General features: G+C 72.1%; 108 protein-coding genes, 7 tRNA genes and 1 pseudogene (2 of these 116 running past the window's edge). 28 read left to right on the top strand and 88 right to left on the bottom strand.

Translation table 11 applies throughout. The features are described 5' to 3' along the window. The 9 genes in view from IF02_RS0116305 to IF02_RS0116265 are tightly spaced (at most 47 nt apart) and all read right to left on the bottom strand, a layout consistent with a single transcriptional unit that may run on beyond the window. On the bottom strand, positions 1 to 1470 hold the 5' portion of the coding sequence (locus IF02_RS0116305) for an AGE family epimerase/isomerase (protein ID WP_030157515.1). Its footprint begins 360 nt before the window's first position; 1470 of the gene's 1830 nt are visible here — the first part of the coding sequence; its start codon is at positions 1468 to 1470; its stop codon lies off the left edge, out of view. 1 nt (position 1471) lies between these two features. Further along, the gene (locus IF02_RS0116300; RefSeq protein WP_030157514.1) at positions 1472 to 1918 is read right to left on the bottom strand and encodes a VOC family protein; all 447 of its coding nucleotides are present in this window, start codon (positions 1916 to 1918) and stop codon (positions 1472 to 1474) included. Beyond that, positions 1918 to 2529 carry a DJ-1/PfpI family protein gene (locus IF02_RS0116295; RefSeq protein WP_030157513.1) on the bottom strand — a complete coding sequence of 204 codons (612 nt, stop codon included), beginning with the start codon at positions 2527 to 2529 and terminating at the stop codon, positions 1918 to 1920. The genes IF02_RS0116300 and IF02_RS0116295 overlap by 1 nt, the downstream gene beginning before the upstream one ends. Continuing rightward, positions 2522 to 4135: a GMC family oxidoreductase gene (locus tag IF02_RS0116290; protein ID WP_030157512.1), complete on the bottom strand. Its 1614-nt coding sequence runs from the start codon at positions 4133 to 4135 to the stop codon at positions 2522 to 2524. Before IF02_RS0116290 ends, IF02_RS0116295 begins: the two co-directional genes overlap by 8 nt. A 13-nt stretch (positions 4136 to 4148) precedes the next feature. After that, a complete protein-coding gene (locus tag IF02_RS0116285; protein WP_030157511.1) occupies positions 4149 to 4529 on the bottom strand; it encodes a nuclear transport factor 2 family protein in 381 nt (126 codons plus the stop codon). Between the two features lie 13 nt (positions 4530 to 4542). Next, a complete protein-coding gene (locus IF02_RS0116280; protein ID WP_030157510.1) occupies positions 4543 to 4998 on the bottom strand; it encodes a nuclear transport factor 2 family protein in 456 nt (151 codons plus the stop codon). Between the two features lie 47 nt (positions 4999 to 5045). Further along, entirely contained in the window at positions 5046 to 5477 is a 432-nt protein-coding gene (locus IF02_RS34815; protein ID WP_030157508.1) for a nuclear transport factor 2 family protein, read from the bottom strand. A gap of 40 nt (positions 5478 to 5517) precedes the next feature. Next, positions 5518 to 7161, bottom strand: coding sequence for a thiamine pyrophosphate-binding protein (locus tag IF02_RS0116270; RefSeq protein ID WP_030157506.1), 1644 nt, complete (start codon positions 7159 to 7161; stop codon positions 5518 to 5520). Between the two features lie 8 nt (positions 7162 to 7169). Further along, a complete protein-coding gene (locus IF02_RS0116265; protein ID WP_030157505.1) occupies positions 7170 to 7994 on the bottom strand; it encodes a type 1 glutamine amidotransferase domain-containing protein in 825 nt (274 codons plus the stop codon). Positions 7995 to 8261: 267 nt separating this feature from the next. Between IF02_RS0116265 and IF02_RS0116260 the strand changes: the two genes are divergently transcribed. The 5 genes from IF02_RS0116260 (at position 8262) to IF02_RS36095 (ending at position 11729) form a co-directional block, all read left to right on the top strand. Then, positions 8262 to 8534 carry a UBP-type zinc finger domain-containing protein gene (locus tag IF02_RS0116260; protein ID WP_030157503.1) on the top strand — a complete coding sequence of 91 codons (273 nt, stop codon included), beginning with the start codon at positions 8262 to 8264 and terminating at the stop codon, positions 8532 to 8534. Next, positions 8531 to 10252, top strand: coding sequence for an FAD-dependent oxidoreductase (locus IF02_RS0116255; protein ID WP_078622118.1), 1722 nt, complete (start codon positions 8531 to 8533; stop codon positions 10250 to 10252). The genes IF02_RS0116260 and IF02_RS0116255 overlap by 4 nt, the downstream gene beginning before the upstream one ends. Positions 10253 to 10306: 54 nt before the next feature. Next, positions 10307 to 10834 (top strand): hypothetical protein, encoded by a 528-nt coding sequence (locus tag IF02_RS0116250; protein WP_030157500.1) that lies wholly within the window; start codon positions 10307 to 10309, stop codon positions 10832 to 10834. Positions 10835 to 10917: 83 nt separating this feature from the next. Then, entirely contained in the window at positions 10918 to 11253 is a 336-nt protein-coding gene (locus tag IF02_RS36100; RefSeq protein WP_030157498.1) for a putative quinol monooxygenase, read from the top strand. Continuing rightward, positions 11250 to 11729, top strand: a complete 480-nt coding sequence (locus IF02_RS36095) for a group II truncated hemoglobin (protein ID WP_030157496.1) — start codon at positions 11250 to 11252, stop codon at positions 11727 to 11729. Before IF02_RS36100 ends, IF02_RS36095 begins: the two co-directional genes overlap by 4 nt. Here the strand turns inward: IF02_RS36095 and IF02_RS0116235 are convergent. From IF02_RS0116235 to fmt, 8 genes are all read right to left on the bottom strand, one after another. Beyond that, complete coding sequence (locus tag IF02_RS0116235) at positions 11726 to 12133, bottom strand: barstar family protein (protein ID WP_051696245.1); 408 nt, start codon at positions 12131 to 12133, stop codon at positions 11726 to 11728. The two genes, IF02_RS36095 and IF02_RS0116235, sit on opposite strands and share 4 nt — an antisense overlap. Then, complete coding sequence (locus IF02_RS0116230; RefSeq protein WP_030157493.1) at positions 12130 to 12588, bottom strand: ribonuclease domain-containing protein; 459 nt, start codon at positions 12586 to 12588, stop codon at positions 12130 to 12132. Before IF02_RS0116230 ends, IF02_RS0116235 begins: the two co-directional genes overlap by 4 nt. A gap of 70 nt (positions 12589 to 12658) precedes the next feature. Further along, positions 12659 to 12880 carry a CarD family transcriptional regulator gene (locus IF02_RS0116225; protein WP_030157491.1) on the bottom strand — a complete coding sequence of 74 codons (222 nt, stop codon included), beginning with the start codon at positions 12878 to 12880 and terminating at the stop codon, positions 12659 to 12661. Between the two features lie 190 nt (positions 12881 to 13070). Next, on the bottom strand, positions 13071 to 14084 hold the full coding sequence (locus IF02_RS0116220) for a sugar-binding transcriptional regulator (RefSeq protein ID WP_030157489.1): 1014 nt from the start codon (positions 14082 to 14084) through the stop codon (positions 13071 to 13073). A gap of 124 nt (positions 14085 to 14208) precedes the next feature. Continuing rightward, positions 14209 to 14895, bottom strand: coding sequence for a ribulose-phosphate 3-epimerase (gene rpe, locus IF02_RS0116215; RefSeq protein WP_030157487.1), 687 nt, complete (start codon positions 14893 to 14895; stop codon positions 14209 to 14211). A 102-nt stretch (positions 14896 to 14997) separates the two neighbouring features. Further along, positions 14998 to 15864: an alpha/beta fold hydrolase gene (locus tag IF02_RS0116210; protein WP_030157486.1), complete on the bottom strand. Its 867-nt coding sequence runs from the start codon at positions 15862 to 15864 to the stop codon at positions 14998 to 15000. A 13-nt stretch (positions 15865 to 15877) separates the two neighbouring features. Further along, a complete protein-coding gene (locus IF02_RS0116205; protein ID WP_030157484.1) occupies positions 15878 to 17338 on the bottom strand; it encodes an RsmB/NOP family class I SAM-dependent RNA methyltransferase in 1461 nt (486 codons plus the stop codon). Positions 17339 to 17466: 128 nt separating this feature from the next. Continuing rightward, positions 17467 to 18411, bottom strand: a complete 945-nt coding sequence (gene fmt, locus IF02_RS0116200; RefSeq protein WP_030157482.1) for a methionyl-tRNA formyltransferase — start codon at positions 18409 to 18411, stop codon at positions 17467 to 17469. 334 nt (positions 18412 to 18745) lie between these two features. Here fmt and IF02_RS0116195 point away from each other — a divergent pair, with 334 nt between their 5' ends. Then, positions 18746 to 19267, top strand: coding sequence for a hypothetical protein (locus IF02_RS0116195; RefSeq protein WP_030157480.1), 522 nt, complete (start codon positions 18746 to 18748; stop codon positions 19265 to 19267). A 287-nt stretch (positions 19268 to 19554) separates the two neighbouring features. Here IF02_RS0116195 and IF02_RS0116190 read toward each other — a convergent pair whose 3' ends face one another. The 14 genes from IF02_RS0116190 to pyrR form a co-directional block, all read right to left on the bottom strand. Next, a complete protein-coding gene (locus tag IF02_RS0116190) occupies positions 19555 to 21687 on the bottom strand; it encodes a primosomal protein N' (protein ID WP_030157478.1) in 2133 nt (710 codons plus the stop codon). 87 nt (positions 21688 to 21774) lie between these two features. Next, positions 21775 to 22983: a methionine adenosyltransferase gene (gene metK / locus IF02_RS0116185; RefSeq protein ID WP_030157476.1), complete on the bottom strand. Its 1209-nt coding sequence runs from the start codon at positions 22981 to 22983 to the stop codon at positions 21775 to 21777. A gap of 197 nt (positions 22984 to 23180) precedes the next feature. Beyond that, positions 23181 to 24410: a bifunctional phosphopantothenoylcysteine decarboxylase/phosphopantothenate--cysteine ligase CoaBC gene (gene coaBC / locus IF02_RS0116180; protein ID WP_030157474.1), complete on the bottom strand. Its 1230-nt coding sequence runs from the start codon at positions 24408 to 24410 to the stop codon at positions 23181 to 23183. A 100-nt stretch (positions 24411 to 24510) separates the two neighbouring features. Beyond that, positions 24511 to 24783 (bottom strand): DNA-directed RNA polymerase subunit omega, encoded by a 273-nt coding sequence (rpoZ, locus tag IF02_RS0116175; protein ID WP_004948662.1) that lies wholly within the window; start codon positions 24781 to 24783, stop codon positions 24511 to 24513. A gap of 63 nt (positions 24784 to 24846) precedes the next feature. Then, entirely contained in the window at positions 24847 to 25410 is a 564-nt protein-coding gene (gene gmk, locus IF02_RS0116170; RefSeq protein ID WP_030157469.1) for a guanylate kinase, read from the bottom strand. Positions 25411 to 25471: 61 nt separating this feature from the next. After that, positions 25472 to 25795, bottom strand: a complete 324-nt coding sequence (locus IF02_RS0116165) for an integration host factor (RefSeq protein WP_008740406.1) — start codon at positions 25793 to 25795, stop codon at positions 25472 to 25474. 301 nt (positions 25796 to 26096) lie between these two features. Continuing rightward, positions 26097 to 26930, bottom strand: coding sequence for an orotidine-5'-phosphate decarboxylase (gene pyrF / locus IF02_RS0116160; protein ID WP_030157466.1), 834 nt, complete (start codon positions 26928 to 26930; stop codon positions 26097 to 26099). A gap of 23 nt (positions 26931 to 26953) precedes the next feature. Further along, positions 26954 to 28063, bottom strand: coding sequence for a quinone-dependent dihydroorotate dehydrogenase (locus tag IF02_RS0116155; RefSeq protein ID WP_030157464.1), 1110 nt, complete (start codon positions 28061 to 28063; stop codon positions 26954 to 26956). An 83-nt stretch (positions 28064 to 28146) separates the two neighbouring features. Further along, positions 28147 to 31455, bottom strand: a complete 3309-nt coding sequence (gene carB, locus IF02_RS0116150) for a carbamoyl-phosphate synthase large subunit (RefSeq protein ID WP_030157463.1) — start codon at positions 31453 to 31455, stop codon at positions 28147 to 28149. After that, positions 31448 to 32617 carry a glutamine-hydrolyzing carbamoyl-phosphate synthase small subunit gene (gene carA, locus IF02_RS0116145; RefSeq protein WP_030157462.1) on the bottom strand — a complete coding sequence of 390 codons (1170 nt, stop codon included), beginning with the start codon at positions 32615 to 32617 and terminating at the stop codon, positions 31448 to 31450. Before carA ends, carB begins: the two co-directional genes overlap by 8 nt. Next, the gene (locus IF02_RS0116140) at positions 32614 to 33195 is read right to left on the bottom strand and encodes a hypothetical protein (RefSeq protein WP_030157461.1); all 582 of its coding nucleotides are present in this window, start codon (positions 33193 to 33195) and stop codon (positions 32614 to 32616) included. The genes carA and IF02_RS0116140 overlap by 4 nt, the downstream gene beginning before the upstream one ends. After that, positions 33192 to 34478 (bottom strand): dihydroorotase, encoded by a 1287-nt coding sequence (locus IF02_RS0116135; RefSeq protein WP_030157460.1) that lies wholly within the window; start codon positions 34476 to 34478, stop codon positions 33192 to 33194. Before IF02_RS0116135 ends, IF02_RS0116140 begins: the two co-directional genes overlap by 4 nt. 2 nt (positions 34479 to 34480) lie before the next feature. Beyond that, positions 34481 to 35470, bottom strand: coding sequence for an aspartate carbamoyltransferase catalytic subunit (locus tag IF02_RS0116130; protein ID WP_030157459.1), 990 nt, complete (start codon positions 35468 to 35470; stop codon positions 34481 to 34483). A gap of 144 nt (positions 35471 to 35614) precedes the next feature. Further along, positions 35615 to 36187 carry a bifunctional pyr operon transcriptional regulator/uracil phosphoribosyltransferase PyrR gene (gene pyrR / locus IF02_RS0116125; RefSeq protein ID WP_030157457.1) on the bottom strand — a complete coding sequence of 191 codons (573 nt, stop codon included), beginning with the start codon at positions 36185 to 36187 and terminating at the stop codon, positions 35615 to 35617. Positions 36188 to 36427: 240 nt separating this feature from the next. Here pyrR and bldD point away from each other — a divergent pair, with 240 nt between their 5' ends. Continuing rightward, complete coding sequence (bldD, locus tag IF02_RS0116120) at positions 36428 to 36928, top strand: transcriptional regulator BldD (RefSeq protein ID WP_007263032.1); 501 nt, start codon at positions 36428 to 36430, stop codon at positions 36926 to 36928. Positions 36929 to 37151: 223 nt separating this feature from the next. Here the strand turns inward: bldD and nusB are convergent, their stop codons facing one another. From nusB to rpsD, 17 genes are all read right to left on the bottom strand, one after another. Further along, positions 37152 to 37583, bottom strand: coding sequence for a transcription antitermination factor NusB (nusB, locus tag IF02_RS0116115; protein WP_030157452.1), 432 nt, complete (start codon positions 37581 to 37583; stop codon positions 37152 to 37154). Positions 37584 to 37585: 2 nt separating this feature from the next. Further along, on the bottom strand, positions 37586 to 38152 hold the full coding sequence (gene efp, locus IF02_RS0116110; protein ID WP_030157450.1) for an elongation factor P: 567 nt from the start codon (positions 38150 to 38152) through the stop codon (positions 37586 to 37588). Between the two features lie 59 nt (positions 38153 to 38211). Further along, a complete protein-coding gene (locus IF02_RS0116105; protein WP_030157448.1) occupies positions 38212 to 39321 on the bottom strand; it encodes an aminopeptidase P family protein in 1110 nt (369 codons plus the stop codon). Positions 39322 to 39443: 122 nt separating this feature from the next. Continuing rightward, positions 39444 to 41831, bottom strand: a complete 2388-nt coding sequence (locus IF02_RS0116100) for an ATP-binding cassette domain-containing protein (protein ID WP_030157446.1) — start codon at positions 41829 to 41831, stop codon at positions 39444 to 39446. A gap of 61 nt (positions 41832 to 41892) precedes the next feature. Further along, positions 41893 to 42249 carry a VOC family protein gene (locus IF02_RS0116095; RefSeq protein WP_030157444.1) on the bottom strand — a complete coding sequence of 119 codons (357 nt, stop codon included), beginning with the start codon at positions 42247 to 42249 and terminating at the stop codon, positions 41893 to 41895. A gap of 83 nt (positions 42250 to 42332) precedes the next feature. Further along, a complete protein-coding gene (locus IF02_RS0116090; protein WP_030157441.1) occupies positions 42333 to 43142 on the bottom strand; it encodes an AAA family ATPase in 810 nt (269 codons plus the stop codon). 80 nt (positions 43143 to 43222) lie between these two features. Then, the gene (aroQ, locus tag IF02_RS0116085) at positions 43223 to 43663 is read right to left on the bottom strand and encodes a type II 3-dehydroquinate dehydratase (RefSeq protein ID WP_030157440.1); all 441 of its coding nucleotides are present in this window, start codon (positions 43661 to 43663) and stop codon (positions 43223 to 43225) included. Further along, positions 43660 to 44751: a 3-dehydroquinate synthase gene (gene aroB / locus IF02_RS0116080; protein ID WP_030157438.1), complete on the bottom strand. Its 1092-nt coding sequence runs from the start codon at positions 44749 to 44751 to the stop codon at positions 43660 to 43662. Before aroB ends, aroQ begins: the two co-directional genes overlap by 4 nt. Further along, on the bottom strand, positions 44748 to 45266 hold the full coding sequence (locus IF02_RS0116075) for a shikimate kinase (RefSeq protein WP_030157436.1): 519 nt from the start codon (positions 45264 to 45266) through the stop codon (positions 44748 to 44750). Before IF02_RS0116075 ends, aroB begins: the two co-directional genes overlap by 4 nt. Then, the gene (gene aroC / locus IF02_RS0116070; RefSeq protein WP_030157434.1) at positions 45263 to 46447 is read right to left on the bottom strand and encodes a chorismate synthase; all 1185 of its coding nucleotides are present in this window, start codon (positions 46445 to 46447) and stop codon (positions 45263 to 45265) included. The genes IF02_RS0116075 and aroC overlap by 4 nt, the downstream gene beginning before the upstream one ends. A gap of 227 nt (positions 46448 to 46674) precedes the next feature. Beyond that, positions 46675 to 47496, bottom strand: coding sequence for a shikimate dehydrogenase (locus IF02_RS0116065; RefSeq protein WP_030157432.1), 822 nt, complete (start codon positions 47494 to 47496; stop codon positions 46675 to 46677). Beyond that, positions 47493 to 49211 (bottom strand): endolytic transglycosylase MltG, encoded by a 1719-nt coding sequence (gene mltG / locus IF02_RS0116060; RefSeq protein ID WP_324603767.1) that lies wholly within the window; start codon positions 49209 to 49211, stop codon positions 47493 to 47495. The genes IF02_RS0116065 and mltG overlap by 4 nt, the downstream gene beginning before the upstream one ends. 182 nt (positions 49212 to 49393) lie before the next feature. Next, entirely contained in the window at positions 49394 to 49864 is a 471-nt protein-coding gene (gene ruvX, locus IF02_RS0116055) for a Holliday junction resolvase RuvX (protein ID WP_030157428.1), read from the bottom strand. A 2-nt stretch (positions 49865 to 49866) separates the two neighbouring features. Next, positions 49867 to 52551, bottom strand: coding sequence for an alanine--tRNA ligase (gene alaS / locus IF02_RS0116050; RefSeq protein ID WP_030157426.1), 2685 nt, complete (start codon positions 52549 to 52551; stop codon positions 49867 to 49869). Continuing rightward, positions 52551 to 52892 (bottom strand): DUF6167 family protein, encoded by a 342-nt coding sequence (locus tag IF02_RS0116045; RefSeq protein WP_030157424.1) that lies wholly within the window; start codon positions 52890 to 52892, stop codon positions 52551 to 52553. Before IF02_RS0116045 ends, alaS begins: the two co-directional genes overlap by 1 nt. Positions 52893 to 52900: 8 nt before the next feature. Further along, complete coding sequence (locus IF02_RS0116040; protein ID WP_078622116.1) at positions 52901 to 53332, bottom strand: DUF948 domain-containing protein; 432 nt, start codon at positions 53330 to 53332, stop codon at positions 52901 to 52903. A 170-nt stretch (positions 53333 to 53502) separates the two neighbouring features. Continuing rightward, a complete protein-coding gene (rpsD, locus tag IF02_RS0116035) occupies positions 53503 to 54114 on the bottom strand; it encodes a 30S ribosomal protein S4 (protein WP_030026606.1) in 612 nt (203 codons plus the stop codon). A gap of 235 nt (positions 54115 to 54349) precedes the next feature. Here rpsD and IF02_RS32430 point away from each other — a divergent pair, with 235 nt between their 5' ends. Then, complete coding sequence (locus IF02_RS32430; RefSeq protein WP_078622115.1) at positions 54350 to 55060, top strand: DUF2470 domain-containing protein; 711 nt, start codon at positions 54350 to 54352, stop codon at positions 55058 to 55060. 369 nt (positions 55061 to 55429) lie between these two features. On the opposite strand, the gene IF02_RS0116025 is transcribed toward IF02_RS32430, so the two are convergent. Together IF02_RS0116025 and IF02_RS0116020 are read right to left on the bottom strand one after the other, a co-directional pair. Beyond that, positions 55430 to 56782, bottom strand: a complete 1353-nt coding sequence (locus IF02_RS0116025) for a replication-associated recombination protein A (protein WP_030157417.1) — start codon at positions 56780 to 56782, stop codon at positions 55430 to 55432. A gap of 41 nt (positions 56783 to 56823) precedes the next feature. Beyond that, positions 56824 to 57438, bottom strand: coding sequence for a vitamin K epoxide reductase family protein (locus IF02_RS0116020; protein WP_030157415.1), 615 nt, complete (start codon positions 57436 to 57438; stop codon positions 56824 to 56826). A 137-nt stretch (positions 57439 to 57575) separates the two neighbouring features. On the opposite strand from IF02_RS0116020, the gene IF02_RS0116015 reads away from it, so the two are divergent. Genes IF02_RS0116015 through IF02_RS0116000 form a run of 4 tightly spaced genes read left to right on the top strand, consistent with a single transcriptional unit; the run spans position 57576 to position 61150 of the window. Further along, positions 57576 to 58457, top strand: a complete 882-nt coding sequence (locus IF02_RS0116015; RefSeq protein ID WP_051696243.1) for an ABC transporter ATP-binding protein — start codon at positions 57576 to 57578, stop codon at positions 58455 to 58457. Continuing rightward, positions 58454 to 59311, top strand: coding sequence for an ABC transporter permease (locus IF02_RS0116010; protein WP_030157411.1), 858 nt, complete (start codon positions 58454 to 58456; stop codon positions 59309 to 59311). The genes IF02_RS0116015 and IF02_RS0116010 overlap by 4 nt, the downstream gene beginning before the upstream one ends. Continuing rightward, positions 59269 to 60507, top strand: coding sequence for a sensor histidine kinase (locus IF02_RS0116005; protein ID WP_030157408.1), 1239 nt, complete (start codon positions 59269 to 59271; stop codon positions 60505 to 60507). Before IF02_RS0116010 ends, IF02_RS0116005 begins: the two co-directional genes overlap by 43 nt. Positions 60508 to 60520: 13 nt before the next feature. Further along, positions 60521 to 61150, top strand: a complete 630-nt coding sequence (locus IF02_RS0116000; RefSeq protein ID WP_030157406.1) for a response regulator — start codon at positions 60521 to 60523, stop codon at positions 61148 to 61150. A 27-nt stretch (positions 61151 to 61177) separates the two neighbouring features. On the opposite strand, the gene hisS is transcribed toward IF02_RS0116000, so the two are convergent. Next, entirely contained in the window at positions 61178 to 62437 is a 1260-nt protein-coding gene (gene hisS / locus IF02_RS0115995; protein ID WP_030157404.1) for a histidine--tRNA ligase, read from the bottom strand. Positions 62438 to 62447: 10 nt separating this feature from the next. Then, entirely contained in the window at positions 62448 to 63158 is a 711-nt protein-coding gene (locus tag IF02_RS0115990; RefSeq protein ID WP_030157402.1) for an MBL fold metallo-hydrolase, read from the bottom strand. A 163-nt stretch (positions 63159 to 63321) separates the two neighbouring features. Here IF02_RS0115990 and IF02_RS0115985 point away from each other — a divergent pair, with 163 nt between their 5' ends. Further along, complete coding sequence (locus tag IF02_RS0115985) at positions 63322 to 64104, top strand: peptidylprolyl isomerase (RefSeq protein WP_030157400.1); 783 nt, start codon at positions 63322 to 63324, stop codon at positions 64102 to 64104. Between the two features lie 190 nt (positions 64105 to 64294). Further along, positions 64295 to 65524 (top strand): DUF349 domain-containing protein, encoded by a 1230-nt coding sequence (locus IF02_RS0115980; RefSeq protein WP_030157398.1) that lies wholly within the window; start codon positions 64295 to 64297, stop codon positions 65522 to 65524. 93 nt (positions 65525 to 65617) lie between these two features. On the opposite strand, the gene IF02_RS0115975 is transcribed toward IF02_RS0115980, so the two are convergent. From IF02_RS0115975 to pgsA, 15 genes and pseudogenes are all read right to left on the bottom strand, one after another. Further along, complete coding sequence (locus IF02_RS0115975) at positions 65618 to 68071, bottom strand: RelA/SpoT family protein (RefSeq protein ID WP_030157396.1); 2454 nt, start codon at positions 68069 to 68071, stop codon at positions 65618 to 65620. Between the two features lie 197 nt (positions 68072 to 68268). Next, complete coding sequence (locus IF02_RS0115970) at positions 68269 to 68811, bottom strand: adenine phosphoribosyltransferase (protein ID WP_420708161.1); 543 nt, start codon at positions 68809 to 68811, stop codon at positions 68269 to 68271. Positions 68812 to 68816: 5 nt separating this feature from the next. After that, the gene (gene secF, locus IF02_RS0115965) at positions 68817 to 69875 is read right to left on the bottom strand and encodes a protein translocase subunit SecF (protein ID WP_030157392.1); all 1059 of its coding nucleotides are present in this window, start codon (positions 69873 to 69875) and stop codon (positions 68817 to 68819) included. A 3-nt stretch (positions 69876 to 69878) separates the two neighbouring features. Then, the gene (secD, locus tag IF02_RS0115960; RefSeq protein WP_078622113.1) at positions 69879 to 71672 is read right to left on the bottom strand and encodes a protein translocase subunit SecD; all 1794 of its coding nucleotides are present in this window, start codon (positions 71670 to 71672) and stop codon (positions 69879 to 69881) included. 153 nt (positions 71673 to 71825) lie between these two features. Beyond that, entirely contained in the window at positions 71826 to 72344 is a 519-nt protein-coding gene (gene yajC, locus IF02_RS0115955; protein WP_030157388.1) for a preprotein translocase subunit YajC, read from the bottom strand. Positions 72345 to 72508: 164 nt separating this feature from the next. Continuing rightward, positions 72509 to 73570 carry a Holliday junction branch migration DNA helicase RuvB gene (ruvB, locus tag IF02_RS0115950; protein ID WP_030157386.1) on the bottom strand — a complete coding sequence of 354 codons (1062 nt, stop codon included), beginning with the start codon at positions 73568 to 73570 and terminating at the stop codon, positions 72509 to 72511. A gap of 66 nt (positions 73571 to 73636) precedes the next feature. After that, complete coding sequence (gene ruvA / locus IF02_RS0115945; protein WP_030157384.1) at positions 73637 to 74257, bottom strand: Holliday junction branch migration protein RuvA; 621 nt, start codon at positions 74255 to 74257, stop codon at positions 73637 to 73639. Beyond that, positions 74254 to 74622, bottom strand: a pseudogene (locus IF02_RS0115940) (crossover junction endodeoxyribonuclease RuvC); the annotation flags it as partial. The pseudogene IF02_RS0115940 and the gene ruvA, both read right to left, overlap by 4 nt. Positions 74623 to 74779: 157 nt before the next feature. After that, on the bottom strand, positions 74780 to 75532 hold the full coding sequence (locus tag IF02_RS0115935; RefSeq protein WP_030157380.1) for a YebC/PmpR family DNA-binding transcriptional regulator: 753 nt from the start codon (positions 75530 to 75532) through the stop codon (positions 74780 to 74782). 57 nt (positions 75533 to 75589) lie between these two features. After that, positions 75590 to 76180: a pyridoxal 5'-phosphate synthase glutaminase subunit PdxT gene (gene pdxT, locus IF02_RS0115930; RefSeq protein ID WP_030157379.1), complete on the bottom strand. Its 591-nt coding sequence runs from the start codon at positions 76178 to 76180 to the stop codon at positions 75590 to 75592. An 8-nt stretch (positions 76181 to 76188) separates the two neighbouring features. Beyond that, positions 76189 to 77106, bottom strand: coding sequence for a pyridoxal 5'-phosphate synthase lyase subunit PdxS (gene pdxS, locus IF02_RS0115925; RefSeq protein ID WP_030157377.1), 918 nt, complete (start codon positions 77104 to 77106; stop codon positions 76189 to 76191). Between the two features lie 183 nt (positions 77107 to 77289). Further along, positions 77290 to 77829 (bottom strand): membrane protein, encoded by a 540-nt coding sequence (locus IF02_RS0115920; protein ID WP_030157376.1) that lies wholly within the window; start codon positions 77827 to 77829, stop codon positions 77290 to 77292. Between the two features lie 43 nt (positions 77830 to 77872). Beyond that, the gene (locus IF02_RS0115915) at positions 77873 to 79036 is read right to left on the bottom strand and encodes a glycosyltransferase family 4 protein (RefSeq protein ID WP_030157374.1); all 1164 of its coding nucleotides are present in this window, start codon (positions 79034 to 79036) and stop codon (positions 77873 to 77875) included. Continuing rightward, a complete protein-coding gene (locus IF02_RS0115910) occupies positions 79036 to 79941 on the bottom strand; it encodes a phosphatidylinositol mannoside acyltransferase (RefSeq protein ID WP_030157372.1) in 906 nt (301 codons plus the stop codon). The genes IF02_RS0115915 and IF02_RS0115910 overlap by 1 nt, the downstream gene beginning before the upstream one ends. Then, a complete protein-coding gene (pgsA, locus tag IF02_RS0115905; RefSeq protein ID WP_030157370.1) occupies positions 79941 to 80606 on the bottom strand; it encodes a phosphatidylinositol phosphate synthase in 666 nt (221 codons plus the stop codon). The genes IF02_RS0115910 and pgsA overlap by 1 nt, the downstream gene beginning before the upstream one ends. A 243-nt stretch (positions 80607 to 80849) precedes the next feature. Here pgsA and IF02_RS0115900 point away from each other — a divergent pair, with 243 nt between their 5' ends. Then, positions 80850 to 83045 (top strand): elongation factor G-like protein EF-G2, encoded by a 2196-nt coding sequence (locus IF02_RS0115900; RefSeq protein ID WP_030157368.1) that lies wholly within the window; start codon positions 80850 to 80852, stop codon positions 83043 to 83045. A gap of 138 nt (positions 83046 to 83183) precedes the next feature. Beyond that, positions 83184 to 84851, top strand: coding sequence for a hypothetical protein (locus tag IF02_RS0115895; protein WP_030157366.1), 1668 nt, complete (start codon positions 83184 to 83186; stop codon positions 84849 to 84851). An 81-nt stretch (positions 84852 to 84932) separates the two neighbouring features. Here the strand turns inward: IF02_RS0115895 and IF02_RS0115890 are convergent, their stop codons facing one another. Beyond that, positions 84933 to 85493 carry an HIT family protein gene (locus tag IF02_RS0115890; RefSeq protein ID WP_030157364.1) on the bottom strand — a complete coding sequence of 187 codons (561 nt, stop codon included), beginning with the start codon at positions 85491 to 85493 and terminating at the stop codon, positions 84933 to 84935. A gap of 67 nt (positions 85494 to 85560) precedes the next feature. Between IF02_RS0115890 and IF02_RS0115885 the strand changes: the two genes are divergently transcribed. Continuing rightward, complete coding sequence (locus IF02_RS0115885; protein ID WP_030157363.1) at positions 85561 to 86250, top strand: potassium channel family protein; 690 nt, start codon at positions 85561 to 85563, stop codon at positions 86248 to 86250. A 15-nt stretch (positions 86251 to 86265) separates the two neighbouring features. On the opposite strand, the gene thrS is transcribed toward IF02_RS0115885, so the two are convergent. The 3 genes from thrS to IF02_RS0115870 all read right to left on the bottom strand — a co-directional run bounded on the left by thrS (position 86266) and on the right by IF02_RS0115870 (position 90258). Next, positions 86266 to 88242, bottom strand: coding sequence for a threonine--tRNA ligase (gene thrS, locus IF02_RS0115880; protein ID WP_030157361.1), 1977 nt, complete (start codon positions 88240 to 88242; stop codon positions 86266 to 86268). A 166-nt stretch (positions 88243 to 88408) separates the two neighbouring features. Beyond that, a complete protein-coding gene (locus tag IF02_RS0115875; protein ID WP_234318216.1) occupies positions 88409 to 89668 on the bottom strand; it encodes a hypothetical protein in 1260 nt (419 codons plus the stop codon). Beyond that, complete coding sequence (locus IF02_RS0115870) at positions 89668 to 90258, bottom strand: DUF4365 domain-containing protein (RefSeq protein WP_030157357.1); 591 nt, start codon at positions 90256 to 90258, stop codon at positions 89668 to 89670. Before IF02_RS0115870 ends, IF02_RS0115875 begins: the two co-directional genes overlap by 1 nt. A gap of 231 nt (positions 90259 to 90489) precedes the next feature. Between IF02_RS0115870 and IF02_RS0115865 the strand changes: the two genes are divergently transcribed. Continuing rightward, on the top strand, positions 90490 to 91215 hold the full coding sequence (locus IF02_RS0115865; protein ID WP_030157355.1) for a 3'-5' exonuclease: 726 nt from the start codon (positions 90490 to 90492) through the stop codon (positions 91213 to 91215). Between the two features lie 85 nt (positions 91216 to 91300). Here the strand turns inward: IF02_RS0115865 and IF02_RS0115860 are convergent. Then, positions 91301 to 91372, bottom strand: a tRNA-Val gene (locus IF02_RS0115860). Positions 91373 to 91411: 39 nt separating this feature from the next. Next, positions 91412 to 91972, bottom strand: a complete 561-nt coding sequence (locus IF02_RS0115855; RefSeq protein WP_030157353.1) for an SRPBCC family protein — start codon at positions 91970 to 91972, stop codon at positions 91412 to 91414. 152 nt (positions 91973 to 92124) lie between these two features. Between IF02_RS0115855 and IF02_RS0115850 the strand changes: the two genes are divergently transcribed. Continuing rightward, positions 92125 to 94491: an SCO7613 C-terminal domain-containing membrane protein gene (locus IF02_RS0115850; RefSeq protein ID WP_030157351.1), complete on the top strand. Its 2367-nt coding sequence runs from the start codon at positions 92125 to 92127 to the stop codon at positions 94489 to 94491. A 64-nt stretch (positions 94492 to 94555) separates the two neighbouring features. On the opposite strand, the gene IF02_RS0115845 is transcribed toward IF02_RS0115850, so the two are convergent. Next, a tRNA-Val gene (locus IF02_RS0115845) sits at positions 94556 to 94627 on the bottom strand. A 46-nt stretch (positions 94628 to 94673) separates the two neighbouring features. Further along, positions 94674 to 95156 (bottom strand): TIGR02611 family protein, encoded by a 483-nt coding sequence (locus tag IF02_RS0115840; RefSeq protein ID WP_030157349.1) that lies wholly within the window; start codon positions 95154 to 95156, stop codon positions 94674 to 94676. Between the two features lie 177 nt (positions 95157 to 95333). Between IF02_RS0115840 and IF02_RS0115835 the strand changes: the two genes are divergently transcribed. Next, positions 95334 to 95747 carry an SsgA family sporulation/cell division regulator gene (locus tag IF02_RS0115835; protein WP_030011909.1) on the top strand — a complete coding sequence of 138 codons (414 nt, stop codon included), beginning with the start codon at positions 95334 to 95336 and terminating at the stop codon, positions 95745 to 95747. 289 nt (positions 95748 to 96036) lie between these two features. Then, the gene (locus IF02_RS0115830) at positions 96037 to 96627 is read left to right on the top strand and encodes a CGNR zinc finger domain-containing protein (RefSeq protein WP_030157346.1); all 591 of its coding nucleotides are present in this window, start codon (positions 96037 to 96039) and stop codon (positions 96625 to 96627) included. A 42-nt stretch (positions 96628 to 96669) separates the two neighbouring features. Here the strand turns inward: IF02_RS0115830 and IF02_RS0115825 are convergent, their stop codons facing one another. Both IF02_RS0115825 and IF02_RS0115820 read right to left on the bottom strand, forming a co-directional pair. Then, positions 96670 to 96849, bottom strand: coding sequence for a hypothetical protein (locus IF02_RS0115825; RefSeq protein WP_030157343.1), 180 nt, complete (start codon positions 96847 to 96849; stop codon positions 96670 to 96672). Between the two features lie 108 nt (positions 96850 to 96957). After that, positions 96958 to 97428 (bottom strand): hypothetical protein, encoded by a 471-nt coding sequence (locus IF02_RS0115820; protein WP_030157342.1) that lies wholly within the window; start codon positions 97426 to 97428, stop codon positions 96958 to 96960. Between the two features lie 227 nt (positions 97429 to 97655). On the opposite strand from IF02_RS0115820, the gene IF02_RS0115815 reads away from it, so the two are divergent. Beyond that, positions 97656 to 98156 carry a DsbA family protein gene (locus IF02_RS0115815; RefSeq protein ID WP_030157340.1) on the top strand — a complete coding sequence of 167 codons (501 nt, stop codon included), beginning with the start codon at positions 97656 to 97658 and terminating at the stop codon, positions 98154 to 98156. On the opposite strand, the gene IF02_RS0115810 is transcribed toward IF02_RS0115815, so the two are convergent. The 3 genes from IF02_RS0115810 to IF02_RS0115800 all read right to left on the bottom strand — a co-directional run bounded on the left by IF02_RS0115810 (position 98153) and on the right by IF02_RS0115800 (position 101004). Beyond that, positions 98153 to 98977 carry a GNAT family N-acetyltransferase gene (locus IF02_RS0115810; RefSeq protein WP_030157338.1) on the bottom strand — a complete coding sequence of 275 codons (825 nt, stop codon included), beginning with the start codon at positions 98975 to 98977 and terminating at the stop codon, positions 98153 to 98155. The two genes, IF02_RS0115815 and IF02_RS0115810, sit on opposite strands and share 4 nt — an antisense overlap. Before the next feature lie 130 nt (positions 98978 to 99107). Further along, positions 99108 to 99932 (bottom strand): aminotransferase class IV, encoded by an 825-nt coding sequence (locus tag IF02_RS0115805; protein ID WP_030157336.1) that lies wholly within the window; start codon positions 99930 to 99932, stop codon positions 99108 to 99110. Positions 99933 to 99948: 16 nt separating this feature from the next. Continuing rightward, the gene (locus IF02_RS0115800) at positions 99949 to 101004 is read right to left on the bottom strand and encodes a chorismate-binding protein (protein ID WP_030157334.1); all 1056 of its coding nucleotides are present in this window, start codon (positions 101002 to 101004) and stop codon (positions 99949 to 99951) included. A 180-nt stretch (positions 101005 to 101184) separates the two neighbouring features. Between IF02_RS0115800 and IF02_RS0115795 the strand changes: the two genes are divergently transcribed. The 5 genes from IF02_RS0115795 to IF02_RS0115775 all read left to right on the top strand — a co-directional run bounded on the left by IF02_RS0115795 (position 101185) and on the right by IF02_RS0115775 (position 101659). Continuing rightward, positions 101185 to 101257, top strand: a tRNA-Gly gene (locus tag IF02_RS0115795). 40 nt (positions 101258 to 101297) lie between these two features. After that, a tRNA-Cys gene (locus IF02_RS0115790) sits at positions 101298 to 101371 on the top strand. A 1-nt stretch (position 101372) separates the two neighbouring features. Further along, positions 101373 to 101444, top strand: a tRNA-Val gene (locus IF02_RS0115785). A 19-nt stretch (positions 101445 to 101463) separates the two neighbouring features. Beyond that, positions 101464 to 101535: transfer RNA gene (locus IF02_RS0115780), tRNA-Val, on the top strand. 49 nt (positions 101536 to 101584) lie between these two features. Further along, positions 101585 to 101659 (top strand) — tRNA-Val (locus tag IF02_RS0115775). 89 nt (positions 101660 to 101748) lie between these two features. Here the strand turns inward: IF02_RS0115775 and IF02_RS0115770 are convergent. The 3 genes from IF02_RS0115770 to IF02_RS0115760 form a co-directional block, all read right to left on the bottom strand. After that, complete coding sequence (locus IF02_RS0115770) at positions 101749 to 102054, bottom strand: zf-TFIIB domain-containing protein (RefSeq protein WP_030157333.1); 306 nt, start codon at positions 102052 to 102054, stop codon at positions 101749 to 101751. A 65-nt stretch (positions 102055 to 102119) separates the two neighbouring features. Continuing rightward, on the bottom strand, positions 102120 to 103214 hold the full coding sequence (locus IF02_RS0115765; RefSeq protein WP_037836368.1) for a phosphotransferase: 1095 nt from the start codon (positions 103212 to 103214) through the stop codon (positions 102120 to 102122). 231 nt (positions 103215 to 103445) lie between these two features. Beyond that, positions 103446 to 103631 (bottom strand): hypothetical protein, encoded by a 186-nt coding sequence (locus tag IF02_RS0115760; RefSeq protein WP_030157329.1) that lies wholly within the window; start codon positions 103629 to 103631, stop codon positions 103446 to 103448. A 556-nt stretch (positions 103632 to 104187) separates the two neighbouring features. Between IF02_RS0115760 and IF02_RS0115755 the strand changes: the two genes are divergently transcribed. Further along, on the top strand, positions 104188 to 105447 hold the full coding sequence (locus IF02_RS0115755; protein ID WP_420708157.1) for a serine/threonine-protein kinase: 1260 nt from the start codon (positions 104188 to 104190) through the stop codon (positions 105445 to 105447). A gap of 7 nt (positions 105448 to 105454) precedes the next feature. On the opposite strand, the gene IF02_RS0115750 is transcribed toward IF02_RS0115755, so the two are convergent. The 5 genes from IF02_RS0115750 to IF02_RS0115730 all read right to left on the bottom strand — a co-directional run. Continuing rightward, entirely contained in the window at positions 105455 to 106312 is an 858-nt protein-coding gene (locus IF02_RS0115750; RefSeq protein ID WP_030157325.1) for a TrmH family RNA methyltransferase, read from the bottom strand. A gap of 58 nt (positions 106313 to 106370) precedes the next feature. Then, positions 106371 to 107591: a uroporphyrinogen-III C-methyltransferase gene (gene cobA, locus IF02_RS0115745; protein ID WP_030157323.1), complete on the bottom strand. Its 1221-nt coding sequence runs from the start codon at positions 107589 to 107591 to the stop codon at positions 106371 to 106373. 233 nt (positions 107592 to 107824) lie between these two features. Further along, a complete protein-coding gene (gene cobT, locus IF02_RS0115740; RefSeq protein WP_030157321.1) occupies positions 107825 to 111103 on the bottom strand; it encodes a nicotinate-nucleotide--dimethylbenzimidazole phosphoribosyltransferase in 3279 nt (1092 codons plus the stop codon). Positions 111104 to 111353: 250 nt separating this feature from the next. Beyond that, positions 111354 to 112589, bottom strand: a complete 1236-nt coding sequence (gene cbiE / locus IF02_RS0115735) for a precorrin-6y C5,15-methyltransferase (decarboxylating) subunit CbiE (RefSeq protein ID WP_030157319.1) — start codon at positions 112587 to 112589, stop codon at positions 111354 to 111356. A 104-nt stretch (positions 112590 to 112693) separates the two neighbouring features. Next, positions 112694 to 112861, bottom strand: partial view of a GNAT family N-acetyltransferase gene (locus tag IF02_RS0115730; protein WP_037836405.1) — the 3' portion only. Its footprint extends 534 nt past the window's final position; only the last 168 of its 702 coding nucleotides appear in the window; its start codon lies off the right edge, out of view — the gene reads right to left on this strand; its stop codon occupies positions 112694 to 112696.

Genomic DNA, 112861 nt, shown 5'->3' with positions numbered 1-112861 from the left:
GACGGCTCCCTCGTCGTGGTCGAGGAAGAACGTGTTGTAGAAGGCCTCCGCCTGCCGGGCCTCGCGCAGGAAGGCGTCGCCGCCGACCGTGCCGTTCAGGATGAGGTAGGCGAGGATCGCCTGCTCCTGCTGCCACCAGGCCTTGCGGTCGTGCCAGGCGAAACGATACGTCTCCTGGCCGTCCTTGCTGACGGACTTGACCCGCTCGACGACGTCGTACCAGCCGCCGCGCTGCACGTCGCTGCCGACCGCCGGCATGATCTCGCCGATCTTCTTGGCGAGGTCCTCGTACGCCGGCTTGGCCTTCAGCGAGTTCATCCGCATCAGGTTCCAGGCGATCTTCAGGTTGTGCCCGACGACCGCGCGGTTCTGCTGCCAGCTGTGGGCGGTGTCGTGCGACCAGTCGCGGAAGAAGCGCTCCTGGACGAAGGGGCTGTTCTTGTAGTCCGGGAACTTGTCCGCGATGGTGTCGAAGGTGTACTCGAGGAAGTCGGCGTACTTCTGGTCGCCCGTCGCCAGGTAGAGGTTGATCAGGTACGCGGGCGCGTGGTCGCCGACCGAGTTCCAGTTCTTGCGCTCGGCGTTCTCGCCGAGGGACTCGTGGTCCGCGCTGAACAGGATCGGGTCGATGTGCGAGTAGTAGCCGCCCTGCTCCGGGTCGAAGAAGAACTTGTCGAACAGCCGGATGGTGGCGTCCGCGTCGTTCTTGATCCGGATGTCACCGGTGACCCGGTAGGTCTGGATGGGGCCGGCCAGCGCGTAGATCTGCTCGTACATCGGGATCGCGTCGTAGTCGTCGGAGAACTCCGAGGTGAACAGCTTGCGCTCGCTGTCCCCGTCGACGCTGATGCCGTGGTACCAGAAGACCACGTCCTCCTCGCTGTCCACGACCCGCATGTGCTTGCGCAGGTACTCGGTGCCGCGCTCGGCGACCTCCAGGTACTCGTCCTTGCCGGTCAGCAGGTAGGCCGAGGCCATGCCGTAGACCAGGCGGGAGATCGTGTCGGTCTCCTGGACGTGGCTGGCGGTCTTGTCGCCGCCGAGCCGGATCTCGGTGCGGTACTCGGTGAAGTCCACCGGCCCGTCGCCGAACTGCGCCCGCTTGTAGAAGTCGGCCAGCGACTCGATCTGCTTGACCCACCAGCTGGGCTCCTCGAACCGGTAGTCCTCGGCGCCGCGGCCCAGGAACACCAGGCGCTTGGCGTCGAAACGCCCGCCGCGCTCCGGGTAGTGGACGCCGTAGACGAAGAGGAACCGGCCCGGGGAGAGCATCTCGTCGATGTGCCCGGAGGCGTCGATGTACGGCTCGTCCAGGTTGCGGACCAGCTCGGCGCTCGGGTCCCCGGCCAGGGAGACGTCGAACTCGCGCCCGTCCGAGGTCTTCAGCCGCAGCACGCGGGACTCGGAGTCGAAGCGGCCGACGTAGCCCGCGATGGTGTCGGAGAAGGAGAAGCTCACGGCGTCCGCCATGTCATGCACCGTCCTTGTCGTGTGAGCGGTCGTCCTCGAATCCCTGGCTGACCTCGACGATCACCCCGTCGGGATCGCGGACCCACACGGTCCGCCAGCCGCAGATGAAGTCGTCGAAGTCCAGCGGCCCCAGGGTCACTTCGGCCGCGTCGCCCAGCTCGGCCAGGAACGCGTCCACGCTGTCGGTCTGGAAGGCCAGGTGGCGCATCCGGCCCGGGGCCTGCGGACCGTCGTCCTGCGCCGGGCGGGCCGCGGGGGTGCCGGCCGCGAAGAGCTCCAGGTACGCGTCCCCCTTGCGCAGGAACACGATCCGCGCCTCCCCGAGGTCGACCACCCGGGCCCGGGTGAAGCCGAAGTACCGGGTGTAGAACTCCTCGGTCGTCTTCTGGTCCGTGCAGTTCAGGCCCACGTGCGACCAGACCATCTCGCGCTCCGCGGGTCCGGGCATCAGGCGCTCCCCCGGCCCCGCCCCGCCGCGATCAGCTCGATGATCCGGCGGGCGAAGAGGTGGTGGTGGGCGCCGGTGCGGCCGGTGACCAGGTCGCCGTCGACCACCACGTCCTCGTTCACGTACTCGGCGCCCATGTTCCGGACGTCGCCGATGAGGTTGTTGTGGCAGACCACCTTGCGGCCCCGGATCTTGTCCGGGATCGAGGCGGCCAGCCACATGCCGTGGCAGATGATCCCCTTGAGGACGGTCGGCTCCTCGAAGGCCCGGCGCAGCAGCTCCGTGGCCGGGGCCAGCACGTCCACGTCCTCGGTGTAGCGCAGCCGGTCGGCCACCATGCCCGAGGGCACGATGATCGCCGCGTACCGGCGCAGCTCTTCGTCGCTCAGCCCCTCCAGGGACTTGTCGGCGGTGAACGGCGCCCGGTACTCGTGCCCGGAGAAGGTGATGGAGTCGTTGCCCCACAGCCGGGTCAGGAAGTCGACCTCGGCGCCCTCCTCGGCGAACCGGCGGCCGTAGTAGAAGATCTCCGGCTCGTAGAAGTCGCTCTCGACCAGGACCGCGATCCGGGTCCCGCTCAGCGCACCCTCGCGCAGTACGGCGTCAGGCACGGGAGGTCCCCCTCAGGAAGTCCGCCGCGCGTTCGGCGATCATCGCGATGGCGGTGTGGCAGTTGCCCGACGGGACGGCGGGCATCACGCTGGCGTCGACGACGCGCAGGTTGCGTACGCCGTGCACCCGCAGCTCGGGGTCGACGACGGAGAGGTCGTCGATGCCCATGCGGCAGGAGCCGGCCTGGTGGTGGTAGCTCTCCGACTTCTGCTTCGCGAAGGTCCGCAGGTCCTCGTCGGAGACGAAGCCGGGACCGGGCTGGAGTTCCTGCTTGTACCAGGGCGAGAAGGCCGAGGTCGCGAAGATCTCCCGGGCCAGCTTGATGCCCTGCACCATCCGCTCCAGGTCCCACCGGTCGCCCAGGTAGTTCGGGTTGATCAGCGGGTGGGCCAGCGGATCGGCGCTCGCGAGCCGGATCCAGCCGCGCGAGACGGGGCGTACGACACCGGGAAGGATGCTCACCGTGTCCGGGTGGTCCTTGCCGACGATCACGTCGAACGGCACGTGGACGAAGGCGATCTGCAGGTCGGGCGCGGGCAGGCCGGGCCGGGACGAGAGGAACAGAGCGCTCTCCGACAGGTTCTGCGCCGGGGGCGGGAGTTCCTGGGTGACCTCGGCCATCAGCCCGGTCAGGACGTGGTTGTGGAAGTTCTCGCCGACCCCGGGCAGCGCCGCGACCGTCTCGATGCCGTGCTCGCGCAGCTGCCCGGGGTCGCCGATGCCGGAGAGCAGCAGCAGCTTCGGGGACTCGATCGCCCCGGCGGCCACGATCACCTCGCGGCGGGCCCGTACGGAGTGCGGTCCGGGCGCGGCGGCCGTGCTGTGCGCATCGCGCACGGTCCGGCCGGGGAAATCGGCGGGCGGTGCGAGCTGCGTGTACTCGACTCCCGTGCAGGTGTCGCCGTCGAAGAGCAGACGCGTGCTCTGGGCGCTGGTGCGCAGCGTCAGGTTGGAACGGTCCAGCGCCGGCTCCAGGTAGGCGGCGAGGGTGCCCTGGCGGCGCCCGTCGGCCACGTCGATGTGGTGCCAGCCGGTGCCGAAGAGCCCGCGCCGGGGCCCGTCGGTGTTGAAGTCGGCGATCTCCTGGTGGCCGAGCTCGACGGCCGCGTCGATGAAGGCGCGGGAGACCGGGTTGGGGCCGTGCTGCCCGGCGTTGGTGATGCGCTGCGGGCCGCGGGTGCCGGTGGTGGGCGCGGTGGCGTCCTCCTGGCCCTCCAGGAGGGCGAAGTACGGCAGGACGTCCTCGTACCCCCAGCCGGCGGCGCCCTGGTAGGTCCAGTTGTCGAAGTCCGAGGCGTGGCCCCGGATGTGCATCATGATGTACAGGTTGCTGCTGCCGCCGGGGGCCTTGCCGCGCGGTTCGTACGTACGCCGGCCGTCGAGCCCGGGCTGCGGGACGCTGGTGTAGCCCCAGTCGACGGGCCCGCCGAGCAGCTTGTACCAGGAGGACGGGTCGTCCACCTCGGGCGGGATCCGGTTGCCGCCCGCCTCCAGGACCAGGACGGAGACGTCCGGGTCCTCGGAGAGCCGGTTCGCGAGGACGCTGCCCGCGGTGCCGGATCCCACGATGACGTAGTCGTACTCTTCTCTCTCGGCGATCGCCACGAGTCGGCCTCCCTCAGCCCTGGTTCAGCACCTGGAAGGGGACGGTGTCGTGGTAGTTCGCCATGTAGGCGATCTTTCCGTCCACGATCCGGAAGAAGTTCATGACCTCGGCCTCGATCGCCTCGCCGGAGGCGCTGACGGCGCTGAGGTGGGAGACGGCCGCGGCCTTCTCCCCGTCGACGAGGAAGTGCACGGGCTCGTTCCGGAAGACGCGGTACATCGTCCCCATGCCCTTCATCATCGAGCGCAGGAGCTCCAGGCCCTCGATGTGTCCGGCGAGCTGCTCGTCCATGACCTGGTCGTCGGCGAACAGGTCGCACCAGCGGTCCCAGTCCCCCGCGTTGGCGTACTCGTAGTACTTCTCAAGGATCTGTCGTGCGTCCACAGCGCTCATCGCGCTCCTCCCCCTATCGGTCCCGGCGGGTTCCGTCGGGCGCGAACGGCGCCCAGAACTGGCTGAAGGCGGTCGCCGAGTCCCCGAAGAGCCCGTCGCGGCCCTCGATGATCCGGCCGTCCCGCCACCGCATGAAGTGGAAGACGGGGTAGTCCATGCGCTCGTACGGGGACTGGCTCGCCCGGTCCGCGCCGTCGCGCACGGCGACGTTGCGGCAGACGTCGGCGCTGCAGTCCTCGCCGACGAGGACCGCCTGGATGTCCATCCGGAAGGTGCCGCCGGTGAGCTTGTGGGTCTGCCCCATCAGCTCCAGGAAGGCGTCCAGGCTCTCGTACCAGCCGGCCAGCGGGTGGCTGCCCGGCACCAGCCAGCGCAGGTCCTCGGAGTAGTACTCGAGGATGCGGGCCCGGTCGCCGGAGCCGAGGGCGGCGTACGCCGCCTCGACCCGCTCCCGTGTCACTTCGGTCATCGTCGCTTCTCCTTCGCCTTCGCCTGCGTCCGCGTCCGCGCCCGCGCTCAGAGCGAGCCGGAACCGGGCATCGGGGCCAGGTCGTTGACGGTGTACTGCTTGATCAGCGGTCCGTCGGGACCGGCCACCACCGTCCAGGTCTGGTCGGCGTCGAAGCCGAGCCACTCGCTGCGGGCGGCCGGCGGGTCCCAGATCTTGGCCTGCCAGTTGACCAGGACCCGGACGATGGCCCGGTCGCCCTCGATGACGGGCTCCACCTTCGTGACGGTGTGGACCTCGTCGAAGAAGCGGTGGGTGACCGCCTCGTACCAGCGGCCGAAGCCCTGGTGTCCGAGGAAGGTGTCCTCGGGGACCTTGAACTCCAGGTCCCCCGTGATGAGGGGGAGCACCTGGTCCAGCGGAAGGTGCTGGTCCAGGGCCACGTACCAGTTCTCCGCGAAGGTGCGGATCGCGTCCTCGGTCAGCCGCTCGGCGGGCATGCGGTCTCCTCCTGTCCGTGGTGGTGTGTGCTGTGCGGTGTCAGATCTGTACGTCGACCAGGAACGGTCCGGGGTGGTCGAGCATCCGGGCCACGGCGGCGACCGCCTCGTCCGGCTTCTCCACCCGCATCCCCTCGGCGCCGAGCGCCCGCGCCAGCCCGGCGAAGTCGATCTCGGGGTGGGAGAGGTCGAAGGAGCCGGGGAACCCGTGCTCCGGGATGTCCCGCTCCCGCCAGTACTGGGCGATGTTGTCGTCCAGCAGCCGGTACTTGCGGTTGTTGCAGACCACGAACTTGGCGTCGATGCCGTGCCGGACCGCGGTCCACAGCGCCTGGTACGTGTACATCGACCCTCCGTCGCCCGCGAAGCCGACGACCAGGCGGTCGGGACGGGCCAGCTTGGCGCCGACCGCCCCCGGGAAGCCCACCCCGAGCGAACCGCCCCGGGTGAGGTGGTAGTCGCCGGGGCGCTCCGCCGGCAGGTACCGGGTGACCAGCGGCGAGGTGGTCAGCGCCTCGTCGAAGACGATCAGGTCCCCGCCGGTGCGCTCGGCCAGGGTCCGCAGGAAGACGGCCATCGGCGTGCCGTCCTGCTCGGTGTCCCCGCTCCTGGCGGACAGCGCGCGCTCCCGGGTGCGGGCGTCGAGCCGGGCGGCCGCGGCCGCCCGCCTCTGCGGGCTCAGCCGGCGCTCCAGTACGCCTGCCAGCGCGCGCAGGGCCTGTTTCGGGTCGGCGGCCAGCCCCAGGTCCACCGGGTGGTTCTTGGCGATCTCGTACGCGTTCAGGTCGATGTGGACGACCTTGGCGCCGGCCCGGAAGGGGTTCTCCAGCTCGGGGAACACCTCCGGGAAGACGTAGGTGCCGACGATCAGCACCCCGTCCGCGCCGGCGACGAGCTCCTTGCTGTGCGGGCCGAACATGTGGCCGGTCTGGCCGCGGCGCAGCGGGTGCGAGGCCGCGATGTTCACCTCGGAGGAGTCGACCTCGTACACGTCGGCGCCCAGCAGCTCGGCGACGGCGGCGAGTTCGCGCTGGGCCCCGGAGAGCGAGACCCCGTCCCCGACGAGGATCACGGGCCGCTCCGCGGAGGCGAGCAGCTCGGCCGCCCGCCCCACCGAGGCCGGCGAGGGCGCCACGTCCGTGAGCGGCACCGCGGCGGGCAGGACGGGCTCGGAGTTCAGCTCGTCCAGCACGTCCATCGGCAGCGCCACGAAGACCGGGCCGCGCGGCGGGGTCAGGGCGATCTTGACCGCCCGCCGGATGGTGCGCAGTACGGAGTGGCGGTCGGTGACCCGGGTCGCGTACTTCGTCACCGGCTTCGCCATCGCCACCAGGTCGGACGCCATCTGCGCGTCCATGGCGTCGTAGCGGACCCCGGCGTCGCCGGCGACCACGACGAGCGGGGTGTGGCCGCGCAACGACTGGTAGAGCATCCCGATGCCGTTGCCCAGCCCCACCCCGGAGTGCAGCTGGAGCAGGGCGGCGCCGCCGGTGGCCCGGGCGTAGCCGTCGGCGATGCCGGCGGCCACGGTCTCCTGGAGGGCGAGGACGTAGTGGAAGTCCTCCGCCGCGTCCACCGCGTCGAGGAATCCCTGTTCCACCGTCCCCGGATTTCCGAACATCACATTCAGGCCGTCGGCCTTGAACTGCTCGATCAGCCTTTCCCGTCCGGGAGTGGCTTCCATGATTCCCCCTACCACCCGTAACGGGTGAGACCGTCCTCCAGGACTTCCACGATCTTCTGCCCCGTCAGATATGAATCAGGGGTGGAACGGCCGGTCACGAACGGGTAGTCGACGATCACCGAAAGCGGGTGGCCGAAATTCCCGTGATACGCGCCGCGCGGCCCGGTGGCATCGCGCAGGATGTACTCCAGCGGGTACGGCGGCGGGCCCATGTTGAAGTCGGTGCCGAGGAATCCGGTGCCGTCCTTGTAGTCGTACTCCTTGCAGTGGCCCGTCACGTGCTTGCCCCAGATGATGCTCTTGCGGTCGCCCCAGTCGCGGGCGAAGGCCAGGCAGGCCACGCCGTAGCACTCGGCGGCCACGACCTTGCCGGCGTTCTTGAAGGCCAGGATCAGCGCGTGGACGCGCTCGTTGTTGGCGAGGTCGACGATGGGGCCGCTGCCGCCGACGATGAGGAGCGCGTCGTAGCCGGCGATGTCGGCCTCCAGCTTCTCCAGATCGCGGTGGTACTGCTCCAGCTTGCGCAGGTAGCCCTCGTCGCTCGTGTACGGGCGCTCGGGCGCCCACGCCTCGATGTCGAGCGGCGTGTCCAGCCGGCTCGACTGCTCGAACTCCCGCCCCAGCCGGGCGTTCTCCTCGGTGGTGACCGAGCGTCCCAGTGGAGGGTCGATGAAGTTCGCGTCGAGGCTCGGCGGAAGAGCGTGCGGACGCTTTCCGGTCGGCGTGGCGAATACGACTTCGTAGCCCTGCTCGTCGAACTTCGAAACGGGGCCTATCAGTTCTTCGGCCCAGTAACCGTGTTCGGAGACAATGACCAGAATCTTTCTGCTCACGGATTCCTCCAGGCGCCGCCTGTTGTCGTTGGCCTGACCCACACTGCTTGCGCCCGAGGGCTGCGTCAAAGTGCCCGTATGCGACTTCATGAGGTGGGAGGGCAGGTCGCAGGGGCACCTCAGGTAGTCGCTTCCGGACGTCATGAAGTAGCCGCAGGACTTCATGACCTCGGCCGAATCGCTGAACCATTACGGGGGCACCGCCCTATGGTCTGGACGCGCCGTGAATCAGGGGTGCGCGATGGATCGAGGAGAGGGACGGGGACGATGACGACGGACCTGTTGTGCACACACATCGATCAGATGCGTCCGGTGGAACCAGGCACCGAGGGCTGCGAGGAGTGCCTCGCCCTCGGCGACAGCTGGGTGCACCTGAGGATGTGCCTCAGCTGCGGGCACGTCGGATGCTGCGACTCCTCCAAGAACCGCCACGCCACCAGGCACTACCGCACCAGCGAGCACCCCATCGCCGCCTCGCACGAGCCCGGCGAGGCCTGGGCCTGGTGCTACGCCGACAAGCTGATGCTGGACGCGGCGTGAGCGCGGCCCCGGAGAGCGCCACCGCCCCCGCCACGGCGGCCGCGGCCGAGCGCGCCGAGAGCAGGAAGCCCGTCATCCTGGCCGTGGACGACGATCCGCAGGTGCTGCGCGCCGTCCGCCGCGACCTGCGCAGCGCGTACGGCGACCGCTACCGGGTGCTCGGCGCCTCCTCCGCCGCCGACGCCCTCAAGATCCTGGACTCCCTCGACGAGCGCGGCCACGACCCGGCGCTGTTCCTCGTGGACCAGCGGATGCCCGACGTGACCGGCGTCGAGTTCCTCCTGGAGGCCGTCAGCCGCTTCCCGGACGCCCGCCGCGTGCTGCTCACGGCGTACGCGGAGACGGACGCGGCGATCACCGCCATCAACCGGGTGCGGCTCGACTACTACCTGCTCAAGCCGTGGGACCCGCCGCACGAGCGGCTCTTCCCGGTCCTGGACGACCTGCTCTCCGACTGGCTGGCCACCTACCGCCCCGCGTACGACGGCATCATCGTCGCCGGACACCTCGTCTCCCCCGGCACGCACGCCGTCCGGGACTTCTTCACCCGCAACGGCCAGCCGTTCCGCTTCCTGAACGTGGAGCGGGATCCCGAGGCGCTGACCCTGATCGCCGCCCAGCCCGACGCGGCGCTGCCCCTCGTACGGTTCCCGGATGGGGCAGTGCTCTCCGCGCCGTCCGACACCGAGCTCGCCCAGCGCCTCGGGCTGGCCACCACCGCCTCGCGCCCGCACTACGAGTGCGTCATCGTCGGCGCGGGCCCCGCGGGTCTGGCGGCCGGGGTCTACGCGGCCTCGGAGGGCCTCTCGACGCTGATGCTGGACTCCCGCGCCCCGGGCGGCCAGGCCGGCACCTCCAGCCTGATCGAGAACTACCTGGGCTTCCCCTCGGGCCTCTCCGGCGGCGACCTGACCCGCCGGGCCACCATCCAGGCCTCCCGCTTCGGCGCCGAGATCCTGCACCCGGTGGAGGTGGTCTCGCTGACCCGGGACGACCCGGCGAAGATCCTGACCCTGGCCGACGGCACGGAGATCAGCGCCGAAACGGTGCTGCTGGCCACCGGCGTCTCGTACAACCGCCTTCAGGCCCCCGGCGCGGACCGCTTCGAGGGCGCGGGGCTCTACTACGGCGCGGCGACGACGGAGAGCTCGGCGTGCATCTCGCAGCACGTGTTCATCGTGGGCGGTGCGAACTCGGCCGGCCAGGCGGCGGTGCACTTCGCCAAGTACGCGGCCAAGGTGACCATCCTGGTCCGCGCCGAATCCCTGGACGCGAGCATGTCCCGCTACCTGATCGACGAGATCGACCGCACCCCGAACATCGAGGTCAAGGTCCGTACGACGGTGGTCCGGCTGGACGGCGACGAACACCTGGAGCAGCTGACCCTCCACGACGCGACGACGGGCGCGGACACGCAGGTCCCGGCCCGGTTCATGTTCACCTTCATCGGCGCCCGCCCGCACACGGACTGGCTGTCGGGCGTGGTCGAGCGCGACGAGTACGGCTTCGTGCTCACCGGGTCCGACCTGATCGCGAACGGCGGGGAGCTCCCGGCGGAGTGGAGCCTGGAGCGCGCCCCGTACCCGCTGGAGACGAGCGTCCCCGGTGTCTTCGCGGCCGGCGACGTACGGGCCCACTCGGTCAAGCGCGTGGCCTCGGGCGTGGGCGAGGGGGCGATGGCGGTCTCGCTGATCCACCGGTACCGGTCGATGGGCTGAGAGCGAACACGAATCGCTTGCGATCAAGCGGGCGCCGGATGCAACGTTGATTACATGATTACAGCCGAGCAGAGCGAGCAGCTTCGCACGTGGTTCGCGGACCGCCTTCCGGTGGACGTGTACGAGTCCCTGGTCGACGTGGCGGTCGACCGCGAGGAGATCACGGTCGTCGGCACCATCCCGGCGACCGAGTCCGTCAAGGAGTTCCGCGAGCGCACCCGGGAACAGCGCATCGAGGTCGCGCGGGAGGCGGAGGAGCTCTACCGCCGCAAGGTCGCCTGGGCCGTCCAGTCCGGCGACGACCGCGTCCTGTTCACGCACCTGGCGGTCCCGGTGATGACGCGCCTGCGCCAGCCGGAGCGCAAGGTCCTCGACACCCTGGTGGCGGGCGGCGTCGCCCGCAGCCGGGCCGACGCCCTCGCCTGGTGCGTCCGCCTCGTCGGCCGCAACACGGACGAGTGGCTGACCGAGCTCCGCGACTCGCTGGCCAAGGTCCAGCAGGTCCGCGCGGCCGGCCCCGACGTCGCGGACGCCTCCGACGCCTCCGAGGCCGCGGACTCCAAGAAGTCTGAGTCGGAATGACGAAAGTCCTCCCCACCGGGGCATGATCGCGCAAGTCTGACAGCGAGCCGACCGGCACCCGATCACAGGGAGAGGCACGCCCCATGACCACCACCGTCGAATACATCCGCTACCGGATCGCATTGGACGACCAGCAGGCCTTCGAGGACTCGTACCGGCAGGCCGCGGAGGCCCTGGCCGCGTCACCCGAGTGCATCGACTACGAGCTGGCCCGCTGCGAGGAGGAGAACGACCGGGAGCGCTACATCCTCCGCATCCGCTGGACGTCGGTCGACGCCCACCTCAACGGATTCCGCAAGGGCGAGCACTTCCCGGCGTTCTTCAGCGCGATCCGCCCGTACGTGAAGGCCATCGAGGAGATGCAGCACTACCGCGTCACCGACGTGGCCGGCCCCGGAAAGGCCGCACCCCAGTCATGAGCACCACACCCGGCACCACTCCCACCATCTACGAGTGGATGGGCGGGGCGGAGGCGATGAACCGCCTCACCGACGCCTTCTACGCACACGCCCTGCAGGACGAGATCCTGGCCCCGGTCTTCGCGGGCATGGACTCGGAGCACCCCCAGCACGTCGCCGTCTGGCTGTCGGAGGTCTTCGGCGGCCCGGCGGAGTACACGGCCCACCACGGCGGCCACCAGCACATGGCCACCAAGCACCTGGGCCGCGGCATCACCGAGACGCAGCGCCGCCGCTGGGTGGACCTGCTGATGGACACGGCGGACGAGGTCGGCCTCCCGGCGGACCCCGAATTCCGCGCGGTGTTCGCGTACTACATCGAGTGGGGCACCCGCATGGCCCTGATCTACTCGGGCCCCAACCCCCCGCCGGTGGACGCGGCCAAGATCCCGATCTGGTCCTGGGGCCAAACGCCCCCGTGGATCCCGAAGAGCTAGACCCCTCCGGGGGCGGGGGCTTCGTCCCCGCCCCCGCCGTCGGCGAGCAGCACGGTCAACTCGCCCGCGGCGCCCTCGGCGCCCTCGCGCCAGAAGTCGACGGCCTGTTCCAGGATCTCCTGCAAGGTCTCCCAGTCCCCCGGCCGCAGCTGCGCGTACGGCCGCCAGGACGTCACCACCACCAGCCGCCCCGGCGCCCGCGGCAGCCACGACAGGTCGATCAGCGCATCGGCCAGCGCGTCCCAGTTCCCGCCGAACCAGGACGGCACCCGGAGCTCCGCTCCCCACCGCCGCATCAGTTCGGCCTTGCTGCGCACGCCGGCCAGGTCCACCCGGAGCGTCGTCCAGCCCGCTTCCTCGGCGGCGGCCAGCGCCGGCCCGAGCGGCCGCGGATCCAGGGTCATCGCAGGACCGCCTTGAAGGTGTCGTAGTGGTCGTCCGTGTAGTAGAACTCCCCACCCCCACCGGTCACGATCCGCCGCGCCCCGCGGTCGCGCTCCCCCGGCGTCTTCACGGTGAACTCGTGGTAGTAGCCGCGCTTCTGCTTCGGCAGGACCTTCTCGAAGTTCCCGAACACGGTGCCGTCCTGCCGGTACGGATACGGCCCGCCCTTGTCGATGAGCAGGAGCACGTCCCGCGCCTGTGCCGGCAGCGCGTCCGCCCGTACGGTCGCCATCCCCTTGGCCCATCCGGGCGGCGAGGAAACGGCGGGACCCGGTACGGAAGCCGGCGCCGAGGCGGCGGCGGACGGCGCGGCCTTCTCCCCACCACACCCCGCCACGCCGACCAGCGCAGCGCACAGGAACACCGTCCCCACGACCAGACGCAGCAACGACCGGGGCACGTCCCTGAAGATCATGCACCGATCGTGCCAAATATCCGATTCGCTCGCGAATCGCGCGGCGACGGCAACCGCGGCGGCGACAGCCTCAGAGCGCGGACATCTTGGTGTAAGGACTCAGAATTCTCTTCTGGACCGACCCGAAGTCGACCAGGACAGCGATCCCCTCCTCGATACCGACGACACGGCCGAGGCCGTGCTCATCGTGAGAGACCCGGTCGCCGACGCTGAACTGCCGGAGCGGCGGTTCCACGGGGGCCTTGAACGGGCTGGACGGCAAATGGCGGCGAGGTACTGCTGACTTTGTCATTGAGACCAGTATGCGCCCCACAGCCCCCCGCACGGGCCGCCGTTCGGATCTCAATTGCGGCACCATCCGCCCCGGACCGACCCCAGGGCCCGCCCAGGGCCCGCCCAGGGCCCGCCCAGGGCCCGCGCCGGGCCCGGCAGGGCGGCGGCGCGGGGGTGCCGCACACGATCCGCGAAGGAACCGGGGGGACTCAGTCGTCCGGGTCGGCCCGCTCCAGCGCCGGCCGCAGCCCCGGCTCCGACTCGGTGAGCAGGTAGTCCGCGACCGCCGTGTCGGTGACCAGGCTGGTCACCAGCCCGGACCGCAGCACCGCCCCGATCGCGGACGCCTTGCGCAGCCCGCCCGCGATGGCCACGACCTCGGGAATCCGCCGCAGCCGGTCCGCCTCGACGGTGATGCAGCGCTCGCCGAGGTCCCGCCCGACGCGGCGCCCCTCGGAGTCGAACAGGTGGGCGGACATCTCGGCCGCGACACCGAGCGAGGCGTAGTGCGCCCGCTCCTCGTCGGTGAGCATGTCGTGGACGGTCGAGATGCCCGGCTCCCAGGACCCGATCGAGACCGCGGCGACCGTCACCTTGTCGAAGTACTCGAAGGCCCGGGCGATCCCCGTCTGGCTCCGCAGCGCGGCCGCGGTCGCCGGATCGGGGAGCAGCATCGGCGCGTAGATCGGGTGCGCGTCGCCGCCCGAGACCTGGGCGGCCCGCCGTACGGCCTCCACGGACCCGCGCTCGGCCGTACCGGCGTCGTACACGCCCGTCAGCTGCACCACGGTGCACTGCGGCAGCCGGTGCAGGGAGGCGGCCATGTGGATGGTCGACCGCCCCCACGCCAGGCCCAGTACGTCGCCCTCGTTGACGAGCTCGCCGAGCAGGTCGGCGGCGACCGCGCCCAGGTTCTCCGGGTCCGGCGCGTCCTCGGTCGCGTCGGCCGGGGACTCGACCACCACCGCGTGCCGGAGCCCGTACCGGGCCCGCAGCGCGTCGGACCGCTCCGCGTCGAGCTCGGCCGGCACCCGGATCTCGATCCGTACGAGGTCGCGCTCGAGGGCGGTCTCCAGGACCCGGGCCACCTTGAAGCGGCTCACGCCGAACTCCTCGGCGATCTGGATCTTGGACTTGCCCTCCAGGTAGAAGCGGCGCGCCATGGCCGCCGCCTGCACCAGCTCCGCGGGTCCCATCCGCAGGGCTGACCGTCCCGCCGACATTGCAGACACCGCGTTCTCCTCACTGCTGTTCACACTCTCGACTCGCCGTTCATCCTGTCAGATCCGGCGGCCGTTGATCAGCCTGGACAGCTCCCGTTCACCGAGCTGTTCACCAACTCTCGTTTCAGTGGTCGCAAGCCCAGGGCGCCGCGGCGATCGCGACGTCCGCCTGCTCGCGCAGCGTACGGACGGCCGCGGCCGGGTCGACCGCCCCGTAGACCGCGCTTCCCGCGACGAACACGTCGGCGCCGGCCTCCGCACACCGCTCGATCGTCGTGGCCGAGACCCCGCCGTCGACCTGGAGCCACAGCTCCAGACCGTGCTTGGCGATGAGCTCCCGGGTACGGCGGATCTTGGGGAGCATGATGTCGAGAAAGGGCTGGCCGCCGAAGCCGGGCTCGACCGTCATGATCAGCAGCATGTCGAGCTCGGGGAGGATGTCCTCGTACTGCTCGATCGGCGTGGCGGGCTTGAGCGCCATGGACGCCCGCGCCCCCTTGGCCCGGATCTCCCGCGCGAGCCGCACGGGCGCTGCGGCGGCCTCGGCGTGGAAGGTGACCGATCCGGCGCCGGCCTCGACGTACTGCGGGGCCCAGCGGTCCGGGTTCTCGATCATGAGGTGCAGGTCCAGCGGGATGTCCGTGGCGCGGCTCAGGGATTCCACGACGGGCACACCGAGGGTGAGGTTCGGGACGAAATGGTTGTCCATGACATCGACATGCAGCCAGTCGGCCCCCTCGACGGCCTTCGCCTCCTCGGCGAGTCGGGCGAAGTCGGCGGACAGGATGCTGGGATAAATCTGAGCGGCCATGCCCCAAGCCTGCCATGCCGTGGCGCGGTTCCGGCCACGACCCCGGAACTGAGGGCGGACGTAGCGACCCTTAACCAATGCCGAGGAACAATCAACACATTCTTATAGATCACCGCCGGCATGATCCCCGGCGGTGTGCCGGAGGACGGCGGGGACGATCACCGCCCAGTCGGCCCGCTCGACCCCGTGTCCGGCGTCCTCCAGGACCAACAGCCTTCCCCCGGGGATCTGCTGCGCGAGTGCCTCGCCGTGCGACAGCGGGAACATCGGATCGGCGGTCCCGTGGATCACCAGCACGGGCACGGCGATCGAGGACAGGGACGCGGAGGGGAGCTCGCCCTCCGGGAGCGCGTCGTGATTGCGGAGCGCGGCGAAATCGTGCGCGCGCTCGACGTCGCGGCGGACGAGGCCGCGGGCGGCGGCCTCGTCGAACGGACGCCGACCTCCCGCGAGCACGCGCGCACAGGCCACCTGGTACTCGACCACCGAGTCGGCGTCCGACCAGTCGACGCGCACGGCCGAGACGAAGCGCATGAACTCCGCGGTGGGCGGCGCAGGCGCGCGGTCACCGCCGGGGACGGCCGAGGACGTGCTGATCAGGACGAGGGACAGGACGCGGTCGGCGTGGTCGAGCGCGAGCCGCTGCGCGAGCGCCCCTCCGGCGGAGACGCCCACGACGTGCGCGGCCGGGATGCCGTACGCATCGAGCACCCGGGCGGCGTCGCCGACCAGGTCCGCGCCCGTGTACCCGGGACGGCCCGGCTCGTACGTGACGGACCGGCCGGTGTCGCGGTGGTCGTACCGGACCACGAAGCGCCCGCCCCCGGCGAGCATCCGGCAGAACCCTTCGTCCCACCAGAGCATCGAAGCCCCCGTCCCCATGACGAGCAGGACGGGCGGACGGGCCGGATCCCCGAAGGACTCGGTGCACAGTCTGATGCCATCGGCCTCGACCACGCGCTCGCCCACGGTTGCCGCTCCGCTACCCCGTGCGCCGGATCAGTGCCAGGTACATCGCGTCCGTCCCGTGCAGGTGCGGCCACAGCTGTACGTCCGGGCCGTCGCCCAGGGCCGGGACGCCCGCCATGTACGGCCTGGCGTCGATCAGTTCGGCGTCCACCGGCGAGGCGCCCGCGCCGCGGCCGCGCAGGACGTCGTCCACGACGACCCGGGTCTCGGCCAGGTGCGGCGAGCACGTCGCGTAGCCCACGACCCCGCCCACCCGGACCGCCGACAGCGCCTCCCGCAGCAGTGCGCGCTGGAGCGGGGCGAAGCCCTCCAGGTCCTCCGGGCGCCGCCGCCACCGGGCCTCCGGGCGGCGGCGCAGCGCGCCCAGCCCGGAGCAGGGGACGTCCATCAGGACCCGGTCGAAGGAGCCCGGCCGCCACGGCGGCCGGGTGCCGTCCGCCGCGATGACCTGGTACGGGCCGGGATTGCCGGCCAGGGCGCGCTCCACGAGCCGCGCCCGGTGCGGCTGCTTCTCGGAGGCCAGCAGGAACGCCCCGCGCTGCGCCGCCAGGGCGCCCAGCAGGGCCGCCTTGCCGCCGGGTCCCGCGCAGCCGTCCAGCCAGCGCTCGTCGCGCCCCTCGACCGGCGCGGCCGCGAGCGCCATCGCCACCAGCTGGCTGCCCTCGTCCTGAACGCCGGCGCGCCCCTCGCGGACCGCCTCCAGCGCGCCCGGCTCGCCTCCCTCGGCCATGCGCACGGCATACGGCGACCAGCGCCCCGGCAGCGCCGAGTCCTCGCCGACCGCCGCCAGCAGCTCCTCGGTCGTGGACCGCCCGGGCCGCGCCACCAGGGTGACCTCGGGCCGCTCGTTGTCGGCTTCGAGGAGGTCCTCGATACCGGCCCGGCCGCCGCCGAGGGCGTCCCACAAGGCGCTGACGACCCACCTCGGGTGCGAGTGGTACACCGCGAGGTGCTCCTCGGCGTCCTCCTCGTACGGCGGGGCCACCAGCTCCAGCCAGCCGTCCAGGTCGTGCGCGGCGATCTTGCGCAGCACGGCGTTCACGAACTTGGCGCGCCCGTCCCCGAGCACCACCCGGGCCAGCTCCACGCTGGCCGAGACCGCCGCGTGCGTCGGGATCCGGGTCCCCAGCAGCTGGTGGGCGCCGAGCGAGAGCACGTCCAGCACCGGCGGGTCCACCTCGCGCAGCGGCCGGTCGATGCAGGCCTTGATGACCGCGTCGTACGTGCCCTGCCGGCGCAGCGTCCCGTAGACGAGCTCGGTGGCCAGCGCCGCGTCCCGTACCTCGAAGCCCTCGGTCTGGCGGGCCTTGCGCAGCAGCGGGGGCAGGACGAGGTTCGCGTACGCGTCGCGCTCGTCCACCGCCCGCAGGGCCTCGAAGGCCAGCATCCGGACGGGGTCCTTCTTGGGGCGGCGGTACGGCTTGGCCTGCCGCTGGCCTGCGGCGCTGCGCGGGGGACGGGACTGATCGCTCACGTGAAAGGTGCTCCGGGTTTACGGGGTCTACGAGGTGGTGCCGACGCACGGGGTGCAGGCGTACGTGCTTCCGGCGTACGGGGTGGTGCCGGCGGCGGGCCGGTGTCCGACTCGGACACCGGTACGGATCAGCCTACGTCCGCGGCGCCGACGCGCTCGCCGGGAGCGATCCGCACCCCGCGGGCCCAGTCGGCGCCGCGCATCGGCTTCTTGCCCTGGGGCTGCACCCAGAGCAGCTCCACCGCGTGCGAGCCGGTGCCGACGTACACGTTGTTCTTGGCCGGGGAGAGCTCGCCGGGCGCCAGGTCCGTCCGGTCGGTGACCAGGCCCACGGAGATCAGCTTGAGCCGCTCCCCGCGGAAGACGGTCCACGCGCCGGGCGCGGGCGTGCAGCCGCGCACCACGCGGTCGGCGCGCATCGCCGGGGCGTTCCAGTCGATGCGGGCGTCCTCGACGGTGATCTTGGGCGCGAGCGAGATGCCGTCGGCGGGCTGCCCGACGGCCCGCAGCGTGCCGTCCTCGATGCCGTCCATGGTGGCGGCCAGCAGGCCGGAGCCGGCGAAGGCGAGGCGGGTGAGCAGGTCGCCACTGGTGTCGGTGGGGCGGATCTCCTCGGTCAGGTGCCCGTAGACGGGCCCGGAGTCCAGGCCCTCCTCGATGAGGAAGGTGGAGGCGCCGGTGACCTGGTCCCCCGCCATGATCGAGTGCTGTACGGGCGCGGCCCCGCGCCACGCGGGCAGCAGCGAGAAGTGCAGGTTGACCCAGCCGTGGCGGGGGATCTCGATGGCGCTCTTGGGGATCAGCGCCCCGTACGCGACGACCGGGCAGCAGTCCGGGCCGATCTCGCGCAGCCGGGCCTGGAACTCCGGGTCGCGGGGCCGGGCGGGCTTGAGGATCTCGATGCCGGCCTCTTCGGCGCGCTCGGCGACCGGGCTGGCGACGAGCCGGCGGCCGCGGCCGGCCGGTGCGTCGGGCCGGGTGACGACGGCGGCGACCTCGTGCCGCCCGGAGGCGATGAGGGCGTCCAGGGCGGGCACGGCGACCTCGGGGGTGCCTGCGAAGACGAGCTTCACTGGGGTCCTACCTCGCTATCTCGGCTGTCAGCAGCGCACCAGTCTATGTTCCCGGCGCCGTTGGGGCCGCCCGGCCCGGTGGGCGGGCACCACGGGGGCCCGCCCAGGGGGCCGGGCCACGGCCCGCCGGAGGGCCTGCGAGGGGTCCCGGACGGCCCGTCAGGGGGCGTACGCACACACGCGCGCCTCTCGCATATGCCGACACGCCCCCGGTGCGTGACTTCAGTGCCGTTTGGCGCGTTGGTCAAGAGAGATTGACCGAAACCGGGCCGCGCGATGAGATCGGTGTCTGCGGCCCGATCCGCTCTTCAGCACCGGTTCGAGAGGCTTCTTCATGGCCGACCACGCCACCCACGACGCCCAAGCACGGGCCAGCCTGCATCTCCTGGTGCGGGACATCGAGCGGGTTCGCCGGCAGGTGGATGCTCTGCGTACGCTCACCGCCCAGCTCGGCAATGTGTACCGCCCGCGCCGCTCCGGTCCCTCCACGGGCTTCGTCGTCTATGGCCGGGCCCCCGCGCCCACCGTCCGCCTCGCGCAGGAGCTGCGGGACAGCGTCGAGACGCTGGTGACCGCAGCGGTGGACTTCGACCGCTCGCTCGGCTTCTCGTGGGACGCGGTGGGTTCCGCGCTCGGCGTCACCAAGCAGGCCGTGCACCGGCGGTACGGGGCCCGGCGGGCCCAGGCCGCGGAGTCGGCGGAGCCGCCGGCCGAGGGCACGACCACGCGGACCCTCGGGCCGCTGCCCACGGTCCCGGCGGCCCGCTCGGTGCCGCCGCAGCCGCTGCGCGAGGAATCCCAGGCCGCGGCCCCGGCCCGCTCCGCGGCCGCCTTCCCGGGGCCCCGTAACGGCTGAACCGCCGCCGGGCGCCGGGACGCCGACCTCCGACGGCCGGCCGCCGACCACCGCCCCCGGCGGGACACCCCGTCCCGCCGGGGGCGTTCGGCTGTCCCGGGCCTGACCCGCCGGACCCTGATGGCACCGGGCCCCGGTGCCGTCTCCGGGTGGCGGTGGCCCTGCGGGGCACGTCCCCTCCCCGCCCTTGCGCCGTTCCTCCCCCGGCCACCGCCGGGAGGTGCCCCCAGGGGCGTTGGCCCCGCCCCCGTACGCGGGGTCCGGGGGGCGGGGCGGGGAGACACCCCTCAGCCGATGTCCGGCGGGTCGACCCGGACCCGGACCGACTCCGCCGCCGGGACTCCGCGGGCCAGCCGGGCCGCCTGGGCCGACTTCAGGGCCGCAGCCAGCGCGGCCCCGCTGCCGGGCGGGACGCGGACCAGGGCCCGCTCCCCCGGCGAGGGCTCCCCGCGCCGCCCCGGCACCGGGACCGGGCCCAGCACCTCCGCCTCCGGCGGCAGCCCGGCTCCGGCCAGGAAGGCCTCCACCGCCTCGCCCCGACCGGCCACGGCCGCCATCCGGGACACCGGCGGGAACCCGAGCTGGGCCCGCTCCGCGAGCTCCCGTACGGCATGGCCCACCGGGTCCCACCGCACGAGGGCCTGGACCGGCCGCAGCGTCGGCTCCGCCACCACGACGACCTGCCCCTCCCCCCGGACCAGCGAGGCGGCCGCGATCCACCGGCGCAGCGCATCCTCCCCGGCCCGCAGGTCGGGCCGGGTCAGCATCGCCCAGCCGTCCAGCAGCAGCGCCGCCGCGTACCCGGCGCCGGCCGCGACCGGCTCGGCTCCCGGGGTGCACACCACCAGCGCGGGCCGGTCCGGCACCTCGTCCAGGATGTGGTCGCGCCCCGAAGTCCGTACGGGCACGGCCGGGAAGGCCCGCCCGAGCTCCTCGGCCGTCCGCCGGGCGCCCACCACCTGGGCGCGCAGCCGCAGCGACCCGCACTCCTCGCAATGCCACGCGCTCTCCTGCCGGCCGCACCAGCCGCAGTGCAGATCCCGCGCGTCGGGGGCCTCCAGGGGCCCCGCGCAGACCGTGCAGCGGGCGGGGGTGCGGCACCGCTCGCACGCGAGGCGCGGCGCATAGCCGCGCCGGGGCACCTGTACGAGCACGGGCCCGGACTTCAGCCCCTCCCGTACGGTCTCCCAGGCCAGGCTCGGCAGCCGGGCGGCGCGGGCCGCCTCGTCCCGGGCCAGGAGTTCGTCGCCCACGGTCCGGATCCGGGGCGCGCAGGCCCGTACCGTCTCGCGGTCGGCGACGAGCGGCCGCGCCCAGCCCGTCTCGACCAGCTGGGCGGCCTCCACGGTGCAGCTGGTGCTCCCGGCCAGGAAGCCGCAGCCGTCTGCGACGGCGCGCAGCTCCAGCACCTCCCGTACGTGCGGGAACGGCGCGTGGTCGTCGCTGTGGCTGGAGTCGCCGTCGTCCCAGACGGCGACCAGCCCGAGGTCCCGTACGGGCGCGAACATCGCGGCCCGGGTGCCGATGACGGCCCGCACCGAGCCCCGGTGCACGGCGAGCCACTGGCGGTAGCGCTTCTCGGGGCCGGACTCGGCGGTCAGCAGCGCGTGCCGCCCCTCGCCGAGCAGGGCGGTGAGCGCCGCGTCGACCCGGGCCGCCGTGCGCCCGTCGGGCAGCACGGCGAGGGCGCCACGGCCGGAGGCGAGGGTGGCGGCCATGGCCCGGGCCAGCTCGTCGGCCCAGCCGGGGCCGGGCAGGGCGGTCCATACGGCGCGCGGCGCGCCGCCCGTGGCCAGGGCCCGCAGGAAGGCGGGGCCGGAGCCGTACCGCGCCCAGCCGCCCGGATCGGGGGCGGCGGGCGGGGGCAGCGGCTCGGGTGAGGGCTTGGCCTCGGCGCGGGCGCTGCGCGCGGGCAGGGCGAGCTGGAGCACGTCGGCCAGGCTGCCCGCGTACCGGTCGGCGACGGCCCGGGCCAGGGCCAGCATGCCGGGGGTGAGCACCACCTCGGGCGAGACGACCTGGGCGAGGGCGGCGAGGGCTCCGTCGTAGTCGGACTCGGCACGCCGCTCGACGATGAACCCGTCGATGAGGCCGCCGCCCTCGCGGCGGCCGCCGTGCACGCGGTGGCCGCCGGCCCCGAAGCGGACCCGGACGCGGACGCCCGGCCGGGCTGCCTCGGAGAGTTCCGCGGGGACGGCGTAGTCGAAGAGCCGGTCGAGGTGGAGCACGCCCTTGTTGACGAGGACGCGGGCCACCGGGAGCTCCTCGGCGACGGCTGCGCCGCGCCAGGTGCGCGGTTTGGCCTTGGGGGCCTTGGCCTTCGCCTCGGCGACCATCTCCCGCATCAGCGCGAGCTGCTCCGGCGGACCGACGGGACCCTCGTCCCCGCTCCGCTGCCCGGATTCGTCTCTGCTGCTCACACCCGCATTCTTACCAAACCCCACCGACAACGGACGGCCCCGGACCTCAGGGTCCGGGGCCGTCCGTACAGCGGGTCCTGCGTGTTCTTACAGACCGGCGGCCGTGCGCAGCGCGTCCACGCGGTCGGTGCGCTCCCAGGTGAAGTCCGGCAGCTCGCGGCCGAAGTGGCCGTACGCGGCGGTCTGGGCGTAGATCGGGCGCAGCAGGTCGAGGTCGCGGATGATCGCGGCCGGGCGGAGGTCGAAGACCTGGCCGATCGCGTCCTCGATCTTCTGGACCTCCACCTTGGCGGTGCCGAAGGTCTCGACGAAGAGGCCGACGGGCTCGGCCTTGCCGATGGCGTACGCGACCTGGACCTCGCAGCGCGAGGCGAGGCCGGCGGCGACCACGTTCTTGGCGACCCAGCGCATGGCGTACGCGGCGGAGCGGTCGACCTTGGACGGGTCCTTGCCCGAGAAGGCGCCGCCGCCGTGGCGGGCCATGCCGCCGTACGTGTCGATGATGATCTTGCGGCCGGTGAGGCCGGCGTCGCCCATCGGGCCGCCGATCTCGAAGCGGCCGGTCGGGTTGACCAGCAGGCGGTAGCCCTCGGTGTCGAGCTTGATGCCGTCCTCGACGAGCTGGGCGAGCACGTGCTCGACGACGAACTCGCGGATGTCGGGGGCGAGCAGCGAGTCCAGGTCGATGTCCGAGGCGTGCTGCGAGGACACGACGACGGTGTCGAGGCGGACGGCCTTGTCCCCGTCGTACTCGATGGTGACCTGGGTCTTGCCGTCGGGGCGCAGGTACGGGATGGTCCCGTTCTTGCGGACCTCGGAGAGGCGGCGCGAGAGCCGGTGCGCGATGTGGATCGGGAGCGGCATGAGCTCGGGGGTCTCGTCGCACGCGTAGCCGAACATCAGGCCCTGGTCGCCGGCGCCCTGCTTGTCGAGCTCGTCCTCGTCGCCCTCGACCCGCTTCTCGTACGCGGTGTCGACGCCCTGCGCGATGTCCGGGGACTGCGCGCCGATGGACACCGACACGCCGCAGGAGGCGCCGTCGAAGCCCTTCTTCGAGGAGTCGTAGCCGATCTCGAGGATCTTGTCGCGGACGAGCTGCGCGATCGGCGCGTACGCCTTCGTCGTCACCTCACCGGCGATGTGCACGAGACCGGTGGTGATGAGCGTCTCCACGGCCACACGCGAGGTCGGGTCCTCGGTGAGAAGTGCGTCGAGGATCGTGTCGCTGATCTGGTCAGCGATCTTGTCGGGGTGACCCTCGGTGACGGACTCCGAGGTGAACAGGCGACGGGACACAACGCTCCCTGGGGTTGCAGCGGCTGCTGGCTGATCATTTGGCGGAACCACACCGGGGGCTGCGCCCGATCACGTTCCGAGTGTGCAGTTTATCGGTCGCCACCGTTTGCCGGACCACCTGTCTCGCCCAATGGGAGCCATGTGACCTGCGGCACTCCATTCTGGCTCATGGAATCGGCTACGAGAAGAGTCGTCGCTCAGGCGCGTCGGGGGGCGAGTCGCGGGGAGACCCGATCCCAAATCGCCTCCGCCAAGGCCTCCTTCGGACCATAGGGAACCGGGGTTTCCGTACCATCGGAGGCCAGGATGACGGCTTCGTTCTCCTCGGAACCGAAGGTCTTGGCTTCGCCCACCTCGTTCACGACGAGAAGATCACACCCCTTGCGGAGCAGTTTGGCGCGGCCGTTCGCGAGCACGTCGTCCGTCTCGGCGGCGAAACCGACCACGACCTGGCCTTCCCGGGCCCGGTCGGCCGAGATCTCCGCGAGGACGTCGGGGTTGCGCACCAGCGCCACCGGGGCCGGATCCTGCCCGTCCTTCTTCTTGATCTTGCCGCTCGCGTACTCGGCCGGCCGGAAGTCGGCCACGGCCGCGGCCATCACCACCGCGTCGGCGTCCGCCGCCGCCTTGAGCACGGCCTCGCGCAGCTGTACGGCCGTCCCGACCCGTACGACGTCCACCCCGGCCGGGTCGGCGAGGGCGGTGTTCGCCGCGACGAGGGTGACCCGGGCCCCGCGCGCGACGGCCGTGCGGGCCAGGGCGTAGCCCTGCTTGCCGGAGGAGCGGTTGCCGAGGAAGCGGACCGGGTCGAGCGGCTCCCGCGTGCCGCCCGCGCTGATCACCACGTGCCGGCCGGCCAGGTCGGGCGCGGCCGCCCCGCCCACGAGAGCGTGCCTCCTCAGGACGCTGCGGCACACCTCGAAGATCTCCTCGGGGTCGGGCAGCCGCCCCTTGCCGGTGTCCTTGCCGGTGAGCCGGCCGACGGCGGGCTCGATGACGACGGCGCCGCGGCGGCGCAGCGTGGCCACGTTCTCCTGGGTGGCGGGGTGCTCCCACATCTCCGTGTGCATGGCGGGGGCGAACACCACCGGGCAGCGCGCGGTGAGCAGCGTATTGGTGAGCAGGTCGTCGGCGAGGCCGTGGGCGGCCTTGGCGAGCATGTCGGCGGTGGCGGGGGCGACGACGACGAGGTCGGCGCCCTGCCCGATGCGGACGTGCGGGACCTCGTGGACGGTCTCCCAGACCTCGGTGCCCGCAGGGTTGCCGGAGAGCGCGGCCCAGGTGGCCTCGCCCACGAAGTTCAGGGACGCCTCCGTGGGGACGACCCGCACCTCGTGCCCGGACTCGGTGAGCCGGCGCAGCAGCTCGCAGGCCTTGTACGCGGCGATCCCGCCGCTGACTCCGAGCACGACCTTCGGCTTACCCACCACACACGCCCTCTCTCGCTGATCGTCGTACGTGTCTATGACACACCACAGGCCCGGCAGATGTTCTGCCGGGCCTGTGGTGAAAGGAATTCTCGGTGCCTTACTGGGCCGGGGCCTCGATGGCCTCGGAGGTCAGCAGACCCGCGTTGATCTCGCGCAGCGCGATCGAAAGCGGCTTCTCGTGGACGTGGGTGTCCACCAGCGGGCCGACGTACTCGAGCAGGCCCTCACCGAGCTGCGAGTAGTACGCGTTGATCTGACGCGCGCGCTTGGCCGCGTAGATCACGAGGCTGTACTTCGAGTCCGTGGCCTCGAGCAGCTCGTCGATCGGCGGGTTGATGATGCCCTCGGGCGCGGTGATGGAAGAGGACACGCTCTACCTTCCGAAGAATGGGTGAATGATCAAGCATTGACCGAAATGAACATCGATCAACGATCAGACAACTTCCATCAAGGCTAGCAGCTCGCGCGCCACGTCCTCGACGGAGGTGTTGACCAGGGTGGTGTCGAACTCGGACTCGGCAGCGAGCTCGACCTTGGCGGTCTCCAGCCTGCGCTGGATGACCTCGGGCGATTCGGTGCCGCGGCCGGTGAGCCGGCGGACCAGCTCGTCCCAGCTCGGCGGCGCGAGAAAGACGAGCTGGGCCTCGGGCATGGACTCGCGGACGAGTCGCGCGCCCTGGAGGTCGATCTCCAGGAGAACGGGCTCGCCGTTCTCCAGTCGCTCCACCACCGCGCCGCGGGGCGTGCCGTAGCGGTTGCCCGCGAACTCGGCCCACTCCAGCAGCTCGCCGTTGGCGATCAGCTTGTCGAACTCGTCGTCGTTGACGAAGAAGTAGTGGACTCCGTGTCGCTCACCGGGCCGCGGCTTGCGGGTGGTGGCCGACACCGAGAGCCATACCTCGGGGTGGACCTTGCGCATATGCGCGACGACCGTGCTCTTGCCGACCCCCGAGGGGCCGGAGAGCACGGTCAGCCGCGGACGAACCTCTGCTGCCATAGAGCGATTATCCAGGTTCTCGGGACTGCCTGAGAACGCCGGGAGAACTTCAGGCAACGCGTCAGCCGGCAGGAGTGCCGAACTCACGCTCCAGAGACGCGATCTGGTTGGAACCGAGACCTCGGACACGCCGGGACTCGGAGATGCCGAGGCGCTCCATGATCTGCTTGGCGCGGACCTTGCCCACGCCAGGCAGGGACTCCAGCAGGGCGGAGACCTTCATCTTGCCGATGACGTCGTTCTCCTGGCCCGTCTTGATGACCTCTTGGAGCGAGGCGCCGGAGTGCTTGAGTCGATTCTTCACCTCGGCCCGCTCCCGGCGAGCCGCGGCGGCCTTTTCGAGCGCGGCTGCGCGCTGTTCAGGGGTAAGGGGCGGAAGAGCCACGCCTACGTCACCTCGGATGTCGAACTGTCGGATACGGACCAGTGGGGAGCCCAAGGGCGCCACACCAGGCGAATGCCCGAACAGCGGTGGAACTCGTTCGCTGCTCGTCACTCTGATCGGAGACTAGCGGCCAACACCGCTCCAGTCAGCGAGAACGGACGAAAAGTCCTGGTCAGCCTCCACTGAACCGTACATCACGGACAAACCACCCCGGTTTTGTCCGGGGAAAGACGTTCGATTTTCGTCAGACCGTACGACGCGCGGTGCGGCCGGAGCTCCCGGCCGCACTCCCGAACGGGCGTCAGGCGGAGACCGCCTCGCGGATTTCGTCCGCGAACCGGGTCGCCGAGGCGCGCAGGGCGGCCGCGTCCGGACCGTGCTTCAGCACGCCCCGCGAGACGTTCGGGACCACATTGCGGACGGCCGCGCCGAAGACCGCCGGGAGGTCGGCCGCCGTCGCGCCCTGCGCACCGATGCCGGGGGCCAGCAGCGGGCCGTTGATGTCCAGGTCGAAGGAGGACAGGTCGCCGAGCGTGGCGCCGACCACCGCTCCGAACGAGCCCATCGGCGAGGCGCCCGCGTTCTCCGCCGCGAGGTGCCCGAGCATCGTCGCGCCGATCGTGCGGCCGTCCTCGCGCACCGCGCGCTGGACCTCCGCGCCCTCCGGGTTCGAGGTGAGGGCGAGGACGAAGAGTCCGGCGCCCGAGCGGCGGGCCAGCTCCACCGCCGGCTCCAGCGAGCCGTAGCCCAGGTACGGGGAGACCGTCAGGGCGTCGGAGAACAGCGGGGAGGAGGGCGACAGGAAGGTCTGCGCGTACGCGGCCATCGTCGAGCCGATGTCCCCGCGCTTGGCGTCCATCACGACCAGCGTGCCGGCCGCCCGCGCGTCGGCCACGGTCCGCTCCAGCACCGCGATGCCCTTCGAGCCGAAGCGCTCGAAGAAGGCCGCCTGCGGCTTGAAGACGGCCACCGAGTCGGCCAGCGCCTCGACGACCGTGCGGGAGAACTTCTCCAGGCCCGCGATGTCGTCGTTCAGGCCCCAGGACGAGAGGAGGGCCGCGTGCGGGTCGATGCCCACGCACAGCGGGCCGCGCGCGTCCATCGCCGCGCGCAGGCGGGTGCCGAAGGGGGTCACGGTCTCGGTCACGGGGGTCTCGGTCACTGCATGGCCTTCCGGGTTTCGGCGCCGACGGCCTCGGCGAGGGTCGCGTACGGGCTGACGGCCAGGCGCGCGGCCAGGCCCTTGTGGATCGCGCGGGCGTAGAACGGGCCCTCGTAGATGAACGCGCTGTACCCCTGGATCAGGGTGGCGCCGGCCAGGATCCGCTGCCAGGCGTCCTCGGCGTTCTCGATGCCCCCGACGCCCACGAGCACCAGGCGGTCGCCCACCCGGGCGTACAGGCGGCGCAGGACCTCCAGGGAGCGCTCCTTGACCGGGGCGCCGGACAGGCCGCCGGTCTCCTTCACGAGCGCCGGGGCGGACTTCAGGCCCAGACCCTCGCGCGCGATGGTGGTGTTGGTCGCGATGATGCCGTCCAGGCCGAGCTCCAGCGCGAGGTCGGCGACCGCGTCCACGTCCTCGTCCGCGAGGTCCGGGGCGATCTTGACGAGCAGCGGGACCCGGCGGTCGGTCACGGTGCGGTCCGCGGCCTCCCGTACGGCCGTCAGGAGCGGGCGCAGGGACTCGGTGGCCTGGAGGTTGCGCAGGCCCGGCGTGTTCGGCGAGGAGACGTTCACGACCAGGTAGTCCGCGTGGCGGGCCAGGCGCTCGGTGGAGGCGACGTAGTCCGCCACCGCCTCCTCCTCCGGCACGACCTTGGTCTTGCCGATGTTGACGCCCACGACCGTGTTGAAGACGGGCACGCGGGCCGCCAGGCGGGCCGCCACGGCCGCCGAGCCCTCGTTGTTGAATCCCATGCGGTTGATCAGCGCGCGGTCCGGCACGAGCCGGAACAGCCGCTTCTTGGGGTTGCCCGGCTGCGCCTGCGCCGTGACCGTGCCGATCTCGATGTGGTCGAAGCCGAGCATCGACATGCCGTCGATGGCGACGGCGTTCTTGTCGAAGCCCGCCGCGAGTCCGAAGGGGCCGTGCATGCGCAGCCCGAGCGCCTCGGTGCGCAGCTCCTTGTACCGGGGGGCCAGGGCCGCGGCGGCGAAGGTGCGCAGCACGGGGGTGCGGGCCGCGAGCCGGATCCAGCGGAAGGCCAGGTAGTGGGCCTGCTCCGGGTCCATCCGCTTGAAGACCAGGTCGAAGAAGAGTTTGTACATGTCGAGAAGATCCCTTGTGCGCTCATGACGAGGGGGACACCGACGCGCATCGCGCATCCGTGTCCCCCTCCTCGTACGGGCTGCTAGTCGCGGGCCGCGGTCAGGTGCTCCGCGTGCTCCTGGAGCGAGCGCACACCCACGTCTCCGTGGTTGAGCGCGTCGATGCCCTGGACGGCCGCGGCGAGCGCCTGGACCGTGGTCAGGCACGGGACGCCGCGGGCCACGGCCGCCGTGCGGATCTCGTAGCCGTCGAGGCGGCCGCCGGTGCCGTACGGGGTGTTGACGATCAGGTCGACCTGGCCGTCGTGGATGAGCTGGACGATGGTCTTCTCGCCGCCCGGGCCCTCGCCCTCGCTGAGCTTGCGCACGACGGTGGCGTTGATGCCGTTGCGGCGCAGCACCTCGGCGGTGCCGGAGGTCGCCATCAGCTCGAAGCCGTGGTTGACGAGCTCGCGCGCCGGGAAGATCATCGAGCGCTTGTCGCGGTTGGCGACGGAGATGAACGCGCGGCCCTTGGTGGGCAGCGGGCCGTAGGCGCCGGCCTGCGACTTGGCGTACGCCGTGCCGAAGACCGAGTCGATGCCCATGACCTCGCCGGTGGAGCGCATCTCCGGGCCGAGGACGGTGTCGACGCCGCGGCCGTGGATGTCGCGGAAGCGCGACCACGGCATGACGGCCTCCTTGACGGAGATCGGCGCGTCGAGCGGCAGGGTGCCGCCGTCGCCGGTCTTCGGGAGCATGCCCTCTTCGCGCAGTTCGGCGATGGTGGCGCCGAGCGAGATGCGGGCGGCGGCCTTCGCGAGCGGGACCGCGGTCGCCTTCGAGGTGAAGGGGACGGTGCGGGAGGCGCGCGGGTTGGCCTCCAGCACGTAGAGGATGTCACCCGCCATCGCGAACTGGATGTTGATCAGGCCGCGAACGCCGACGCCCTTGGCGATGGCCTCGGTGGAGGCGCGCAGGCGCTTGATGTCGAAGCCGCCGAGGGTGATCGGGGGCAGGGCGCAGGCCGAGTCGCCGGAGTGGATGCCGGCTTCCTCGATGTGCTCCATGACGCCGCCGAGGTAGAGCTCGGTGCCGTCGTACAGGGCGTCGACGTCGATCTCGATGGCGTCGTCGAGGAAGCGATCGACGAGGACGGGGCGGGTCGGCGAGATCTCGGTGGATTCCGCGATGTACGAGGACAGCCGGTCCTCGTCGTAGACGATCTCCATGCCGCGGCCGCCGAGCACGTACGAGGGGCGTACGAGGACCGGGTAGCCGATCTCGTCGGCGATGGCCTTCGCGCCCGCGAACGTGGTGGCGGTGCCGTGCTTGGGGGCCGGCAGGCCGGCCTCGGCGAGCACCTGGCCGAACGCGCCGCGGTCCTCGGCGGCGTGGATGGCCTCCGGCGGGGTGCCGACGACCGGGACGCCGTTGTCCTTGAGGGCCTGGGCGAGGCCGAGGGGGGTCTGGCCGCCGAGCTGGACGACGACGCCGGCGATGGGGCCGGCCAGCGACTCGGCGTGGACGATCTCCAGCACGTCTTCGAGCGTGAGCGGCTCGAAGTACAGGCGGTCGGAGGTGTCGTAGTCCGTCGAGACGGTCTCCGGGTTGCAGTTGACCATCACGGTCTCGTAGCCGGCGTCGCTGAGGGCGAAGGAGGCGTGGACGCAGGAGTAGTCGAACTCGATGCCCTGGCCGATGCGGTTCGGGCCGGAGCCCAGGATGATCACCGCGGGCTTCTCGCGGGGCGCGACCTCGCTCTCCTCGTCGTACGAGGAGTAGAAGTACGGGGTCTTCGCGGCGAACTCGGCGGCGCAGGTGTCGACCGTCTTGTAGACCGGGCGGACGCCCAGCGCGTGGCGGACCTCGCGGACGACGTCCTCGCGCAAGCCGCGGATCTCGGCGATCTGGGCGTCGGAGAAGCCGTGGCGCTTGGCCTCGGCGAGCAGCTCGGGGTGGAGCTTCTCGGCGGCGGCCAGCTCGTCGGCGATCTCCTTGATCAGGAAGAGCTGGTCGACGAACCAGGGGTCGATCTTCGTGGACTCGAAGACTTCTTCCTGGGTGGCGCCGGCGCGGATGGCCTGCATGACGGTGTTGATGCGGCCGTCGGTGGGGCGGACGGCGGTGGCGAGGAGTTCTTCCTTGTCGCCGACGGGGCCGACGAAGGTGAACTGCGAGCCCTTCTTCTCCAGGGAGCGCAGGGCCTTCTGGAGGGCCTCGGTGAAGTTGCGGCCGATGGCCATGGCCTCGCCCACCGACTTCATGGTGGTGGTGAGGGTGGCGTCGGCGAGCGGGAACTTCTCGAAGGCGAAGCGCGGGGCCTTGACGACGACGTAGTCGAGGGTCGGCTCGAAGGAGGCCGGCGTCTTCTCGGTGATGTCGTTGGGGACCTCGTCGAGGGTGTAGCCGATGGCCAGCTTGGCGGCGATCTTGGCGATCGGGAAGCCGGTGGCCTTCGACGCGAGCGCCGAGGAGCGCGAGACGCGCGGGTTCATCTCGATGACGATGACGCGGCCGTCGACCGGGTCGATCGCGAACTGGATGTTGCAGCCGCCGGTGTCGACGCCGACCTCGCGGATGATCGCGATGCCGATGTCGCGCAGCCGCTGGTACTCGCGGTCGGTCAGGGTCATGGCCGGGGCGACGGTGATGGAGTCGCCGGTGTGGACGCCCATCGGGTCGAAGTTCTCGATGGAGCAGACGACGACCACGTTGTCCTTGGTGTCGCGCATCAGCTCCAGCTCGTACTCCTTCCAGCCGAGGATGGACTCCTCCAGGAGCACCTCGGTGGTCGGGGAGAGCGTGAGGCCCTGGCCGGCGATGCGGCGCAGCTCGTCCTCGTCGTGGGCGAAGCCGGAGCCGGCGCCGCCCATCGTGAAGGAGGGCCGGACGACGACGGGGTAGCCGCCGAGCGTCTCGACGCCCGCCAGGACGTCGTCCATGGAGTGGCAGATGACCGAGCGGGCGGACTCGCCGTAACCGATCTTGGCCTTGACGGCCTCGACGACGCCCTTGAAGAGGTCGCGGTCCTCGCCCTTGTTGATGGCCTCGACGTTGGCGCCGATGAGCTCCACGCCGTACTTCTCCAGCACACCCTGCTCGTGCATGGAGATGGCGGTGTTGAGCGCGGTCTGGCCGCCGAGGGTCGGCAGCAGCGCGTCGGGGCGCTCCTTCGCGATGATCTTCTCGACGAACTCGGGGGTGATCGGCTCGACGTACGTGGCGTCGGCGATCTCCGGGTCGGTCATGATCGTCGCGGGGTTGGAGTTCACCAGGATGACCCGCAGGCCCTCGGCCTTGAGGATGCGGCAGGCCTGGGTGCCGGAGTAGTCGAACTCGGCGGCCTGTCCGATGACGATCGGGCCGGAGCCGATGACCAGGACGGACTGGATATCGGTGCGCTTAGGCACGCTCGGCCTCCATCAGATTCACGAAACGGTCGAAGAGGTACGCGGCGTCGTGCGGGCCGGCGGCCGCTTCGGGGTGGTACTGGACGGAGAAGGCCGGCTGGTCGAGCAGCTGGAGGCCTTCCACGACGTTGTCGTTCAGGCAGACGTGCGAGACCTCGGCGCGGCCGTAGGCGGTCTCGGAGACCTTGTCGAGGGGCGCGTCCACGGCGAAGCCGTGGTTGTGCGCGGTGATCTCGACCTTGCCGGTGGTGCGGTCCTGCACCGGCTGGTTGATGCCGCGGTGGCCGTACTTCAGCTTGTACGTGCCGAAGCCCAGCGCGCGGCCCAGGATCTGGTTGCCGAAGCAGATGCCGAAGAGCGGGGTCTTGCGGGCGAGGACGCCCTGCATGACGGAGACCGCGTGGTCGGCGGTGGCCGGGTCGCCCGGGCCGTTGGAGAAGAACACGCCGTCCGGCTGGACCGCGTACACGTCCTCGACGGTGGCGGTGGCGGGCAGCACGTGCACCTCGATGCCGCGCTCGGCCATCCGGTGCGGGGTCATGCCCTTGATGCCGAGGTCCACGGCGGCGACGGTGAACTTCGCGGCGCCGATCGGGACGGCTTCGCCGTCGGGGCCGATGGCGGGGACGACGTACGTCTCCTTGGTGGCGACCTCGGCGGAGAGATCGGCGCCCTTCATCTGCGGGGCGGCCTGGACCTTGGCCAGCAGGTCCGCGTCGGCGGCGATGCCCTCGCCGGAGAAGATGCCGACGCGCATGGCGCCGCGCTCGCGCAGGTGGCGGGTCAGGGCGCGGGTGTCGATGCCGCTGATGCCGACGACGCCCTGCTTGACCAGCTCCTCGTCCAGCGAGCGCTGCGAGCGCCAGTTGGACGGGACGCGGGCGGGGTCGCGTACGACGTACCCGGCGACCCAGATGCGGGAGGACTCGGGGTCCTCGTCGTTGACGCCGGTGTTGCCCACGTGCGGGGCGGTCATCACGACGACCTGCCGGTGGTACGACGGGTCGGTGAGGGTCTCCTGGTAGCCGGTCATGCCGGTGGAGAACACGGCCTCGCCGAAGGTCTCCCCCACAGCGCCGTAGGCGCGGCCGCGGAAGATCCGACCGTCCTCCAGGACGAGTACGGCGGGAGCTTTGGCTGCTCCCCTGGTGGAGGTCGTCATCGTTCGGCGCCTTCCGTCGTGATGGATTGGTTCATGAGATTGATGGCTTCGACCCAGGCGGCGTGTTCGGCCGCGCGGTCGGAGCGGAATCCGGAGTCGATCAGCTTGTCGCCGTGCGCCCACGTGACGACGAGGAGACCGCCCTCGGTGAGTACCTTGCCCGCGATTCCCTTGTCGAGGCGGGCGCCGCGCAGCTGCGCGGCCGGTACGAAGAAGTCGGTGGCACCCGGACGGACCACGTCGAGGCCCGCATCGGTGAGCGTGAGCTCGACCCGGCTGCGCACCCCCAGGCCGTGGGCGACGATCCGGTCGAGCCACTGCCCGGCGGTGGTCGACCCGTGGTACCGGCCGGTCAGGGCCAGCCGGTGCTCGGGGAGGCCGCCGGGGGCGGCGGGCAGCTCCGGCAGATCGCTCTGCAGGGCGCCGCGCCATTTCCAGCCCTGCCGCATCAGCCAGTACACGAACGCGATGAAGACGAGCAGACCGACCACCCACGCGATGCGTGCGCCGAAGTCCGTCACCTCCGCCGACCGTCGTTCGGCGGCCTCGGCGGCCAGTTGGATTACTGCAGGTGTCACGCCAGATTCCCGTCCACGACCGTTGCCCGGCCCCGCAGGAAGGTGTGAGTGACGCGTCCCGGCAGCTCACGGCCCTCGTAAGGCGTGTTGCGGCTGCGGGAGGCGAAGTGTGCGGGGTCCACGACACCACGGTACGAGATATCGACCAAGGTCAGGTTCGCGGGTTCACCTGCCGAGACGGGGCGGCCGTGGTTGTCCAGGCCGCCGATCCGCGCCGGGGCGAAGGACATGCGCTCGGCGACGCCCGCCCAGTCGAGCAGTCCGGTCTCCACCATCGTCTGCTGGACGACGGAGAGCGCGGTCTCCAGGCCGACCATGCCCATGGCGGCGGCGGCCCACTCGCAGTCCTTGTCCTCGTGCGGGTGCGGGGCGTGGTCGGTGGCGACGATGTCGATCGTGCCGTCGGCGAGCGCCTCGCGCAGGGCCATGACGTCGCGCTCGGTGCGCAGCGGCGGGTTGACCTTGTAGACCGCGTTGTACGAGCGGACCAGCTCGTCGGTGAGGAGCAGGTGGTGCGGGGTGACCTCGGCGGTGACGTCGATGCCGCGGGACTTCGCCCAGCGGACGATCTCGACGGAGCCGGCCGTGGAGAGGTGGCAGATGTGCACGCGGGAGCCGACGTGCTCGGCGAGGAGGACGTCGCGGGCGATGATCGACTCCTCGGCGACGGCCGGCCAGCCGCCGAGGCCCAGCTCGGCGGAGACGACGCCCTCGTTCATCTGGGCGCCCTCGGTCAGGCGGGGCTCCTGGGCGTGCTGGGCGACGACGCCGCCGAAGGCCTTCACGTACTCCAGGGCGCGGCGCATGATCACGGCGTCGTCGACGCACTTGCCGTCGTCGGAGAAGACGGTGACGCGGGCGGCGGAGTCGTGCATGGCGCCCAGCTCGGAGAGCTGCTTGCCCTCCAGGCCGACGGTGACGGCGCCGATGGGCTGCACGTCGCAGTAGCCGGACTCCTTGCCGAGGCGCCAGACCTGCTCGACGACGCCGGCGGTGTCGGCGACGGGGAAGGTGTTCGCCATGGCGAAGACGGCGGTGTAGCCGCCGGAGGCGGCGGCGCGGGTGCCGGTCAGGACGGTCTCGGAGTCCTCGCGGCCGGGCTCGCGCAGGTGGGTGTGCAGGTCGACGAGGCCGGGGAGGAGCGTCTGGCCGGCGGCCTCGATGACGGTCGCGCCCTCGGCGTCCAGGCCCGTGCCCACGGCGGCGATGGTCTCGCCGTCGATCAGGACGTCCTGCGCCTCGCCACCGAGTACCTTCGCCCCGCGGATCAGGATCTTGCTCATCTTTACTTGCTCTCCTCGATACGGGGCGTGCTGGTGGTGGTGACGGCCGGCTCGGAGCCTCCGAGCAGCAGGTACAGGACGGCCATCCGGGTGGAGACGCCGTTGGCGACCTGCTCGACGGCCGTGCAGCGGTCGGAGTCGGCGACCTCGGCGGTGATCTCCATGCCGCGGTTCATCGGGCCGGGGTGCATGACGATGGCGTGCTCGGGCATCTTGGCCATGCGGTCGCCGTCGAGCCCGTACCGGCGGGAGTACTCGCGCTCGGTCGGGAAGAAGGCGGCGTTCATGCGTTCGCGCTGCACACGCAGCATCATGACCGCGTCGGACTTCGGCAGCACGTCGTCGAGGCTGTACGAGACCTCGCAGGGCCAGCTCTCGACGCCGATCGGGACCAGGGTGGGCGGGGCCACCACGGTGACCTCGGCGCCGAGCGTGTGCAGCAGCTGCACGTTGGAGCGGGCGACGCGGCTGTGCAGGACGTCGCCGACGATGGTGATGCGGCGGCCGTTCAGGTCCTTGCCGAGGCCGGCGTCGCGGCCGACCAGGCGGCGGCGCATGGTGAAGGCGTCCAGCAGGGCCTGGGTGGGGTGCTCGTGGGTGCCGTCGCCGGCGTTGACGACGGCGGAGTCGATCCAGCCGGAGGTCGCGAGCCGGTAGGGGGCGCCGGAGGCGTGGTGGCGGATGACGACGGCGTCGGCGCCCATGGCCTCCAGGGTCAGCGCGGTGTCCTTGAGGGATTCGCCCTTGGAGACCGAGGAGCCCTTGGCGGAGAAGTTGATGACGTCGGCGGACAGTCGCTTGGCGGCCGCTTCGAAGGAGATCCGGGTGCGGGTCGAGTCCTCGAAGAAGAGGTTGACGACGGTGAGGCCGCGCAGGGTGGGCAGCTTCTTGATCGGCCGGTCCGCGACGCGTGCCATCTCCTCGGCGGTGTCGAGGATGAGGACGGCGTCGTCGCGCGTGAGATCGGCGGCCGAGATGAGGTGGCGCTTCATCAGGGTGCTCCGTTTGTCGATGAGGTCAGAGCGGCGGGGAGGGCGGGGCGGCGGGGAGGCCCGGGCCGCGGACGGGGTGGGGTGCGGCCCGGCAGGCAGGCTCGCGCGCGGGCCCCCGCGTTCGGGGCCCCTCACTCGTACGGGCTACTGCCCGGTGGCGGCCGTGTCGGTCCGCTGGCCGAGCAGCACGGCGTCTCGGCCGTCCTCCTCCTGGAGCTGGACCTTGACGGTCTCCCGCAGCGACGTGGGGAGGTTCTTGCCGACGTAGTCGGCGCGGATCGGCAGCTCGCGGTGGCCGCGGTCGACGAGGACCGCGAGCTGCACGGCGCGGGGGCGGCCGAGGTCGCCCAGCGCGTCGAGGGCGGCCCTGATGGTGCGGCCGGAGAAGAGCACGTCGTCGACGAGGACGACGAGGCGTCCGTCGATGTCGTCGCCGGGGATCTCGGTGCGGCCGATCGCGCGGGCGGGCTTCAGCCGCAGATCGTCGCGGTACATGGTGATGTCGAGGGATCCGACCGGGATCTTCGTGCCGGTGATCTCTTCGAGCTTGGCGGCCAGCCGGCGGGCGAGATACACGCCGCGGGTGGGAATGCCGAGGAGCACCACGTCGTCGGCGCCCTTGGCGCGTTCGACGATCTCGTGGGCGATGCGGGTCAGCACCCGCGCGATGTCCTGCGCCTCCAGAACGGGGCGCGCATCGCTCTGCTGAGCGTCCATGAAAGGACCTCCTTCTCCGCCTCACGGGACGGTTCTTAAAGGACGTCTGGCTGTACGGCCTCCACGGTACCAGGGGCCGGGCCCCGCACCCGCACCCGGCCCGGAGGGGGCCGCTCGAAGGGGGGCGGCCAAGACCATTCGGCTTGACGCATCCAAGTAACGCTGCGTAACCTCACAGTGAGTTACCAGCCGCGCGGCGGTGCCGCACGTGGTCATGTCGTCACAGCGTCCGGGAGCGTTATGTCCAGCGAATACGCCAAACAGCTCGGGGCCAAGCTCCGCGCCATCCGCACCCAGCAGGGCCTCTCCCTCCATGGTGTCGAGGAGAAGTCCCAGGGCCGGTGGAAGGCCGTGGTGGTCGGGTCGTACGAGCGCGGGGACCGCGCCGTGACCGTCCAGCGCCTCGCCGAGCTGGCGGACTTCTACGGGGTACCGGTGCAGGAGCTGCTGCCGGGTACGACTCCGGGCGGGGCCGCCGAGCCGCCGCCGAAGCTGCGCCTCGACCTGGAGCGCCTCGCGGGCGTGCCCGCCGAGAAGGCCGGCCCGCTGCAGCGGTACGCCGCCACCATCCAGAGCCAGCGCGGGGACTACAACGGCAAGGTGCTGTCGATCCGCCAGGACGACCTGCGCACCCTGGCCGTCATCTACGACCAGTCCCCCTCGGTCCTGACCGAGCAGCTGATCAGCTGGGGCGTGCTCGACGCGGATGCGCGTCGCGCCGTGGCGCACGAGGACATCTAGTCCCCGAGCCGAGGACCAGCAGAAACGTTACCGGCGTGGGCCGGGAGCCGGCAGTGGCTCCCGGCCCGCGCCGGTTTTCGCGTACCCGCCCCGCGTACCCGCCCCGCGTACCCGCCCCGCGTACCCGTCCCGCGCACCGGTCCGCGGTGCCGCGCCGGAACGGACGGAGGGCCCGCAGCGCGCGTGCGCTGCGGGCCCTGCCGTTCTCGCCGGACCGCGTGGGCTACTCGCCCCGGCGCAGACTCGGCTTCAGGTCCTTGAAGCGGGCCAGCAGCCCGTTCACGAACGAGGGGGATTCGTCCGTCGAGAACTCCTTGGCCAGCTGGACGGCCTCGTCGATGGCCACGGCGTCCGGGGTGTCGTCCACCCAGATCAGCTCGTAGGCACCGAGCCGCAGGATGTTCCGGTCCGCGACCGGCATGCGGTCGAGCTCCCAGTCCACGGCGTAGGTGACGATCAGGTCGTCGATGCGGTTCACCTTGTCGGCGTACCCCTCGACGAGATCCATCGTGAAGGCGCTGACGGGCGGCTGCCGGTCGTCCGACCGCGCGTGGCGGATCCAGTCCGCGAGGACCTCGCGCACGGGCACCCCGCGCTGGTCGGCCTCGAACAGGATCTGGAAGGCGCGCTTGCGCGCGTTGCTGCGGGCAGCCACGGTTAGCTGTTCACCCGGCCGAGGTAGTCGGAGGTGCGGGTGTCGACCTTGACCTTCTCGCCGGTGGTGACGAAGAGCGGGACCTGGATCTCGTAACCGGTCTCCAGCTTGGCGGGCTTGGTGCCGCCGGTGGAGCGGTCGCCCTGGACGCCCGGGTCGGTGTGCTCGATGACCAGCTCGACGGCGGCCGGGAGCTCGACGTAGAGCACCTCGCCCTCGTGCTGCGCCACGGAGGCGGTGAAGCCCTCGATGAGGAAGTTGGCGGCGTCGCCGACGGCCTTGCGGTCGACCATCAGCTGGTCGTAGGTCTGCATGTCCATGAAGACGAAGTAGTCGCCGTCCATGTACGAGAACTGCATGTCGCGGCGGTCGATGGTGGCCGTCTCGACCTTCGTGCCGGCGTTGAACGTCTTGTCGACGACCTTGCCGGAGAGCACGTGCTTGAGCTTGGTGCGCACGAAGGCCGGGCCCTTGCCGGGCTTGACGTGCTGGAACTCGACGACGGACCAGAGCTGGCCGCCGTCGAGCTTGAGCACCATGCCGTTCTTGAGGTCGTTCGTGGAAGCCACGGTTGCGGAATCTCCTGCACTGGAAGACCACGGGTGCGCGCACAGTCCGCCGCGGCGGGCTAGAGCGCGAGCAGCTCCTTGGTCGTAATGGTGAGTAGCTCGGGACCGCCGTCCGCCTCGGGGCGCACGACGAGCGTGTCATCGATCCGGACACCTCCCCGGCCCGGGAGGTGAACCCCCGGTTCGACGGTGACCGGCACGCAAGCGTCCAGTTTACCCATTGCCGTAGGTGCAAGCTGCGGGTCCTCGTCGATTTCGAGGCCGACACCGTGTCCGGTCGACGGAGCGATGGCCTCGCCGTGGCCCGCGGAGTCCAGTACGGAGCGCGCCGCGCGGTCGACATCGCGGTACGCGGCGCCGGGCAGGAGCGCCTCGCGGCCCGCCCGCTGGGCCGCGAAGACGAGATCGTAGAGCTCGATCTGCCAGTCGGCCGGGCTCGTGCCGATCACGAAGGTCCGGCCGATCTCACAGCGGTAGCCGCGGTAGTTGGCGCCGAGGCAGACGGAGAGGAAGTCGCCCTCCTCGACCCGGCGGTCGGAGGGCCGGTGCCGGGAGCGGCCGGAGTGCGGCCCGGTGCCGACGGAGGTCGGGAACGCGGGCCCGTCGGCGCCGTGGTCGACGAGGCGGCGCTCCAGCTCCAGGGCGAGGTGGCGTTCGGTCCGGCCCACCAGGATCGACTCCAGCAGCTCACCGAGGGCCTGGTCGGCGATCTCCGCGGCGATCCGCAGGCAGGCGATCTCCTCCTCGTCCTTGACGAGGCGCTGCAGCTCCACGGTGGTCCCCAGGTCCACGAGCCGCAGCTTGGGCGCGACGGAGCGCAGGGCGCGGTGGCGGGCGACGGTGAGGTGGTGCTCTTCTACGGCCAGCGACTCGACGCGCAGCGAACCGGCCATGTCCCCGGCCGCGACGGCCGCGTCGCTGCCGGGGCCCGCCAGTACGGAGAGCCTGAGCCGCTCGTCGAGGCGCCCCTCGTCGGCTTCGCCGGTGGGCGGGCCGACGGTGAACAGCATGTCCTCGCCGTCCGGCCCGACGAGCAGGACGGCGGACGGCGGGGACGCCCCGGTGAGGTAGCGGACGTTCGCCGGACGCGTGATCAGTGCGGCGGCGTTCCCCGCTGCGGCACAGCGGTCGCGAAGCAGGCCCCGGCGGGCCGCGTACACGTCTGACATGTCTTCGAGCGTACGAGCGCCCCGCGCATCCGGCCTGGTGAGCACACCCGTACGGGGCCGGGTCCCGGCGACGGCCCCGGCCGCGGGGCCCGGGCCCTCGCCCGCTGCGGGCCGCGCCCCGGTCAGCCGCCCACGTACGCCGCGAGGTGCTCGCCGGTGAGGGTGGCGCGCTCGGCCACGAGCTCGGCGGGGGTGCCCTCGAAGACGATCCGGCCGCCGTCGTGGCCCGCGCCGGGCCCGAGGTCGATGATCCAGTCGGCGTGTGCCATGACCGCCTGGTGGTGCTCGACGACGATGACCGACTTGCCGGAGTCGACGAGCCGGTCGAGCAGGCCCAGCAGGTGCTCGACGTCGGCGAGGTGCAGGCCGGCCGTCGGCTCGTCGAGGACGTAGACCCCGCCCTTCTCTGCCATGTGGGTCGCGAGCTTGAGCCGCTGGCGCTCGCCGCCGGAGAGGGTCGTGAGCGGCTGGCCGATGGTGAGGTACCCGAGGCCGACGTCGGCGAGGCGCGCGACGATGCGGTGCGCGGCGGGGAGGTGCCCGTCCCCCGACCCGAAGAACTCCTCGGCCTCGGTCACCGACATCGCGAGCACCTCGCTGATGTCACGGCCGCCGAAGTGGTAGTCGAGGACCGAGGAGTCGAACCGCCTGCCCTCGCACTCCTCGCAGGTGGTGGCGACCCCGGCCATCATCGCCAGGTCGGTGTAGATGACCCCGGCGCCGTTGCAGGTCGGGCAGGCGCCCTCGGAGTTGGCGCTGAACAGGGCCGGCTTCACGTCGTTGGCCTTGGCGAACGCCTTGCGGATCGGGTCGAGCAGTCCGGTGTACGTCGCCGGGTTGCTGCGCCGGGACCCCTTGATGGCGCCCTGGTCGACCGACACCACCCCCTCGCCCGCGGCCCCCTGCTTCCGGGGTAGTGAGCCGTGCACGAGCGAGCTCTTGCCGGAGCCCGCGACACCCGTGACGACGGTGAGGACCCCGAGCGGGATGTCCACGTCGACGTCGCGGAGGTTGTGGGTGCGGGCTCCGCGGATCTCCAGCGTGCCGGTGGGCTTGCGCACGCTGTCCTTGACGCAGGCCCTGTCGTCGAAGTGCCGGCCGGTGATGGTGCCGCCGGTCCGCAGCCCCTCGACGGTGCCCTCGAAGCAGACGGTGCCGCCGCCCGCACCGGCGCCGGGGCCGAGGTCGACGACGTGGTCGGCGATCGCGATCGTCTCCGGCTTGTGCTCCACGACGAGCACCGTGTTGCCCTTGTCCCGCAGCCGCAGCAGGAGGTTGTTCATCCGCTGGATGTCGTGCGGGTGCAGGCCGGTGGTGGGCTCGTCGAAGACGTACGTGACGTCGGTGAGCGAGGAGCCGAGGTGGCGGATCATCTTGACGCGCTGCGCCTCGCCGCCCGACAGCGTGCCCGAGGCGCGGTCGAGCGAGAGGTAGCCGAGACCGATCTCGACGAACGAGTCGAGGGTGCCCAGCAGTGTCGCGAGCAGCGGCGCCACCGAGGGCTCGTCCAGGCCCCGGACCCACTCGGCCAGGTCCCGGATCTCCATCGCGCACAGGTCGGAGATGTTCTTCCGCTTGATCTTCGAGGAGCGCGCGCCCTCGTTGAGGCGGGTGCCCGCGCAGTCGGGGCAGGTGGTGAAGGTGACCGCGCGCTCCACGAACGCCCGGATGTGCGGCTGCATGGACTCCGTGTCCTTGGACAGCATCGACTTCTGGACGCGCGGGATCAGTCCCTCGTACGTCATGTTGATGCCCGCGATCTTCATGCGGGTCGGCTCGCGGTGCAGGAGGTCCTGCAGCTCCTTCTTCGTGTACCTGCGGATCGGCTTGTCCGGGTCGAAGAAGCCCGACTCGATGTAGAGGCGGGAGTTCCAGCCGCCCCCGGTGTACCCGGGGATCGTGAACGCGCCCTCGTTCAGCGACTTGGTGTCGTCGTAGAGCTGCGTGAGGTCGATGTCGGTGACCGCGCCGCGGCCCTCGCAGCGCGGGCACATGCCGCCGGTGATGCTGAAGCTGCGCCTTTCCTTGACCTCCTGCCCGCCGCGCCGGACGGTGACCGCGCCTGCCCCGCTGATCGAGGCGACGTTGAAGGAGAACGCCTTGGCCGAGCCGATGTGCGGCTTGCCGAGCCGGCTGAAGAGGATGCGCAGCATGGCGTTGACGTCGGTGGCGGTGCCCACCGTCGAGCGCGGGTCACCGCCCATCCGCTGCTGGTCGACGGTGATCGCGGTGGTCAGACCGTCGAGTACGTCGACCTCGGGCCGGGCCAGCGTCGGCATGAACCCCTGGACGAAGGCGCTGTAGGTCTCGTTGATCAGCCGCTGCGACTCGGCGGCGATCGTGTCGAACACCAGCGAGCTCTTGCCCGAGCCGGAGACACCGGTGAACACCGTCAGGCGGCGCTTCGGGATCTCGATGCTGACGTCCTTGAGGTTGTTCACCCGCGCGCCGTGCACGCGGATCAGGTCGTGGCTGTCGGCATCGTGCAGCGCGGGCCTGGCCATGCTCATCGTGTCTCCGTCCGTCGGGTCGGGCAGCCTGGCTCGATCTAACCAGCTGTACGGGGCGCGCTCACCGGTCCTGGAGCAGCCCGAGGACGTTGCCGTCGGGGTCGGTGAAGGTGGCCACGAGGCGGCCGCCGCCGACGTCGCGCACGGGGTCCTTGAGCTTGCCCCCGGCGGCGGTGACCTCGGCGAGCTTGGCCTCGATGTCCGGCACGTGCCAGTGGGCCACGGGCGCGGCCATGCCCTGCGCCGCGCCGCCGGGCACGAGCCCGATCTGCTGGCCGGCGGCCTCGTAGCCGACGTAGTACGGCTCGTCGATGGTCGGCGCGACGCCGAGCAGCGCGGTGTACACGTCCTTGGCGGCGGCCAGGTCGGAGACGGGGTGCAGAACGGTCTTGATTCCCTGGGTGGCAGAGGGGCTCATGATCACTCCTGAAGCGGTGGGGTGGGCTTGGGATTTCACGCTAGCCGCGGCACGCGGCCCCACGCTTCTCCAAACCTGACCGCTTAGAAACCAGGGGTGGCCAGGGCCCGGGCCAGGGCCTCGTCCAGGGCTCGGGAGGTGGCCTCCACGTCCAGGTCCGAGTTGTCGATGATCGGCAGGCCGGAGCCGTACCAGCCCGCCATGCGGCCGTGGATGCGGGCGACCTCCTCGTCCGAGAGGCGCCGGTTGCCCGAGCGGGCGGCATTGCGCTCCAGGACGATCTCCAGGCCGGGCAGGAGGACGACCGGCAGCAGGGCGGGACCCACATGCCGCTTCCAGCCGCCCAGGCCCACCACCGGCCGGTCCGGGAACACGGCGTCGTCGAGGATGCAGGAGATCCCGTTGGCCAGGAAGTTGCGGGCGGCGAAGCCGCAGGTGCGGCGGGCCAGCCGGTACTGGGCCTCGGAGTGGTCGTTCCAGCCCGCCTGCGGGTCCGCGAAGCCCGAGCACACCCACTCCCGGACGTCGTCCAGGCTCACGTGCGCGGTCGGCACCGGCCGGGTGCTCGCCCAGTGCCGGGCCACGGTGGTCTTGCCCGCGCCCGCCGGGCCGATCAGCAGCACGGCCAGCGTGGCCCCGCCGGTCCCGGCCACCGCGGGCGGGAGCGGAATGTGCCCCGTGGCCTCGGCGCCGGGCGGCGGTGAATACGGCGGCGCGTGCGGGGCCTGCGCGTGCGGGGCCGACGCGTGGGGAGCCGGCGCCTGCGGGGGCGCGGCCGGCGGCCCCGGCACGGGCCACCCCTGCGCGGGGGGTATCGGCGGCTGCGGGGGCACGGCCGCATGATGTCCCGGCTGCCCCCAGCCCGCTCCGCCGCCCCCCACTCCTTGCTGCATCCGCTGCCACTCCGTCTCGTTCCACCGACTGATGCGAGAACGTTATATGACCACGGGGGCGGACCCGCCCACCAGCACCGTCAGAGCGCGACTTCGTCCGCCAGCGCGCGCAGCGCCAGCCGGTACGAGCCGATGCCGAAGCCCGCCACCGTCCCGGTCGCCACCGAGGCGATGACCGACGTGTGCCGGAACTCCTCGCGGGCGTACGGGTTGGAGATGTGCACCTCGATCAGCGGCGCGGTGCGCTGCGCCGCCGCGTCCCGCATCGCGTACGAGTAGTGCGTGAAGGCGCCCGGGTTGATCACGACCGGGATCTTGCCGTCCGCCGCCTCGTGCAGCCAGCGCACTATGGCGCCCTCGTCGTTGGTCTCGCGGACCTCGACGTCGAAGCCGAGCTCCTCGCCCAGCGTGCGGCAGCTCTCGACGAGCCCGGCGTACGAGGTCGCCCCGTACACGTCGGGTTCGCGCGATCCGAGCCGGCCAAGGTTCGGCCCGTTCAGCACGAGCACCTTGCGGCTCACGCCGACACCTCGCCGTACGCCGCGATCAGGTGCGCCGGGTCGGGGCCCTCCAGGACGGTGGGCTTGGCCAGGCCGTCGAGGACGATGAAGCGCAGCAGGTTGCCGCGGGACTTCTTGTCGACCTGCATGGTCTGGAGCAGCTTGGGCCACTGGTCGCCGCGGTAGGTCAGCGGCAGCCCGACCGCGGCCAGGATCTCCCGGTGCCGGTCGGCCGTCGCGTCGTCGAGCCGGCCCGCGAGCCGGCCGAGCTCGGCCGCGAAGACCATGCCGACCGACACGGCCGCGCCGTGCCGCCACTTGTAGCGCTCGTTCTTCTCGATGGCGTGCGCGAGCGTGTGCCCGTAGTTGAGGATCTCCCGCAGCCCCGATTCCTTCAGGTCGCTGGAGACGACGTCCGCCTTGACCTGGATCGAGCGCACGATGAGCTCCGCGGTGTGCGGGCCGTCGGGCGTGCGGGCCGCGGCCGGGTCCGCCTCGATCAGGTCGAGGATCACCGGGTCGGAGATGAAACCGGCCTTGATGATCTCGGCGAGGCCGCTGACGTAGTCGTTGACCGGCAGCGAGTCCAGCGCCGCCAGGTCGCACAGCACGCCGGCGGGCGGGTGGAAGGCTCCCACCAGGTTCTTGCCCTCGGCGGTGTTGATGCCGGTCTTGCCTCCGACGGCCGCGTCCACCATCGCGAGGACGGTGGTCGGTACGGCGATCCAGCGCACCCCGCGCAGCCAGCTGGCCGCGACGAAGCCCGCGAGGTCCGTGGTGGCCCCGCCGCCGACGCCGACGATCACGTCGGTGCGGGTGAACCCGGACTGGCCGAGCGCCTTCCAGCAGTACGCCGCGACCTCGATGGTCTTGGCCTCCTCGGCGTTCGGCACCTGGATGGCGACCGCCTCGTAGCCCTGCTCGGCCAGGTCGTCGCGCAGTGCCTCACCGGTCGAGGCCAGCGCCTCGGGGTGGATCACGGCGACCCGCTGGGCCTTCGTACCGATCAGGCCGCCCAGCTCGCCGAGCAGCTGCCGGCCCACCAGCACGTCGTACGCGTCGTGTCCGGCGCTGGCGCCGACCTGGATGCGCGTCACCTGGTCTGTCATACGTCCTTCAACTCCAGAGCGTCGAGGACCGCCTGGGCGACCTCTTCGGGGGTGCGGTCGTCGGTGGCCACCACGACGCGCGCGACTTCGGTGTACAGGGGGCGGCGGGCCTCCATCAGCTCGCGCCACTGGCGGCGCGGGTTGACGGCGAGCAGCGGGCGCGCCGCGCCCAGCCCGACCCGCCGGACGGCTTCCTCGACGTCCATCGACAGATAGGCGACGGGCAGCCCGGCCAGCAGCTCCCGGGTGCCCGCGTCGAGGACGGCGCCGCCGCCGAGGGCGAGGACTCCGGTGTGCTCGGCGACCGCGGCGGCGACCGCCCGGCGCTCCAGCTCACGGAAGTACGGCTCGCCCTCGTCGACGAAGAGGTCCGAGATCTCGCGGCCCTGGGCCGCGACGATGTCGGCGTCGGTGTCCCGGTAGGGGACGCCGAGCCGCTCGGCGAGCAGCGCCCCCACCGTGGACTTGCCGGACCCCATGGGCCCGACGAGGACGACCAGTGGTCCGCCCGTCACCGGATCTGCAGGTTGTCGAGGTACGACTGGACGTTGCGCCGGGTCTCGGGCACCGAGTCGCCGCCGAACTTCTCCACGACCGCGTCCGCGAGGACGAGGGCGACCATCGCCTCGGCGACGATGCCCGCCGCGGGGACGGCACAGACGTCGGAGCGCTGGTGGTGGGCGGCAGCGGCCTCGCCGGTGGCCACGTCGATCGTCGCGAGGGCCTTCGGGACCGTCGCGATCGGCTTCATGGCCGCCCGTACGCGCAGCAGCTCACCGGTGGTCAGACCGCCCTCGGTGCCGCCGGAGCGGCCGGAGGTGCGCTTGATGCCCTCGGGGGTGGCCACGATCTCGTCGTGCGCCTGCGAGCCGGGTACGCGGGCCAGGTCGAAGCCGTCGCCGACCTCGACGCCCTTGATCGCCTGGATGCCCATCAGCGCGGCCGCGAGGCGCGCGTCCAGGCGGCGGTCCCAGTGCACGTGCGAGCCGAGGCCGACCGGGACCCCGTAGGCGAGGACCTCGACGACGCCGCCGAGGGTGTCGCCGTCCTTGTGGGCCTGGTCGATCTCCGCGACCATCGCCTTCGACGCGTCCGCGTCCAGGCAGCGCACCGGGTCCGCGTCCAGCTTCTCGACGTCGGCCGGGGTCGGGTACACGCCGTACGGGGCCTTGGCCGTGGCCAGCTCCACCACGTGCGAGACGATCTCGATGCCCGCGACCTCCTTGATGAAGGAGCGGGCGACGGCGCCGAGGGCGACGCGGGCGGCGGTCTCACGGGCGCTGGCGCGCTCCAGGATCGGCCGGGCCTCGTCGAAGCCGTACTTCTGCATGCCCGCCAGGTCGGCGTGGCCCGGGCGCGGGCGGGTCAGCGGCGCGTTGCGGCCGGTGTCCTTGAGCAGCGACGGGTCGACCGGGTCGGCCGACATGACGGTCTCCCACTTGGGCCACTCGGTGTTGCCGATCATGACGGCGATCGGGGAGCCCTGGGACAGGCCGTGGCGGACGCCGCCGAGGAACGTGATCTCGTCCTGCTCGAACTTCATCCGGGCACCGCGGCCATAGCCGAGCCGGCGCCGGGCCAGGTGGTCGGCCACCAGCTCGGTGGTGACCGGAACGCCGGCGGGAAGGCCCTCCAGCGTCGCGACCAGTGCCGGTCCGTGCGACTCTCCTGCGGTCAGCCAACGCAACCTGCTCAACGATGCTCCTCATGCTCGCGCCTGGGTACTGCGGCGGCGCGGCCGGGGGCTCGGCCCGGACCCGCCATACCCGATCCTCCCATGTCCGGGCCGGTGCGCCGCCCTCCGGTCCAGCTGGCGGACGGCGGTGCACCCGGGCTCACCCTGGCGAGTGGGGCCGTACGCGGGCAAGATCGGCCGGAGCAGTGCATCAGGTGCGGCCGCGGCCGGTGCGGCGGGGCAGCGGATCAGTGGCGGGCGCGCAGCGCGGCCTCACCGGCCGCCCGCATGGCGGCCAGCGGCGCGGTGTGCCGGCCGGTCATCTGCTCGACCTGGAGCACCGCCTGGTGGACGAGGAGGTCCAGGCCGCCGAGGAGCCGGCCGCCGTGCTCCGACCAGGCCGCGGCGAGCGCGGTCGGCCAGGGGTCGTACAGGACGTCGAAGAGGGTCCCCGCACCGGCCGGTACGCGGTCGGCCAGCCAGTCCGTGGCGCGTGCCGGGGTCGTCGCGATGACCAGCGGCGCGCCCAGCCCGTCGGCGGCGTCCGCCCAGTCGGCCGTACGGACGGCCACGTCGAGGCGCTCGCCCCACTCCTGCATCTCGTCGGCGCGGGCCCGGGAGCGCACGTACACCGTGACCTCGCCGGAGCAGATCCGGGCGAGCGCGGCCAGGGCCGAGGAGGCGGTGGCTCCGGCGCCGAGGATGGTGGCGCGCTCCACCGTGTCGACGCCGCGCTCGTGGAGCGCCGAGACGATCCCGGGGATGTCGGTGTTGTCGCCGAGGCGCCGGCCGTCCTTGGTCAGGACGACCGTGTTGACCGCCTCGACCGATGCGGCGGTGTCGCTGATGCCGTCGAGCAGCGGGATGACCGCGCGCTTGAGCGGCATCGTCAGGGACAGCCCGGCCCACTCGGGGCCGAGGCCGGCGACGAACTGCGGGAGCGCGTCCTCGTCTATCTCGAAGCGGTCGTACGACCAGTCGTCGAGGCCGAGCTCCTGGTACGCGGCGCGGTGCAGCACCGGTGAAAGGGAGTGCTCGATCGGTGAACCGAGCACGGCTGCGCGTATCACTGCCCTTCCTTCTTCCTCTCCTCTTCGTACTTCTGGCGGTTCCTGTTGTGCTCTTCGTTGGTCACGGCGAACAGCGTCTCGTTCTCGTTCACCGACACGAAGTAGTACCAGGGACCGGTGGCCGGGTTGATCGCCGACTTGAGCGCGTCGGGGCCCGGGCTGCCGATCGGTCCGGGCGGCAGGCCCTTGATCTTGTAGGTGTTGTACGGGTCGTCGAGCTTGCGCAGGTCGTTGACGGACCCCACGTCCAGGGTGCTCTGGCCCCTCATGTAATTGACCGTGGAGTCGAAGTCGAGCAGACCGTAGGTCTCCGTGTTGCCGGGCTTGAGCCGGTTGTAGACGACCCTGGAGATCTTGTCGAAGTCGTGCTGGTACTTGCCCTCGGCCTGGACGAGGCTCGCGACGGTGACGAGCTGCAGCGGGCTCGAGAGGCCCAGCTTGGAGGCCTGTCCCTTGACGTCCGCGCTCTCGTAGGCCTCGTTGGACTTGGCGACCATCTGCTTGAGCATCGACTGCGGGGTCGCGTCCTTGCTCAGGTCGTAGCGGGCCGGGTAGAGGAAGCCCTCCAGCGGGTCCTTGAGGTCCTTGCTGCTGGCCCAGTCGGGCAGACCGAGGTTCTTCGCCTCCTTGGTGGCGATGTCCTTGGTCGTGCCCTCCTTGAGCTTGAGCCGCTCGTCGATGGCCTTGTAGACCTGGCTGGTCTTCCAGCCGGGGATGACGTCCAGCGCGTTGACGCCGGCGCCGCCCACCATGAGGTCGACGGCCGCCTTGCCCGACATGTGCTCCTTCATCGTGTAGGAGCCTGCCTGGATGGCGCCGCCCTTGGGGTTGGCCTTGGCGGCGGCGACGAACGCGTCGGCGCTCTTGACGACGCCGTGCGCCTTGAGGATGCGGCCCATCTCCCCCATGCCGGTGCCCTTGGGGATGTCGATGGTGACGGAGCCCTCGCCCTCACCGGCGTAGTCCTCGCCGGTGGTGAACTTGGACTTGAGGTAGTCCAGGCCGTAGTAGCCGCCACCGCCGAGGACGCCCACGATCACGACGGCGGCGATCAGGCACGCCGCGCCGTTGCGGCGCTTGGGCTTCTTGTCCTTCGAACGGCCGCGGCGTCCGCCGCCGCCCGGGGTGTCGGAGTCGCCGTCCTCGCCGGTCGCCGCCGTGGAGGCCTCGTCGGCCGTCTCGTCGGCGTACTCGGATTCCTGCTCCGGCTCCTGCTCCTGCTCCGTGACCAGGTGGCGCCGGCCCGGGGGCTGCGGCGGCGGGTAGGCCTCGGGAGTGCCGTAGAGGTCGGGGGCCTCGCCCGGGTAGCCGCCGACGGGCTGCTGGGCGTACGGGTCCGCACCGAGGTACGGGTCGGCCTGCGGGACGGCGGCGTACTGGGCCTGGGCCTGGACCTGGGCCTGGGCCTGGGCCTGGGCCTGGACCTGGCCGGTGTCCCAGCCCTGGCCCTGGCTCTGGCCCTGGCCGTCGTACATCGGCTGCTGCGGCTGCTGGTAGAGCTGCTGGGGCTGCTGCGGGGCATAGCCCTGCTGCTGATCCGGGTACTGGCCCTGCTGCACGTACTGCTGCTGGTACTGCGGATCCTGCTGGTACTGCGGGTCCAGCGGGTACGGGGGATCCTGCTGGTACTGCTGCTGGGAGCCGCCGGCGTAGGGCATCTGAGCCTGCTGGGCCTGCTGGGCCTCGTGCCCGGTCCACCCGTGGTCCCCGTACAAGGGGTCCTCCGGGTGCCACGGTTCGGGGCCACGGCCCCCGCCATACTCAGTCATCGGTCCCCTAGAGCCGCGAGACGGAGGCAACGGCCCTGTCCGCCGCGGCACCCGGTTCCGCCTCTGAAGTGGTGGGCGACGACTTGTTCGAATGCCGCCGCATCGCGCGGAACGTTACCGTATCGCGATCAGACAACCACTTCGACGCACTCACCGGGCGGATTACCTGATACCCGTTCGGTCTCAAGAGCGTTCTGAAGGATCACCACAGCGGCCGCCTGGTCGATCACCGAGCGGCCCTTCTTGGCGTTCCGTCCCGAGGCCCGCAGCCCCTGGGCGGCGGTGACCGTGGTCATCCGCTCGTCCACCAGACGGACCGTCACCGGCTTGATGCCCTTGGCGAGTTCCATGGCGAAGGCGCGCACCTTGGCCGCGGCCGGCCCCTCCCGCCCGCTGAGCGAGCGGGGCAGGCCGACCACGACTTCGAGGGGCTCGTACTCCTCGACGAGCTGCCGCAGCCGCCGGTGGGCGAAGGGGATGTCCCGGCCCGGAACGGTTTCCACCGGTGTGGCGAGCACCCCGTCGGGGTCGCACGAGGCGACCCCGATCCGGGCGTCCCCGACGTCGATGGCGAGACGGCGGCCACGGCGCAGCGTCATGGTCAGACCGTCTCGACGACGAGGCGCTCGACCGCGGCGATGGCCTCGGGGATGGCGGCCGGGTTCTGGCCGCCGCCCTGGGCCACGTCCGGCTTGCCGCCACCGCCGCCGCCGAGGGTCTTGGCGGCGGTACGGACCAGGTCGCCGGCCTTGAGACCGCGCTCGCGGGCGGCCTCGTTGGTGGCGATGACGGTCAGCGGGCGGTCGTTCGCCGTGGTGAACAGGGCCACGACGGCCGGGCGGTCGCCCGCGCCTGTGATTTGCTGCAGCCGGCCGCGGACGTCGAGGACCAGCTTGCGCAGGTCGTCGGCGCCGGTGCCGTCCGGGACGGTGCCCACGACGAGGGCGACGCCGTGGATGTCCTGGGCGTTCTCGGCGAGACCGGCGGCGGCCTGGAGGACCTTCTCCGCGCGGAACTTCTCGATCTCCTTCTCGGCGTCCTTCAGCTTGCCGAGCATGGAGGCGATCTTCTCCGGCAGCTCCTCCGGACGGCCCTTGACCAGCTCCTGGAGCTGGGCGACGACCGTGTGCTCCTTGGCGAGGAAGTTGTACGCGTCCACGCCGACGAGGGCCTCGACGCGGCGCACGCCGGAGCCGATGGAGGACTCGCCGAGCAGCTTCACCAGACCGAGCTGGGCGGTGTTGGCGACGTGCGTACCGCCGCACAGCTCCTTGGAGAAGTCGCCGATGGTCACGACGCGCACGCGCTCGCCGTACTTCTCGCCGAACTCGGCGATGGCGCCCTGCTTCTTCGCCTCGTCGATGCTCATGATCTCGGCGGTCACGTCGAGCTCACGGGAGAGCACGTCGTTGATCTTCTGCTCGACGTCGGTGAGGACCGTGCCGGGGACGGCGTTCGGCGAGCCGAAGTCGAAGCGGAAGCGGCCGGGCGAGTTCTCGGAACCGGCCTGGGCGGCCGTCGGGCCCAGCGCGTCGCGCAGGGCCTGGTGGGTCAGGTGCGTGGCCGAGTGGGCGCGGGCGATGGCGCGGCGGCGGTTGATGTCGATGGCGGCGTACGCGGAGGCGCCCACCGTCACCTCGCCGACCTGGACGGAGCCCTTGTGCACGGAGACGCCCGGGACCGGCTGCTGCACGTCGCGGACGACGATGACGGCGCCCGAGTCGAGCTTGATCCGGCCCTGGTCGGCGAGCTGGCCGCCGCCCTCGGCGTAGAAGGGGGTGCGGTCGAGGACGACCTCGACGTCGTCGCCCTCGGAGGCGGCGGGCGCCGAGACGCCGTTGACCAGCAGGCCGACGATGGTGGACTCGCCTTGGGTGGTGGCGTAGCCGGTGAACTCGGTGGCGCCGGAGCCGTCGGCGATCTCGCGGTAGGCGGACATGTCCGCGTGGCCGGTCTTCTTGGCCTTGGCGTCGGCCTTGGCCCGGTCGCGCTGCTCCTGCATCAGGCGGCGGAAGCCGGGCTCGTCCACGGAGAGGCCCTGCTCGGCGGCCATCTCCAGGGTGAGGTCGATCGGGAAGCCCCAGGTGTCGTGGAGCAGGAACGCCTTGTCGCCGGAGAGGACCGTGCCGCCGGCGGCCTTGGTCTCGGTCACGGCGGTGTCGAGGATGTTCGTGCCGCCCTTGACGGCCTTGAGGAAGGCGGCCTCCTCGGCGAGCGCGACGGTCTCGATGCGCTTGCGGTCGGTGACGAGCTCCGGGTACTGCTGGCCCATCGTGTTGATCACGACGTCGACCAGGTCCTGGACGACCGGGCCGGTGGCGCCCATGAGGCGCATGTTGCGGATGGCTCGGCGCATGATGCGGCGCAGCACGTAGCCGCGGCCCTCGTTGCCGGGGGTGACGCCGTCGCCGATGAGCATGACGGAGGTGCGAATGTGGTCGGCGACCACGCGCATCGAGACGTCGGTGTTCTGGGCGGCGCCGTACTGCACGCCGGTCAGCTCGGTGGCCTTGTCCATGACGACGCGCAGGGTGTCGGTCTCGTACATGTTCTGCACGCCCTGCAGGATCATCGCGAGGCGTTCGAGGCCGAGACCGGTGTCGATGTTCTTCGACGGCAGGTCGCCGAGGATCGGGAAGTCTTCCTTCCCGTCGCCGGCGCCGCGCTCGTACTGCATGAAGACCAGGTTCCAGATCTCCACGTAGCGCTCGTCGTTGACGGCGGGGCCGCCCTCGACGCCGAACTCGGGGCCGCGGTCGTAGTTGATCTCCGAGCACGGGCCACAGGGACCCGGGACGCCCATGGACCAGAAGTTGTCCTTCTTGCCCAGGCGCTGGATGCGCTCGGCGGGCACGCCGATCTTCTCGCGCCAGATCGTCTCGGCCTCGTCGTCGTCGAGGTAGACGGTGATCCAGAGCTTCTCCGGCTCCAGGCCGTAGCCGCCGTCCGCCACGGAGCTGGTGAGCAGCTCCCAGGCGTACTTGATGGCGCCTTCCTTGAAGTAGTCGCCGAAGGAGAAGTTGCCGCACATCTGGAAGAACGTGCCGTGGCGGGTGGTCTTGCCGACCTCTTCGATGTCCGGCGTACGGACGCACTTCTGCACGCTGGTGGCGCGCGGGGCCGGCGGCTTGGTCTCACCGAGGAAGTACGGCTTGAACGGGACCATGCCCGCGTTGACCAGCAGCAGAGTCGGGTCGTCCGCGATGAGCGACGCCGAAGGGACAACGGCATGACCGCGCTCCTCGAAGAAGCTCAGCCAGCGGCGGCGGATTTCAGCCGACTCCATCAGTGGTCCTCATTCCGGTTGTACGAAAGGTTCGAGTGGGTGGTCTTGTCGTTCTGGATGGCCCGCAGCCGCCGCGGCCCGGGGAGGGCGGTGACGTTGTCCGGCCGGTCGGGATCCTGGTGCAGTCCCAGTGCGTCGTTCAGCTCGTCCTCGCGCTGGGACATTCCCGCCTTGACGTCGAGGGCGAAGTCCTTGAGGCGGTGGCCCGCCTCCACGGCCTTGTCCGCGGCCTGGGCGGCGAGACTCTCCGGTGTCAGCTTCTTGAGCTGGCGGTTGACCTTGGTGGTGGCCCACACGCCGGCGGCTGCGCCGGCGGTGAACCAGAAGGCTCGGCGGAACATCGGAGGTTTCAGCCCTTCTGCTTCCGGCGCCGGGCAGCCGGCACCGTACGGCCAACGATCACAGTACGTCGGGACGCCCGCTGCGGCGCGGCTTCCGTGGATTTGCCCAGTGCCTTGCGGACGCCGTAGCCGAAGGCCGCGACCTTGACCAGCGGCCCACCGAAGGTGGAGGCCACGGTGGAGGACAGCGCGGAGGCGTTCGAGGTGACTTCCTGGACGTCGCTCGCGATCGCGTCGACCCGGTCGAGCTGGGTGCGCGCGGAGCGGACGGTGGTGGAGGCGTCCGCGAGCAGCGGGACGGCCTGCTCGGTCACGTCGGCCACCAGCTTGGTGGTCGCCTTGAGCACCTGGGCCAGCCTCACCAGTACGACGGCGAGGAAGGAGACCAGAATGGCCCAGAAGACGGCCACGAGGATCCCGGCCACCTCTCCACCGGACACGTTGCACCGCTCTCTGCATGTTGATCACCAGACAGGTCTTTCTCCGACCCTATCGCGCCTGAGATCCACCGCCGTACCGGAATTCGGGGTCCGCCGAAAACAGGAAGCCCGCCGGCTCCCCCAGAGGGGAACCGGCGGGCTGACCAGCCTGTGAGGCTACGGCCGCTGGATCAGCGGGCGTAGTACTCGACGACGAGCTGCTCGTCGCAGATGACCGGGATTTCCTTGCGGTTCGGGTCGCGGTCCAGGCGGAAGGCCAGGGCCTTCAGGTTGACCTGCAGGTAGCGCGGGGTCTCGCCCTCGCCTGCGTAGCCACCCTCACGGGCAACCTGGAACGGAACCTTCTCGCGGCTGCGCTCGCGCACGGTGATGACGTCGTCCGGGCGGACACGGAACGACGGCTTGTCGACCTTGGCACCGTTGACCTCGATGTGGCCGTGAACGACCATCTGGCGGGCCTGGTAGATGGTGCGGGCGATGCCCGAACGCAGGACCAGGGCGTCGAGGCGACGCTCGAGCTCGACGACCAGCGCCTCGCCCGTCTTGCCTTCGGCCTTCTTGGCGCGGTCGTACGCGCGGGCCATCTGACGCTCAGAGATGTCGTACTGAGCGCGCAGACGCTGCTTCTCGAGCAGACGGACCTTGTAGTCCGAGTTCTGCTTGCGGCCACGGCCGTGCTCGCCCGGCGGGTAGGGGCGGGCCTCAAAGTACTTGACGGCCTTCGGGGTCAGCGCAATGCCGAGGGCACGCGACTTCTTGACCTTGGGTCGCTTCTGGTTCACGGGGAACCTACCTCCATGTAAGTTAGGTGAGGCTTACCTTATCGAGGAGGACGTAATGTCTCGACCACATGGGATCCCCCTGCCCAGTGCGCAACGCAGTTCGGATTCAGACGAAACAGAATCCGCTTGCGCCGACGATAAGCAAGGTCAGCCGCGTCCCAGGGAAGGCGTTCGGCAGCTCACCGGAGCCGAACGCGTACGAACCCTCGTAGAGTCCAACGCCTCAGTATCCCTCATGCTGCCGGGTGCTTTCGACCAGGTGCGGTCGCTTGACCAGGCAGAGTTCGGGGCAGGGGTGCCGGCCGCGCGGACCGTCACCCCGGACGGGGACGTGATTCTCCTGGTGTCAGGGGAATCCGCGGCTGCCAGGGCGGCCGCTTACGCCCAGGACGACGACCTCACCGCCGTGATCGAGATCACGGATGTGGCGCCGGTGTCCGTTCCCCATCGTATCCGAGGCCGTGCGTGGCTCGCCGGGTGGCTGACCCAGGTGCGCGGGGACGACCGCGCGGCCTGCGCCGCACTGCTGGCGCAGCGCCGGCCGGTGGGCGAGCTCCTCGGGCTGCACGGCCGGCCCTCCTTCGTGATGCTGCGCCTGGAGGTCGGCGAGATCTCGGTGGACGACCTGTGGGGCGCCGAGCACGTGGACCCCGAGGAGCTGGCCGCGGCGGAGCCGGACCCGATGGTGGACCACGAGACGGAGCTCCTCCAGCACCTGGCCGCCGCGCACCACGACCGGATCGCGGACCTGTGCGCGCTGCTGGGCCCGCGGGAGAGCGCCGGCACGACCGCGGTCCCGCTGGCCCTGGACCGGCTGGGCCTGCGGGTCCGCTTCACGGGCGACGGCTCCTCCTTCGACGCCCGCTTCGACTTCCCGGCGCCGGTACGCGACGTCTGCGAGCTGCGCCGGGCGATGCACACCCTGTTCGCGGCGGCGGGCGGCTAGTACGCGAGCCTGCGCTGCGGCGTCCAGGCGTACGCACCGCCCCGCCAGGCGGCGCCGAGCGCGACGACGTGGTCGGTCTGGATCTGCGAGGCCTTGCGGTAGGAGTACGGGAGGGTCTCGGGCCAGCTGGTCCTTGGCGGCGGCCGCCCCCCGGGGGGAAACCCGGGCCGGCGAGCGGCACCTGCGCCACGAGCCGCGCGGCGCTGGTCTGGGCCGCCCCGCCACCGCTGTGGTGACATCCGCTGAGCAGCAGCACCGCTGCCGCGGCCGGCGCCCAAGCCCGAGTTCCCGTGTCCCGGAGCCTAGGCTCAGGACACACCCCCCGCACGCCGTGCCGCCGCGCGGGGCCGAGACGTACCCCCGGCGGGGTCAGGAACCGCCCTTGAGGCGCTCGCGCACCTTCTCCACCACGTCCGCGTAGCGGGCCTCGGCGCCGTAGCGGGTCGGTTCGTAGTACCGCTTCCCATGCACCGCGTCGGGGGCGTACTGCTGCGCCGCGATCGCGCCCGGCACGTCGTGCGGGTACACGTACCCCACCGCGTGGCCCAGCTTGGCCGCGCCCTTGTAGTGGCCGTCCCGCAGATGCGTCGGCACCGGGCCCGCCAGGCCCGCCCGGACATCCGCCAGGGCCGCGCCGATCGCGGTCGTCGCGGTGTTCGACTTCGGGGCCAGGGCCAGGGCGATCGTCGCGTGCGAGAGGGTCAGCGCCGCCTCCGGGAAGCCGATCATCGCCACCGCCTGCGCCGCCGCCACCGCGAGGGGCAGCGCCGTCGGGTCCGCCAGCCCGATGTCCTCGCTCGCCGAGATCATCAGGCGGCGCGCGATGAACCGGGGGTCCTCCCCGGCCTCGATCATCCGCGCCAGGTAGTGCAGCGCGGCGTCCACGTCCGAACCGCGGATCGACTTGATCAGCGCGCTCGCCACGTCGTAGTGCTGGTCGCCGTCCCGGTCGTACTTCACCGCCGCGCGGTCGACCGCCTCCTCCACCGTCCGGAGGCTGATCTCGGGCTCCCCCTTGGCGATCGCCGACCCGGCACCCGCCTCCAGCGCCGTCAGCGCCCGGCGGGCGTCGCCGCCCGCGATCCGCAGCAGGTGCGCCTCCGCGTCCGCCGGCAGGGTCACGGCCCCGCCCAGCCCCCGCTCCTCCGTCAGCGCGCGCCGCATCAGCGCGCTGAGGTCCTCGTCCGTGAGCGGCTCCAGCGTGAGCAGCAGGGACCGCGACAGCAGCGGGGAGATGATCGAGAAGTACGGGTTCTCCGTGGTCGCGGCGATCAGCGTCACCCAGCGGTTCTCGACGGCGGGGAGCAGCGAGTCCTGCTGGGCCTTGCTGAAGCGGTGGATCTCGTCGAGGAAGAGGACCGTGTCCTTGCCGTACCCGCCGGCCGCCCGCTTGGCGCCCTCGATGACGGCGCGTACTTCCTTCACGCCCGCCGTGATCGCGGACAGCTCCACGAACCGCTTCTGCGTCGCCTGGCTCACCACGTACGCGAGGGTGGTCTTGCCGATGCCCGGCGGGCCCCAGAGGATCACCGACGAGGCTCCGGCCGGACCGCCCGCCCCGTCCCCGACCAGCCGCCGCAGCGGTGATCCGGGCTTCAGCAGGTGCTGCTGGCCGACGACCTCGTCCAGGGTGCGCGGGCGCATCCGGACGGCGAGCGGGGAGCTCGCCGGATCCTTCTCCCGGCGGTCTTCGGCAGCGGCGGTGAACAGGTCTGGTTCCACACAGGAAGCCTAAGCGAGCCCACCGACAGCGGGCCGCGCCCTCAGGAGGTCCAGAAGTCCCACCAGCGCGTCAGGATCAGCATGCCGATGATCCCGACGTGCAGCACCGGCAGCACCCAGGTGAACTCGTCGAGGAAGGCCCGCAGCCAGCCCGGGGCGGGCAGCAGCCCCTCGCGCACGTTGAACGCCGTGACGTACCAGAACATGAAGATCGTGGCGACCCAGGCCAGGCAGCACCACAGGCACAGCGAGTTGATGTTGTACAGCGACTGGTACATCAGCCAGGTGCAGAACCCGACGCCGAACAGCATGCCCGCGTTGAGGGTCAGCCAGTACCAGGGCCGGAACCGGGCCCCGGCCAGCACGCTCATGCCGACGCAGACGACGATGCCGTACGCGACCAGCCCCAGCATCGGGTTCGGGAAGCCGAAGGCGGACGCCTGCTCGCTCTTCATGATGTTGCCGCAGGAGACGATCGGGTTCAGGCTGCAGCCCGGCGTGAAGTTCGGGTCCTCGAGCAGCTTGAACTTGTCGATCGTGATCACCCAGGCCGCGAGCAGTCCCAAGGCGCCGGTGATCACCAGCAGGAAGGCGAGAGCCCTGCTCGCGCCGACCGTCCGCGGGGCGGTGTCTGCGTCCGTACCTCGTGTCGTCATACCGCCCGCTCCACATCTGCAAGGTCAACAAGCACCGGCCATTGTGCCGTACGGAGCTGTGTGTCCACCGTTCGGTGGACATAAGGACGTACGCAAGGGGGGACCGGTGGGGCGCGTTCCGCCACACCATTCGAGGCATGACACAGAACGCGGTGGAAGTACGGGGGCTTCGCAAGCAGTACGGCGAGGTCACCGCGGTGGACGGACTCGATCTGACGATCCGGCAGGGCGAGGTCTTCGGCCTCCTCGGGCCCAACGGCGCCGGCAAGAGCACGACGGTGGAGATCCTTCAGGGCCACCGGGAACGGGACGGGGGCGCGGTCAGCGTGCTCGGCGCGGACCCGGCCGTCGCCGGTCGGGCCTGGCGCTCGCGCGTCGGGATCGTCTGGCAGGACGAGTCGGCGCCCGCCGAACTGACGGTACGGGAGACGGTCGAGCACTTCGCCCGCTACTACCCGGCTCCGCGCGACCCGGCCGAGGTCATCGCCCTGGTCGGCCTGGAGCAGAAGCGCGACCAGCGCGTGAAGGGCCTCTCGGGCGGCCAGCGGCGCCGGCTCGACGTGGCGCTCGGCGTCATCGGCGATCCCGAGCTGCTGCTCCTCGACGAGCCGACGACCGGCTTCGACCCGGCGGCCCGCCGCCAGTTCTGGGACCTGATCCGGCTGCTCGCCGGCGAGGGCACCACCATCGTGCTCACCACGCACTACCTGGAGGAGGCCGAGGCCCTCGCCGACCGCCTGGCCGTCATCGCGAGCGGCAAGGTCGTCGCCGAGGGCGAACCGGCCGGGCTCCGCTCCCGCTTCGGCACCGGCGCCACCGTCGAGTGGACCGGGGCCGACGGCACCGCACACAGCGTCGCCACCGAGACCCCCACCCGTACGGTCGCCGAGCTCATGGCCCGCTTCGAGGGCGAGATCCCGGGGCTGAAGATCGGCCGGCCCACCCTGGAGGACGTGTACCTGCGCCTCACGGGCCAGCTCGTACCCACGACCGCGCAGCAGCCGGAGGACGCACGATGACCACCACTGCCACGACCACGACGACGGGCGGCCGGGCCGCCGCGGCCGCGAGGGCACTGCCCGGCGCCTGGACCCTGGGCCTGAGCCGCGGGGCGCTGGAGATCAAGCAGTTCGTCCGCCAGCGCGACGCGATGATCTTCACCTTCGCCTTCCCCATCGTCTTCCTCGCCCTCTTCGCCTCGATCTTCCGCGACAGCGTGGAGAACACCGGCGTCACCGCCTCCCAGCTCTACGCGGCCGGCATGGTCGCCGCGGGCATCATGTCCACCAGCTTCCAGTCGCTCGGCATCTCGATCGCCGTCGAGCGGGACGAGAAGGTGCTGCGCCGGCTGCGCGGGACCCCGATGCCCCCGGCCGCGTATTTCCTCGGCAAGGTCTGGATGGTGCTCGCCACCGGACTCGCCGAGACCGCGATCCTGCTGCTCGTCGGCTCCACCCTGTTCGACCTCGACCTGCCGGCCTCGGCCGCCAAGTGGCTCACCTTCGGCTGGATCTTCGCCCTCGGCCTCACCGGCTGCGCCCTGCTCGGCATCGCCATCAGCAGCCTGCCCAAGTCCGGCAAGAGCGCGAGCTCGGTGGTCGTGCTGCCGTTCCTGATCCTCCAGTTCATCTCCGGCGTCTTCATCCCGGTCAGCTCGATCCCGGACTGGCTGCTGAACATCGGCGCGCTGTTCCCGCTCAAGTGGATGTGCCAGGGCCTGCGCGGGGTGTTCCTGCCGGAGTCCGCGGCCGTGCTGGAGCAGGCGGGCGGCTGGGAGTACGGAAAGGTCGCCCTGGTCCTGGGGGCCTGGGTCGTCGGAGGATTGGTCCTGTGTCTGCTGACCTTCAAGTGGAAGAACCGCCGCGACGGCTGAACGGCTTCACCGGAACGGCCGGGGCGCGTGAATCCCACGTCTGGGACCGCGCGTTCGGGCCGTGGGACCTCTACTTCGGCCTCGTGTGGGCCGCGACCGTGGCCTTCGTGCTGGGCGCGGACTTCCCCGCGCTGTCGTACCGGGTCCCCGCCGCCGTCCTGCTCACGCTGCTGATCCCCTGGTACGCGTGGGCCGGCCGGCCCCTGCTGCTGAAGGATCCCTGGACCGAACCGGGGCGGTCCCTGCGCTACCTGGGCGTGATGCTGGCCCTGTTCCTGCCCGCCGCGTTCCTGGTGGGCGAGACCCGGCTGATCACCTTCGCGCTCGCCCCGCACTGCTTCATGCTGCTGCCGCTGCGCCGGGCGATCGGCACGATGGCGGTGGTGGCGCTGCTGCCGGTGGCCGGGTGGGCGCTGCTGTGGCGGCCGGCCGGACACGACGTCTTCATCAACGCGGCCAGCTCGTTCGTCACCTTCGCCTTCTCCTCCTTCTTCGGCGCCTGGATCATCCGGATCATCGAGCAGAGCCAGGAGCGTGCCTCGCTGATCGCCGAACTCGACGCCAGCCGGGAGGAGGTGGCCCGGCTCTCCGCCGCGCAGGGCGCCCATGCCGAAAGGGAACGCATGTCCCGCGAGATCCACGACACGCTCGCCCAGGGCTTCACGAGCCTGCTGATGCTGGTCCAGGCCGTGCAGTCGGAGCTGGACACCGACCCGGAGCAGGCCCACCGGCACCTGGATCTGATGGCCGCCACCGCCCGGCAGAACCTGTCCGAGGCCCGGGCCCTGGTCGCGGGCGGCGTCCCCGCCGATCTGGACGCCGGCTCCCTGCCGGACGCCGTACGCCGCCTCGCGGCCCGGCAGGACCCGCCGGCGGCGGTGTCGGTGACCGGGGAGGTGCGGCCGCTGGCCGCGGCGCTGGAGGTGGTGGCGCTGCGGTCCTGCCAGGAGTCGCTGTCGAACGCGGCCAAGCACGCGGGGGCGGGGGCGCGCTGCTCGGTGTCCCTGGCCTACGGTGACGGCGCACTGACCGTCACGGTCCGGGACACCGGTCGCGGCTTCGACCCGGCGGCCCCGGCGTCGGGCTACGGCCTGCGGGGGCTGCGCGCCCGCGCGGCGGAGGTCGGCGGCACGGCGGTCGTCGACAGCGCCGCCGAGGCAGGCACCACCGTCACCGTGACACTCCCGATCCGCTGAGGAGCCGCAGAACATGATCCGCATCCTGCTGGCCGACGACCACCCGGTGGTACGGGAGGGCCTGCGCGGCATGCTGAGCGCGGAGCCGGACCTGGAGGTCGTCGCGGAGGCCGCGAACGGCCCGCAGGCGGAGGCGCTGGCCGCGGAGCTGGTCCCCGGCGGCCTGGACCTGATCCTGATGGACCTGAGGATGCCGGGCGGCGACGGCGTCGAGTCGATCGCCCGGATCAGCGCGGCCGGGCTGCCGGTCAGGGTCGTGGTCCTGACGACGTACGAGAACGACCGGGACATCCTGCGCGCGGTGGAGGCGGGTGCGGCGGGCTACCTGCTGAAGGACATGGCGCGGGCCGAACTGGCCGACGCGATCCGCGCGGCCGTACGGGGCGAGACGGTCCTGGCCCCGTCGGTGGCGGGCCGCCTGGTCGACCGCCTGCGCACCCGCCCCGAGCGCCCCCGCCTCTCCGACCGCGAGGTCGCGGTCCTGCGCCTGGTCGCGGAGGGCGCGACGAACGCGGAGATCGGCCGCCGCCTGTTCGTCGCGGAATCCACCGTGAAGACGCACTTGCTGCGCATCTTCGGCAAGCTGGAGGTCACGGACCGCACGGCTGCGGTGACCACAGCCATGCGGCACGACCTCCTCTGACGGCGCCGCCCCGGAGGGCGGCTCCGGTCAGGCCAGCTTGGTGCGGAGCAGGGCGACCACGTCCGCCAGGGCGACCGGGGACTGGTCCCCGGACTCCATGTCCTTCAGCTGGACGACGCCCTCGGCGAGGTCGCGGTCGCCCGCGACGACCGCGAACCGCGCGCCCGACCGGTTGGCGTCCTTCATCGCACCCTTGAGGCCCTTGCCCCCGTACGAGATGTCCGCCGCGACACCGGCCTTGCGGAGCTCCGTGACCAGCCCGAACAGCACCGGCTTCGCCTCGCCCAGCGCCACCGCGAACACGGACGTCGCCGGCGGGATGTCCAGCTCGACACCCTCCGCCTCGAGCGCCAGCACCGTACGGTCCACGCCCAGCGCCCAGCCCACCGACGGCAGCGCGGGGCCGCCGATCATCTCGGACAGGCCGTCGTAGCGCCCGCCGCCGCCCACCGCGGACTGCGAGCCGAGACCGTCGTGGACGAACTCGAACGTGGTCCGCGTGTAGTAGTCCAGCCCGCGCACCAGCTTCTCGTCGTCCTCGAAGGCGACCCCGGCCGCCGTGATCAGCGCCCGGACCTCCTCGTGGTACGCCTTGCACGCGTCGCACAGGTAGTCCCGCAGCATCGGCGCGCCGACCAGCTGCTTCTGCACCTCGGCGCGCTTGTCGTCGAGGACGCGCAGCGGGTTGATCTCGGCCCGGCGCACGGTCTCGGCGTCCAGGTCCAGCCCGCGCAGGAAGGCCTGGAGCGCCTCCCGGTACACCGGGCGGCACTCCTTGTCGCCCAGCGAGTTCAGCAGGATCCGGAAGTTGCGCAGGCCCAGCGTGCGGTACGCCTGGTCGGCCAGGATGATCAGCTCGGCGTCCAGCGCCGGGTCCTCGGCGCCGATCGCCTCGGCACCGACCTGCGAGAAGTGGCGGTAGCGGCCCGCCTGCGGCCTCTCGTAGCGGTAGTACGAGCCCGAGTACCAGAGCTTGGCCGGCAGGTTGCCCTTCTTGTGCAGGCTCGCCTCCAGCGCCGCGCGCAGCACGGAGGCGGTGCCCTCCGGGCGCAGGGCCAGGTTGGTCCCGCCCTTGGTGGTGAGGGTGAACATCTCCTTGGTCACGATGTCGGTGGACTCACCGACTCCGCGCGCGAACAGGTTGACGTCCTCGAAGCCGGGCGTCTCGATGTATCCGTATCCGGCCGTGCGCAGCGGGGCCGAGATGGCGTCGCGTACCGCCAGGTACTTCGCCGAGTACGGCGGGATCAGGTCGTACGTGCCCTTGGGGGCCTTGAAGGTGCTCACGAAACTCTCGTCACATTCCTCGTCGTGGAGACGTGAAGGCGTCTCCCAGGCCGGCGGCCACCTGCCGCAGGTACGGGTTGGTGGCGCGCTCACGGCCAATGGTCGTGTGCTCGTTGTGACCGGGCAGCACCACGGTCGAGTCGTCGAGCGGCAGGCACACGCGGGCCAGCGACTCGAGCATGTCGGCGTGGCTGCCGCCCGGGAAGTCGGTACGGCCGATGGAGCCGGCGAAGAGCAGGTCGCCCGAGAACAGCAGCGGGGGGACGTCCCCCGCCTCGGGCATCCCGAAGGTCACCGACCCCCTGGTATGCCCGGGCGCGTGCGACACGGTGAGCTCCATGCCCGCCAGTGCCAGCTTCGCGCCGTCGCTGAGCTCCTTCACGTCGGAGGGCTCCCCCACCGTGAGCTCGCCCATCAGCTGCGCTCCCAGGGAGCGGCCCAGTGCCTTCTCCGGGTCGCTCATCATGAAGCGGTCCTCGGGGTGGATCCAGGCGGGCACGTCGTGCGCTCCGCACACCGGGACCACCGAGGCCACGTGGTCGATGTGGCCGTGGGTGAGGACGACCGCGACGGGCTTGAGCCGATGCTTCTTCAGCGTCTCCTCGACACCCCGGGTGGCCTGGTGGCCCGGGTCGATGATGACGCACTCCTCACCGGCGGCGGGGGCGACCACGTAACAGTTGGTCCCCCAGGCCCCGGCGGGGAACCCGGCAATCAGCACGTTCGTCCTCAATCCTCGTCCGGCGGGAACTCCAGCAGCGGCCGAGATCGGAATGCTGCTGCTCAGAGCCTACCGGCGCCGCTCGTTCCACAGCGAACCCATATACGGTACGGCCTAACCGAGCCCGGACAGCGGTGCCATACACGTACAAGGAGACGACCCGGTGGTCACGAACGATCAGCGGCGGCGACAGCTCGCCAGGGAGAAGTACGAGCGCCAGCAGAAGCGCCGGGTCGAGGCCCGCCGCAAGGCGCGGCAGCGGGCGGCGGTGATCGGTGCGGCGGTGGCCGTGGTGGTCGCGACGCTGGTGGGCCTCGTCGTGGGCGGTGTCTTCGACAAGGACAAGAAGGACAGCGCGGCGGACCCGGCGGCGAACCCGTCGGCCTCGCCCTCGGCGAAGCAGTCGCCCGCGCCCGCGATGGCGATCGACAAGAACGCGAAGTACACGTTCGACCTGAAGACCACCGCGGGTGAGATCAAGTTCGAGATGGACGCGGCGAAGACGCCGGAGACCGTCAACTCGTTCAAGGCGCTCGCGGACAAGGGCTTCTTCGACAACACCAAGTGCCACCGCCTGACCACTTCCGGGATCTTCGTGCTGCAGTGCGGCGACCCGGAGGGCACGGGCATGGGCGGCCCCGGCTACACGATCGCCGACGAGAACCTCGACTCGCTGGGCAAGCCGAACGAGCAGGGCCAGGTGATCTACCCGGCGGGCACGGTGGCGATGGCCAATACCGGCCAGCCGCACAGCGGCGGCAGCCAGTTCTTCCTGGTCTACAAGGACAGCCCGCTGGCTCCGTCGTACACGCCGTTCGGCAAGATCGACGCGGCGGGTCTGAAGGCGCTGGAGGAGGTGGCCAAGGCCGGTACGGCCGACGGCGGCCAGGACGGGGCCCCGAAGACCCCGGTGACCGTCCAGAAGGGCGCCGTCACCCAGAACTGACGGGGTCCGGCGGCCCCGGGACCGGCCGGCGTCCGGCCCGTACGGTGATATTCCGTCGTGCGGGATGCGGACAGCCGGCCCGGCGGTCGCCTATGTTGGCGTTGTGCAGGGCGGGCGCTGCCCGCCCCAGGAAACTGTGGACGATGCCCAGGGGGTGAACCCCTCGCAGGCATCAGGTGGAGGAGGCGCTGTGAGCAGCGACCCGTGGGGCCGCGTCGACGAGACGGGCACCGTGTACGTGCGTACTGCCGAGGGCGAGAAGGTCGTCGGCTCCTGGCAGGCGGGCACCCCCGAGGAGGCTCTGGCCTACTTCGAGCGCAAGTACGAGGGCCTGGTGGTCGAGATCGGCCTCCTCGAACGGCGGGTGCGGACCACCGATCTGTCCGCCAAGGACGCGCAGACGGCCATCGACCACCTGCGCACGCAGGTGGAGGAGCACCACGCCGTGGGCGACCTCGACGCCCTGCGCGTCCGGCTGGACAAGCTGGTCGCGACCGTGGACTCGCGGCGCGAGGAGCGCAAGGTCCAGAAGGCCAAGCAGACGGACGAGGCCCGTGCGGCCAAGGACGCGCTGGTGGCCGAGGCCGAGCAGCTGGCGCAGAGCGACCAGTGGCGCAGTGCCGGCGAGCGGCTGCGGGCCCTGGTGGACACCTGGAAGGGTCTGCCGCGCCTGGACCGCAAGTCGGACGACGAGCTGTGGCACCGCTTCTCGCACGCCCGTTCCGCTTTCTCCAAGCGTCGCAAGGCGCACTTCGCCTCGCTCGACGCGCAGCGCGAGGACGCCCGCAAGGTCAAGGAGAAGCTGGTCGCGGAGGCCGAGTCGCTGTCGAAGTCGACCGACTGGGGTCCGACGGCCGCCCGCTACCGCGAGCTGATGGCGGACTGGAAGGCGGCGGGCCGGGCGCAGCGCGAGTCCGAGGACGATCTGTGGAACCGTTTCCGCGGTGCGCAGGACGTATTCTTCGCGGCGCGCGGCGAGGTGTTCGCGGAGCGCGACGCCGAGCAGGTGGAGAACCTGAAGCTGAAGGAGGAGCTGGCCGAGGAGGCCGAGAAGCTCGTCCCGATCACGGACCTGAAGGCGGCCCGGGCCGCGTTCCGCTCCCTCAACGAGCGCTGGGAGGGCATCGGCCACGTGCCGCGCGACGCCCGGCCGAAGGTCGAGGGCCGGATGCACGCGGTGGAGCGGGCGATCCAGGAGGCCGAGGAGGGCGAGTGGCGTCGTACGAACCCGGAGGCGCGGGCCCGTGCGGCCGGTCTGACGGGTCAGCTCCAGGCGGCGGTCGACAAGCTGCGTGAGCAGATCGACGCGGCGCGTGCGGCGGGCAACAACGCGAAGGCCGACAAGCTGGCCCGCGAGCTGGAGGGCCGCCAGGCCCTGCTGGACCAGGCGCTGAAGGGCCTGGAGGAATTCGGCGGCTGATCACCGCCCGAGGATGTACGAGGGCCCCGGTACGGCCAATGGGAATTGGCGCTGTCGTACCGGGGCCCTCGTCCGTGCGCTGTGCGCTCCCCGCTACGGCCGGCGGGCCGAGGTGACGCGGTAGACGTCGTAGACGCCCTCGACGCCCCGTACGGCCTTCAGGACGTGTCCCAGGTGCTTGGGGTCGCCCATCTCGAAGGTGAAGCGGGAGGTGGCCACGCGGTCGCGGGAGGTCTGGACGGCCGCGGAGAGGATGTTCACGTGCTGGTCCGACAGGACCCGCGTGACGTCCGACAGCAGCCGGGACCGGTCCAGCGCCTCGACCTGGATGGCGACCAGGAAGACCGAGGACTGGGTGGGCGCCCATTCCACTTCCAGCATCCGCTCGGGCTCCTGGGAGAGGGAGTCCACGTTGACGCAGTCCGCCCGGTGAACCGATACGCCACTGCCGCGGGTGACGAAGCCGACGATCGGGTCGCCCGGGACCGGGGTGCAGCAGCGGGCCAGCTTGACCCACACGTCGTCGACGCCCTTGACGACCACGCCCGGGTCGGCGTTCTTGCGGCGCGTGCCCCGGGTCCGGGAGGGCGGGACGCTCTCCTCGATGTCCTCGTTGGCCGCTTCCTCGCCGCCGAGGGCCTGCACCAGCTTCTGCACGACGCCCTGCGCGGCCACGTGGCCTTCGCCGATCGCCGCGTACAGGGAGGAGATGTCGGGGTAGCGCATCTCGTGCGCGAGGGTGACGAGCGAGTCGCCGGTGAGGATGCGCTGGATCGGCAGGTTCTGCTTGCGCATGGCCCGCGCGATGGCGTCCTTGCCGTGCTCGATGGCCTCCTCGCGGCGCTCCTTGGAGAACCAGGCGCGGATCTTGTTGCGGGCCCGCGGGGACTTGACGAAGCCCAGCCAGTCGCGGGACGGGCCCGCGCCCTCGGCCTTGGAGGTGAAGACCTCGACGAGGTCGCCGTTGTCGAGGGTCGATTCGAGCGGGACCAGGCGGCCGTTGACGCGGGCGCCTATCGTCCGGTGGCCGACCTCGGTGTGGACGGCGTACGCGAAGTCCACCGGGGTGGCTCCGGCGGGCAGCGCGATGACGTCGCCCTTGGGCGTGAAGACGAAGACCTCGTTGCGGGAGAGGTCGAAGCGCAGCGAGTCGAGGAACTCGCCCGGGTCCTCGGTCTCCTTCTGCCAGTCCAGCAGCTGGCGCAGCCAGGCCATGTCGTTGACCGTGTCCTGGCCGGCGCTGCCCTTGGCGGCCTGCGGGACGTCGGTGCGGACCTTGGAGGTGCCGGCGACGGTCTGCTGCTTGTACTTCCAGTGCGCGGCGATGCCGTACTCGGCGCGGCGGTGCATGTCGAACGTGCGGATCTGGAGTTCGACGGGCTTGCCGCTGGGTCCGATGACCGTCGTGTGGAGCGACTGGTACATGTTGAACTTGGGCATCGCGATGTAGTCCTTGAACCGGCCGGGGACCGGGTTCCAGCGCGCGTGCACGGTGCCGAGGGCCGCGTAGCAGTCCCGGACGGTGTCGACGAGGACGCGGATGCCCACCAGGTCGTAGATCTCGGCGAAGTCGCGGCCGCGGACGATCATCTTCTGGTAGACGCTGTAGTAGTGCTTGGGGCGGCCGGTGACGGTGGCCTTGATGCGGGCGGCGCGCAGGTCGGTCTGGACCTCGTCGGTGACGACGGTGAGGTACTCGTCGCGCTTGGGCGCGCGCTCGGCGACGAGGCGGACGATCTCGTCGTACATCTTGGGGTAGAGGATCGCGAAGGCGAGGTCTTCGAGCTCCCACTTGATCGTGTTCATGCCCAGCCGGTGCGCCAGCGGGGCGTAGATCTCGAGGGTCTCGCGGGCCTTCTTCTCCTGCTTCTCCCGCTTGAGGTAGCGCATGGTGCGCATGTTGTGCAGGCGGTCGGCGAGCTTGATGACCAGGACGCGCGGGTCCTTGGCCATGGCGACGACCATCTTGCGCACGGTCTCGGCCTGCGCGGCCTCGCCGAACTTGACCCGGTCGAGCTTGGTGACGCCGTCGACGAGCAGGGCCACGGCGTCGCCGAAGTCGCGGCGCAGGTCCTCCAGCCCGTACTCGGTGTCCTCGACGGTGTCGTGCAGCAGGCCGGCCATCAGGGTGGCCGGGTCCATGCCGAGCTCGGCGAGGATGGTGGTCACCGCGAGCGGGTGGGTGATGTACGGGTCACCGCTCTTGCGCTTCTGGCCGCGGTGCCAGCGCTCGGCGACCTGGTACGCCTGCTCGATCTGGCGCAGCGTGGCCGTCTCGATCTTCGGGTCGTTGCTGCGGACTATGCGGAGCAGCGGTTCCAGTACCGGGTTGTACGGGTTGGAACGCTGGACGCCGAGGCGGGCGAGCCGGGCGCGCACGCGGTTGGAGGACCCGGCCGACTTCGCGGGCGCCGGCTTCGCGGGCGCGGGCTTCAGGGGCGCGGGCTTCACAGGCGGGGCCGGCGGGGGCGTGGCGGGGGGCGTCGCGGCCCGCTCGGCCTGCGGGTCGGGCTGCGCGGCGGAGAGTGGCTGGACCTCGTCTGGCAAGAGCGCTCCTCAAGAGGATCCGGTGCCCCGGTCAGGTCCGGACAACCAATGGTAGCGATGGATCCCCCACCCCGTTCCCCGAGCCCCGGCTCCTTCGGGCCCGGCCGGCCCGTCGCAGGCCGGAGCATCGGCCGCCCACGCGGAAGCGGGCGGGCACCGGGATGTCCCGGTGCCCGCCCGCTTCGCGTTCGGCTTCGTCAGACGACGATCAGGGCGTCCAGCGGGGCCCCCGCAAGGGCGCCGGCCAGCCGATCGCGGCCCGGCAGGAACGACAGCTCCATCAGGACCGCCACCCCGGCGACCTCGGCCCCGGCCCGCCGGATCAGCGAGAGCGAGGCCTCGGCGGTGCCGCCCGTGGCCAGGACGTCGTCGATGACCATGACCCGGTCACCGGCCGACAGGTCCTCGGCGTGGACCTCGATCTCCGCCGTGCCGTACTCCAGCTCGTACGACTGCGCGAGCGTCGCACCCGGCAGCTTCCCGGCCTTGCGCACCGGCACGAAGCCGATGCCCGCCTGGACCGCCACCGGCGCCGCGAGGATGAACCCGCGCGCCTCCAGCCCGACGATCTTCGTCGCGCCGTACTGCCCGGCCAGCTCCACCAGCGCGTCCGTCAGGGCCGCGAAGGCCTTCGGGTCGGCCAGCAGCGGGGTGATGTCCTTGAACATCACGCCCGGCTTCGGGTAGTCCGCCACGTCCTTGATCCGGCTGAGCAGCAGCTCGCGCACCTCGGGGGACAGCGTGCTCACCGGCGCCGCCCGGCGCGGCCCTGGGCCACGACCTGCGGGGTGTCGGTGGCCTCGTAGCCCTCGTCCTCCGGGGACTCGCCCTTGGCCGCCGCGGCCGCCCGCTTCGCGAGCACCCGCTTCTTCAGCGCCTTCATCGCCGGCTCGCGCTCCTTGAGGTCCACGACCAGCGGGGTCGCGATGAAGATCGAGGAGTACGCACCGGCCGCGAGGCCGACGAACAGCGACAGCGAGATGTCGTTCAGCATGCCGGCGCCCAGGAAGCCGCCGCCGATGAAGAGCAGCGCCCCGACCGGGAGCAGCGCCACGACGGTGGTGTTGATCGAGCGGACCAGGGTGCCGTTGATGCTGCGGTTGGCGATCTCGCTGAACGTGTAGCGGGTCTGCTTGGTGATGTCCTTCGAGCCCTCCTTGAGACCGTCGAAGACGACGACGGTGTCGTAGAGGGAGTAACCGAGGATCGTCAGCAGACCGATCACGGTGCCCGGCGTGACCTCGAATCCGACCAGCGCGTACACGCCGACGGTGATGGTGAGGTCGTGGATCAGGGCGATCAGCGCGGCGACCGCCATCCGCCACTCGAAGGCGATGGCGAGGTAGATCACCACGAGGACCATGAAGATGCCGAGGCCGGTCCAGGCCTTGTTCGCGATCTGGTCACCCCAGCTGGGGCCGACCAGGTCCGCGTTGATGTCGGCCTCGGAGACCTTGAGGTCGGTGGCGAGCTGCTTCTTGACGCCCGCCGCGTCGTTCGTGTCCAGACCCGAGATCTGGATGCGCAGGCCGCCGGTCCCGAGCTCCTGGACGATCGCGTCGTGGCCCGAGGCCTTCTCCGACACCTCGGTCGCCTTGGCGACCGAGACGGCCGTCTTCGGGGTGGTGAAGACGGCACCGCCCTTGAACTCGATGCCCATGTTGAGGCCCTGAACGGCCAGGGCCACGATCGCCGTGATGGTGATCAGGATGGAAACGCCGTACCAGATGAAGCGCTTGCCGACGAAGTCGTAGCCGACCTCACCGCGGTACAGCTTGGCGCCGAGATCTCCCAGCTTCGACATCTCTCACGCCTCCTTTACGTCGACGGGAGCGGTGACGGAACCGGAACCGGTACCGGAGCCGGTGCGGCGGGACCGGCGCAGCGGCGGCTTGGCGCCGAGCCGCTTCGGGTCCAGTCCGGACCAGGGGTGGCCGCTGGAGAAGAACTTCGTACGGGCCATCAGCGTCATGATCGGCTTGGTGAAGAGGAACACCACGACCACGTCGAGCACGGTCGTCAGACCCAGGGTGAAGGCGAAGCCCTGCACCTTGCCGACGGTGACGATGAACAGCACCGCCGCGGCCAGGAACGACACGAAGTCGGAGACCAGGATGGTGCGCCGGGCGCGCGGCCAGGCCCGCTCCACGGCGGGACGCAGGGTGCGGCCCTCGCGGATCTCGTCGCGGATGCGCTCGAAGTACACGATGAACGAGTCCGCCGTGATGCCGATCGCGACGATCGCACCGCAGACGGCGGGCAGGTTCAGCGCGAAGCCGATGCCCTTTCCGAGCAGCGCCATGATCGTGTACGTGAGGATCGCGGACACCAGGAGGCTGACGATGGCGATGAAGGCCAGGCCCCGGTAGTACACGAGCAGGTAGATCACCACGAGGATGAGGCCGATGGCGCCGGCGATGAGGCCGGCCTTCAGCTGCTCGCCGCCGAGCGCGGCGGTGACGGTGGTGACGCTGTCCTCGCTGAAGGACAGCGGCAGGGCGCCGTACGAGAGCATGTTGCCCAGGTCCTGCGCGGTCTGCTGGGTGAAGCCGCCGGAGATCTCGGCGTTGCCGCCGGTCAGCGCCTGGCTGACGGACGGGTCGGAGACGACCTCGCCGTCGAGCACGATCGCGAACTGGTTCTGCGGCATCTGCTTGGTGGCGAGCTCACCGGTGATCTTGGCGAACTTGTCGGCGCCCTTGTCGGTGAACTGCATGGTGACGATCCACTGGCCGCGCTGCGGGTCGATGACACCCTTGGCGTCCTTGACGTCCGTACCGGCGACGCCGGCCGGGCCGAGGATCCACTTGCCCCAGGCGTCGCCGCGCTTGCCACAGGCGAGCGTCGCGTCCTCGGGCTTGGCGCCCTTGCCGGCCGCGGCGCGCTGCGCCTCGTTGGTGCAGTCCAGCGCCGCGAACTTCGCCTGGAGGTCGGCGGCGGCCGCCTCGACGCCCGTCGGGGCCGGGGTGGGGGCCGGAGCCTTGTCGTCTGCCTTCTTCGACTCGCTCGCCGAGGGCGAGGGAGAGGCGGTGGCGGCCGGGGCCTTGAGGGCCTCGCTGAGCACACGGCCCTGGGAAGTGGCGCTGGACGACGGGGTGGCCGGGGTGCCGGGCTTGCCGCTGCCCTCGGCCTTCGGGGCGCCGGAGCTGCTCGCGGACGGGCTCGGCGTGGCCTCGGGGGCCGCCGGGGCACCGTCGGCGAAGGCCAGGACCGGGCGGAAGTACAGCTGGGCGGTGGTACCGACCTGCTCGCGGGCCTGCTTCTCGTTCGTCCCCTTGGGGATGTTCACGATGATGTGGTCGCGGCCCTGCGTCTGGACCTCGGCCTCCGACACGCCGAGACCGTTGACGCGGCGCTCGATGATGCCGACCGCCGTGTTCATGTTGGTCTCGTTGATCGCGTCCGGCTTGCCGGGCTCGCTCTTGGCCTTGAGCGTGATGCTCGTACCGCCCGCGAGGTCGATGCCGAGCCGGGGAGTCGTCTGCTTCGTGAGGAACATCCCCGCGGTGAGCGCCACCATCGCGATCAGGATGATCGCCAGGGCGCGCCCCGGCCTCCCCTGAGCCCCCGTGGGCCGCCGGCCCTTCTTCGGTGCTGCCACCTTGTCGTATCTCCCTGTCCAACCGCCCCGCGCCGGGTCAGCGCGCGGACGGCCACGAAATGTGTGGTGGGGACCCCTGCCCCCCGCAGAAGTGTCACTGACGGGGACCGCGGCGGCCGCCGGTCAGGCGCCTGCCCGGTCCCCGGCCGCGCGCTACTTCGCGCCGGCCTCGCCGTCGGCCTTGCCGTCCTCGGGCTTGTCGCCCTTGGGCTCGTCGCCCTTGGCCTGCGCGTCCTTGGGCTCGTCGGCCTCGGGCTCGTCCTTCTTGCCCAGGTCGAGCTTCGGGGCGTCGGTCCCGGCCTCGTCCGCGTCCTTGTCCGCGTCCTTGTCCAGGGTCAGCGAGGAGGCGTCGTCCGGGACGGCCGGCGTGTCGATCGTCAGATCATCACTGATGCCGTGGACGATGCGGTTGTACTCCGCGTCGTCGAGGACGGCGCCGATGGAGTTCTTCGCGTAGATCGCGTGGACACCGGGGGCCACCTCGAGGGTGACGGTGTCCTCGCCGATCTCCTTCACCGTGGCGTACATGCCGCCGATGGTGCGGACACCGGTGCCGGGCGTCATGTGGTCACGCATCTGCGCGGCCGCCTGCTGCTTCTTCTTCGCGGAGCGGGTCATCAGGAACATCGCCCCGATGAGCACGATGAACGGGAGGAGTGTCACGAGATTCACGGGACGGAGATCCTTCGCACGACCGCACGGGAGACGGTCAATTTCTACGGGGGTGGGCATGCCGACCTGAAGGGTCGGCATCGGCGGAGTCTAGGCGAGTCCGCACCGATGGAACAACGCCCAGCATGGCACCGCAGTTCCTGACCCGGCGAACCTCCGCGCCGTCAGGCCCCGAACAAGCCCTGTTGTCCGCTTGATCCACTCCCCTGCTGCGGGGGCGGGACAAGCCCCAGGTGAGCCCATGCGGCGGGGGTCGCGACCCGGCCGCGCGGGGTACGGGCCAGCAGGCCTTCCCGTACCAGGAACGGCTCGGCGACCTCCTCGACGGTCTCCCGCTCCTCGCCGACGGCGACGGCGAGGGTGGACAGGCCCACGGGGCCGCCGCCGAACAGCTTGAGCAGGGCTTCGAGCACGGCGCGGTCGAGGCGGTCGAGGCCGCGGGCGTCCACCTCGTACACCTGGAGGGCGGTGCCGGCCACCTCGCGGGTGATCACCCCGTCGGCCCTGACCTGCGCGTAGTCGCGGACACGGCGCAGCAGGCGGTTGGCGATGCGCGGGGTGCCGCGGGAGCGGCCGGCGATCTCGGCGGCGCCGGCCGTGTCGATCTCCACGTCGAGGAGGCGGGCGGAGCGGTGGATGACGCGTTCCAGCTCCTCGGGGGCGTAGAACTCCATGTGCCCGGTGAAGCCGAAGCGGTCGCGCAGCGGGGGCGGGAGCAGGCCGGCCCGGGTCGTCGCCCCGACCAGGGTGAAGGGCGGCAGCTCCAGCGGGATGGCGGTGGCCCCGGGCCCCTTGCCGACGATCACGTCGACGCGGAAGTCCTCCATGGCCATGTAGAGCATCTCCTCGGCGGGCCGGGACATGCGGTGGATCTCGTCGAGGAAGAGGACCTCGCCCTCCTGGAGGGAGGAGAGGATGGCGGCGAGGTCGCCCGCGTGCTGGATGGCGGGGCCGGAGGTGATCCGGATGGGCGCGCCCATCTCGGCGGCGATGATCATGGAGAGGGTGGTCTTGCCGAGCCCGGGCGCACCGGAGAGCAGCACGTGATCGGCGGTGGCGCCGCGCTGGCGGGCCGCCTTCAGCACCAGGTCGAGCTGCTGGCGGACCTTCTCCTGGCCGACGAACTCGCCGAGGTCCTTGGGGCGCAGGGCCGCCTCGACGGCGGTGTCCTCGCCGTCCGCCGCAGCCGCCACGATCCGGTCGTCGCTCTCGTCTTCCCAGTTCACGCTGTCAGTCTGCCTTGTCGTTCGTACGGTGGTTTCCGGAGCGGGCCGGGCGCGGCGCCGCGCCCGTCAGCGGGCGCGGTTCAGGGATTGCAGGGCTGCTCGCAGGAGCTGGGGGACGGGGGCGGAGCCGCCGGCGGCGATGGCCGCCTCCGCCTGCGGGGTGACCGCCGAGACGGCCTCCTCCGCCTCCCGGGAGGCATAGCCCAGGCCGATCAGGGCCGCCGCCAGCTGCTCCGTCCACGGCGCCGGACCGGCCGCCGCGGGGGCGCGCTGGGCGCCCACCAGCGGTGCGCCCAGCTTGTCCTTGAGCTCCAGCAGCAGCTTCTGGGCACCCTTCTTGCCGATGCCCGGCACCGCCGTCAGGGCCTTCTCGTCACCCGTGGAGACGGCCACCCGCAGCGCGTCCGGGCTGTGCACCCCGAGCATCGCCTGCGCCAGGCGCGGGCCGACCCCGCTCGCCGTCTGCAGCAGCTCGAAGACCTGCCGCTCGTCGTCGTCCGCGAAGCCGTACAGCGTCAGCGAGTCCTCCCGTACGACCAGCGAGGTCGCCAGCCGCGCCGGCTCGCCCGTCCGCAGGCCGGCGATGGTGTTCGGCGTGCAGTGCACGGCCATGCCCACTCCCCCGACCTCGATCACGGCCAGGGTGGGGGCGAGCGCGGCGACGGGGCCGCTGACGAAGGCGATCATGAGGGGCGGCCTTTCGAGGCGTGCAGGGCGACCGCCTGCTGGAGGCGGTTCTGGGCGGGGGCCCGCCAGATGTGGCAGATGGCGAGGGCGAGGGCGTCCGCGGCGTCGGCCGGCTTGGGCGGGGCGGACAGCCGCAGCAGCCGGGTCACCATGGCCCCGACCTGCGCCTTGTCGGCCCGGCCGGAGCCGGTGACGGCGGCCTTGACCTCGCTGGGGGTGTGCAGGGCGACCGGTATCCCGCGGCGCGCCGCGCACAGCATGGCGACGGCGCTCGCCTGGGCGGTGCCCATCACCGTACTGACGTTGTGCTGGCTGAACACCCGCTCCACGGCGACGACTTCGGGCCGGTGGCGGTCCAGCCACTCCCACCCCGCCGGCCCGCCGCTTTGTCAGTGTCACCGGTTAGTCTGTACGCACAAGCAATCGACGCAGGGTGGGGGGGGGGGACAGGCGGCGGTGGGGGCACGGAGGGGGGGGGGGGGGGGGGGGGGGCCCCCCCCCCGCCCCGCCGCTGATGCCCGATCAGGCGTCGACCTTCTCCATGACCTCGTCGGAGACGTCGAAGTTGGCGAAGACGTTCTGCACGTCGTCGCTGTCCTCCAGCGCGTCGATCAGCTTGAAGATCTTGCGCGCGCCCTCTTCGTCCAGCTCGACCTGCATGGTCGGGACGAAGCTGGAGTCGGCCGAGTCGTAGTCGATGCCCGCCTCCTGGAGCGCGGTGCGGACCGCGACCATGTCGGTGGGCTCGCTGATGATCTCGAAGGTGTCACCGTTGTCGTTGACCTCTTCGGCACCGGCCTCGAGCACCGTCTCCAGGACGTCGTCCTCGGAGAGCTCGCCCTTGGGCAGCAGGACGACGCCCTTGCGGTTGAACAGGTACGAGACCGAGCCCGGGTCGGCCATCGAGCCGCCGTTGCGGGTCATGGCGACGCGGACGTCGGACGCGGCACGGTTGCGGTTGTCGGTGAGGCACTCGATGAGCACCGCGACACCGTTCGGGCCGTAGCCTTCGTACATGATCGTCTCGTAGTCGGCGCCGCCGGCCTCGAGGCCGCCGCCGCGCTTGACCGCGGAGTCGATGTTCTTGTTCGGGACCGAGCTCTTCTTGGCCTTCTGGATGGCGTCGAAGAGGGTCGGGTTGCCGTCGATGTCGGCGCCGCCCATACGGGCCGCGACCTCGATGTTCTTGATCAGCTTCGCGAAGAGCTTGCCGCGCTTGGCATCGATCACGGCCTTCTTGTGCTTCGTCGTAGCCCATTTAGAGTGGCCGGACATCCGCCTGTCTCCTTCGCGTAACCAACAGTGTGCACCTGAGATCCTACCGGGACCTGTTTACAGCCCCGCGCGCACCATGTCGACGAAGTACGCGTGGACTCGGTCGTCTCCGGTCAGCTCGGGGTGGAACGAGGTGGCGAGGACGTTGCCCTGGCGCACGGCGACCGTGTGGCCGTCGTACGTGGCGAGCACCTCGGCGGCGGCGCCGACCGACTCCACCCACGGGGCGCGGATGAAGACGCCCTCGACGGGGCCGCCCTCTATGCCCGCGAAGTCGATCTTCGCTTCGAAGGACTCGTTCTGCCGGCCGAAGGCATTGCGGCGCACGATCATGTCGATGCCGCCCAGGGTCTCCTGGTCGTCACGGCCGTCGAGCAGCTTGTCGGCGAGCATGATCATGCCGGCGCAGGTGCCGTAGACCGGCATGCCGGCCCGCACGCGCTCGCGCAGCGGCTCCAGCATGCCGAACAGGACGGCGAGCTTCGACATCGTCGTGGACTCGCCGCCGGGGATCACCAGGGCGTCGACCTCGGCGAGCTCCTCGGGACGCCGGACCGGCCTGGCCACGGCGTCCGCCGCGGCCAGGGCGATCAGGTGCTCCCGTACGTCGCCCTGGAGTGCCAGGACACCAATCACGGGGGTGGTCATGGTGATGACTACCAGCCGCGGTTGGCGTAGCGCTCGGCCTCGGGGAGGGTGTCGCAGTTGATGCCGACCATGGCCTCGCCCAGGTTGCGGGAGGCGTCCGCGATGATCTTCGGGTCGTCGTAGAAGGTGGTGGCCTTCACGATGGCGGCGGCGCGCTTGGCCGGGTCGCCCGACTTGAAGATGCCGGAGCCGACGAAGACGCCCTCGGCACCGAGCTGGCGCATGAGCGCGGCGTCGGCCGGGGTGGCGACGCCACCGGCGGAGAACAGCACGACCGGGAGCTTGCCGAGCTCGGCGACTTCCTTGACCAGCTCGTACGGGGCGCGCAGCTCCTTGGCGGCGGCGTACAGCTCGTTGTTGTCGAAGCCGCGCAGCTTGGCGATCTCGTTCTTGATCTGGCGCAGGTGGCGGACGGCCTCGACGACGTTGCCCGTGCCGGCCTCGCCCTTCGAGCGGATCATGGCCGCGCCCTCGGCGATGCGGCGCAGGGCCTCGCCGAGGTTGGTGGCACCGCAGACGAAGGGGGTGGTGAACGCCCACTTGTCGGAGTGGTTGACCTCGTCGGCCGGGGTCAGGACCTCGGACTCGTCGATGTAGTCGACGCCGAGGGACTGCAGGACCTGGGCCTCGACGAAGTGGCCGATGCGGGACTTGGCCATGACCGGGATGGAGACGGCCTCGATGATCTCTTCGATCATGTTCGGGTCCGACATGCGCGCGACGCCGCCGTCCTTGCGGATGTCGGCGGGGACCCGCTCCAGGGCCATGACGGCCACGGCGCCGGCGTCCTCGGCGATCTTCGCCTGCTCGGCGTTGACCACGTCCATGATCACGCCGCCCTTGAGCTGCTCGGCCATGCCGCGCTTGACGCGGGAGGTGCCGATCGCGGACTCAGCGGACTGCGGGGTGGAGGGAAGCGTGCTCACGGATTGACCTCACTCGAAGGGAAGACGGGTGCTGCGGCGGTACCGCGCCCAGGGGTGACCCAGGGGCCGCGGTGCTACAGCGCCGAGCAAACCGCCCCCGAGCAGTCCACCGCAAGGGCCAATGAGGAGCCGGTGGCCCCTTTCAACTTGGCCTTTGGGTACAAGTGGGACCGCCGGGCCCCGCTACGGGCGGTCGGCAAGATCCACCGGAGGCTCATCGTCCATTTCGAAGGCGAGCGGGAACGGGGCGTGGCCCGCCAGCCGGAACCAGCGGACCTTGCGGTGCCGGCGCAGCGCGCGGGCGGCCCGTACGGCGTCGTTGTGGAACCGCCGCGCCATGGGCACCCGGCGGACCGCCGCGGCCAGCTCCTCGGCGGCCGCCTCGCCACCGGGGGCCGCCTTGAGCAGATCCACCTGGGCGGCGTCGGCGAACACGGCGCGCAGCGCCTGGCTGAGCTCGCTCTCGGCGACCTCGCGCTGCTCCTCCTCGGCCTGTCGGGCGGCGTGGGCGGCCTCGTACAGGACGATCGACGAGGCGGGGTCGAGCACTCCGGAAGCCGCCACTTCGATCACCACCGAGGCGCGCCGTACGAGCTGCGCGTCGAGGGCGGCGCGGGCGGCGTCCATCCGCGAGTGCAGCCGGTCCAGCCGTCCGGCGGTCCAGCTGAGGTAGACCCCGATGACGCCGAGCGCCAGGGCGGTCCAGACAAGGGTTTCGATCACGCCGCGCGACAATACCCTCCTTCCGGAGGCGCCTCGGGCGCGGCTAGGCGTCCCGGGTCAGCCCCAGGCGGGTGCGCAGGCGGACGCGCTCGTCCGTGGCCACCGCCGCCGCGCCGTCCGTCACCGTCTCGTAGACCGCCAGGATGTCCGCCCCGACCGTCGACCAGTCGAAGCGGCGCACGTGCGCGGAGCCGTGGGCGCTCAGCTCCGCGCGCCGCTGCGGATCGCGGAGCAGGGCCACCGCGCCGGCGGCCAGCGCGTCCGCGTCCTCGTTCGCGAACAGCTCCCCCGCCGCCCCCTGGTCCAGGACCTGCGCGAACGCGTCGAGGTCGGAGGCCAGCACCGCGGCCCCCGCCGACAGGGCCTCGACCAGGATGATGCCGAAGCTCTCGCCGCCCGTGTTCGGGGCCACGTACACGTCGACGCTGCGCAGCAGCCGCGCCTTGTCCTCGTCCGAGACCATGCCGAGGAACTCCACCCGCGCGCGCAGCCCGGCGGGCAGGGAGGCCACGGCCTCCTCCTCGTCGCCGCGGCCCGCCACGAGGAGCCGTACGTCCGGGCAGGCCTCCACGATCTTGGGGAAGGCCGCCATCAGGACGGGCAGCCCCTTGCGCGGCTCGTCGATCCGGCCGATGAAGCCGAGGGTCTGCCCGCCCCACTCCGGCTTCGGCTCGGCCGAGGCGAAGAAGTCCACGTCGACCCCGTTGGGGATCACGACCGCGTCCCCGCCCAGGTGCTCCACGAGCGTGCGGCGCGCGTACTCGCTCACCGCGATCCGGGCGCTGATCTTCTCCAGCGCCGGCTGGAGGATCGGGTACGCCGCGATCATGGCCCGCGAGCGCGGGTTCGAGGTGTGGAAGGTGGCCACGATCGGCCCCTGCGCCGCCCAGCAGGACAGCAGTCCCAGCGAGGGCGAGGCCGGCTCGTGGATGTGGATCACGTCGAAGACGCCGTCGTGCAGCCAGCGCCGCACCCGCGCCGCCGACAGGAAGCCGAAGTTCAGCCGGGCCACGGACCCGTTGTACGGCACCGGCACCGCCCGCCCCGCCGAGACCACGTACGGCGGCAGCGGCGTCTCGTCGTCCGCCGGGGCCAGCACCGACACCTCGTGGCCGAGCCGGATCAGGTGCTCGGCGAGGTCGCGGATGTGGAACTGGACGCCGCCCGGTACGTCCCAGGAGTAGGGGCACACGATGCCGATCTTCACTACGCGCGCTCCTCCAGGTCGTCCAGCCACAGCCGCTGCAGCATGTGCCAGTCCTCCGGGTGCTCGGCGATCCCCTGCGCGAAGGCGTCGGCCACCGCCTGGGTCATGACGGCCGTCTTCTCGGTCCGGCTCCCGGTCTTCGGCACCGCCACCTCGGGGTGGATCCGGCCGTACATCTTCGGCGAGTCCCCGTAGTGCAGGGTCGCCGGGAGCAGCACCGCCCCCGTCTGCTGCGCCAGCAGCGCCGGCCCGGCCGGCATGCGCGCCGCCGAGCCGAAGAAGTCCACCTCGACCCCGGTGGCCGACAGGTCGCGATCCGCGACCAGGCACACCAGGCCTCCGGAGCGCAGCCGCCGGGCCAGGGTCCCGAAGGCCGCGCCGCCACTGTGGGGCAGCACCTCCATGCCCAGGCTCTCCCGGTAGGCCACGAAGCGGTCGTACAGGCTCTCCGGCTTGAGCCGCTCCGCCACCGTGGTGAACGGGACGCCGATGTGGCCGATGGCCCATGCGCCGGCGAGATCCCAGTTGGCCAGGTGGGGCAGGGCGACGACGACCCCGCGCCCGGAGGCGAGCGCCTCGCGCAGGAGGTGCTCGTCCTTGAACTCGACGTCCGTGCCGAAGCGCTCCGGGTCCATGGTCGGCAGCCGGAAGGATTCCATCCAGTAGCGCATGTACGAGCGCATGCCGGCCTTCGAGAGCTCGCGCAGCCGCTCCGGTCCGGCGTCCGGTACGACGCGGGCCAGGTTGGATTCCAGCCGGAGCACGCTCTTGCCGCGCTTCTTCCACGCATAGTCCGCGATCCGGCGCCCGAGGGCCACCGCGGTGGGTTCCGGCAGCTTCTTCACCCCGGCCCAGCCGAGCCCGTACAGCCCGTCGACCAGCCTGTCCTGCACCCGGCCGGCCATCAGGCGGCGCCTCCCTCGGCCACGGCGGCCGCGGCGTCGGCCTCCGCCGCCTCACGGCGTACGGTGACCACCCGCTGGATCAGCGTGACCAGCGAGCCCACCGCGACGACCCACAGGGCGATCGGCAGCAGCACCCCGATCCACGAGGGCGCGCCGAAGGTCTGCAGCCCGGCCAGACCGGCCGCGACCAGCGAGATCACCAGCCGCTCGGCGCGCTCGATGAGCCCGTTGACGGCCACCGGCAGGCCGATCGACTCGCCGCGGGCCTTCGTGTACGAGACCACCTGGCCGCTGGCCAGGCAGAAGATCGCCACCGCGCACAGCACGTTGTCGTTCCCGGAGCCCGCGTACCAGAGCGCGAGGCCGCCGAAGATCGCCGCGTCGGCCACCCGGTCGAGTGTGGAGTCGAGGAAGGCGCCCCAGCGGCTGGAGACGCCCGCCTGGCGGGCCATGTTCCCGTCCACCAGGTCGGAGAACACGAACAGGGTGATGGTGATGGTGCCCCAGAAGAACTCCCCCCGGGGGAAGAAGACCAGCGCTCCCGCCACCACTCCGGCCGTGCCGATCAGGGTGACCGCGTCCGGGCTCACCCCCCGCCGGAGGAGGAATGCGGCGAATGGCGTGAGAACACGCGTGAAGAAAGCACGCGCGTACTTGTTCAGCATGGCCTTCCCGGAGGGTCGCTGGGCCGCACGGCCACATCGGCCACCGGCTGGCCCATCGTAGCCAGCGCCCCGGGCCCCCGGCGCCGCGCACCCACCGGTTCGGGCCGGGCAATCGCCGGTCCATGCCCGCGTCACGCTCCGGACAGTGCCGGGTACTACGTATGGACGCAGTGTGACGCCGGTGCAAAGCTCGAAGGACCCCGATTCAACCTCCTCACCGTCACACCGGGAGGCACGAGCATCATGGGAGCCACATCACACCAAGCCGGAGCCGCCGGCAGGGCACCGACGGCCGACCGCCCGTCGTCGTTGCGGAACGTCGTGCTGGTCGGCCACAGCGGAGCCGGCAAGACCACGCTGGTCGAGGCCCTCGCCCTGACGGCGGGCGCCGTCAACCGGGCCGGCCGGGTCGAGGACGGCACCGCCGTCTCCGACTACGACGAGATCGAACACCGCCAGCAGCGGTCCGTACAGCTGTCCCTCGTCCCGGTCGAATGGGCCGGTATCAAGATCAACATCCTGGACACCCCCGGATACGCCGATTTCATCGGCGAGCTCAGGGCCGGTCTGCGCGCCGCGGACGCGGCCCTTTTCGTCGTCTCCTCCTCGGACGGCATCGACGGCGCCACCCGCATGGTCTGGGACGAGTGCGCGGCCGTCGGCATGCCACGCGCCATCGTCGTCACCCATCTGGAGGCAGCCCGCGCCGACTACGCACAGATGACCACCGTCTGCGGGGAGATCTTCGGAGCCGAGGACCCCGACGCCGTCATCCCGCTCTACCTGCCCCTCTACGGGCCTCCCGGCCCCGACGGGCACGCCCCGGTCGCCGGCCTCCTCGGCCTGCTCTCCCGGCGCGTGTACGACTACACCTCCGGGGAGCGCGTGGAGCGCGACCCCGAGCCCGCCGAGCTCGCCCTCATCTCCGACGCCCGCTCCCGCCTCATCGAGGGGATCATTGCCGAGAGCGAGGACGAGAGCCTCATGGACCGCTACCTCGGCGGCGAGGACATCGACTTCAAGACCCTCGTCGACGACCTGGAGCGCGCCGTCGCCCGCGGCACCTTCCACCCCGTCCTGATGGCCGCCCCGGCCGCCGACGGCGCCCGCCAGGGGCTCGGCACCGTCGAACTCCTGGAACTGATCACCGGCGGCTTCCCCACCCCGCTGGAGCGCGCCGCCGTGGCCGTCACCGCCCCGGACGGCGCCGGGCGCCCGGCCGTCACCTGCGATCCCGACGGGCCCCTCGTCGCCGAGGTCGTCAAGACCTCCTCCGACCCCTACGTCGGGCGCGTCTCCCTCGTCCGCGTCTTCTCCGGCACCCTGCGTCCCGAGGAGACCGTGCACGTCAGCGGTCACGGCCTGGCCGACCGCGGGCACGAGGACCACGACGTCGACGAGCGGATCGGCTCCCTCACCTCCCCCTTCGGCAAGCAGCAGCGCACCCTCACCCAGGTCATCGCCGGGGACCTCGCCTGCGTGGCCAAACTCACCCGCGCCGAGACCGGCGACACCCTCTCGGCCAAGGACCGGCCCCTGCTCATGGAGCCCTGGCCGATGCCCGACCCGCTGCTCCCCCTCGCCATCGCCGCCCACAGCAAGGCCGACGAGGACAAGCTCTCCCAGGGCCTGGCCCGGCTCGTCGCCGAGGACCCCACGATGCGGCTGGAGCAGAACCCGGACACCCACCAGGTCGTCCTGTGGTGCCTCGGCGAGGCCCACCAGGACGTGGCCCTCGAACGGCTGCGCACCCGCTACGGGGTCCAGGTCGACCCCGTCCCGCACAAGGTGAGCCTGCGCGAGACCTTCGGCGCCAAGGCCGCGGGCCGCGGCCGCCACGTCAAACAGTCGGGCGGGCACGGCCAGTTCGCCGTCTGCGAGATCGAGGTGGAACCGCTCCCGCCGGGCAGCGGCATCGAGTTCGTCGACAAGGTCGTCGGCGGCGCCGTGCCCCGCCAGTTCATCCCGTCCGTCGAGAAGGGCGTACGCACCCAGGCCGCCCGCGGGGTCGCCGCCGGCTATCCGCTGGTCGACGTACGCATCACCCTGCTCGACGGCAAGGCGCACTCGGTGGACTCCTCCGACGCCGCCTTCCAGACCGCCGGCGCGCTCGCCCTGCGCGAGGCCGCCGCCGAGGCGCGCATCCACCTCCTCGAACCGGTCGCCGAGCTCGCCGTCCTCGTCCCCGACGAGTACGTCGGCGCCGTCATGAGCGACCTCGCCGGCCGCCGCGGCCGCGTGGTCGGCACCGAACAGGCCGGCTCCGGCCGCACGCAGGTCCGAGCCGAGATCCCCGAGATCGAGATCGGCCGGTACGCCGTCGAACTGCGCTCGGTGTCGCACGGCACGGGCCGGTTCACCCGCGCCTACGCCCGCCACGAGGCCATGCCGCCCCAGATCGCCGACAAGGTGCGAGAACAGGCCGAGAAGGGAACCTGACTGACACAGCGCCGGGAGCCGCCCACCCAAGCCGCTTGCGGTGGGCGGCATTTCCCTGTCCCATGACCATGGGAAGAGATACGCCGATAGGCTCATCTGCGCGGCAAAAGAGCACAACGCACAGCGATGGGGGCAACGGTGGCGGACGACGGATTCGACTTCAGGCCCGGGGCACAGGTCCCCCTCCAGGGGGGCGGGGGCCAGACGGCGGCGACCAACGCCCTCGCGTCGGCCGCGTACCGGGACGGCGGCAAGGACACCAAGCTGTCCGACATCGCGAAAGCCGACAACGAGTACCACAAGTCCACGATCAAACCCCCGAAGATCTCGCTCTTCGAGCCCAATCTGGGCGAGGCCTTCTGTCGTGCCGTCGAGGCCCGCACCCTCGGCGCCGGCCGCAAACCGCTCATCCAGTCCTTCGGCCTCGACCCGCAGACCGTCGTCGAGCACTGCCTGGCCGCCTCCCGCATCCGCAAGGAGCGCGACCGCAAGCTGCGCCTGATCATGCTCGTCGCCGGCGTCGTCTTCCTGCCCGGCCTCCTGCTGTGGCTGGGCCTGTTCCAGCTCCGCAAGACGCTGACCAAGGGTGACGGCAAGCGCTCGTCCTGGATGGGCACCCTGCTGCTCGTGGGCGTCGCCGTCGTGGCGGCCGTACTCATGTTCCGGCTGCCGTTCACCGGTTTCCTCGGCCTCTACCTGCGCGGCATGATCATCGCTCCCGCCGTGGGCTGGCTCCTCGCCCGCCGGATCTGCGAGGCCACCGCCGCCGACCTGCGCTCCCGCTGGGACGGACTGCTGGCCGGCAGCGGCATCGGCGCCAAGATCCCGGAGGCGGTGCCCGGCAACCCCGACGAGAAGGCCCGGGAAGACCTGCGGCACTCGCTCGCCAAGCTCACGGCCGAGGACCGCAGCAACTCAGTCTTCTACGCCGGCCCCAAGGGCATCCTCGGCATGGGCACCCGCTGGGGCAGCTGGCAGATGGCCGAGGAGCTCGCGCCCAAGACCGAGGGCATGGAGATCCACCCGTTCCGCAGCTGGGACGTCATACGCGCGATCGACACCGAGCTGCGCAAGCTGGAGCGCGGCCCGCTGCACACCGGCGGCCTGCCGCCCGCCTCGATCCAGCACTGGATCGTCACCCCGGTCGGCGAAGCCGCCGGGGAGGTGGCCCGCCCCACCGGCGCCGACGTGGACACCTTCCTCGTCAAGCCGCACGAGATCACCCGGATCTGCAACGAGCAGCAGTTCAGCGGCGGCAACCGGCACTACCTCGGCATCCAGTACCCGCTCTGGGACGGCCAGTTGGTGATCACCATGCTGGTGACGGTCACCGTGCTGTACAAGACCCTGCGCGTCGAGGTGACCGGCCACGCGCTCGGACCGGTGCACGGCCTGTTCACCAGCAAGTCGGCGGCCCCGAAGGTCGAGGTGCCGAAGTCCATCCGCTTCTGGGAGACCGTCGAGCGGCCCCTGCCGCTGGTGGACGCCGCGGAAGTGGTCCGCCTCGCCGTCCGCGCCCCGCTGACCTGGTTCCCGCCGGTCCTCGAGTTCTTCGGCGGCAAGCTGGTCCTGCCGGAGCCCTTCGGCCTGCGGCACGTCTGGGCGGGCCAGCCCTGGCGCCACCGCTTCATGGCCGACGACGCCCTGCGCGCCGCTACCCCGGTCCTGCGGGCGGTGCACGCGGCGGCGCTGCGGGTGCTCGAGGAGAACGGCGCCGACATCGACCGCTTCAGCAACCGCTCGATGATCGTCAGCGGGCTCGTCCAGGACGCCGCCCCGCGCAAGGCCGACGCCTACGACGCGTAGGCAGCAGGTCCCGGGGCCGATCCGCGGCCCCGGGACCTGCTGGCCGTCCTGGTCGTCCTGCTCTTCGTCCTGCTTTTCGTCCTAGTCGTTGGGCCAGGCGTCGGCGAGCATCTGGCGGGTGTCCGCGAGGAGTTGGGGCAGCACCTTGGTGTGGCCGACGACCGGCATGAAGTTGGTGTCCCCGCCCCAGCGGGGCACGATGTGCTGGTGCAGGTGTGCCGCGATGCCGGCCCCCGCGGCCGCGCCCTGGTTCATGCCGATGTTGAAACCGTGCGCCCCGGACGCCTTGCGCAGCGCGACCATCGCCCGCTTCGTGAGATCGGCCAGCTCGGCCGTCTCGGCGACGTCGAGCTCCGTGTAATCGGCGACGTGCCGGTACGGAACCACCATCAGATGGCCGCCGTTGTACGGATACAGGTTCAGCACGGCGTAGACGTGCTTGCCCCGGGCCACGACCAGGCCGTCCTGGTCGGACATCTCCGGAATCCCGCAGAAGGGACAGCCGTCCCCGGCCTCCGGACCGGTCGGCTTGTTCTCCCCCTGGATGTACGCCATCCGGTGGGGCGTCCACAGACGCTGGAACGCGTCCTGCGTGCCCACACCGATCTGCTGCTCCGGCTCACTCGTCATGGGATGCAGCATATGACCTTGCCCCGGGAGGGCGTGTCGCCGGGGGGAAGACGGCCACCGGCACCGCGATGCTGGGCCCATGCGTGCCGAAGCAGAGCCCCGTGATCGAGTCTGGGAGCGGCGTACCGAGCTGCCGCTCTTCTACGCTTCCCTGGTCTTCATGGCCGGGTACGCCGTCCGCGTCCTGGTCCCCGGCACCGATCATGTCTGGCAGGACATCGCGGCAATCGCGATCCTGGCGACCTGGGGCTGCTTCCTCGCGGACTTCCTGGCCCGGCTGGTCCTGAGCGGCGAGAAACCGCGGCGGTTCGTCCGCCGGCACTGGCTGGACGCCGTGGTGGTCCTCCTGCCCACGCTGCGTCCGTTGCGCCTGGTCAAGGTCCACGACGCGATCCGGGCCAAGGGGCGCCGCCCCCGCCGCAGCCTGTACCCGCGCGTGATCACGTACGCCGGGCTCACCTCGGTACTGCTGGGCTTCTCCGGCTCGCTCGGCATCTACCACAGCGAGCGGACGGACCCGGCCTCCCCCGTCCGCACCTTCGGGGACTCGGCGTGGTGCGTGGTGCAGACCCTGACGACGGTCGGCTACGGCGACGTGGCCCCCGTGACCCCGACCGGACGGGTGATCGCTACAGGCCTGATGCTCTGCGGCCTGGCCCTGCTCGGGGCGGTGACGGGCTCGTTCTCGTCCTGGCTGATCCAGGTCTTCCGCGACGAGGACGACGAGGGGGCCCCGGGGAACGGAAGTTCCCCGGGGCCCCGTCGCTAGGCCGTACTGCGCCGGTCAGACCTGGACGCGGTCCTCGACGACCTTGGCCAGCTTGGCCAGCGCCTCGTCCTTGGCGATGCCGTTCTCCTGCGAACCGTCGCGGTAGCGGAAGGAGACCGTGCCGGCGGCCATGTCCTCGTCACCAACGATGATCATGAACGGGACCTTGAGCTTCTGGTGGTTGCGGATCTTCTTCTGCATCCGGTCGGACGAGGCGTCCACCTCGACCCGCAGGCCCTTCTTCTTCGCCTCGGCGGCGAACTCCTGCAGGTACTCGACGTGTCCGTCGCCGATCGGGATGCCGACCGCCTGGACCGGGGCCAGCCACGGCGGCATGGCGCCCGCGTAGTGCTCCAGCAGTACGGCGAAGAACCGCTCGATGGAGCCGAACAGCGCGCGGTGGATCATGACCGGGCGCTGGCGGGAGCCGTCGGGCGCGGTGTACTCCAGGTTGAACCGCTCCGGCAGGTTGAAGTCCAGCTGGACGGTCGACATCTGCCAGGTGCGGCCGATGGCGTCGCGCGCCTGCACGGAGATCTTCGGGCCGTAGAAGGCCGCGCCGCCCGGGTCGGGGGTCAGCGGGAGGCCCTGCTTCTCGGCGACCTGCTGGAGGACGGCGGTGGCCTCTTCCCAGACCTCGTCCGAGCCGACGAACTTCTCCGGGTCCTTGGTCGACAGCTCCAGGTAGAAGTCGGTCAGACCGTAGTCGCGGAGCAGGTTCAGCACGAAGGTGAGGGTGCGGTCGAGCTCCTCGGCCATCTGCTCACGGGTGCAGTAGATGTGCGCGTCGTCCTGGGTGAACCCGCGGGCACGGGTCAGGCCGTGCACGACGCCCGACTTCTCGTACCGGTACACGGTGCCGAACTCGAACAGGCGCAGCGGGAGCTCACGGTAGGAGCGGCCGCGCGCGTCGAAGATCAGGTTGTGCATCGGGCAGTTCATGGGCTTGAGGTAGTAGTCGGTACCACCGTCGAGCTGCATGGGGGGGTACATGCCCTCCGCGTACCAGTCCAGGTGCCCGCTCTTCTCGAAGAGCGCGCCCTTGGTGGCGTGCGGGGAGTAGACGAACTCGTAGCCCTCTTCCTCGTGCCGGCGGCGCGAGTAGTCCTCCATGGTCCGGCGGATGATGCCGCCGCGCGGGTGGAAGACGGCCAGGCCGGAGCCGATCTCGTCCGGGATGGAGAAGAGGTCCAGCTCGTTGCCGAGCTTGCGGTGGTCGCGCTTCTCGGCCTCGGCGAGGAAGTCGAGGTGGGCCTTCAGCTCTTCCTTCGACGGCCAGGCGGTGCCGTAGATGCGCTGGAGCATCGGGTTCTTCTCGCTGCCGCGCCAGTAGGCGGCCGCGTTGCGCATCAGCTTGAACGCCGGGATGTTGCGGGTGGTGGGCAGGTGGGGACCGCGGCAGAGGTCCTTCCAGCACAGCTCGCCGGTCTTGGCGTCGAGGTTGTCGTAGATGGTCGGCTCGCCGCCGCCCACCTCGACGTTCGCGCCGTCGTCGGTCGAGGCCGAGCCCTTGATGCCGATGAGCTCCAGCTTGTACGGCTCGTCGGCGAGCTCCTCGCGGGCCGCCTCGTCGGAGACCACGCGGCGGGCGAACTTCTGCCCGCGCTTCTGGATCTCCTGCATCTTCTTCTCGATGACCTTGAGGTCCTCGGGGGTGAAGGGCTTGGCGACGTCGAAGTCGTAGTAGAAGCCGTCCCGGACCGGCGGGCCGATGCCCAGCTTGGCCTCGGGGAAGAGCTCCTGCACGGCCTGCGCCATGACGTGCGCGGTCGAGTGGCGCAGGATGTTCAGGCCGTCCTCGGAGGAGATCTCCACCGGCTCGACGGTCTCGCCGTCCTTCACCTCGTACGCGAGGTCCTTCAGCTCACCCGCGATGCGCGCGGCGACGATGGTGCGCTCGCCGGCGAAGAGCTCCGCCGCCGTAGTGCCCGTGGCCACCACGCGCTCGTCCCGCTCGGAATCGCGTTGGATGATCACACGGACGTCTGACACCGGTCTCTCCTGACTCAGGGGGTGCGCGAGCGAACACTGCGCGCCTGAATCGTACCGAGCCGAGCGGCCCCGCCGCGAAACGGTTAAGCCTCCGCCGCCCCGGGCACCCGGCCCGGGTCGGACGGCGCGCCGCGGCGGGGTCGGTCAGCCGTCGGTCAGTCGCCGGTCAGTCGTCCGTCGGGAGGACGTCCGCGGGGTCCAGGGACTCGTCCAGGGACTTCATCAGGCGGTCGCGCTCGACCTCGTCCAGCGGGACCGGGCTCACGTCGGTGGCGTCCGTCAGCCGCCGGAACCCGCCCCGGCGCTGCAGCCGTCCGCTCACCCGGATCGGCACGCCGACCAGGTGCGCGTGCCCCGCCACCCGGTACGCCTCCTCGTCCAGCACCGCCCGTACGTACGGCACCTCCGCCCCCGCCAGGACGCGCAGCCGGATCGTGCCCCCGCCGCCCGGCGCCGAGCGCCGCATCCGGACCACCGCGCCGGCCACCCGCACGGGAACCGCCGGTTCGTCCCGGGTGTAGCGCGCCGCCGCCTCCCGGAGCACCGGCAGGTCCCCGGGCGAGAACTCCACCGGCTCCGGCCGGGCCGCGCACCCCGCCGGGACCCCCGCCGCCGGCGCCCAGGCCAGCGCGATCCGGGCCCCCTCCGAGCCGCGCACCAGCGCGATCAGCGCGTCGGCCAGCTCCCGGCTGACCCCGGCCTCGACCGCCGCGTCGAAGGCCTCCATGCCGCCGGTGGCCCGCCGGTAGTCCACGGCCTCACGGGCCGCGTGCAGCGCGTGGTGCAGCCGGGTCACGGTGCCCCGCCCGCCGTCCACCGGGACGTACGCGGTCAGCCGGCGCCCTCCGGGGGCCGGCCCCACCAGGACCCCGTCCAGGGCTCGTTCGGCCTGGCCGCGGTGGCGGGCCCCGTAGTACCCGGCCCTGGCCCGGTCCGCGAGGGCCCCGGCCAGCAGCAGCTGCCGGGCGGCCGAGCGGAGCTGTTCCTGCACGGTCCACGCGGCCGCGCCCCGGGGCCCGTACGGTCCCTCGGGGCCCTCCGGGATCCGCCGCTCCCAGCGGATCTCGTCGCTGGGCACGCTCAGTCCGTACAGCACCTCCCGCGCGGACGGCAGCGCGCTGCGCGAGAGGGCGGTCAGCGCCTCCTCCAGCAGGTCGGAGCAGTCGGGGAAGGCCCGGCTCTCGGGGACGAGGAGGCTGCTCCCCCCGCCGGCCGACCCCTGCGGGGCCGGCGGCGTCCAGCGCCCGTACCGCCCCGCGGCCCCGCCCCGGCGCTGCCAGCCGTGCCGGTGCAGCAGGGCCCCCAGCACGGCCGGGTCGACGTGTGCGGGATCGGGCGTCCCGGAGTCCGAGAAGTCCCCGTACGAAAAGTCCCCGTACTCCGACGGGGACCTCAGCGGTTCCAGGTTCGGTGAGTGCCAGTGCATCAAGGTGTCCCTCCCGACCCGACCCGGGTCATGATCTCGCACAGCGCCCGGTCGTCGAAGATCCGCGTGGTGGGGATCCGTACGGTGGTCCGGCGCCGGCCGGTCACGGGGTGCCCGGCGAGGTTGGTCCAGTAGCAGCAGTGCCGCAGGTCGAGCCGGTCGTGGCCGGCGGCGAGCCACTGGTCGCGCTCTCGCGGGACGAGCATCACGACGAGGATCTTGTGGACGGCGACCGGCGTGCGCGCCAGCTTCACCAGGTGCTCGTTGTCGAGGGTGAAGGCGAACGTGGGCCCGGCCGGTCTGGGCGGTATCTGGTAGGTCGCCTTGAGCTGCACCTTGATGGTGACCTCGTCGTCGACGACGTGCTCGGGCGCGCCGTGGTTGACCTGCCAGTCGATGCCGTTGTCCGGAAAGGGCTGGGAGAGCGAGCAGCCGGCCGCGGCCGCGACGGCGTGCAGGTATCCCACCTGGAGGGTCTCCATGCAGGCGGTGGTGGCGAGCGTGCCGCGCAGCGGTCCGGTCCGGTCCTCGTTCCGCGGATCGGTCCGCCCCTGCAGCATCCCGCCCGGTTCGGGCTGCGCGAGCGCCATGGCCGGCTCCCCATGCCTTCCGGGCTCTGCCGAATGAGGGTGGTGTGGTGGGTGGGGTGACGACCGGTCATGTGTGCGGTCCCCCAGGAAAGTTGTCTCCGTACCGGACCGCCCGCAAACGGCGTACGGCGCAAACAGGCCGGGTATCACCGATGCGGGCAGGGGTGGCACGTTCCGAGGCGGCGGTGCCCGGGTGCGCCCCGACTGCCGATCGGGAACGAGGAGTTCGCCATGACGCGCTGGTATGAGGGGCCGCTGGCCGCATTCGACACGGAGACGACCGGGGTGGACGTGGAGCAGGACCGGATCGTGTCCGCCGCTCTCATCGTGCAGGAGTGTGCGGGCGGCCGGGTCCGCTCCACCCGCTGGCTGGTCAATCCCGGGATTCCGGTGCCCCCGGGGGCCACGGAAGTGCACGGACTGACCGATGACCACCTCCAGCGCAACGGGCGGTGGCCGGCGCCCGTCGTGGAGGAGATAGCCCGTGCGCTCGGGGAGCAGCTGGTGGCGGGCCGGCCGGTGGTGGTGATGAACGCGCCGTTCGATCTGACGCTGCTGGACCGGGAGTTGCGCCGGCACCGGGCGTCGACGCTGGCCCGGTATCTGGACAACCGGCCGCTGACGGTGCTGGACCCGCGGGTGCTGGACAAGCACCTGGACCGGTACCGCAAGGGCCGCCGGACGCTGACGGACCTGTGCGCGCACTACGGGATAGAGCTGGAGGGCGCGCATGACGCGGCTGCGGACGCGCTGGCCTCGCTGGAGGTCGTACGGGCGGTGGGGCGCCGGTTCGCGGCCCGGCTGGAGCGGCTGACCCCGGCGGAGCTGCACACCCTCCAGGCGGTGTGGCACGCGGCGCAGGCGCGCGGGCTGCAGGCGTGGTTCGCGCGGCAGGGGACGCCGGAGGCGGTGGATCCGCACTGGCCGCTGCGGCCGGAGCTGCCGGCGGCGGCGTAGGACACGGCCCGGGACGGACGCGAGAGCAACGGGCCCCCGACATGCGGAAGGCCGGTCCGTCGTGAGACGGACCGGCCTGACCCGGTGGGCGATACTGGGATCGAACCAGTGACCCCTTCGGTGTGAACGAAGTGCTCTCCCGCTGAGCTAATCGCCCGGGAACGGGTTGAACAATACAAGAGGCACGGGGTCTGGTTCAAACCGCTTCCGGCGAGGTGGCGAGCCGGGCCTCGAGCGCGTGCCGTCCGGCCCGCATCATCAGCGCGTGGTTGAGGCGGAACGCGGGCCGCACGGGCAACGCGAGGCGCCTCAGCAGGGGGCTGCGCACCTCGACCTCCTGCTCGTACAGGGCCCGTGTCCCGCGGCCGCCCGCTCCCCGGCGGGCCCGCACGGTCCACCGCGCCCAGCCCTCGATGTCCCCGTGCAGGGCCGCCTCCAGGAGGCCGCGCCCGGGATCGCGGAGCAGTTCGGTGGCGGTCATCCGGATCTCGTACGGGAGGAGGGAGCGGATGAGCAGGGTGCCGCTGTACCCGCCGCGCCCGTCGCGCCCGCCGTCCCCGCCGTCCCCATCGCGCCCGCCGTCCCCGACGGGCCCGCCCTGCCCGCCGCTCTGCTCGACCGCGCGGACCTGGGGCCACCAGCGCGGGTAGTCGCCGGCCTGCTCCAGTACGGAGTAGACCCGCGCGGGCGGGGCGTCGAGGTCCCACACACTGCGGAAGCGGTAGCGGTTCCAGCGGTCCAGGCGACTGCGGTCCATGGCCCCAGTCTGGACCGGCGGGGCGGCGCGCGGGGCCCGCTCCGCCGCATCCACTCTCCCGTGGGTACGGACGCGTACTCCCGTGTACTCAGCGCGGATCTGAGTACGCACGCCCATGTCCTGACGGCGTGACGGGCGCCACACTCCGGAGCATGGCGACTCCACCACCCCCCGGCATACCGCTGCCACCCGACCGCGAGCTGGCGCTCATCGACCACGAGCTGGCTCAACTCGACGCCCGGCGCGCGTACTTGCTGGCCCGGCGGGACTGGCTGCTGCGGCTGCTGGCGCCGAACGGCTGGACGTCGGCGGCTTCCGCCTCCCCCGTCCGCCCGCAGGAGCCCTCGGGCCCGGGTGCGCAGAACGTGCTGCTGACGCTGGGTGCGGTGCTGCTCGCGGTGGCCGCGCTGGCGTTCACGCTGGTCAGCTGGGGGTCCCTGGGGATCGCCGGGCGCGGCGCGGTGCTGGCCGTGGTGACGGCGGCGGCGCTGGGCGCGCCCGCGCTGCTGCTGCGCCGCGGGCTGCGGTCGACGGCCGAGTCGGTGGCGGCGGTGGGGCTGCTTCTGACGGTGCTGGACGCGTACGCGGTGTACGCGGTCGCGACGCCGCAGACCGACGGCACGGCGTACGCCGCGGGGGCGGCCGGCGTACTGGCGGCACTGTGGGCGGGGTACGCCCGCGTGCTGCCGGGGCTGGTGGTCCCGCTGCCGGCGGCGGTGCTGACGGCCCAGCTCCCGCTGCCGCTGGCGGCGGTGGCCGCGGCGGCGGGGCCGGTGGGGGCCGGCTGGGCGCTGCTGGCGACGGCGGCGCTGGACGCGGCGCTCGTCCTGCTGGTGCCCGGGGCCCGGGCGCGGGCGGCGGTGTTCGGCCCGGCGGCGGTGAGCGCGGCCGTCCTGGGGGCGGGGGCCCTGCTGAGCGGGCTGTCGCAGATGGCGCAGGCCGGTTCGGCGGGGGCGGCGGCCGCTCCGGCGCTGCTGCTGGCGGCCTGCGCGGCGCTGGGCGTCGGGGTGGCCTGGCGCGAGCCCTCGGCGATGGCGGCCTCGGTCGCCGGCGCCCTCGCGGGGGTGGCGGCGCTCGGCGGCCCGGTCCGGCCGCTGCTGGCGCGGGACTGGGCCGTGGTGGTGTTCCTGCTGCTCGCCCTGCCGCTGCTGGCGGCGGTACGGGCGAGCGCGATCCCGGCGGCGGTCCGGCGCGGCCTGGCCCGGGCCGGGGCGGGGGTGGCCGCCCTGGCGGCGCTGTCCGCGCTGGTCGCGGCGGTGGGCTCGCTGGGGTTCCGGGTCCGGGTGCTGGGCGAGGTGTGGGCGGCGACGACCCCCTCCCCGGAGGCGTACGGGCCGGGCCCGGCGGCCGCGGTGACCCTGCTGCTGGCGGCGGGGGCGGCCGGGTGGTCGGCCCGGGTGCTGCCGCGCCCGGAGCCGGGCGTGATCGCGGTGGTGCTCGGCTGGGCGGGGCTGTTCACGGCGCCGCTGCTGCTCGGGCTGCCCGTGGCGGCGGTGCTCGCGGCCCAGCTGGCGGTCACGGCGGCGGCCGGGGTGTGCGCGCTGCGGCTCGGGCGCGGTGCGGGGTACGCGGCCGCGGTGTGCGCCGTGGTGGGGGCGCTGAACCTGTCGGTGGCCGCGCTGGACGGCCGTACCGCCACCTTCGTCGTGTTCGTGCTGCTGGGCGCGGGCTGCGCGGCGGGGGCGGCGCGGCGGCCCGCTCCGCTGCCCGTACGGGCCGGGGCGGCGGTGCTGGCCGTCGGGTACGCGGCGGCCGTGGTGGCGGCGCTGGGGGCGCTGTGGGGGCTCGCGGCGTCCTGGTGGGCGCTGCCGCTGCTGGCGGTCCCGGCGGCGGTGGCTGCGGCCGGCCCGCGGCTGGGCCCGGTGCGGCTCCCGGCGGAGGCCGCGGCGGGAGCGGTCGGCGCGGTGGCGCTGCTCCTCGCGAGCTGGCCCTGGGAGCCGGCCCGGGCGGCGCTGGTGTGCGCGCTGGCCGGGGTGGTCTGCGCGGGCGCGGCGCTGCGGGCGGAGCGGCGCGGGCTCGGCTGGGCGGCCGGGGCCCTGTTCGTGGCGGCGACGTGGATCCGGCTGTCGGCGTCGGGGGTGCAGGTGCCGGAGGCGTACACGCTGCCGGTGACGGTGCCCGCGCTGGCGGTGGGCTTCGTACGCCGCCGCCGGGACGCGCGGGCCTCGTCGTGGACGGCGTACGGACCGGGGCTGGGCGCCACGCTGCTGCCGAGCCTGCTCGCCGCCTGGGGCGATCCGCACTGGCTGCGGCCGCTGCTGCTGGGCCTGGCGGCGCTGGCGGTGACCCTGCTCGGCGCGCACCGGCGGCTCCAGGCCCCGCTGCTGCTCGGCGGCGCCACCCTCGCCGCGGTGGCCCTGCACGAGCTGGCCCCGTACGTGGTCCAGGCCGTCGACGCGCTGCCGCGCTGGCTGCCGCCGGCGCTGGCGGGGCTGCTGCTCCTGGTGGTGGGGGCGACGTACGAGAAGAGGCTGCGGGACGCGCGTCGGCTGCGGGCGGCGCTCGGCCGGCTGAGATAACGGCGTGAGCGGGGAAACGCCAAGGGCCCGGAGACGGTGAAAGTCTCCGGGCCCTTGGTCCGGGTGGGCGATACTGGGTTCGAACCAGTGACCCCTTCGGTGTGAACGAAGTGCTCTCCCACTGAGCTAATCGCCCGGACGCACCGCAAACATTACCCCATGTCAGCGGTGGTTCCCGACCATCACTGGTCCTTGAGGTCCCAGGGCATCGTGAGCCCGTACTTCCACAGGTAGAAGCCGATCAGCGCGCCCGCGATCACGAGTCCGACGCTGGTCAGGATGATGTTGCGGCGGCGGACCTTCGGGTCCAGCGCCTTCTGCGCGGCCTCGGTGACCTTGCGCTTGGTCCAGCGGAGCACGAGCGACGCCCAGGCGAACTCGGTGGCCCAGATCGCCAGGCCCGCGAAGATCGCCACCCAGCCGGGGCCGGGCAGGACGAGCATGGCGACGCCCGCGCCGATGACGGCGAGCCCGACGATGAAGACGCCGACCTGCCAGCTGAGGTGCAGGGTGCGGCGCGACTTGATGAAGGCGGGAGCCTTCGATACGTGCGGCGCTCCTTCCGTGGTCTGCTGAGCGGCGTCGTCGGTTGCGGACTCGACCTCGGACTCGACTGCGGACTCGGCTGCGGACCCTTGGGTCCCGCGGTCACTCCCCGTATTCATGAGCCCGAATCTACCGGAGCCGGAAGCACACGTGAATGGTGCTTTGGATCCGCCGTCCGAGGGACCCAGAGGTCCGCAAAACGGTCAGAGGGGTTTACAACGGCACCGTAGGTGGCATGTCGATTTCGCCGACGTGCGAATCCCCGAGCGCACACTGAGCGAAAGGCCCTGGCGCTTATGAACACCACGGTCAGCTGCGAGCTGCACCTGCGCCTCGTTGTGTCGAGCGAGTCCTCACTGCCTGTCCCGGCGGGCCTGCGGTATGACACGGCCGATCCCTACGCCGTGCACGCCACCTTCCACACCGGCGCCGAGGAGACGGTCGAGTGGGTTTTCGCCCGAGACCTCCTCGCTGAGGGCCTCCACCGGCCCACCGGAACCGGAGACGTCCGCGTCTGGCCGTCCCGCAGCCACGGTCAGGGCGTCGTCTGCATCGCCCTGAGCTCACCGGAGGGAGAAGCACTGCTCGAAGCACCCGCCCGCGCACTCGAATCGTTCCTCAAGCGGACGGACGCCGCGGTTCCACCCGGGACCGAACACCGGCACTTCGACCTCGACAAGGAGCTCTCCCACATCCTGGCCGAAAGCTGAGCCAGGCCCTCAGGGAGCACCTCCCGGCACGCGCCGGGGGCCACTCCGCACCGTCCGACTCGGGGCGACGGTGCGGGCTGGACGAAAACCTCATACGGCAGTGCCGGCGCTGTTCTTGCGGAAGCCGTCCGCGAGGGCGGCGCCGGTGTGCGTGGCGCGGTCCGCGTTGCCGCTGGTGACGCGTCCGTCACGGGGGTCCCTCCCGGTTCCGCCCGGGCACGGCTAGAGTCGGCCCCCAGCGGCGGCACTGGCCCGTCGCCGCAGGCCCGGCCCCCAGGGAGCGACCCCCGTGCAGATTCCCCACGACACCCGTCGCGCGCTCGACGTCGTCGTCGCGCTGGTGAACACCGCGGCCGAGGCGGACCAGCCCGACGGACTGGCGGACGTCGGCTCACTGCGCGAATTCGTGCGCGAGTACAAGATCAGCGACATCGGCGAGCTCGGCGCCCGCGACCTCTCCGGCGTACGGACGGTCCGCGGCAAGTTCGCCCAGGTCTTCGGTGCGCCCAATCCGCGGATCGCGGCCGGGCTCATCAACGAGCTGGTGGCGACCGCCGGCACCACCCCGCAGCTGACCGACCACGACGGCTACGACTGGCACGTCCACTACTTCGCGCCGGGCGCCTCGCTGGGCGACCACCTCGCGGCCGACGGCGGCATGGCGCTGGCCTTCATCGTGGTTTCCGGCGAGCAGGAGCGGCTGCGCCGCTGCGAGGCCCCCGACTGCCGGCGGGCCTTCGTGGACCTGTCCCGGAACCGCTCGCGGCGCTACTGCGACAGCCGGACCTGCGGGAACCGGCTGCACGTGGCGGCGTACCGGGCCCGGCGCAAGGAGGCCGACGCCGGCCCTTCGGAGCCGGACGCCCAGCAGGACGCGTAGCGGGACGCCCGGCAGGACACCCAGCGCGAGGCTTGGCGGGGCTCACAGCAGGAAGAGGTCATGGACGGCGGCCAGCAGCAACAGGGTGCCGATCACCCCTAGGAAGATCATCAGGGGCGGCTGGGAGAGCGCGAAGAGGCAGCCTCGCGGCTCGTCGGCGACGGGGGCGGGGACCGGGGCCGGTGCGGGAACCGGCGGGTCGCCCTGCGATGTGTCGAGCATGTCGGGGCGATGATCGCGCAGGGCGCGCCTCATCAGCCCCCAACACGCCAGCCTTTACGCGGGAGTTCACCCCTTCTTGTCAGGCCCGCGGCGATACCGCGCCCGGCCTCAGATTCCGTGCTTCTTCAGAATCGCTTCGATGTCGGAGAAGTCGTCCGCAGGAGCGGCGGGGGCCTGGCGGGACGCCGGCTGCGGACGGGCACCCTGCCCCGGCGAGGGGGCGGACGCGGCCGGGGCCACGGCCTCCTGCCCGGGGCTCCCCTTGGCCGCCTTCGCGGCCTTCGACGGCTCGGCCGCCTTGGCGGGCTTCTCCGCCGCGCCGAGCCCGCGCCGCTCGATGGCGCGGGTGGTCATGAACAGCACCCAGGAGAGCCCGAGCAGCCCGAAGCCCACCCAGACGGTCGGCTTGAAGACCATCCCGGACACCCACTCCACGAAGCCCGTCAGCACCAGGGCGACCGGCACCAGCGCGTACGCCGCGATCCGCGTGGCCGCGAGGAAGCGCTTGCGGTACGCGGTCACCGCGGCGATGCCCAGGCCCGCCGCGGATACCGCGGAACATATGGTCTCGGCCAGCATGCGGTCCTCCAGGGATGGGCGATCTGTCCCTTCCATCCTGCACCGGGCACCACCGCAGCGGCCACGGCCCGAGCGGATCCCGCACCGATCTCCGGGAGATCTCGGGGTCGCGCCTCCTCCTCAGGGGGTGCGTGAGGGGGTGCGGCAGGGGGTGCGGCAAGGGCACCGCAGGGGCGTGGCAGGGGTGCGTTTCGGTGACCGCGCCCGGCGGCTGGGACACTGGGCCCATGACCGATTCCGTGATCCTCGACGTCTGGTGCGAACTCCAGTGCCCGGACTGCCACCGCGCCCTGGACGACGTACGCGCCCTGCGGGCCCGCTACGGCGACCGGCTGGACATCCGGCTGCGCCACTTCCCGCTGGAGAAGCACAAGCACGCCTTCGCCGCGGCGCAGGCCGCCGAGGAGGCCGCGGAGCAGGGGGCGGCGTGGCCGTACGTGGAGGCCGTACTGGCCCGCACCGCGGAGCTCGGCGAGCGCGGCGAGGCCGTACTGCTGGACGCGGCGCGTGAACTCGGCCTCGACGCCGAGGAGTTCGACACCGCACTGATCGACGGCAGGCACATCCTGATCGTCGACGCCGACCAGGCCGAGGGCAAGGCGATCGGCGTGACCGGCACCCCGACGTACGTCATCGACGGCGAGCGCCTCGACGGCGGCAAGAGCCAGGAGGGCCTGCGCGCCCGCATCGAGGAGATCGCGGACCGCCTGCTGGCCGACAACGCCTAGAGCAGGTCCTTGGCGTAGTTGACGGCCGTCGTCCGGTAGCCGAGGGACTCGTACAGCCGCAGGGCCGGGGTGTTGCCCGCGAAGACCTGGAGCCCGAGGACGCGGTGGCCCCCGGCGAGGGCCGCGCGTTCGGCGAGGAGCATCAGGTCGCGCCCGTGGCCCCGGCCGCGGTGCTCCTCGGCGACGGCGACGTCGAAGACGTACGCGCCCTCCCCGTTCGGCGCCGCCCACACGTGGCCGACGGGGACACCGTCCGCCTCCAGGACGGACAGGGTGGTGCCCTCGGTGGCCAGTCCGCGGGGCAGCGCCTGTTCGTGGTCGGCCACCGCCTTCGCCCGCGCGGCCTCCTCCGGCATGCCGCGGGTGGTCCAGTCGGCGGCGTAGCCCTCGACCGCCGCGACGAGCCAGACCTCGTACTCGGCCTCCGTCATGGGCCGGCCGACGACCCCCGCGCGGAGCTCGGGCGGCTCCGCCGGGAGGTCCTTGGCCATGATGCGGCTGTACTCGGCGTACCCGAGCGCCTGCGCCATCCGCAGGCCGCCCGGCGACTGCGCGGGCACGGAGACCCGGACGCGGCGGCAGCCCCAGCCGCGCAGCACCTCCTCGGCGGCGAGCGCCCCGACCGTGGCGCGGCCGCGCCGCCGGTCGGGCTCGTCGACGGCGAGATCCCGGATCTCGCCGACGGCCGGCCCGAAGGGCGTGTCGCAGGCGATCAGCAGCGCGCCGACGCGCCTGCTGTTGACCCGGATCTCGTACGGGCGCGACCGCGCGCCCCCGCTGCTCTGCTGAAGCGGCCCGCTCGGCCGCAGGGTGGTGGTCATCAATCGAGTTCTACCCGCCCTGCGGCCCCCTGCGACAGCCATTAAACGGGCGGTTCGGGCGGTGCCCCTTTCCCGGTCCCACCCGTTACACCCGTCCCGCCCGTCCCGCCCGTCGCACCGGGCACCCGGATCAGGGGTCCAGGTCCGCGCCGGCGTGCGCGTCGAAGATCCGCATCGCCTCGGCCGTGACGGGCCCCGGCACGGCCGCGGCCACGGTCCGCCCGTCGACCCGGTGGACGGCCTGCACATCGCGCAGCGTGGAGGTCAGGAAGATCTCCTCGGCCTGCTCCAGCGCCTCGAAGGGCAGGTCCGTCTCCTTGGCGCCGGCCCAGTCCACGACGAGGGCCCGGGTGATGCCGGCGAGGCAGCCGGAGGCGAGGGGCGGCGTGTACAGCTCCCCGTCCAGCACGACGAACACGTTGGAGCCGGTGCCCTCGCAGAGCCGCCCGACGGTGTTCGCGAACAGTGCCTCGGAGGCCCCGGCCCGGTGGGCGGCGGCCAGCGCGACGACGTTCTCGGCGTACGAGGTGGTCTTCAGGCCGGCCACGGCGGATCGCTCGTTGCGGACCCAGGGCACCGTGATCACGGCGGTGGTGTCCGGCCGGCGGTTCTCCTCGGCCACGGCCACCACGAGGGTGGGGGCGGCGTCGCCGCGGTCGGAGCCGAGCGGGGACACGCCGCCCGTGTACGTGATGCGCATCCGGGCGAGCGGCAGCGGATTGGCCTCAAGGACGGCCGCGCAGGCCCGGCGCACCTCGTCCGGGTCGGGGTCGGGCAGTCCGAGGCCGCGGGCCGAGCGGGTCAGCCGGTCCACGTGGCGGGTGAGGGCGAAGGCGGTGCCGCGCTCCGCCTTCACCGTCTCGAACACGCCGTCGCCCACGGTCAGCCCGTGGTCGAAGACGGACACCTGTGCGCTGTCGGCTTCCCGCAGCGCGCCGTCGAGCCAGATCCTCACCGTACGATCCCTCCGCTCACCCAGGGGTGCCGGTCACCTCATGGGTTCCCGACGCTACCCTGAGCAACCGGGCTGCCTTCAGCTCCGTCTCGGCCCATTCGCGATCGGGGTCGGAGCCCCAGGTGATGCCGGCGCCGGTGCCGAAGAGCAGGCTCGGGCCGCCCGGGCGCCGGCGGTCGATCCAGAAGGTGCGGATGCCGACGGCGAGCTCGGCGGTGCCGCGGTCGGCGTCGACCCAGCCGATGCCCCCGCAGTAGGGGCCGCGGGGGGCGGTCTCCAGGGCCTCGATGATCCGCAGCGCGGAGGACTTCGGGGCGCCGGTGACGGAGCCGGGCGGGAAGGTGGCGGCGAGCAGCTCGGGCCAGCCCGCGCCCTCGGCGAGTTCGCCGCTGACGGTGGAGACGAGGTGGACCAGGCCCGGGTGCTCCTCGACGGCGCACAGCTCGGGGACGGAGACGGAGCCGGTGGCGCAGACCCGGCCGAGGTCGTTGCGTACGAGGTCCACGATCATGACGTTCTCGGCGTGGTCCTTGGGCAGGAGGTCGGCGGCGGTGCGGCCGGTGCCCTTGATGGGGCCGGACTCCACGTGGCGGCCGACCCGGCGCAGGTACAGCTCGGGGGACGCGGTGGCGATCTCGACGCCGTGGGCCGGCAGCCGAATCGTTCCTGCGTACGGGGCGGGGTTGCCGCGGGCGAGCAGGGCCGTGAGGGCGTCGACGTCGGCGCGGTCCGGGTCGGGCAGCGGCGCGGACATCACGCGGCAGAGGTTGGCCTGGTAGACCTCGCCGGCGGCGATGTATTCGCGGATGCGGCGTACTCCGGCCGTGTAGGCCGCGCGGTCGAGGGAGGAGGACCACTGGTCCGCGGCGGGGCCGCGCCAGGCCCCCGGGACGGGCGCCGGGACGGGGTCGGGGCGTATGTCGCCGAAGCGGGCGCAGACCAGGCGTCCCTCGAAGTCGGCGGCGACCGCCCAGAAGCCCGTCGAGTCGAGGGCGGAGGGGTCGCTGGTGACGTCTCGGAGGTCGGTCGCGAGGAGGCCGCCGAAGCGGGCCAGGGGAAGCAGGTCGTGCACGGCTGCGAGTCTATGACCGGTGACGCCGCGGCGCCGGTGAGGTGACCGCCGGGTGACCGGTGGTGATCGAGCGGCAGCACGCTGCGGAAACGCGTTTTTGAGCTGGCCCGGGAATCCGCTAGAGTTCAACACGTCGCCAGGGAGCGAAGGGGGAAAACCCCGGAGCGAACACGGTGACCTGCGGACGTAGCTCAGTTGGTAGAGCACCACCTTGCCAAGGTGGATGTCGCGAGTTCGAGTCTCGTCGTCCGCTCGAAGTGGGGGATCTTCCCGAGAACCCCTGCCAGCTCCATGGTGGAGTGGCCGAGAGGCGAGGCAACGGCCTGCAAAGCCGTCTACACGGGTTCAAATCCCGTCTCCACCTCCAAGGACGATTAGCTCAGCGGGAGAGCGCTTCCCTGACACGGAAGAGGTCACTGGTTCAATCCCAGTATCGTCCACTGATCCGCAAGGATCCCCGCGCGATTAGCTCAGCGGGAGAGCGCTTCCCTGACACGGAAGAGGTCACTGGTTCAATCCCAGTATCGCGCACGCAGTACAGGCATCACCTGCTTCATCTGCGGTTTCGCACCGTAGTCCCGCGCGATTAGCTCAGCGGGAGAGCGCTTCCCTGACACGGAAGAGGTCACTGGTTCAATCCCAGTATCGCGCACCACCTCCGGAAGCCCCGGCCGTTTCGACGGCCGGGGCTTCTGCGTTGTGGCGGGCCCGGAGCCCGGGGCCCAGAGCCCGGAGCCCGGGGCCTCAGGAGGAGAAGAGCATCCGGCCGAAGCCGCCCTTGTGGTGGCCGTGGTGACCGTGGCCGTGGCCGCCGTGGTGCGGGGCGCCCCAGGCCGGGGCGGGGGCGTGCGCGGCCGGGTAGGGGGCCGGGGGCGCGGCCGGCGGCGGGACCTGGCCGTACTGGCCGCCGGTGTACTGGGACTCCAGGCGGGTCAGCGCCTCCAGCTCGCCGTAGTCCAGGAAGATGCCGCGGCAGTTGCTGCACTGCTCGATCTGGACACCGTTGCGGTTGTAGGTGTGCATCATCGCGTGACACTTCGGACACTGCATGACCGGATCAACTCCTCGCCGTCTGCTTCGACACCGGATGCATGCCCGGTGGCGTGAAGCTCACCCTACGACGGAGCCTGTGCCTCCAAGTCGGGCGGGAGGGAGGCAATTCGGGCACAGGACTCCACCATCAGCCGCTCCACGTCTTCGAGTCGGCGTCGGCTTTCCGCCGATTTGGCCAGGGCGAGGGCGGCGGTCTGCACGGTGAGGGCCCGGGCGGCGAGGTCCAGTTCCGGCCAGGGGTCGGAGCCGGGCGGTCCGGCCGCGGGGCCGCCGGCGGCGCGGTAGGAGTCGAGGAAGCGGACCCAGGTGCCGGTGTCGAGCAGCCCGGCGGCGTACCAGGCGGCGGGCCGCGCCAGATCCCAGGCGGGGGTCCCGATGCCGAGGTCGTCCACGTCGATGAGCCGCCAGCCCCCGTCGGGGCCGGGCCCCCGCACCAACTGCCCGAGGTGCAGGTCCCCGTGGCACAGGGCCCCGCCGCGGGGTGCCGGCGCCTCCCCGCGCACCCAGGCGGGCAGGGTCCGCGCAGCGGCCCGTACGAGGTCGCCGGCGGGCCGGCCCTCGGCGGGGCCGGGCACGAGCGCGGCCCCGGACCGCGCCCCGGCCGGACTCCGGGCGACGTCAGGACTGCGGGCGCCGTCAGCACTGCGGGCGCCGTCAGCACTGCGGGCGCCGTCGGTACTCCGCACCCCGTCGGGACCCCTGACCCCGTCGGGAGCCGTGGCCCGGGACAGGCGGCGCAGGGCGCGGGCGAGTTTGGCCGGGCCCCGCATCGGGGGGACCGGGCCGGGCAGCCGGTGCACGGGCACCTGGTGCAGGGCCGCCAAAAGCCGTCCGGCCGCCTCCCAGGGGGCGTCCTCGGGACGCTCCGGGTCGACCGGAGCCCCGTACGGCCAGAGGGAGACCGGCCGGCCCCCGAGGTAGCCGACCTCGGGGCGCAGCGGGGCCAGCAGCACCCCGGCCAGCGCCTCGTCCGCGGCGATCCGCATCCGTACGGCGAGGCCCGCGCGGTCGCTGTCCCCGGCGTGCGCCTTGGCGACGATCTCGCCGCAGCGCACGACCGTGCCGTCCTCGCGCTCGGCGAGCAGCTCGTAGGGGGCGCCGCGCTCCCCCGCGCCGGCGTACGCCGCGAGGGCGGCGGGCAGTGGCTCCTGGTTCATCGCGGCTCCACGGCTCCCGTCGCTGGCGTCTCGGAAGCAGGTTACGGAACCGCGGGGCCGCATGAAGCGGCGGACGACGGTGTGGGACGGCATGAAAAAGGGTGCTGCCCGTCCGACTCCCCAGTCGTACGGGCAGCACCCTTCACCTGCCGTCCGTCGCGCCCCCGTCCCCACGGGGTTCGACAGGCCGATGTCCCGGTCCGGGCCGCTCTCCCGGACCCGGGGCGCCGCTCAGCGCCCCAGCATCACGCCCACGGACGACGCCTGTGCCGCCACCTGGTCGAATCCTCCGAAGAGGAAGAGCAGGAGGGCGGCCAGGGGGAGCACCATGGCCGCGGCCACCAGTGGGTGGCGCGTGCCGGACTCATGGCCGTTGAACGCGAATGCCTTGCGTCCGTGCCGCGTGATGTCCGCCATGGTCCTCTCCCTGTCGGTTGGCAGCGGCGGGCTCGTGACCTCGGGGGACGAGTGCGCCACCCGCCGCTTGTCTTCAACACTAGGCGCGGCGAGGGCCCCTGGCGTCCTGCCCTCGTACCCCTTGGCAGGCCTCCAAGAGGATGACGGGCCACCGTGCGTGTACTCCCCTGGGTGGAGACCGGCCCCCCGTTCTGAGGGTCATCCCGGAGGGGATGACCGGAGGGTAGTGAGTTCGCTCACTTCCGTCACTCCCCGCGCATGCGTGTCTGCCGACGGGGTACTCGCAAGATCGCCCCGAGCGCCCGCCCGGCGCACGCGCTCCCGCCCTCCGCGCGCCCCGCGCACGACCCCGGCCGGATGCCCAATCCCCTTGGCCCGAGGGCCGCTTGGCCGTACGGGCAAGTGCCGTACGGGCAGGGGTCCGTGCGGGTGAGGAACCCTCAAGTGGGCTGCCCCGCACTGACGATCGATTCTTCCGGCGAGGGCGCGGCCTCTGAGCGCTCGTGGCGGATCGTCCGTAAGCTGTGGCACGTCAACAGGACGACCGGTCAGCGGGGTGGACATGGCGATGATGCGGCTCCGGCGCGAGGACCCGCGTGTCGTCGGCTCATTCAGGCTGCACCGACGCCTCGGCGCCGGCGGCATGGGCGTGGTCTACCTGGGATCGGACCGGCGCGGCCAGCGGGTCGCGCTGAAGGTGATCCGGCCCGACCTGGCCGAGGACCAGGAGTTCCGCTCCCGCTTCGCGCGCGAGGTGTCCGCCGCCCGCCGGATCCGCGGCGGGTGCACCGCGCGCCTGGTGGCCGCGGACCTGGACGCGGAGCGCCCGTGGTTCGCCACGCAGTACGTGCCCGGCCCGTCCCTGCACGACAAGGTGGCCGAGGAGGGTCCCCTCACGGCCGCGCAGATCGCCGCGATCGGGGCCGCGCTCTCCGAGGGACTGGTCGCCGTGCACGAGGCGGGGGTCGTCCACCGCGATCTCAAGCCCTCGAACATTCTTCTGTCCCCCAAGGGTCCCCGGATCATCGACTTCGGGATCGCCTGGGCCACCGGTGCGAGCACCCTCACCCATGTGGGTACGGCCGTCGGCTCCCCCGGCTTCCTCGCCCCCGAACAGGTGCGCGGGGCCGCCGTCACCCCGGCGACCGACGTGTTCGCGCTGGGAGCCACCCTTGCCTACGCGGCGACCGCCGACTCGCCCTTCGGGCACGGCAGTTCCGAGGTCATGCTGTACCGCGTGGTGCACGAGGAGCCGCATCTGGTGGGGGTCCCGGACGCGCTGGCGCCCCTCGTACAGGCCTGCCTGGCCAAGGACCCCGAGGAGCGGCCCAGCACGCTCCAGCTGTCGATGCGGCTGAAGGAGATCGCGGCCCGCGAGGCGCAGGGGCTGTCCGACGGGCGCCCGCCGGCGCAGCGCGTGCGGGCCGAGCGACCGACCGGGCGGCTGACGGAGCGGGCCGGTGAGTACGCGGACCAGCAAACGGAGCGGCGTACGGGCGGCACGCCCGCGCCCCAGGGGCCGGACCAGGGCCACGGTCACGGGCAGGGCCAGGGTCAGGGCCCGAACAGCGGTGGGCACGCGCGGCCCTCTTCCTCCCGGCCCTCGTCCCCGCGCCCTTCGTCCTCGCGGAACCCGGGCGGCCCGTCCTCCCGGCCGACGGCTGGGCGTACGGGAGGCCGCCAGGCCCCGCGTACGACGGGAGCCGGGCGGCGCCCCTCGCGGCCGGACCCCCGGCTGATGCGCCAGCGGCTGATCGTGTTCGTCGTGGTCACGCTGATCGTGGCGCTGGGGATCGCCGCCGCCCAGAAGTTCTAGCCGGTTCCTAGAGCTCCGGGGAGACCGGGGCGGGGGCCTGCGGCTGGGGCGGGCGGGTCGCGTAGAAGGCCACCGCCGAGGCCGCGGCCACGTTCAGGGAGTCGATCCCCTCCGCCATCGGGATCCGGACCCACTCGTCGGCGGCCCGCAGCGCGTAGGTGGACAGGCCGTGGCCCTCGGAGCCGAGCATGATCGCGGAACGCTCGAAGCGCTCCGGCGGTACCTGGTCCAGCGCGGTGGCCTTCGGGCTCGGCGTCATGGCCAGGATCCGGTAGCCCGCCTCGCGGACCTTCTCCAGATCGGCGGGCCACTGGTCCAGGCGCGCGTACGGAACCGAGAACACGGACCCCATCGAGACCTTGATGGCGCGCCGGTAGAGCGGATCCGCGCAGTCCGGGGAGAGGAGTATCGCGCTGATGCCGAGGGCCGCGGCGCTGCGGAAGGCGGCGCCGAGGTTGGCGTGGTCGACGAAGCCCTCGAAGACGGCGATCCGGTGGCCCGCGCCCGCCCCCTCCGCCGCGAGCAGCTCGTCGGCCGCCGGCAGCGGCTTGCGCTGCATCGAGGCGAGGGCGCCGCGGTGCACGTGGTAGCCGGTGACGCGTTCGGCGAGCTCCGGGGTGACGGCGTAGACCGGGGCCGGGAGCTCGTCGATGACGTCGCGCATCACGTCGACCCACTTGGCGGAGAGCAGCATCGAGCGCATCTCGTACCCGGCGTCCTTGGCGCGTCTGATGACCTTCTCGCCCTCGGCGATGAACAGGCCTTCCGCGGGCTCGCGCCGGCGCCGCAGTTCGACGTCGGTCAGGCCCGTGTAGTCGCGCAGGCGGGGGTCGTCGGGGTCTTCGACGGTGATGAGATCAGCCACAGGGTGATACTGCCTTGTCCGGGGTGAGGTTCCAACGGCCGTGCGGGGCCTGGGTGTTTCAGGCGGTGGGGGCGGCGTGGGCCCCGACGTTGACGACTTCGCCGATCACGATGACCGCGGGCGGACGGATCCCCTCCGCCCGTACGGTCTCGCCGACGGTGGCGAGCGTGGCGTCCACGCGGCGCTGGGTGGCCGTGGTGCCCTCCTGGACGACCGCGACCGGGGTGCCGGCGGGGCGGCCGTGGCGGACGAGGGCCTCGGCGATCAGGCCGATCTTGTCCACGCCCATCAGGATCACCAGGGTGCCGGTGAGCTTGGCGAGGGAGGCCCAGTCCACCAGGGAACGCGGGTCGTCGGGGCCGACGTGGCCGCTGACCACGGTGAACTCGTGCGCCACACCGCGGTGGGTGACCGGGATGCCGACGGCGCCGGGCACCGAGATGGAGCTGGAGATGCCGGGGACGACGGTGCAGGGGATGCCGGCCTCGGCGAGGGCCTGGAGCTCCTCCATGCCGCGGCCGAAGACGTACGGGTCCCCGCCCTTGAGCCGGACCACGGCCTTGCCGGCCCGGGCGTGCTCGATCAGGGCGTTGTTGATGGCCTCCTGGGCCATGTAGCGGCCGTACGGGATCTTCGCGGCGTCGATGACCTCGACGTGCGGCGGGAGTTCGTCGAGCAGGTCGCGGGGGCCGAGCCGGTCGGCGATGACCACGTCGGCCTCGGCGAGGAGGCGGCGCCCGCGGACGGTGATCAGGTCGGGGTCGCCGGGGCCGCCGCCGACGAGGGCGACGCCGGGGGTGCGGACGCGGCTGGCGGTGAGGGAGCCGTCGCGCAGCCCCTCGACGACCGCGTCGCGGACGGCGGCGGAGCGGCGGGGGTCGTTGCCGCTCAGGACGGCGACGGTGACGCCCTCGACGCGGCCGGTGGCCGGGGTCCAGGCGGTGGCCGCCTCGGCGTCGTCGGCGCGCACGCACCAGACCCGGCGGCGCTCGGCCTCGGCGGAGGCGGCGTCGTTGGCGGCCCGGTCGCGGGTCGCGATCAGCGCGTACCAGGCACCGTCCAGGTCCCCGTCCCGGTAGCGGCGGCGCTCCCAGCGGATCTCGCCGGTCTCGGCCATGGCGTCCACGGAGGGCGTGGCGGAGGGCGAGACGAGGAGGACGTCGGCGCCGGCCGCGACGAGCGCGGGCAGCCGGCGCTGGGCGACCTGGCCGCCGCCGATGACGACGACGCGGCGGCCGGCGAGTCTCAGGCCGACAGGGTACGCGGGGTGTTCAGCCATGGCGGTGCGGCTCCTGACGCGGCGGTCGTCGTTGTGGCTTGCCGCTGCGGCGTTGGAGCGGCGGGCGTATTGACGTGCGGTTTCTTGTGCGGGTCCACGATACGGCCCGGCCGGGGCGGTGGCGCGGGGCGGGCCCTGCGGGCGGCTCTCCCCTGCCCGCCCCTTCCCGGAACTAGGGGCTCCGCCCCAGACCCCGTCCGGGGGCAGAGCCCCCGGCAGCGGCGCCGCAGGGGCTACTTCTCGGTGACTCCGGCCGAGTCGAACGTGGCCACCTCGTGCATCGCGCGGGCCGCGCTCTGGACCAGCGGGAGGGCCAGCAGCGCGCCCGTGCCCTCGCCGAGGCGGAGGTCCAGGTCGACCAGGGGGCGCAGGCCCAGCTTGTTCAGGGCCGCCACGTGGCCCGGCTCCGCGCTGCGGTGGCCCGCGATGCACGCCGAGAGGGATTCCGGGGCGATGGCACGGGCCACCAGGGCTGCCGCGCCGGCGCTGACGCCGTCCAGGATCACGGGGGTGCGCAGGGAGGCTCCGCCCAGGAGGAGGCCGACGATCGCCGCGTGCTCCAGGCCGCCGATCGCCGCGAGGACGCCGATCGGGTCCGCCGGGTCCGGCTGGTGGAGCTCCAGTGCGCGGCGTACGACCTCGACCTTGCGGGCGTGCGTCTCGTCGTTGATGCCCGTGCCGCGGCCGGTGACCTCCGCCGGGTCGACCCCGGTGAAGACCGAGATCAGGGCGGCCGACACCGTCGTGTTCGCGATGCCCATCTCGCCCGTCAGCAGCGCCTTGTTGCCCGCCGCCACCAGGTCTCGGGCCGTTTCGATGCCCACCTCGATGGCCGCGATCGCTTCCTCGCGGGTCATCGCCGGGCCCGTGGAGAGGTCCGCCGTGCCCGGGCGGACCTTGCGCGGGAGCAGGCCGGGGGTGGCGGGGAGGTCCCCTGCCACGCCGACGTCGATCACGCAGACCTCGGCGCCCACCTGGTTGGCGAACGCGTTGCAGACCGCGCCGCCGCCCAGGAAGTTGGCCACCATCTGCGTGGTGACCTCCTGGGGCCACGGGGTGACGCCCTGGGCGTGGACCCCGTGGTCGCCCGCGAAGATCGCGACCGCGGCCGGCTCCGGGATCGGCGGCGGGCAGACCCGGGAGAGGCCGGACAGCTGTGCGGAGATGATTTCGAGCATGCCCAGGGCCCCGGCGGGCTTGGTCATGCGCTTCTGGCGCTCCCACGCCTCGCCCAGCGCCTTCGCGTCGAGCGGGCGGATGCTGGCGACCGTCTCCGAGAGCAGGTCGTGCGGCTCCTCGCCGGGCAGCGCGCGGCGCCCGTACGTCTCCTCGTGCACGACCCAGGCCAGCGGCCGGCGCTGCGACCAGCCGGCCTGCGCCAGCTCCGGCTCCTCCGGGAACTCGTCGACGTAGCCGACGCACAGGTAGGCGACGACCTCCAGGTGCTCGGGCAGGCCGAGCTCGCGGACCATCTCGCGCTCGTCGAAGAAGCTGACCCAGCCGACGCCGAGGCCCTCGGCGCGCGCGGCGAGCCAGAGGTTCTCGACGGCGAGGGCCGAGGAGTACGGGGCCATCTGCGGCTGGGTGTGCCGGCCGAGGGTGTGGCGGCCGCCGCGGGTGGGGTCGGCGGTGACGACGATGTTCACCGGGGTGTCGAGGATGGCCTCGATCTTGAGCTGCTTGAACTGCTTCGCCCGGCCCTTGGGCAGCGACTTCGCGTAGGCCTCGCGCTGGCGCTGGGCGAGCTCGTGCATGGTCCGGCGGGTCTCGGCCGAACGGATGACGACGAAGTCCCACGGCTGGGAGTGGCCCACGCTGGGCGCGTGGTGGGCGGCCTCCAGGACGCGCAGGAGCACCTCGTGCGGGATCGGGTCGGTGCGGAAGCCGTTGCGGATGTCGCGGCGTTCGCGCATGACGCGCAGGACCGCCTCGCGCTCGGCGTCGGTGTACGCGGGGGCCGCCTCGCCCGCGGCGGACTCCGCGACGGATACGAGGGGGACGAAGTGCTCGGGCTCGGCCTCGGCAGCGGCGGGAGCCTCGGACTCGTGCTCGGCGGGGGCCTCGGCCACCGGCGGCTCGGCGGCCGGTACGACGACCGGCTCGGGCTCCGCTGCGGCGACCGGCTCCGGCGCGGGCTCGGGAGCGGCTTCGGGCTCCACCGCCTCGGCCTGCGGGACCGCCTCCGGTACGGGCTCCAGGGCGACGGGGGCCGCAGGGGCCTCGGGAGCGACGGACTCGACGGCCTCGGGGGCCTGGACCGGCGTCTCCGCGGGCAGGGCCTCCGGCTCCGGCTCGGCGGCCGGAGCCTCCGCCACCGGTGCGTCCGCCACCGGCACCTCCGACGGCGCGGCCTCGGCCACGACCGGCTCCGGCGCTGGCTCCACGGCGGGCGCCACCGGGGCTTCGGCGTCGGGCTCCGCGGCGACGGGCGCCTCGGCGACGGGCTCCGGCGCGGGCTCCACGACGGCCACGGCGACGGCGGCCGGCTCGGGCTCCACCGCGGCGGCCGGCTCCGGCTGAGGGGCCTGCGGGGCCGCCGGGGACTCGGCGGGGACCTCGGCCGCCGACGCCTCGGGCGCCATGACGGGCTCGGGCACCACCGCGGGCGCAGGCGCCATGACGGGCTCGGGGGCCATCACGGGCTCGGGTACGACGACGGGCTCCGGGGCGGCCACCGGCTCCGGGGCCGGCTCCGCCGTCCACGGGGCGCCGGCCTGCGGCGGGATCTCGCCCGGCTGCGGCGCGGCCGCCGCGGCGACGGCCTCGGGACGCGGGACGTCCAGGTACTCGGGGCCCACGGTCGGCGGCCCGGCCACCTGGACCGGAACCGGCGCCACCGGAGCAGCGACCTGCACGGCCACGGGCGCCGCGGGAACTGCGGACGCTGCGGGAGCCGCCACCTGTGCCACGGGCACGGCGGGGGCCACCGGAGCGGCGGCCGGACCCCGGTCGGCGAGGGAGCGTACGACTCCGCCGGTGGCCTCGGGCACGGGCGGGCCCATGTGCAGCGGCCGGCGGGAGGGCGCGGTCTGGGCCACGGGCGCGGCCGGAACCACCGGGGCGGCGGCCGGCGGCGGGACCACGAGGCCTCCGAGGTCGAGCGCGCCGGAATCGCGGCCGCCGGCCTCGTGCGCGCCCGCGCTGTACGAGGCGTCGCCGTAGGAGGGGTCGGGGAACGCGGCCGGGGCGGGGTAGGCGGACTCGGCGTACGCGGCCGGCGCCTCGGGGTACTCGGCGTAGGGCGCGTCGCCGTAGGAGGTCTCGACCGGGAAGACCGGCGCCGGCGGCACGACCTGCGGGTCGCTCCACGCGCCCTGGCCGCTCGGCATCAGCAGCAGTTCCTCGTCCTCCGGCTCGGCCGGGTTGTCCACGAGGTCCTGGAAGGCGTAGCCGCCCTGGACGGGAGCGGGGGCGGGGCCCGGGTGCTGGACCGGAGCGGGAATGCCCTGCTGATCCACCATGCCCGCGTTGTCCGGGAGACCCTCGCCCGGTACCTGGCCGGTGTCAGTCATGCGTACCCCTCGCCCATCGGTTGTGCGTCTTCGATCGCCCGGCGCCCGAGCGGGGTTGCCGTACGACGTGTCCGTCGCGCGCACGCCCCGCACGACAACCCGTAAGCATTGTCGCGCCCGTTAGCCACCATGGCGGCCATAACCGGCATGGTGCGCTGTGGACTGCGCCACGTCGCGCGTCCGGCGGTGCCGTCACCCCCGGAGGTGCCAGGGCGGTACGACGATCGGCCAGCCTACCCCGGCCTCCGCTCTAGCGGTTCACGGGGCGTTCGGCTGCCAGGAGGAAGACGACGGAACGGTCCTGTTCGCTCCAGGTACGGGTGTCCAGGCCCACCGACTGGAGGAGCGCGCACTCGACGGTGTAGCCGCCCTCGGTGAGCGCGCGGCCGATCGCCTCCGCCTCGTCGCGGGTGGAGGCGTGGCTGACGATCCGTTCGGGGCGGCGGTCGGCGACGGCCCGGGCGACCGCGGCTCCCCCGCCGCCGACGCGGACGACGTCGGGTTCGGGGAGGTCCTCCAGTACGTGTGGTGCGCGCCCGGCGACGACCTGGACCTGTACGCCCCGGTTGCGGGCGGCGGCAGTTGCGCGTTCGCAGGCGCGCGGGTCGGCGTCGACGGCGATGACGGCGGCGCCGAACGCGGCGGCCTCCACGGCGAGGGCGCCTGAGCCGGTGCCGATGTCCCAGACGAGGTCGCCGGTGCGCGGGCCGAGCCGGGCGAGCTGGGCGGCGCGCAGCAGCGCCGACTCCCCCTCGGCCGCGTCGGCTGCGGACCGGGCCCAGCCGCGCGGGCCGGAGTGGGCGGCGCTCTGGCCGAGCAGCCAGGCCGGGTCGGCGGCCGTGGCGGAGGGTGCGGCGGAGGTGGCGGGGGCGGGAGCGGCGGCCTGTCCGCCGATGACGATCACGACGTTGGGGTCGCGCCAGCTGTGGTCGGCGACCCGGTCGGAGGTCAGGACGGTCACCTGCTCCCCGGCGGTGCCGAGCTCCTCGCAGATGACGAAGGTGCGGTGGACCCCGCCGAGCAGCAGGGCGAGTTCGGCGGGGCCGGCGCCGGGCGAGGTGAGGACGGCGACCTTGCCGTGGGCGCGGCAGACGTTGACGGCGCGGCGCAGCGTACGGGGGTGGGCGACGACGATCTGGGCGTCGTCCCAGGGCATCCCGGCGCGGGCGAAGGCGGCGGCGACGGCGGACACGGCGGGGACGACTTCGACCTCGAGGCCGTGCTCCGGGGCGCGCAGGATGCGTACGGCGCCGAAGAAGCCGGGGTCCCCGTCGGCGAAGACGACGGCGGTGCCGCGGTGGCCGGCGATACGGCGGGCGGCCAGGCCGAGGCTGCCCAGGCGGATGCGCTCGGCAGTGGGCGGCACCTCGGGAAGGGCGAGGTGGTGGGCGGCACCGGCCACGAGGGTGGCGGCGGAGAGCGCGGACCGGGCGGCCGCGGTCAGGGGCGAGCCGTCCCAGCCGATCACCGTGACCCGGTCGGCCATCGTCGTCAGTCTCCTGGGGTGGGGGCGGGCGGAGCTTCGTCCGCAGGGGCCGGCGGGCGGGCCACCAGGCACGGTGAGACTACCTGGTCATAGGGTCGGCCCGGTCAGCTCCAGTCGGCGCCGACGGCGTAGCCGCCGGCGCCCGCCTGGGCGCCGCGGCCGTATCCGTAGTCGTCGTGGCCGTTGTAGCCGTTGTAGCCGTCCGACTGCTCCATGTCGTCGATGTCCTCGGGGAGCAGGCTCCAGACGATGAGGTCGGTGCGGGTGTCCGT

This window comes from Streptomyces sp. NRRL S-244 (assembly GCF_000717915.1).
GTDB lineage: Bacteria > Actinomycetota > Actinomycetes > Streptomycetales > Streptomycetaceae > Streptomyces.
The sequence above is the reverse complement of the archived record's forward strand: the minus strand, read 5'-3'. Positions and strand labels throughout refer to the sequence as shown.

What these genes read in the sequence shown, in the direction of transcription:
- IF02_RS0116300 (WP_030157514.1), bottom strand. Translation starts at nt 1,918, where the DNA reads ATGCCCGGACCCGCGGAGCGCGAGATGGTCTGGTCGCACGTGGGCCTG.
- IF02_RS0116285 (WP_030157511.1), bottom strand. Translation starts at nt 4,529, where the DNA reads ATGAGCGCTGTGGACGCACGACAGATCCTTGAGAAGTACTACGAGTAC.
- IF02_RS0116280 (WP_030157510.1), bottom strand. Translation starts at nt 4,998, where the DNA reads ATGACCGAAGTGACACGGGAGCGGGTCGAGGCGGCGTACGCCGCCCTC.
- IF02_RS34815 (WP_030157508.1), bottom strand. Translation starts at nt 5,477, where the DNA reads ATGCCCGCCGAGCGGCTGACCGAGGACGCGATCCGCACCTTCGCGGAG.
- IF02_RS0116270 (WP_030157506.1), bottom strand. Translation starts at nt 7,161, where the DNA reads ATGGAAGCCACTCCCGGACGGGAAAGGCTGATCGAGCAGTTCAAGGCC.
- IF02_RS0116260 (WP_030157503.1), top strand. Translation starts at nt 8,262, where the DNA reads ATGACGACGGACCTGTTGTGCACACACATCGATCAGATGCGTCCGGTG.
- IF02_RS0116250 (WP_030157500.1), top strand. Translation starts at nt 10,307, where the DNA reads ATGATTACAGCCGAGCAGAGCGAGCAGCTTCGCACGTGGTTCGCGGAC.
- IF02_RS36100 (WP_030157498.1), top strand. Translation starts at nt 10,918, where the DNA reads ATGACCACCACCGTCGAATACATCCGCTACCGGATCGCATTGGACGAC.
- IF02_RS36095 (WP_030157496.1), top strand. Translation starts at nt 11,250, where the DNA reads ATGAGCACCACACCCGGCACCACTCCCACCATCTACGAGTGGATGGGC.
- IF02_RS0116235 (WP_051696245.1), bottom strand. Translation starts at nt 12,133, where the DNA reads ATGACCCTGGATCCGCGGCCGCTCGGGCCGGCGCTGGCCGCCGCCGAG.
- IF02_RS0116230 (WP_030157493.1), bottom strand. Translation starts at nt 12,588, where the DNA reads ATGATCTTCAGGGACGTGCCCCGGTCGTTGCTGCGTCTGGTCGTGGGG.
- IF02_RS0116225 (WP_030157491.1), bottom strand. Translation starts at nt 12,880, where the DNA reads ATGACAAAGTCAGCAGTACCTCGCCGCCATTTGCCGTCCAGCCCGTTC.
- IF02_RS0116220 (WP_030157489.1), bottom strand. Translation starts at nt 14,084, where the DNA reads ATGTCGGCGGGACGGTCAGCCCTGCGGATGGGACCCGCGGAGCTGGTG.
- rpe (WP_030157487.1), bottom strand. Translation starts at nt 14,895, where the DNA reads ATGGCCGCTCAGATTTATCCCAGCATCCTGTCCGCCGACTTCGCCCGA.
- IF02_RS0116195 (WP_030157480.1), top strand. Translation starts at nt 18,746, where the DNA reads ATGGCCGACCACGCCACCCACGACGCCCAAGCACGGGCCAGCCTGCAT.
- gmk (WP_030157469.1), bottom strand. Translation starts at nt 25,410, where the DNA reads ATGGCAGCAGAGGTTCGTCCGCGGCTGACCGTGCTCTCCGGCCCCTCG.
- IF02_RS0116155 (WP_030157464.1), bottom strand. Translation starts at nt 28,063, where the DNA reads ATGTACAAACTCTTCTTCGACCTGGTCTTCAAGCGGATGGACCCGGAG.
- carA (WP_030157462.1), bottom strand. Translation starts at nt 32,617, where the DNA reads ATGACGACCTCCACCAGGGGAGCAGCCAAAGCTCCCGCCGTACTCGTC.
- IF02_RS0116135 (WP_030157460.1), bottom strand. Translation starts at nt 34,478, where the DNA reads ATGAGCAAGATCCTGATCCGCGGGGCGAAGGTACTCGGTGGCGAGGCG.
- IF02_RS0116130 (WP_030157459.1), bottom strand. Translation starts at nt 35,470, where the DNA reads ATGAAGCGCCACCTCATCTCGGCCGCCGATCTCACGCGCGACGACGCC.
- pyrR (WP_030157457.1), bottom strand. Translation starts at nt 36,187, where the DNA reads ATGGACGCTCAGCAGAGCGATGCGCGCCCCGTTCTGGAGGCGCAGGAC.
- bldD (WP_007263032.1), top strand. Translation starts at nt 36,428, where the DNA reads ATGTCCAGCGAATACGCCAAACAGCTCGGGGCCAAGCTCCGCGCCATC.
- IF02_RS0116105 (WP_030157448.1), bottom strand. Translation starts at nt 39,321, where the DNA reads ATGTCAGACGTGTACGCGGCCCGCCGGGGCCTGCTTCGCGACCGCTGT.
- IF02_RS0116100 (WP_030157446.1), bottom strand. Translation starts at nt 41,831, where the DNA reads ATGAGCATGGCCAGGCCCGCGCTGCACGATGCCGACAGCCACGACCTG.
- IF02_RS0116095 (WP_030157444.1), bottom strand. Translation starts at nt 42,249, where the DNA reads ATGAGCCCCTCTGCCACCCAGGGAATCAAGACCGTTCTGCACCCCGTC.
- IF02_RS0116090 (WP_030157441.1), bottom strand. Translation starts at nt 43,142, where the DNA reads ATGCAGCAAGGAGTGGGGGGCGGCGGAGCGGGCTGGGGGCAGCCGGGA.
- aroB (WP_030157438.1), bottom strand. Translation starts at nt 44,751, where the DNA reads ATGACAGACCAGGTGACGCGCATCCAGGTCGGCGCCAGCGCCGGACAC.
- ruvX (WP_030157428.1), bottom strand. Translation starts at nt 49,864, where the DNA reads ATGACGCTGCGCCGTGGCCGCCGTCTCGCCATCGACGTCGGGGACGCC.
- alaS (WP_030157426.1), bottom strand. Translation starts at nt 52,551, where the DNA reads ATGGAGTCGGCTGAAATCCGCCGCCGCTGGCTGAGCTTCTTCGAGGAG.
- IF02_RS0116045 (WP_030157424.1), bottom strand. Translation starts at nt 52,892, where the DNA reads ATGTTCCGCCGAGCCTTCTGGTTCACCGCCGGCGCAGCCGCCGGCGTG.
- IF02_RS32430 (WP_078622115.1), top strand. Translation starts at nt 54,350, where the DNA reads ATGCTGCCGGGTGCTTTCGACCAGGTGCGGTCGCTTGACCAGGCAGAG.
- IF02_RS0116020 (WP_030157415.1), bottom strand. Translation starts at nt 57,438, where the DNA reads ATGACGACACGAGGTACGGACGCAGACACCGCCCCGCGGACGGTCGGC.
- IF02_RS0116015 (WP_051696243.1), top strand. Translation starts at nt 57,576, where the DNA reads ATGACACAGAACGCGGTGGAAGTACGGGGGCTTCGCAAGCAGTACGGC.
- IF02_RS0116010 (WP_030157411.1), top strand. Translation starts at nt 58,454, where the DNA reads ATGACCACCACTGCCACGACCACGACGACGGGCGGCCGGGCCGCCGCG.
- IF02_RS0116000 (WP_030157406.1), top strand. Translation starts at nt 60,521, where the DNA reads ATGATCCGCATCCTGCTGGCCGACGACCACCCGGTGGTACGGGAGGGC.
- secF (WP_030157392.1), bottom strand. Translation starts at nt 69,875, where the DNA reads ATGTCGAAGCTGGGAGATCTCGGCGCCAAGCTGTACCGCGGTGAGGTC.
- ruvA (WP_030157384.1), bottom strand. Translation starts at nt 74,257, where the DNA reads ATGATCGCCTTCGTCAGCGGCCCCGTCGCCGCGCTCGCCCCCACCCTG.
- IF02_RS0115935 (WP_030157380.1), bottom strand. Translation starts at nt 75,532, where the DNA reads ATGTCCGGCCACTCTAAATGGGCTACGACGAAGCACAAGAAGGCCGTG.
- pdxT (WP_030157379.1), bottom strand. Translation starts at nt 76,180, where the DNA reads ATGACCACCCCCGTGATTGGTGTCCTGGCACTCCAGGGCGACGTACGG.
- IF02_RS0115910 (WP_030157372.1), bottom strand. Translation starts at nt 79,941, where the DNA reads ATGGCCGGCCGGGTGCAGGACAGGCTGGTCGACGGGCTGTACGGGCTC.
- pgsA (WP_030157370.1), bottom strand. Translation starts at nt 80,606, where the DNA reads ATGCTGAACAAGTACGCGCGTGCTTTCTTCACGCGTGTTCTCACGCCA.
- IF02_RS0115900 (WP_030157368.1), top strand. Translation starts at nt 80,850, where the DNA reads ATGGGAGCCACATCACACCAAGCCGGAGCCGCCGGCAGGGCACCGACG.
- IF02_RS0115890 (WP_030157364.1), bottom strand. Translation starts at nt 85,493, where the DNA reads ATGCTGCATCCCATGACGAGTGAGCCGGAGCAGCAGATCGGTGTGGGC.
- IF02_RS0115885 (WP_030157363.1), top strand. Translation starts at nt 85,561, where the DNA reads ATGCGTGCCGAAGCAGAGCCCCGTGATCGAGTCTGGGAGCGGCGTACC.
- IF02_RS0115875 (WP_234318216.1), bottom strand. Translation starts at nt 89,668, where the DNA reads ATGCACTGGCACTCACCGAACCTGGAACCGCTGAGGTCCCCGTCGGAG.
- IF02_RS0115870 (WP_030157357.1), bottom strand. Translation starts at nt 90,258, where the DNA reads ATGGCGCTCGCGCAGCCCGAACCGGGCGGGATGCTGCAGGGGCGGACC.
- IF02_RS0115865 (WP_030157355.1), top strand. Translation starts at nt 90,490, where the DNA reads ATGACGCGCTGGTATGAGGGGCCGCTGGCCGCATTCGACACGGAGACG.
- IF02_RS0115855 (WP_030157353.1), bottom strand. Translation starts at nt 91,972, where the DNA reads ATGGACCGCAGTCGCCTGGACCGCTGGAACCGCTACCGCTTCCGCAGT.
- IF02_RS0115850 (WP_030157351.1), top strand. Translation starts at nt 92,125, where the DNA reads ATGGCGACTCCACCACCCCCCGGCATACCGCTGCCACCCGACCGCGAG.
- IF02_RS0115840 (WP_030157349.1), bottom strand. Translation starts at nt 95,156, where the DNA reads ATGAATACGGGGAGTGACCGCGGGACCCAAGGGTCCGCAGCCGAGTCC.
- IF02_RS0115835 (WP_030011909.1), top strand. Translation starts at nt 95,334, where the DNA reads ATGAACACCACGGTCAGCTGCGAGCTGCACCTGCGCCTCGTTGTGTCG.
- IF02_RS0115825 (WP_030157343.1), bottom strand. Translation starts at nt 96,849, where the DNA reads ATGCTCGACACATCGCAGGGCGACCCGCCGGTTCCCGCACCGGCCCCG.
- IF02_RS0115820 (WP_030157342.1), bottom strand. Translation starts at nt 97,428, where the DNA reads ATGCTGGCCGAGACCATATGTTCCGCGGTATCCGCGGCGGGCCTGGGC.
- IF02_RS0115815 (WP_030157340.1), top strand. Translation starts at nt 97,656, where the DNA reads ATGACCGATTCCGTGATCCTCGACGTCTGGTGCGAACTCCAGTGCCCG.
- IF02_RS0115810 (WP_030157338.1), bottom strand. Translation starts at nt 98,977, where the DNA reads ATGACCACCACCCTGCGGCCGAGCGGGCCGCTTCAGCAGAGCAGCGGG.
- IF02_RS0115770 (WP_030157333.1), bottom strand. Translation starts at nt 102,054, where the DNA reads ATGCAGTGTCCGAAGTGTCACGCGATGATGCACACCTACAACCGCAAC.
- IF02_RS0115765 (WP_037836368.1), bottom strand. Translation starts at nt 103,214, where the DNA reads ATGAACCAGGAGCCACTGCCCGCCGCCCTCGCGGCGTACGCCGGCGCG.
- IF02_RS0115760 (WP_030157329.1), bottom strand. Translation starts at nt 103,631, where the DNA reads ATGGCGGACATCACGCGGCACGGACGCAAGGCATTCGCGTTCAACGGC.
- cobA (WP_030157323.1), bottom strand. Translation starts at nt 107,591, where the DNA reads ATGGCTGAACACCCCGCGTACCCTGTCGGCCTGAGACTCGCCGGCCGC.
- cobT (WP_030157321.1), bottom strand. Translation starts at nt 111,103, where the DNA reads ATGACTGACACCGGCCAGGTACCGGGCGAGGGTCTCCCGGACAACGCG.
- cbiE (WP_030157319.1), bottom strand. Translation starts at nt 112,589, where the DNA reads ATGGCCGACCGGGTCACGGTGATCGGCTGGGACGGCTCGCCCCTGACC.